The organism is Zooshikella ganghwensis, from assembly GCF_018263875.1.
GTDB classification, from domain to species: Bacteria; Pseudomonadota; Gammaproteobacteria; order Pseudomonadales; family Zooshikellaceae; genus Zooshikella; species Zooshikella ganghwensis.
This window is the reverse complement of sequence record NZ_JAEVHG010000008.1, coordinates 115,344-230,686: the sequence shown is the minus strand read 5'-3', so window position 1 is coordinate 230,686 and position 115,343 is coordinate 115,344. Positions and strand designations below refer to the sequence as shown.

The 115,343-nt window shown below is 42.1% G+C and carries 91 protein-coding genes, 1 tRNA gene and 1 pseudogene (1 of these 93 only partly in view); 36 read left to right on the top strand and 57 right to left on the bottom strand.

Translation table 11 applies throughout. The features are described from left to right. The 5 genes from acnB to KHS79_RS13345 all read left to right on the top strand — a co-directional run. Positions 1 to 532: the final stretch of a bifunctional aconitate hydratase 2/2-methylisocitrate dehydratase gene (gene acnB / locus KHS79_RS13365; protein WP_212719702.1), read on the top strand. 2,051 nt of this gene lie to the left of the window's left edge; the window shows 532 of its 2,583 coding nt (coding positions 2,052-2,583); its start codon lies off the left edge, out of view; it ends in the stop codon at positions 530 to 532. A gap of 266 nt (positions 533 to 798) precedes the next feature. Next, a complete protein-coding gene (gene malT / locus KHS79_RS13360) occupies positions 799 to 3,570 on the top strand; it encodes an HTH-type transcriptional regulator MalT (RefSeq protein WP_212719700.1) in 2,772 nt (923 codons plus the stop codon). Between the two features lie 146 nt (positions 3,571 to 3,716). Then, positions 3,717 to 5,348 (top strand): alpha-glucosidase, encoded by a 1,632-nt coding sequence (locus tag KHS79_RS13355; RefSeq protein WP_212719697.1) that lies wholly within the window; start codon positions 3,717 to 3,719, stop codon positions 5,346 to 5,348. Between the two features lie 19 nt (positions 5,349 to 5,367). After that, positions 5,368 to 6,483 carry a maltose/maltodextrin ABC transporter ATP-binding protein MalK gene (malK, locus tag KHS79_RS13350; protein ID WP_094787677.1) on the top strand — a complete coding sequence of 372 codons (1,116 nt, stop codon included), beginning with the start codon at positions 5,368 to 5,370 and terminating at the stop codon, positions 6,481 to 6,483. Positions 6,484 to 7,084: 601 nt separating this feature from the next. Then, on the top strand, positions 7,085 to 7,285 hold the full coding sequence (locus KHS79_RS13345) for a hypothetical protein (protein WP_027707633.1): 201 nt from the start codon (positions 7,085 to 7,087) through the stop codon (positions 7,283 to 7,285). Positions 7,286 to 7,640: 355 nt separating this feature from the next. On the opposite strand, the gene KHS79_RS13340 is transcribed toward KHS79_RS13345, so the two are convergent. Both KHS79_RS13340 and KHS79_RS13335 read right to left on the bottom strand, forming a co-directional pair. Next, positions 7,641 to 8,432: a class I SAM-dependent methyltransferase gene (locus KHS79_RS13340; RefSeq protein WP_212719694.1), complete on the bottom strand. Its 792-nt coding sequence runs from the start codon at positions 8,430 to 8,432 to the stop codon at positions 7,641 to 7,643. A 608-nt stretch (positions 8,433 to 9,040) separates the two neighbouring features. Then, on the bottom strand, positions 9,041 to 9,223 hold the full coding sequence (locus tag KHS79_RS13335) for a hypothetical protein (RefSeq protein WP_027707635.1): 183 nt from the start codon (positions 9,221 to 9,223) through the stop codon (positions 9,041 to 9,043). 1 nt (position 9,224) lies between these two features. Between KHS79_RS13335 and KHS79_RS13330 the strand changes: the two genes are divergently transcribed. After that, entirely contained in the window at positions 9,225 to 9,443 is a 219-nt protein-coding gene (locus KHS79_RS13330) for an Lpp/OprI family alanine-zipper lipoprotein (protein ID WP_027707636.1), read from the top strand. Positions 9,444 to 9,677: 234 nt separating this feature from the next. Here the strand turns inward: KHS79_RS13330 and KHS79_RS13325 are convergent, their stop codons facing one another. The 10 genes from KHS79_RS13325 to KHS79_RS13280 all read right to left on the bottom strand — a co-directional run bounded on the left by KHS79_RS13325 (position 9,678) and on the right by KHS79_RS13280 (position 21,577). Next, positions 9,678 to 10,655 carry a L,D-transpeptidase family protein gene (locus KHS79_RS13325; RefSeq protein WP_094787679.1) on the bottom strand — a complete coding sequence of 326 codons (978 nt, stop codon included), beginning with the start codon at positions 10,653 to 10,655 and terminating at the stop codon, positions 9,678 to 9,680. Between the two features lie 384 nt (positions 10,656 to 11,039). Continuing rightward, the gene (gene malG / locus KHS79_RS13320; RefSeq protein WP_212719692.1) at positions 11,040 to 11,930 is read right to left on the bottom strand and encodes a maltose ABC transporter permease MalG; all 891 of its coding nucleotides are present in this window, start codon (positions 11,928 to 11,930) and stop codon (positions 11,040 to 11,042) included. A gap of 13 nt (positions 11,931 to 11,943) precedes the next feature. Beyond that, entirely contained in the window at positions 11,944 to 13,485 is a 1,542-nt protein-coding gene (gene malF, locus KHS79_RS13315) for a maltose ABC transporter permease MalF (RefSeq protein ID WP_094787681.1), read from the bottom strand. 174 nt (positions 13,486 to 13,659) lie between these two features. Continuing rightward, complete coding sequence (malE, locus tag KHS79_RS13310; protein ID WP_165773423.1) at positions 13,660 to 14,853, bottom strand: maltose/maltodextrin ABC transporter substrate-binding protein MalE; 1,194 nt, start codon at positions 14,851 to 14,853, stop codon at positions 13,660 to 13,662. Between the two features lie 203 nt (positions 14,854 to 15,056). Further along, positions 15,057 to 15,983, bottom strand: a complete 927-nt coding sequence (locus KHS79_RS13305) for a MalM family protein (RefSeq protein WP_212719690.1) — start codon at positions 15,981 to 15,983, stop codon at positions 15,057 to 15,059. Between the two features lie 104 nt (positions 15,984 to 16,087). Then, on the bottom strand, positions 16,088 to 17,380 hold the full coding sequence (locus tag KHS79_RS13300; protein ID WP_212719688.1) for a maltoporin: 1,293 nt from the start codon (positions 17,378 to 17,380) through the stop codon (positions 16,088 to 16,090). Positions 17,381 to 17,685: 305 nt separating this feature from the next. Next, on the bottom strand, positions 17,686 to 18,270 hold the full coding sequence (locus KHS79_RS13295) for a hypothetical protein (RefSeq protein ID WP_027707643.1): 585 nt from the start codon (positions 18,268 to 18,270) through the stop codon (positions 17,686 to 17,688). A gap of 219 nt (positions 18,271 to 18,489) precedes the next feature. Beyond that, positions 18,490 to 19,428: a hypothetical protein gene (locus KHS79_RS13290; protein ID WP_212719687.1), complete on the bottom strand. Its 939-nt coding sequence runs from the start codon at positions 19,426 to 19,428 to the stop codon at positions 18,490 to 18,492. Between the two features lie 593 nt (positions 19,429 to 20,021). Beyond that, positions 20,022 to 20,777: a substrate-binding periplasmic protein gene (locus KHS79_RS13285; RefSeq protein WP_212719685.1), complete on the bottom strand. Its 756-nt coding sequence runs from the start codon at positions 20,775 to 20,777 to the stop codon at positions 20,022 to 20,024. 155 nt (positions 20,778 to 20,932) lie between these two features. Then, entirely contained in the window at positions 20,933 to 21,577 is a 645-nt protein-coding gene (locus KHS79_RS13280; RefSeq protein ID WP_094787688.1) for a hypothetical protein, read from the bottom strand. Positions 21,578 to 22,250: 673 nt separating this feature from the next. Between KHS79_RS13280 and KHS79_RS13275 the strand changes: the two genes are divergently transcribed. Then, the gene (locus KHS79_RS13275; RefSeq protein ID WP_094787689.1) at positions 22,251 to 23,507 is read left to right on the top strand and encodes a valine--pyruvate transaminase; all 1,257 of its coding nucleotides are present in this window, start codon (positions 22,251 to 22,253) and stop codon (positions 23,505 to 23,507) included. Between the two features lie 69 nt (positions 23,508 to 23,576). On the opposite strand, the gene KHS79_RS13270 is transcribed toward KHS79_RS13275, so the two are convergent. The 6 genes from KHS79_RS13270 to KHS79_RS26100 all read right to left on the bottom strand — a co-directional run bounded on the left by KHS79_RS13270 (position 23,577) and on the right by KHS79_RS26100 (position 28,440). Further along, a complete protein-coding gene (locus tag KHS79_RS13270) occupies positions 23,577 to 24,233 on the bottom strand; it encodes an ABC transporter permease (protein WP_212719718.1) in 657 nt (218 codons plus the stop codon). 67 nt (positions 24,234 to 24,300) lie between these two features. Then, a complete protein-coding gene (locus tag KHS79_RS13265; protein WP_212719683.1) occupies positions 24,301 to 24,993 on the bottom strand; it encodes an ABC transporter permease in 693 nt (230 codons plus the stop codon). Between the two features lie 86 nt (positions 24,994 to 25,079). Further along, a complete protein-coding gene (locus KHS79_RS13260) occupies positions 25,080 to 25,850 on the bottom strand; it encodes an ABC transporter substrate-binding protein (protein WP_212719680.1) in 771 nt (256 codons plus the stop codon). A gap of 74 nt (positions 25,851 to 25,924) precedes the next feature. Next, entirely contained in the window at positions 25,925 to 26,695 is a 771-nt protein-coding gene (locus KHS79_RS13255) for an ABC transporter ATP-binding protein (RefSeq protein ID WP_027707651.1), read from the bottom strand. A gap of 507 nt (positions 26,696 to 27,202) precedes the next feature. Then, on the bottom strand, positions 27,203 to 28,258 hold the full coding sequence (locus KHS79_RS13250; RefSeq protein ID WP_038290566.1) for a GlxA family transcriptional regulator: 1,056 nt from the start codon (positions 28,256 to 28,258) through the stop codon (positions 27,203 to 27,205). Between the two features lie 56 nt (positions 28,259 to 28,314). Then, entirely contained in the window at positions 28,315 to 28,440 is a 126-nt protein-coding gene (locus tag KHS79_RS26100) for a hypothetical protein (RefSeq protein ID WP_267910740.1), read from the bottom strand. Between the two features lie 278 nt (positions 28,441 to 28,718). Between KHS79_RS26100 and KHS79_RS13245 the strand changes: the two genes are divergently transcribed. The 8 genes from KHS79_RS13245 to astB all read left to right on the top strand — a co-directional run bounded on the left by KHS79_RS13245 (position 28,719) and on the right by astB (position 42,788). Continuing rightward, complete coding sequence (locus tag KHS79_RS13245; protein WP_212719677.1) at positions 28,719 to 33,539, top strand: NAD-glutamate dehydrogenase; 4,821 nt, start codon at positions 28,719 to 28,721, stop codon at positions 33,537 to 33,539. Between the two features lie 72 nt (positions 33,540 to 33,611). After that, a complete protein-coding gene (locus KHS79_RS13240) occupies positions 33,612 to 34,838 on the top strand; it encodes an aspartate aminotransferase family protein (RefSeq protein WP_212719674.1) in 1,227 nt (408 codons plus the stop codon). 270 nt (positions 34,839 to 35,108) lie between these two features. After that, positions 35,109 to 36,353 (top strand): hydrolase, encoded by a 1,245-nt coding sequence (locus tag KHS79_RS13235; protein WP_233468412.1) that lies wholly within the window; start codon positions 35,109 to 35,111, stop codon positions 36,351 to 36,353. After that, a complete protein-coding gene (locus KHS79_RS13230; RefSeq protein WP_094787694.1) occupies positions 36,340 to 37,359 on the top strand; it encodes an arginine N-succinyltransferase in 1,020 nt (339 codons plus the stop codon). The genes KHS79_RS13235 and KHS79_RS13230 overlap by 14 nt, the downstream gene beginning before the upstream one ends. A 170-nt stretch (positions 37,360 to 37,529) precedes the next feature. Further along, the gene (locus tag KHS79_RS13225; protein ID WP_212719668.1) at positions 37,530 to 38,351 is read left to right on the top strand and encodes a DUF1338 domain-containing protein; all 822 of its coding nucleotides are present in this window, start codon (positions 37,530 to 37,532) and stop codon (positions 38,349 to 38,351) included. A gap of 377 nt (positions 38,352 to 38,728) precedes the next feature. After that, complete coding sequence (gene astA / locus KHS79_RS13220; RefSeq protein WP_212719665.1) at positions 38,729 to 39,769, top strand: arginine N-succinyltransferase; 1,041 nt, start codon at positions 38,729 to 38,731, stop codon at positions 39,767 to 39,769. Next, a complete protein-coding gene (astD, locus tag KHS79_RS13215; protein WP_027707659.1) occupies positions 39,766 to 41,238 on the top strand; it encodes a succinylglutamate-semialdehyde dehydrogenase in 1,473 nt (490 codons plus the stop codon). Before astA ends, astD begins: the two co-directional genes overlap by 4 nt. 209 nt (positions 41,239 to 41,447) lie before the next feature. Next, positions 41,448 to 42,788, top strand: coding sequence for an N-succinylarginine dihydrolase (astB, locus tag KHS79_RS13210; protein ID WP_212719661.1), 1,341 nt, complete (start codon positions 41,448 to 41,450; stop codon positions 42,786 to 42,788). Positions 42,789 to 42,867: 79 nt separating this feature from the next. Here astB and KHS79_RS13205 read toward each other — a convergent pair whose 3' ends face one another. Further along, on the bottom strand, positions 42,868 to 44,277 hold the full coding sequence (locus KHS79_RS13205; protein ID WP_212719658.1) for a YfcC family protein: 1,410 nt from the start codon (positions 44,275 to 44,277) through the stop codon (positions 42,868 to 42,870). A 1,265-nt stretch (positions 44,278 to 45,542) separates the two neighbouring features. Between KHS79_RS13205 and arcA the strand changes: the two genes are divergently transcribed. The 3 genes from arcA (at position 45,543) to arcC (ending at position 48,867) form a co-directional block, all read left to right on the top strand. Beyond that, a complete protein-coding gene (gene arcA / locus KHS79_RS13200; protein ID WP_212719655.1) occupies positions 45,543 to 46,769 on the top strand; it encodes an arginine deiminase in 1,227 nt (408 codons plus the stop codon). Positions 46,770 to 46,855: 86 nt separating this feature from the next. Continuing rightward, on the top strand, positions 46,856 to 47,857 hold the full coding sequence (gene argF, locus KHS79_RS13195) for an ornithine carbamoyltransferase (RefSeq protein ID WP_094787699.1): 1,002 nt from the start codon (positions 46,856 to 46,858) through the stop codon (positions 47,855 to 47,857). Positions 47,858 to 47,940: 83 nt separating this feature from the next. Continuing rightward, positions 47,941 to 48,867 (top strand): carbamate kinase, encoded by a 927-nt coding sequence (gene arcC / locus KHS79_RS13190; protein WP_094787700.1) that lies wholly within the window; start codon positions 47,941 to 47,943, stop codon positions 48,865 to 48,867. 131 nt (positions 48,868 to 48,998) lie between these two features. Here arcC and KHS79_RS13185 read toward each other — a convergent pair. Beyond that, positions 48,999 to 49,074: transfer RNA gene (locus tag KHS79_RS13185), tRNA-Glu, on the bottom strand. Between the two features lie 256 nt (positions 49,075 to 49,330). Between KHS79_RS13185 and KHS79_RS13180 the strand changes: the two genes are divergently transcribed. Further along, the gene (locus KHS79_RS13180) at positions 49,331 to 50,122 is read left to right on the top strand and encodes a hypothetical protein (RefSeq protein WP_212719653.1); all 792 of its coding nucleotides are present in this window, start codon (positions 49,331 to 49,333) and stop codon (positions 50,120 to 50,122) included. A 99-nt stretch (positions 50,123 to 50,221) separates the two neighbouring features. Next, positions 50,222 to 52,621, top strand: coding sequence for a response regulator (locus KHS79_RS13175; RefSeq protein WP_094787702.1), 2,400 nt, complete (start codon positions 50,222 to 50,224; stop codon positions 52,619 to 52,621). Between the two features lie 41 nt (positions 52,622 to 52,662). On the opposite strand, the gene KHS79_RS13170 is transcribed toward KHS79_RS13175, so the two are convergent. Next, a complete protein-coding gene (locus KHS79_RS13170) occupies positions 52,663 to 53,154 on the bottom strand; it encodes a glutathione peroxidase (RefSeq protein ID WP_094787703.1) in 492 nt (163 codons plus the stop codon). Positions 53,155 to 53,182: 28 nt separating this feature from the next. Further along, positions 53,183 to 53,611, bottom strand: coding sequence for a peptide-methionine (R)-S-oxide reductase MsrB (msrB, locus tag KHS79_RS13165; RefSeq protein ID WP_212719651.1), 429 nt, complete (start codon positions 53,609 to 53,611; stop codon positions 53,183 to 53,185). 252 nt (positions 53,612 to 53,863) lie between these two features. On the opposite strand from msrB, the gene KHS79_RS13160 reads away from it, so the two are divergent. The 4 genes from KHS79_RS13160 (at position 53,864) to KHS79_RS13145 (ending at position 57,519) form a co-directional block, all read left to right on the top strand. Beyond that, positions 53,864 to 55,078 (top strand): pyridoxal phosphate-dependent aminotransferase, encoded by a 1,215-nt coding sequence (locus KHS79_RS13160; protein ID WP_212719649.1) that lies wholly within the window; start codon positions 53,864 to 53,866, stop codon positions 55,076 to 55,078. A gap of 319 nt (positions 55,079 to 55,397) precedes the next feature. Continuing rightward, positions 55,398 to 55,871, top strand: coding sequence for a hypothetical protein (locus tag KHS79_RS13155; RefSeq protein ID WP_027709512.1), 474 nt, complete (start codon positions 55,398 to 55,400; stop codon positions 55,869 to 55,871). A 204-nt stretch (positions 55,872 to 56,075) separates the two neighbouring features. Further along, positions 56,076 to 56,966 (top strand): protease HtpX, encoded by an 891-nt coding sequence (gene htpX, locus KHS79_RS13150; RefSeq protein WP_027709511.1) that lies wholly within the window; start codon positions 56,076 to 56,078, stop codon positions 56,964 to 56,966. A 376-nt stretch (positions 56,967 to 57,342) separates the two neighbouring features. After that, a complete protein-coding gene (locus KHS79_RS13145; protein ID WP_165773425.1) occupies positions 57,343 to 57,519 on the top strand; it encodes a PA1571 family protein in 177 nt (58 codons plus the stop codon). 224 nt (positions 57,520 to 57,743) lie between these two features. On the opposite strand, the gene pdxB is transcribed toward KHS79_RS13145, so the two are convergent. The 11 genes and pseudogenes from pdxB to KHS79_RS13095 form a co-directional block, all read right to left on the bottom strand. Beyond that, on the bottom strand, positions 57,744 to 58,895 hold the full coding sequence (gene pdxB / locus KHS79_RS13140; RefSeq protein WP_212719647.1) for a 4-phosphoerythronate dehydrogenase PdxB: 1,152 nt from the start codon (positions 58,893 to 58,895) through the stop codon (positions 57,744 to 57,746). Between the two features lie 355 nt (positions 58,896 to 59,250). Then, positions 59,251 to 59,727 (bottom strand): type II secretion system protein GspM, encoded by a 477-nt coding sequence (gspM, locus tag KHS79_RS13135; protein ID WP_027709509.1) that lies wholly within the window; start codon positions 59,725 to 59,727, stop codon positions 59,251 to 59,253. Between the two features lie 61 nt (positions 59,728 to 59,788). Next, the gene (gene gspL / locus KHS79_RS13130; RefSeq protein ID WP_212719645.1) at positions 59,789 to 61,006 is read right to left on the bottom strand and encodes a type II secretion system protein GspL; all 1,218 of its coding nucleotides are present in this window, start codon (positions 61,004 to 61,006) and stop codon (positions 59,789 to 59,791) included. Then, positions 61,003 to 62,091 carry a type II secretion system minor pseudopilin GspK gene (gene gspK / locus KHS79_RS13125; protein WP_212719643.1) on the bottom strand — a complete coding sequence of 363 codons (1,089 nt, stop codon included), beginning with the start codon at positions 62,089 to 62,091 and terminating at the stop codon, positions 61,003 to 61,005. The genes gspL and gspK overlap by 4 nt, the downstream gene beginning before the upstream one ends. Next, positions 62,070 to 62,681 (bottom strand): type II secretion system minor pseudopilin GspJ, encoded by a 612-nt coding sequence (gene gspJ, locus KHS79_RS13120; protein WP_051311663.1) that lies wholly within the window; start codon positions 62,679 to 62,681, stop codon positions 62,070 to 62,072. The genes gspK and gspJ overlap by 22 nt, the downstream gene beginning before the upstream one ends. Before the next feature lie 49 nt (positions 62,682 to 62,730). Further along, positions 62,731 to 63,117: a type II secretion system minor pseudopilin GspI gene (gspI, locus tag KHS79_RS13115; protein ID WP_212719640.1), complete on the bottom strand. Its 387-nt coding sequence runs from the start codon at positions 63,115 to 63,117 to the stop codon at positions 62,731 to 62,733. Continuing rightward, positions 63,098 to 63,706 carry a type II secretion system minor pseudopilin GspH gene (gspH, locus tag KHS79_RS13110; RefSeq protein ID WP_212719638.1) on the bottom strand — a complete coding sequence of 203 codons (609 nt, stop codon included), beginning with the start codon at positions 63,704 to 63,706 and terminating at the stop codon, positions 63,098 to 63,100. Before gspH ends, gspI begins: the two co-directional genes overlap by 20 nt. A gap of 8 nt (positions 63,707 to 63,714) precedes the next feature. Then, positions 63,715 to 64,935: a type II secretion system inner membrane protein GspF gene (gene gspF, locus KHS79_RS13105; RefSeq protein WP_027709505.1), complete on the bottom strand. Its 1,221-nt coding sequence runs from the start codon at positions 64,933 to 64,935 to the stop codon at positions 63,715 to 63,717. Positions 64,936 to 64,962: 27 nt separating this feature from the next. Further along, a complete protein-coding gene (gene gspE / locus KHS79_RS13100; protein WP_212719636.1) occupies positions 64,963 to 66,483 on the bottom strand; it encodes a type II secretion system ATPase GspE in 1,521 nt (506 codons plus the stop codon). A gap of 268 nt (positions 66,484 to 66,751) precedes the next feature. Then, positions 66,752 to 67,021: pseudogene (locus tag KHS79_RS26370) on the bottom strand (jacalin-like lectin). 5 nt (positions 67,022 to 67,026) lie between these two features. Continuing rightward, a complete protein-coding gene (locus KHS79_RS13095; protein WP_212719634.1) occupies positions 67,027 to 67,491 on the bottom strand; it encodes a GNAT family N-acetyltransferase in 465 nt (154 codons plus the stop codon). Positions 67,492 to 68,369: 878 nt separating this feature from the next. On the opposite strand from KHS79_RS13095, the gene KHS79_RS13090 reads away from it, so the two are divergent. Continuing rightward, complete coding sequence (locus tag KHS79_RS13090) at positions 68,370 to 69,533, top strand: hypothetical protein (protein WP_212719632.1); 1,164 nt, start codon at positions 68,370 to 68,372, stop codon at positions 69,531 to 69,533. Then, positions 69,530 to 70,828, top strand: a complete 1,299-nt coding sequence (locus tag KHS79_RS13085) for a hypothetical protein (RefSeq protein ID WP_212719630.1) — start codon at positions 69,530 to 69,532, stop codon at positions 70,826 to 70,828. Before KHS79_RS13090 ends, KHS79_RS13085 begins: the two co-directional genes overlap by 4 nt. 67 nt (positions 70,829 to 70,895) lie before the next feature. Here the strand turns inward: KHS79_RS13085 and KHS79_RS13080 are convergent, their stop codons facing one another. Continuing rightward, complete coding sequence (locus KHS79_RS13080) at positions 70,896 to 71,270, bottom strand: hypothetical protein (RefSeq protein WP_212719628.1); 375 nt, start codon at positions 71,268 to 71,270, stop codon at positions 70,896 to 70,898. Positions 71,271 to 71,563: 293 nt separating this feature from the next. Between KHS79_RS13080 and KHS79_RS13075 the strand changes: the two genes are divergently transcribed. The 3 genes from KHS79_RS13075 to KHS79_RS13065 all read left to right on the top strand — a co-directional run bounded on the left by KHS79_RS13075 (position 71,564) and on the right by KHS79_RS13065 (position 73,320). Continuing rightward, on the top strand, positions 71,564 to 72,076 hold the full coding sequence (locus tag KHS79_RS13075) for a MerR family transcriptional regulator (protein WP_027710342.1): 513 nt from the start codon (positions 71,564 to 71,566) through the stop codon (positions 72,074 to 72,076). 111 nt (positions 72,077 to 72,187) lie between these two features. Further along, positions 72,188 to 72,376, top strand: coding sequence for a hypothetical protein (locus tag KHS79_RS13070; protein ID WP_038292399.1), 189 nt, complete (start codon positions 72,188 to 72,190; stop codon positions 72,374 to 72,376). 314 nt (positions 72,377 to 72,690) lie between these two features. Then, entirely contained in the window at positions 72,691 to 73,320 is a 630-nt protein-coding gene (locus tag KHS79_RS13065; protein WP_230413369.1) for a LysE family translocator, read from the top strand. A 65-nt stretch (positions 73,321 to 73,385) separates the two neighbouring features. On the opposite strand, the gene gcvP is transcribed toward KHS79_RS13065, so the two are convergent. Together gcvP and KHS79_RS13055 are read right to left on the bottom strand one after the other, a co-directional pair. Next, positions 73,386 to 76,271: an aminomethyl-transferring glycine dehydrogenase gene (gene gcvP / locus KHS79_RS13060; RefSeq protein WP_212719626.1), complete on the bottom strand. Its 2,886-nt coding sequence runs from the start codon at positions 76,269 to 76,271 to the stop codon at positions 73,386 to 73,388. 84 nt (positions 76,272 to 76,355) lie between these two features. Then, positions 76,356 to 76,751, bottom strand: coding sequence for a glycine cleavage system protein H (locus KHS79_RS13055; protein ID WP_094786840.1), 396 nt, complete (start codon positions 76,749 to 76,751; stop codon positions 76,356 to 76,358). 598 nt (positions 76,752 to 77,349) lie between these two features. Here KHS79_RS13055 and KHS79_RS13050 point away from each other — a divergent pair. Next, positions 77,350 to 77,967: a helix-turn-helix domain-containing protein gene (locus KHS79_RS13050; RefSeq protein WP_051311254.1), complete on the top strand. Its 618-nt coding sequence runs from the start codon at positions 77,350 to 77,352 to the stop codon at positions 77,965 to 77,967. Positions 77,968 to 78,237: 270 nt separating this feature from the next. Here the strand turns inward: KHS79_RS13050 and KHS79_RS13045 are convergent, their stop codons facing one another. Then, the gene (locus tag KHS79_RS13045; protein WP_212719623.1) at positions 78,238 to 78,432 is read right to left on the bottom strand and encodes a hypothetical protein; all 195 of its coding nucleotides are present in this window, start codon (positions 78,430 to 78,432) and stop codon (positions 78,238 to 78,240) included. Between the two features lie 169 nt (positions 78,433 to 78,601). On the opposite strand from KHS79_RS13045, the gene KHS79_RS13040 reads away from it, so the two are divergent. Beyond that, positions 78,602 to 80,005, top strand: coding sequence for an alanine/glycine:cation symporter family protein (locus tag KHS79_RS13040; RefSeq protein WP_212719621.1), 1,404 nt, complete (start codon positions 78,602 to 78,604; stop codon positions 80,003 to 80,005). A 63-nt stretch (positions 80,006 to 80,068) separates the two neighbouring features. Beyond that, on the top strand, positions 80,069 to 81,193 hold the full coding sequence (gene gcvT / locus KHS79_RS13035) for a glycine cleavage system aminomethyltransferase GcvT (protein WP_233468411.1): 1,125 nt from the start codon (positions 80,069 to 80,071) through the stop codon (positions 81,191 to 81,193). An 83-nt stretch (positions 81,194 to 81,276) separates the two neighbouring features. Here gcvT and KHS79_RS13030 read toward each other — a convergent pair whose 3' ends face one another. The 12 genes from KHS79_RS13030 to KHS79_RS12975 all read right to left on the bottom strand — a co-directional run bounded on the left by KHS79_RS13030 (position 81,277) and on the right by KHS79_RS12975 (position 101,593). Continuing rightward, the gene (locus tag KHS79_RS13030; protein WP_212719617.1) at positions 81,277 to 81,609 is read right to left on the bottom strand and encodes a YdbL family protein; all 333 of its coding nucleotides are present in this window, start codon (positions 81,607 to 81,609) and stop codon (positions 81,277 to 81,279) included. Positions 81,610 to 81,618: 9 nt separating this feature from the next. Next, on the bottom strand, positions 81,619 to 81,819 hold the full coding sequence (locus KHS79_RS13025; protein WP_027707945.1) for a YnbE family lipoprotein: 201 nt from the start codon (positions 81,817 to 81,819) through the stop codon (positions 81,619 to 81,621). A gap of 19 nt (positions 81,820 to 81,838) precedes the next feature. Further along, a complete protein-coding gene (locus KHS79_RS13020; RefSeq protein ID WP_212719615.1) occupies positions 81,839 to 84,247 on the bottom strand; it encodes a YdbH domain-containing protein in 2,409 nt (802 codons plus the stop codon). A gap of 169 nt (positions 84,248 to 84,416) precedes the next feature. After that, positions 84,417 to 86,351 (bottom strand): type II secretion system secretin GspD, encoded by a 1,935-nt coding sequence (gene gspD, locus KHS79_RS13015; protein ID WP_212719613.1) that lies wholly within the window; start codon positions 86,349 to 86,351, stop codon positions 84,417 to 84,419. 33 nt (positions 86,352 to 86,384) lie between these two features. Then, the gene (locus KHS79_RS13010) at positions 86,385 to 87,014 is read right to left on the bottom strand and encodes a type II secretion system protein N (protein ID WP_212719611.1); all 630 of its coding nucleotides are present in this window, start codon (positions 87,012 to 87,014) and stop codon (positions 86,385 to 86,387) included. Positions 87,015 to 87,290: 276 nt separating this feature from the next. Then, positions 87,291 to 89,939: a bifunctional acetaldehyde-CoA/alcohol dehydrogenase gene (gene adhE, locus KHS79_RS13005; protein WP_212719609.1), complete on the bottom strand. Its 2,649-nt coding sequence runs from the start codon at positions 89,937 to 89,939 to the stop codon at positions 87,291 to 87,293. A 197-nt stretch (positions 89,940 to 90,136) separates the two neighbouring features. Further along, a complete protein-coding gene (pflA, locus tag KHS79_RS13000; RefSeq protein WP_212719606.1) occupies positions 90,137 to 90,925 on the bottom strand; it encodes a pyruvate formate lyase 1-activating protein in 789 nt (262 codons plus the stop codon). 159 nt (positions 90,926 to 91,084) lie between these two features. Then, positions 91,085 to 93,358, bottom strand: coding sequence for a formate C-acetyltransferase (gene pflB / locus KHS79_RS12995; RefSeq protein WP_212719603.1), 2,274 nt, complete (start codon positions 93,356 to 93,358; stop codon positions 91,085 to 91,087). An 856-nt stretch (positions 93,359 to 94,214) separates the two neighbouring features. Then, positions 94,215 to 95,345, bottom strand: coding sequence for a beta-ketoacyl-ACP synthase III (locus KHS79_RS12990; protein ID WP_212719600.1), 1,131 nt, complete (start codon positions 95,343 to 95,345; stop codon positions 94,215 to 94,217). A gap of 59 nt (positions 95,346 to 95,404) precedes the next feature. Then, entirely contained in the window at positions 95,405 to 99,328 is a 3,924-nt protein-coding gene (hrpA, locus tag KHS79_RS12985; protein ID WP_325167613.1) for an ATP-dependent RNA helicase HrpA, read from the bottom strand. 74 nt (positions 99,329 to 99,402) lie between these two features. Then, a complete protein-coding gene (locus KHS79_RS12980; protein WP_157365414.1) occupies positions 99,403 to 99,567 on the bottom strand; it encodes a hypothetical protein in 165 nt (54 codons plus the stop codon). A gap of 337 nt (positions 99,568 to 99,904) precedes the next feature. Continuing rightward, on the bottom strand, positions 99,905 to 101,593 hold the full coding sequence (locus tag KHS79_RS12975; protein ID WP_212719596.1) for an AMP-binding protein: 1,689 nt from the start codon (positions 101,591 to 101,593) through the stop codon (positions 99,905 to 99,907). 422 nt (positions 101,594 to 102,015) lie between these two features. On the opposite strand from KHS79_RS12975, the gene KHS79_RS12970 reads away from it, so the two are divergent. Next, the gene (locus KHS79_RS12970; RefSeq protein WP_212719594.1) at positions 102,016 to 102,951 is read left to right on the top strand and encodes an alpha/beta hydrolase; all 936 of its coding nucleotides are present in this window, start codon (positions 102,016 to 102,018) and stop codon (positions 102,949 to 102,951) included. 56 nt (positions 102,952 to 103,007) lie between these two features. Then, positions 103,008 to 103,481: a MaoC family dehydratase gene (locus KHS79_RS12965; RefSeq protein WP_094786827.1), complete on the top strand. Its 474-nt coding sequence runs from the start codon at positions 103,008 to 103,010 to the stop codon at positions 103,479 to 103,481. 7 nt (positions 103,482 to 103,488) lie between these two features. Here KHS79_RS12965 and KHS79_RS12960 read toward each other — a convergent pair whose 3' ends face one another. Beyond that, positions 103,489 to 104,667 carry a vWA domain-containing protein gene (locus tag KHS79_RS12960; RefSeq protein ID WP_212719592.1) on the bottom strand — a complete coding sequence of 393 codons (1,179 nt, stop codon included), beginning with the start codon at positions 104,665 to 104,667 and terminating at the stop codon, positions 103,489 to 103,491. Between the two features lie 33 nt (positions 104,668 to 104,700). Beyond that, positions 104,701 to 105,570: an AAA family ATPase gene (locus tag KHS79_RS12955; protein ID WP_212719591.1), complete on the bottom strand. Its 870-nt coding sequence runs from the start codon at positions 105,568 to 105,570 to the stop codon at positions 104,701 to 104,703. Positions 105,571 to 105,902: 332 nt separating this feature from the next. On the opposite strand from KHS79_RS12955, the gene cysK reads away from it, so the two are divergent. Continuing rightward, on the top strand, positions 105,903 to 106,871 hold the full coding sequence (gene cysK, locus KHS79_RS12950) for a cysteine synthase A (RefSeq protein ID WP_212719589.1): 969 nt from the start codon (positions 105,903 to 105,905) through the stop codon (positions 106,869 to 106,871). A gap of 88 nt (positions 106,872 to 106,959) precedes the next feature. On the opposite strand, the gene KHS79_RS12945 is transcribed toward cysK, so the two are convergent. The 4 genes from KHS79_RS12945 to KHS79_RS12930 form a co-directional block, all read right to left on the bottom strand. After that, positions 106,960 to 107,730, bottom strand: coding sequence for a class II glutamine amidotransferase (locus tag KHS79_RS12945; protein WP_027707931.1), 771 nt, complete (start codon positions 107,728 to 107,730; stop codon positions 106,960 to 106,962). 160 nt (positions 107,731 to 107,890) lie between these two features. Then, positions 107,891 to 109,819 carry a VWA domain-containing protein gene (locus tag KHS79_RS12940; RefSeq protein ID WP_212719586.1) on the bottom strand — a complete coding sequence of 643 codons (1,929 nt, stop codon included), beginning with the start codon at positions 109,817 to 109,819 and terminating at the stop codon, positions 107,891 to 107,893. A 74-nt stretch (positions 109,820 to 109,893) separates the two neighbouring features. Beyond that, positions 109,894 to 110,559 (bottom strand): YEATS-associated helix-containing protein, encoded by a 666-nt coding sequence (locus KHS79_RS12935; RefSeq protein ID WP_212719584.1) that lies wholly within the window; start codon positions 110,557 to 110,559, stop codon positions 109,894 to 109,896. A gap of 422 nt (positions 110,560 to 110,981) precedes the next feature. After that, positions 110,982 to 111,416 carry a hypothetical protein gene (locus tag KHS79_RS12930; RefSeq protein WP_094786822.1) on the bottom strand — a complete coding sequence of 145 codons (435 nt, stop codon included), beginning with the start codon at positions 111,414 to 111,416 and terminating at the stop codon, positions 110,982 to 110,984. A gap of 91 nt (positions 111,417 to 111,507) precedes the next feature. Here KHS79_RS12930 and KHS79_RS26285 point away from each other — a divergent pair, with 91 nt between their 5' ends. Further along, complete coding sequence (locus tag KHS79_RS26285; protein WP_212719581.1) at positions 111,508 to 113,565, top strand: S9 family peptidase; 2,058 nt, start codon at positions 111,508 to 111,510, stop codon at positions 113,563 to 113,565. 133 nt (positions 113,566 to 113,698) lie between these two features. On the opposite strand, the gene KHS79_RS12920 is transcribed toward KHS79_RS26285, so the two are convergent. Together KHS79_RS12920 and KHS79_RS12915 are read right to left on the bottom strand one after the other, a co-directional pair. Continuing rightward, positions 113,699 to 114,721 (bottom strand): PA2778 family cysteine peptidase, encoded by a 1,023-nt coding sequence (locus tag KHS79_RS12920; protein WP_212719577.1) that lies wholly within the window; start codon positions 114,719 to 114,721, stop codon positions 113,699 to 113,701. 70 nt (positions 114,722 to 114,791) lie between these two features. Beyond that, positions 114,792 to 115,193 (bottom strand): PA2779 family protein, encoded by a 402-nt coding sequence (locus KHS79_RS12915; RefSeq protein WP_094786819.1) that lies wholly within the window; start codon positions 115,191 to 115,193, stop codon positions 114,792 to 114,794. Between the last annotated feature and the right edge of the window lie 150 nt (positions 115,194 to 115,343).

Genomic DNA, 115,343 nt, shown 5'->3' with positions numbered 1-115,343 from the left:
CAAGCCACTTTCAGAAGTGACAGGTGACAAGATTGATGAGGTCTTTATCGGCTCATGTATGACCAACATTGGTCATTATCGGGCTGCAGGTCGTTTGCTTGATCAGCTTTCCTCACCTATTACCACTCGTTTATGGATTGCTCCACCTACCAAAATGGATGAGCACCAGTTGATGGAAGAAGGCTTCTACAATGTTTATGGCCGTGCCGGTGCTCGGACGGAAATGCCAGGTTGTTCGCTATGTATGGGTAACCAGGCCCGAGTTGCTGCAGGTGCAACGGTCGTTTCTACATCAACCCGAAACTTCCCTAACCGCTTAGGTGATGGTGCCAATGTTTATCTGGCCAGTGCTGAATTAGCCGCCGTCGCATCTATTTTAGGTAAGCTACCAACCGTAGATGAGTATATGTCCTACGCTAAAAACCTTGATAGCATGGCTGGAGATATCTACCGTTATATGAATTTCAATGAAATTGAATCATTCCAAAAAGCAGCTAACCAGATTATTGCCACTGATGCGGCAACCTCTTAACGCCTTTACGAAAGCTCGCTCTACCCAGAAAAACCCGCCTTAGCGGGTTTTTCTTTTTCTTTTGTTATCTGACTACTATTACAATCTTGCGTCAGTACCTTTGGCTTGGTACTGTTGGTTCGCAATCTGCATCTAATCTACTCGCAGACAAACTGCAGATCACTTGTGAACCAGAGGCATAATAAAAATTATATACCCTTACTTAGCGGTATAAATACGCCAATAAAGAAAAACGACTAAACAAAAGCAGTTTACAGGCAGTGACTATGGCATCTGCGCATTTAGCCAAAACAGTGGAGTCCGGCTCAGGTCAACTGGTATTAATTCCATCCAAAATATCAGTACCCAACCGACCGTCAAAACTCACTCATCGACCTCGTTTAGCAAGTCAGTTAGCAGACTATTCAACTCACCAACTAACCCTGATACATGGCCCTGCCGGCTACGGCAAAACCTCCCTGAGCTTAGACTGGATCAACCAACTCAATCACCCTGTCGCATGGTTTAGCATTGACTCTGCTGACAACGAGCCAGTCCGTTTTATTGCATATCTCACTGCTTGCCTTCAACAAGCAACACAACGCTGTCCCCAGTCACTTGAGCAAGTACTTACTGCCAACCCCATTCACTTTGAAAGCCATATTTCTCGGTTACTTATGGAGTTAGCCAATACAGACACACCTGTATTACTGGTACTTGATGATTACCACTGGATTGACAACGAAGTGATTCACCAGGGGCTTCGCTTCTTAATTAAACATAAACCTGCATTTTTACACATTGTGATTAACTCCCGAAGCTTGCCGCCACTGGGCCTTGCTAACTTAAGGCTGCACGATCAATTATTGGAAATTGCACCTGATCAACTGGCATTTGATGCAGATGATGCTCACCAGTTTTTTGCAGACCGTTTACCTTTTTCACTAACACCCTGTCAGCTTGCTCCACTGTTGCAACAAGTTGAAGGTTGGCCAACGGTTTTACAGTTGATTGCCCTGCTCTCAACACCCGATATTGACAGCTTTGAGTCATGGGCCAATGAAGTCGTTAAGGGCCACACATATTTATTGGATTATCTGGCTGAAGAAGTTTTGACACAGGTTTCACCTGAAATAAAACAGTTTTTGTATTTCAGCAGTGTACTTGACAGCATGAATGACTATTTAGTGAAAACCGTCACTGGCGTTGAAAATGGCCAAGCCATGCTGGAACAAGTGGAACAACTTGGTTTATTTATTACGCCCCTTGATTGTCAGCGTCACTGGTATCGTTATCATCCATTATTTTCAACCTTTCTTCGTCACCAGCTAGGCAAGCACTATCCTGGTCAAACTCAGACCTTACATCAACGCGCCTGTGCTGGCTGGCAACAGTTGGGGTATATTCACGAGGCGCTGACCCATGCCATTGCGGGTGAAAACCATTGTGCACTCACTGAAATCTTGCTGAAACATGGCTGGTCTTTCTACCAGCAAGGCCAGTGTCGTATTCTGCAACAGGCATTAAACAGCATTCCCTCAGCAAAGCTGGCTGCAAACGCTGAACTCACCATGCTGGGAGCTTGGGTTGCCCAAAATCTTTACCAGTACGATGATGTTGAGAACTTACTTGTACAAGCAGAACAAAAGCTCCCTCAGCAAATGCCTCAACCTCAATGGCAAGAAATTCAATGCGAATTCAACACCATTCGTGCTCAACTGGCGATGAATTTAGGGCAAATAAAAGAAGCACAAATGCTAGCTCAGGATGCACTGGCTAATTTGCCCGAAGAACGGCGTCGTATTCGAACTGTCGCCTTATCCGTATTAGGTGAAGCCAGCTTCTGCCAGGGTCAGCTAACCAAAGCACAGCAGATGATGGAAGAAGCCGAACAGCTCGCCCGATTAAGAGGTGCCAGTCAAATCGCGCTATGGACCCAGTGCCAGCAATCTGAAATTGCCATGGCACAGGGCTATCTACAAAAAGCCTTTAATATTCAAGATAAAGCCTTACAGTTTGCGACAGAGCATCAGGTGAATCACTTACCGATCATGGAGTTTATTCATCGAGTGCGTGCTCAGGTTTTATTTGAGTGGCATCATTTGGATGGTGCGGAAAAACACAGTCTCGCCGGTATCGAAATCTTACGTCCCCAAGGTGAACATTGGTTCTTACAATGCTATGCCCTACTGGCAAAAATCGCATTGCTTCGTGGAAAACATACTGTATGTGCTGACTATATACAAAAACTACAACAGTTGATGCAAGGTGATGACTATCACAGTGACTGGATGGCAAATGCCCATGCAACAATGCTCGCTTATTGGCAAGCAACCCAGGATATGGCAGCTATTGAGCGCTGGCAGCAAGCGGCCCCACCACTATCACCAGCCACCAATCACTTTTACCAATGTCATGCCCGCAATCGCGCTCGAGCAGAAATCTATCTTAATCAACCTGCTAAAGCCATTGATATATTGACGTCACTGCAACAACAAGCCGTAAAATACCGCCTTATTACTGACCAGAACCGTAACCATATATGTTTTGCACAAGCTTATTGGTCACAAGATGAACGAGAGCTTGCCTTAGAGCATCTGGAGCAGGCGCTTCAGCTGGCAACAACAACAGGCTTTATCAGCAGCTTTTTACTGATAGGTAAATCGCTTATTGTAATGCTAAAAGCGCTAAAGCAAGACTACCCCCTAGCTGACAATGAGCTACAACGAGCTGAACGCTTGATTAAACTAGCTCAGCAGCAACGCAGCTTGAACAAATCGATTACCATCACGTTAGATGAAACATTAATTGGTGATATTCTGCAGCAGGCTGATATCCCTGAATTAATAAAATCTACCCCCCTAACCAAGCGAGAATGGCAGGTCTTAAGCCTGATTCATAGTGGCTTGAGTAATGAACAAATTGCTGGACACCTGGAAGTGGCACCCAGTACCATCAAAACCCATATTCGTAGTCTTTACCAAAAGCTCAATGTTAACCACCGAGATGAAGCCATCGATATAGCTAATAAAATGCTGCGCACTATCCAAGGTGATTAAACAGTAAGTCAAGGGGATTAACCAGTAAGGACTACGCCCTGTATCTACGCCTATAAATTAAATCCTGGGGGAGGATGTTTTTGTTACCTTGATTCTTGATGATAAGGATATCTGTTAACTAATTTGGGATGAGCAAGGTAATTACAATGCGTAAGCATAATCAGGAATGGTGGCGTGGAGCCGTTATTTATCAGGTTTATCCACGCAGCTTTATGGATTCTAACCAGGATGGTATTGGTGACTTGCCTGGCATCACTGCCAAAATACCCTATATTGCCAGCCTAAATGTTGATGCTATTTGGCTGTCGCCGTTTTTTACCTCTCCGATGAAAGACTTTGGCTATGATGTCAGCAATTATCGTGATGTTGATCCGATTTTCGGAACACTCGAAGATTTTGATCAACTGATTGCAGCCGCCCATCAACACAACCTAAAAGTGATTATTGATCAGGTACTTAGTCACACATCAGATCAGCACCCCTGGTTTAAAGAAAGCCGTAACAGTAAAACAAACAGTAAAGCCGATTGGTATGTGTGGGCTGACCCTAAAGCCGATGGTAGTCCACCCAATAACTGGCTATCGATTTTTGGAGGCTCGGCCTGGACCTGGGATAGCCGACGCCGACAATATTACCTGCATAATTTTTTAAGCAGTCAGCCTGACTTAAATTTTCATAATTCAGATGTTGTACAACAACTGCTAAATGATGTGGAGTTTTGGTTGAAGAGAGGTGTTGATGGCTTTCGCCTGGATACCGCCAACTTTTATTTTCATGATGATAAATTACGGGATAATCCTCCCAGTAAAAAAATTGTGGATGGCAGTATTGGTGTTCGCCCAGATAACCCTTATGGCTATCAACAGCATATTTACGATAAAACACGCCCTGAAAATCTTGAGTTTTTACAAAAGCTACGTACCCTGCTGGATCGTTATCCAGAAACGACCACGGTGGGTGAAATTGGCTGTGACCACTCATTAAAAACCATGGCAATGTATACCTCTGAGGGTAATAAGCTCCACATGGCCTACTCTTTTGATTTACTTACTGAACAAAGTAGCGCCGACTTTCTACAAACCACCATGGAAAATATGGAAGCAGCACTGGGTGATGGTTGGCCTTGCTGGTCGTTAGGTAATCATGATGTGGCGCGGGTTTTAAGCCGTTGGGGTAAAGCAGAAATAACACCCAAACAAGCAAAAGCCTATATGCACTTCCTCCTCACCCAACGTGGCAGCATCTGTGTTTATCAGGGTGAAGAGTTAGGTCTTACGGAAGCAGAGCTTGCTTTTGAAGAGTTACAAGACCCATACGGTATCACCTTCTGGCCAGAGTTTAAGGGCCGTGATGGATGTCGTACTCCCATGCCCTGGCAACATGATCAGCATAATGCTGGCTTTTCAGACGTGAAGCCTTGGTTACCTGTACCCCAAGAGCATTATCAACATAGTGTCGACCAGCAACAAGGGCAACCAGACTCAATGCTTAAGGCTTATCAGGACTTCCTTGCTTGGCGAAAAAACCAGCCAGCCCTGGTCACAGGAAGTATTGATTATATTTCTGCACCTGAAGGGGTATTGCTGTATCAGCGTAGTCATGAAAATCAACATCTGCTGGTAGCCATCAACCTTAATCAACAGGCGGTGACAATACCTTTATCTCAAGTCACTGAAGCACACGTCGAAGTTTTACCAGCACCTCACTGCCTAGGTCAGCTTCAACAAAACACCCTTAAGTTGGATGCGTTTGATACGCTCATTATGATGCTGAATTAATCGACAGTAGGAGTATAAAATGGCCAGTGTCAAGCTGTGCAATGTTTATAAGCGTTATGGTACAGCAGAAATATCCAAAAATATTAATTTGGATATCCAAAGCGGTGAATTTGTGGTGTTTGTTGGCCCCTCAGGTTGTGGTAAATCAACCCTATTACGGATGATTGCCGGGCTGGAAGACATCAGTGAAGGTGATTTGTTCATTGATGACACCCAGGTTAATGATGTCCCCCCAAAAGACCGCTCAGTGGGTATGGTGTTCCAGTCTTATGCACTCTACCCCCATATGTCCGTTGCAGAGAACATGGCATTTGGCCTTAAACTAGCGAAAGTCAATAAATCCACTATAAAACAGCGTGTAGAAAAAGCCGCAAATACTTTACAACTGTCTTCTTTACTTGAGCGAAAACCAAAAGATCTTTCCGGGGGGCAGCGACAACGGGTAGCTATAGGACGCACTATTGTACGCGAACCTAAAGTGCTGCTATTTGATGAACCACTCTCTAACTTAGATGCAGGGTTGCGGGTTCAGATGCGTATAGAGATTGCCAAGCTTCATAAGCGTCTGCAAGCCACTATGATTTATGTTACCCACGACCAGGTCGAGGCCATGACTCTGGCTGATAAAATTGTGGTTTTGGATGCTGGCTTTATTTCTCAAATTGGTCGCCCTCTTGAACTTTACCATTATCCTGCCAACCAGTTTGTAGCGGGTTTTATTGGTAGCCCACAAATGAATTTTATTCCATGTACTATTGAGCAGACTCATCCTACCTCTGTGACCGCCCGCCTCACCAATGGACGACCCATTACGCTTGAAGTAGATGGTACACAGATACAACCGGGAGAAAGTGCAACGATAGGCATTCGCCCAGAGCACTTTGCTTTACCTGATACAGCTAATGTCACCATTGATGGACACGTCAATGTGGTCGAACGTTTAGGAGACCACACACTGATATATGCAGACATGCCAGGCTTGTCAGACAACATTACAATTCGTGCTGATGGTAATACCAAAGTATACGAAGGAGAAACGTATACCATCGGATTAGACGTCTCACGTTGTCATTTATTTCGTGCTGATGGTTCAGCCTGTCGTCGTCTAATTAAAGAACCAAGCCTGAACTTCTAATCCTTTTACCCCTGCTACCATACCCAAAACGAAAGTTTTTTTAGCGGGGCTAGTCTGGTCTGTTAAAACGAGCGATAGCATCAGTAGCTGTTAAAAAGTGCTAGCTGGGCTTTCAAATGATGAAGCCCCAGGAGCTTATATTAATAAGTCACTGGGGTGGCAGTTAAATGCTCCTCGGCAACAGCTCCTGCATTGCTCTACTATATGACATCCATGTCATTATGCATAAACTGCATTTCCACCATCCTTGGTGGTCAAGAGTGAATACAACAAACTCTACTAATGTATCAGGAACACATTAGAACAACTTCGCAGGCCCGTGAGGGTGAGCGCTATGGATAGCGCACATAAAAATGATTCGTAAAAGGGTATACCCTACCCTGCTTGGCATTATTCTGTTTGCACTTGATAATAAGACAGGGTAGTGTTTCCCCCTAGACATTTCAGGTGTATTTGTCTTATTTTTTTACAGTACAAATATATTTGAGTTTTTATTCTAAAAAATATCGCTACAATAATACCAAAATCAGTCAGATAGCCAATCTGGTACCACACATGCATAGTGTTCAGGGCCTTAGTTATGAATGGCTTGGAGATATTCATGGACTTGAAAGAAACACTAAACGCAATGCGATTTAAACTCTATCGCATGGATACCCCATCTCAGCAAGATACCCCTTCAGAGCTGAGTGGTGCTGATCTGGTAGAAAAATACGGTATCAGCCGTTTTGAAACCTCATGCACAATGCTTCAAGAGACTATCACTAAAAGTGACACCCTTTATTTTGTGCGAATTACTTAATTCCAGGGGATTCGTTCTGAACGGATCTTTCGCAGTAGCTTTAATTAATTTAGACTAAAGTCGTATTGACAAAAAATAATTTATTTATAGGGTATCATAAATTTTTTTAAAGCAAGCTTTATAAAAATACCTGGATTTAACTATCAGCCCTCAAAATAAAATTAGTTTTATTTCATATTAATTTTATGGCATCAGTATTAATTATTTCTGCTGATATTTAGCCCTTTGGACAGTTGCATATTAAGCCCTTGTAAAAGCTGACTTTAAATCACCTTGAAAGGTCAACCTAACGTTCTGTAAATTCTGCCCTGGAGGCTTGACTGCTGCCTCCTTTTTGATACGCAACTGATCGGGCTTATGCAACAGCGGCCTTTTGGACAACCCCATAAATACACCGCATAGGAATAGCAATACCCTCGTCTTGACGAGCATAGATCGCCAAAGCATTGTTCACTATCTGATCGACAAACTCCCTATGCTTCTCTTCAGGCAACCATTCTTGTAAAGGTAATAACGCCAGAAGAAATTGGGCAAAGTAATCAATACTCGTGGCAAAGGGAAACCATGTTCGATCCTCCAAGACTGAAATGGTAAAACCATGGTGCTGAAACAGCATTTGCAAACAACGCTGATCGGCACTGGGAGGCATTGCTGTCAAAGCAATGGATAGTTTTTCCCATTGAGGATCACTCATTAACTGTTTAACGGGGAGATAAATCGCTTCATTATAAGGCCAATGGACAACAAAACATTGACCACCCGGTTTTAAAACACGCTCTATTTCTGCAAAAGCTTTATCTAAATTACTGACCCAATGCAATATGCTACATACGAACACCCAATCCATTGATTGGCTATCAAACTGATCTAAGTTCGTCACATCAGCGATGCCAAAACGAACACCGGGTGTTTCATAGTTTTGTTTAGCATGACTAATCATCTCCACAGACCGATCTACTGCTTGGACATGACTTAGTTCAAACTGTTGTACAATTTTATTGATTAAGCTACCGTCCCCACAACCAATATCTAAAACCTGATCATGAGAACTAAGATTACAGTATTGATGCAACCCTAAAAGGGCAGATTCATGTTGTAATTGATTGACCAGCCTATACTCTTCCGGATTCCAGCGTAACTTGGCCATGATTCCCCTATATAATCCTTACTCGTTATAGTTATTATTTGTTGTGTACCCTGATACTGTTTTTCACATAAACTCAAATCGCTCACTTAAGCTCGCAATTCTGTTTTGAATACATTGCACTCGGTTTAAAGCTCAATGTGAAAATATAGTTCAGGATAAGTCACTAATGATAGTATGTGTAACTTGTTTTTAAAAAACAAAGTGGGCTGGTCTAGACAACCAATGCGATTAGATTATTTATTAACCAGATGTAAACCTGGAAAAATATCTCTCCCAACAATCCAACACATACGTTTGGAGAAGTGTTCTTGGTGCTTAATACTTAAGACACCTGACTTGAACTCATACTTTAGATGAAAAAAGCATTGCTTGCAGTTTACTTAAGTGCATAAGATAATTGACGCAATATTTATTCGTACAAATAGACAACAAGTCGTTACAAACCAATAAAAGCAAAATAACACACTTGTAATACAACAATCATGGAATAAAATTTATAGTACTTCTATCTAATGCCCAAAACTTTTGTTTGTTGGATCACAGCAGATTTTTTTGTGCCTGATATTATATTTGGGTCTTACAGCGTTTGTGAGACAGTTCAATCAGCCCTATACTGGCTGATAATAAAAAAGTAGTCCATACTCTAGCTTGGACATCGGCTTGCCCTTGAGACCTTTGGTCTGTAAGCCTTTGGGGGCATCTGGCCTGGCAGGTTTAATCAGTACGGCCTGACCAGTTATTTTAACCCTCTTCAAATGAAGCATTGCAACACAAACTGATAAGGAGTTCATAATGACTGCTAAACTCGTTAAGTTAGGCGTCGCCGCTACTGCGTTAACTATTATGGCTGGTTGTGCAACAAACAGTCGTGTAGATGCGCTGGAGCAAGACATTAACGAAGTAAAGGATCGCCTCAGCCGCGTTGAGCAAACTGCTGCTAGCGCTGATGCAAAAGCCGATCAAATCATGGAGAAGCTAGATCGCATGAGTGGTCATCAGTACATGAAATAATTTGTGATACTGATGCGAAAAGGCCGCAGCTGCGGCCTTTTTTTTATAAATGAATTTATATAACTCAACTTGTATTTTTAATATTCATTAACACCATACACTGAGGAATATATTTTTACCGACACTTCTACCAGTGCTATCTATTATGCATCTTTAACAGAACTAGCCGGACATATCCAAGCTAGCCCCACGACAACAAGAGTATACTTATTTATTATACGAGGAAGGTAAGCCTTAAAATAAATCCTTTACGTATACAGAAGACAATGAAACTCGTTGCGGTAACCCGGTTTCTTGCTGAATAGCATCTAACGCAGCACTTCGATTAATCGCCGTACTCGCTTCAGGCATTTTGTCTAACAAACTGCTCAGCACCTGCTTCGCTGGTTTACGAACAGTATTGACTCGCTCTGATAATGGTTCATGTGACTCAATATATATTTCACCATTCAGACGGCCAATTTTATATGACTCATGGATAATTTTCACTGGGGTACCACGCGAGACTTGAGCAAATAATTGCTCGATATGATCAGGAAATAAACGAATACAACCATGACTCACTCGCATGCCTACGCCATACTTTCGGTTTGTTCCATGAATTAAATAACTACCCCCATTACCCAGCCGCAATGCAAATAGTCCTAAGGGGTTATCTGGCCCAGCGGGTACCACTGCAGGTAAAATATCGCCCTTTTCTGCATGTTCGCGGCGAATCGATGCGGGTGGTGTCCATGTAGGATTCTCAATCTTTTGCATGATATGTGTCTTGCCTTCAGGGGTTTGCCAGCCCCTACGACCAATACCAACAGGAAAAACAACCACCACATCTTCATTAGGAGGGAAATAGTAAAGGCGTAATTCTGCCAAATTGATAACAATGCCCTCCCGCTTGACGGGTGGCAAAATCATTTGAGTCGGCAGTGTCACCAACACTCCTTCACCAGGAAGCCAGGGATCAATTTCAGGATTAGCTGCACGAACAGTTAAAAAGCCCAACCCCTCACGCCGAGAAATCTCCATAAATGTATCCTCATAAGCCGTACTTACCTGGCGTATATAACCAACGACATTATCGCCATTAGACGGCAGAGGATAAACAGCAGCCCAGCTTTGGCTAAAACTGAGAATAGTAATGCCACACAAAAACCATGCGTGACATTTAGATACAGTGTACCTAAATATTTTAACAAGCATACTTACTTCATTCATAAGAAGTTACTATAGTTTAAATAAAGTCAATCAACCCGGAAAAAATTAGCTAGCTAAGTAGCAGCCAATTATCATACAGACAGAAAGAAAACGACATAAGTGTACCTTCTTTTTTTGCTAAAAAAGTCACTTTATATAGCGTAATCAGTTAAACATTTTAAACAAACAGAGGTTTATTTTCTTTTTTTAAAGACTACTCAAATATGCAGTTCACACATATAAAGTTGGTGGTTCTGTCCTTCATAATAGCGTGGGATAGTAGACTTACACGCAATCAAATGATTAATTTTTAACCACAAGAACATGGCAAAATTGTTCATACGAATATTTCTTCAGATTCATGTATGACAACTGTTTGATTTGCCATGTTAGGATGGTCTATTTTTATCCTTTAACGCCTCCTGCAGTGAGGCCACTGATTATCCACTTTTGGCAATACAAAAAGATAACGGTGATAGGTAGCCCTGACAGCACCGCCGCTGCGGCAAAGTCACCCCATAAGTAGTTTTGCTCATAGAGATACTGCTGAGCACCCACTGCTAGGGTAAGCTGGTCAACATCAAGTAATAATACTGAGGCAATAGGATACTCGGCAATTGTGGTAATAAATGCCAAAATAAATACTACAGCCAGTATTGGAATACTTAAAGGTAGTAATATATAACGAAATGCCTGCCAGATTGTCGCGCCATCTACAACGGCAGCCTCTTCAAGCGAGGCATCAATGGACTCAAAATACCCTTTGATTGTCCAGATATGCAGTGCCATCCCTCCAAGTGAAGCAGTAATAACTGCACCGTGAGAGTTAATCCCCAACCAGCTAACATGTTGCCCCAGCTGATCAAATAGAGCATAAATCGCCACCAACGATAACACGGGTGGAAACATTTGAAAGATCAGCATGGATTTAAGCATGATGCCTTTAAAGCGAAAACGCATACGGGCAAAAGCATACGCACTTGTGGTTGATAACATCAAAATTAACAACGCCGAAACCAGTGCGATTTTGACCGAGTTCCACAACCAGGTTAATACCGGAAACGGTGGTTGAATAACTCTACCATCGGCCTGAGTATAAGGAATACCCAGCGCCAGCGACCAGTGCTCTAATGAAGGGTTAACGGGTAATAAATGTCCAGTCGCAAAGTTACCTGTGCGAAATGAAATTGATAACACCATTAACAGTGGAAATATAATAATTGCGAGAAAGGCAATTAAACCTGCATGGGTTAACCAGATACGGTACTTAACTGATGGAGAGTGAACCATTGCCATTGCTGTTTCTCCCTTATACTTTAACCTTGCTCAGGCGCAATTGCATAACAGCCAATGCCCCCACCAGTAAAAAGATCAATGTTGCGATCGCCGCAGCCATACCAAAATTTTGTCCTGAGTCCTGAAAAGCCAATCGATAGGTATAACTCACTAATAAATCAGTAGTACCTGCAGGTGTTGTTGCACCAATAATGTCAGGACCTCCTGATGTTAATAAGGTGATTAATACGAAATTATTGAAATTAAATGCAAATGAAGCGATTAATAAGGGGGTTAACGGCTTAATGATTTGCGGTAAGGTAATACTGATTAAATTTCGCCAAGGCGATGCACCATCAATAGCAGAGGCTTCATATAAATCTCTTGGAATCGCTTGTAGTAACCCCATACATAATAACAACATGTAGGGATACCCTAACCAAGTATTAACGATCAATATCATAGTACGGGCTAATAGCGGATCACTGAACCAATCAGGACGTAGGCCAAATAACTCCCCCATTAAATAATTTACTTCGCCTGCATTCTGATTAAATAAACCTTTAAAAACCAAAATAGAAATAAACGCTGGTACCGCATACGGTAAAATCAGCATCATGCGGTAGAACCCTTTTCCTTTTAACAGTTCCCACTGTAACAGGTTGGCTAAAATGAGTCCCACTAACAGTGTAAAAATGACAGTGCACAGCGAAAAAACGATTGTCCAAACAAAAATTTGTATAAACGGTCCACTAATACTAGGGTCGAATAACACAGTAATATAGTTCTGCCACCCTACATAGGTTTTAAAACCAGGAGAAAATACATCTCCCTGAGTATTTTTATAAAACCCCTCTTGCCAGTCAATTGTGAGTACATCACCTGTTTTTTGATTAATTAACTGTTGTTGTTCATTTAGTTGATAAAGGGGAGCCACTGCAGCAAAGTGCCGAAGTCCAACCCACTGCAGTTGTTGTCCATTAGGCAAGTTCAATTTTATATTTTTTAAGTGCTTTTTATGCTGAATAATGGTTTTGATTGACGCCGGTTTCTGGTCAGGTAATTCACTCACCAATGTCAGTGGTAATTTTATATCTACAGTATCTGTCAGTGAAAAATTTTGACTTAAAAATGCTGAATGATGCTCATCATCTAACAGAGCCATAACAGCTGTTTTTTCTGAGGAATTTTGTTGCTGAAAATACAGGTAAAATTTATATTTTTTATCACTGACTTTATACGTTTGTTGTAGAAAATATTGCTGTGCTTTAGGTAAATCCAACAAGTGCTTAGCACTATAGTTGGTAAAGCTAATACCAATCGTATACAACAAAGGAAAAATAACAAAAATAACCATACCCGCGACGGCAGGAAATACATAACGATGAGCGTACGCCTCTTGTCGACAAAAGACAAAAGCTGCAGCACTCAGCACCACTAAAAATAATCCTGCAAAGGCTAACTGTTGCTGCACATACATGACAACCACAAGGTATAAACCAACCCCTACAACACTTAATGGCAGGACACGTTTAAGTAAACGCATGACAAAACTCAACTGAAGCCCGGTTAACATGATACTTCACCATGTCGATCCAGCAGTAACGCTGCTTGTTGGTATACCCTCACCTCGCTATCCTTTTAAAGGGCATACCCTCCACACACAACCTAAAAAGGCTAGGTATACCAAACAAAGCAGTGACTACCAGAATGAATAAACAAATGGATCTAGTATACCCTTAGGTATACGCTACTTGTTACGCACAATACGCTTAGCAGCATCGTCCAATGCCGCTTTTACTGGCTGACGACCCGATGTAATATTTTGCAATGCTGCTTTCATCGCCGCCCAAAAAGCCCCCATTTCAGGCACATTTGGCATCACCTCACCAGCTTGCGCATTGTTAAAGGTCGCAGCAATATTGGGGTCTTTGCTTAACGTCTTCATGTATTCCTTGTTTGCAACAGCCCCCAAGGGTACATCATCATTGACCTTTTTAAGCCCCTCAATTTGCAGCATATAATTTTCTAAAAACTCTACCGCCAGTTCTTTATTTGGGCTTGCTGCATTAATGGTTGCCGCCAATACACCTACAAAAGGTTTGCCTACCTGGCCATTTATTTTTGGCAGTGGTGCAACGCCAAAGTCAATGCCACTTTTTTTAAGGTTACTCCATGACCATGGGCCATTAATCATCATTGCAACCTCACCTTTATTAAAGGCTGCATCCATGACGCCATAATCAACTCCTTTTGGCATGACCTTCTCATCAATCATTTTTTTCAATAATGCACCAGCTTGGTATCCACCTTCATTATTTACACCAGTATCTTTCACATCATAGCCACCAGAAGGTTGTTTTTTAAAAGTATAAGCGCCATACCCTGCAAACAAACCCCAGGTAAAATAGGTATTATTATAATCCCACAAAATGGCTTTTTTATTTTCCTTCGCCAGCTGAGTACTCAAGGAAAATATCTCATCTACTGTTTTGGGCGGCTGCTTAATAATTGCTTTATTATAAATTAATCCTACCGCTTCCATGGCGATGGGATAACCATAGACTTTTCCATCAACGGTTACCGCATCCCAGCTAAAATCAACAATGCCTGATTTAATCGATTTACTAGGTGAAAGAGGCGCAATGAGTCCACTTTTTGCCCACTCACCTAACCGGTCATGTGCCCAAATAAAAATATCGGGACCATTCCCTGTAGCAGCTGCCTGTTGAAATTTGTCAGTAGCTTTATCTGGATGAGCTACTTTTACAGGAATACCTGTTTCTTTGGCAAATCGATCACCGACTGCCTGTAAACCGTTATACCCTTTATCACCATTAATCCAAATGGTTAATTCACCCTCTGTAATAGCTGCAATTGCTGTTGTACTGACACATTGCGATACGAGAAAACTTGAAGCCAGCAGTGTTATTGTTTTTTTCATAGTCGACATCCTATTAACAGGCTACCCTTTTGTGAATTATTCATTATGTGCTTCACCATGGGCATACTACGTGATTATCCGTGTTCCTTAACCAACAACGCTCAAACTGTTGCAGTATCCCTCTCAACATGATCCTGCCTGATGCACTTAGACTTCGCATCCCCCTTGGTATTTTTTAGGGGGGCGTAGTGTTCTGGCTGAGTTTATGGCTTAGGTTGAATACGCTCTAGTAAAAACGTGCGTATACCTTGTACTCCAGCACGTTCTCCTTCTTCCGCTAAACGTAAAGCTTTTGCCATATCCCCTTTAGCGAGTGCTTGCTTAATCGCCTGCTGGTAATAATCCTGGGTTTCGGGAAGAGCTGGGGTACTCGCAGGTGCAGGAGCAGCAGACGGATAGACTACTGCTGGTGGAACATAGTCAGCCCGCTCTCCAAATGATTTATTTTCTTGCGCTATTCGTAACTGTAATACCCCTACCGCTGAATGCTTTGCGACAGGATCTGGTATAGCAGGCGGCTGATTATGTCGTGCTAATGCATAGGCTTTCGCAGGGTGTAATAGTGTAGTCTCTCCTTGCCTATCATCCTCTGTGGTATAAAGTACCATGTAAGTTTCATTCAATGGGTTACCAGGCAAACTTCGATCAACCCGAAACTGCCCATCAAGACTATCCCCTTTGAAACCTTTCGCTGGCCGGTATTGAAAATCATTTCCTCGCAACAAACGAGTTACCCTAAACTGGCTATCCATTAACATCACAGTAGGTTTAAATACAGTTTTACCTGCAATACTGTACAGCGTAATAGTCAGCGAGTTTGCATTTTCAGGTAGTTTATAGGCGGCAAAAAAACTCTTTCCAGATTCGAACGGATAACTGGGAGAATCAAGATTAATCTCAATCTGTAACTGTTTTCCTGGTTCAACAGTCTGGTAAAGTAAGCCCGCTAGTTGCTGACAACAAACAACTGATGCAGCCAATCCTTCATTAGCCTGTTGTTGACTGATAGCTGATGGCGTAGGCCATGTAGCAGTCCAATTATCGATATCTGCACGACAGATAGTAGCCACTGTCAGCACAAAAAAAACCGAAAAATACCTAAAAAACCGGTAATATATTTTGGGGTCCATAATAGAAGTCCTAGCCTTGTTAAGGATAAGGGCCACTTAATTTAAGTGGCCTGATATCTACCCTTCAAAGTGAAAGTAAGGTTAAGCGGGTTAGTTAAATAAAACTACCACCATGCTTCTACCTGCACACCAAACGTTAATCCGCTGTCTTCTCCAGTTTCAATCGACTCACTGGCTGCATTATAGTCATCGCCATCCCATCGCGCGTAAGTTGCAAACGCTCTGATAACGGGTCTCGCCCAGAAGCTTCGCCCTGCTGACCATTGTTGCGCTAATGTCACTTTCGTCAAATCTACCGTTTCCGCACCACTCGCCTGTGGTTTAACGCGGTCATACCCCACTTCTAAGGCTGTACTCATTACATCATTCCACTTATAAACAGGTCTAATCCCTGCTGACATCCATGTTTGCCCCTGGTTATTGTCTAAATCTTTTTTTTCATAAATACCTACATACATCCCTTCTAAATTTTCTGTAAGTTCAATCACCCCCTGATTGACGACACGAAACATTTTTCCATCACTTGTGTCACGACTTTGGTTATGACCTGTTCCGATCATACCATCAGTAGCATACTGCAACGCCAGTTTATTGTAGCCACCAAACCAATTACTCTGCGTATGCTGTACTGTAAATAAGTAGCCTTTGTTATCGTCAAAGTCCTTATCATCTTGCTCCGTGTTTAAGTTAGCTCGGCCATAATCCAGACCCAGTTCCAACTTACCATTTTCATTAATTGCCAAATCAGACAAACGAATGTCAAAGGTATCATTGGCCACATTGGTTCCAGATGAGCCACCTTTCGCTTGATAGTCATTTTCTGTATTACGCAGCCATGCTAAAGATAACTTACCAAACCCGACATCAATATTTTCAATACCTGCACCAGGACCCGACACATCCCAATAGTAATAATCATTAATATGCACATCATGCCGTTGATAATAACGTTTACCCGCCCAAATATTTGCACCAGGAAAACTATCAAGTACATTCTCACCAATAACATACATCTGTCTTAAAGATGACTTTGCACCATTATCACCCGTCAGTTCTTCCCAATCGTTTTCTTGATTAGAAACATATGCAATCATCGAATCCACGTAGAAACGCTTTTCCCCTTCTTTGAATAGTTCTTGCCCTAACTGTATTTCTGCATAGGTTTCACACTCGTTGCCTAATCGATATTTAGCTCCAGCACCTTGCGCTCTGAAACAAGCTTGATCACCTCCGCCCTGGGTTCCTCCGATTCCTGAGCGTAAATAGCCATGAAAATCTACCGCTGCAACAGGGGAAGAAAACAGGCTAGGTAAACAACAGATGAGAGTAATATAAGGAAGGTTATTTTTTATTTTTTGCCATCTACTGCGATTACTATTTTTATTATCTCGATGCATAATCTAACACCTCTATGTGCATGGGTCTCAGAAAGGACTTACATGCATTTAACTGCTTTAGTCACAAACTAGATGGTGAAAAATTACGAATCAAAAAACATCCTCCCCCCTGGATAAAATCCAGGGCGTAGTCGCAAGGGGGAGAATTGTTTTGCTTTAGACGTAGGGTCTACACGTGATAGGAGAGATCACATACCAAAATGACTTGGTACACAAGTAGGACCTAGAGGAATAGCTGAAGTTCAATGTCAGCAGAAAAAAACTGAAAAAAGAGTGAGTCACTTGTATTACTTGCAAGTGAGTTATCATTTATTTTCCATGTCACTAGCAAAGCGTTTACGGGCCAGCAATCCAAATAACCCCATCAACCCCAAAAGCAGCGAACTGGGAGCAACCACTTTAATGATAGACACATTGTCCACTAGCAGAAAACTACCAAAATCACCAAAGTTTTGCAGTGCAATGGCACCATCCTCAGCACCCGTAAACTCATAACTAAACGTTTGCCATGAACCAACGTCATCCACTAAACGGGCAATCATATCACCGGTATGAGGCCACTCTGGGTGAAGCTGAAAGCTTCCTTCTGCAGCATCAGCCAACAAATACTGGAACTCAACCCTATCGCCTTTTTGCCACTGAACATTAGTCCAAATTAATCCGGCACCTGTCGGTATAGTCGCAAAATACTCTCCCGATGCTGGGGTATACACCTGTCCTGAACGATCCGTAAATTCCTTAACAATGGCAGGCACCCCCATACCTAACTCAAAAAGACGACCTCCCATATCACCATTCTCAAAATCATCGTTAATCAATGATGCCTGAATATTAGTTATCCATCCTATAGTCATCACACAGACTAATAGTGCTTGTATCAGCTTTAACATAACCTCTCCAATACAGTTTGCGCTTAAGAGCTGAGTCAAAATATATCAAAGAACATATTGTAAGAAAAAGGCTGCCTCTGTAGTGTAAAAAAACAGAAAAGCTTGTATGGGTTAACAACCAATAAGTGAACAACCACAAGATTGCATTAAAAAATAAGGAAAATGAATCACACTGGAGGGGAGTATACCCGCAACAAAGGGTATAAAACGGAGGAAAAACTAGCCTGCAAAGAGAAGCACTAACCCTACGATTAATATGAGCCCCATCACAAACCATAGGATACCCGCAGTGAGTGCGGCAGCAAAAGCTTGCAGAATAGTGAACGTCCAAGCGATCCATTCACTTGAAGATTTATCCGATAAAATAGCAGAGCTGGATTTATCTAACGCAAGAACATCCGTTAATAAATTATAATTCTGCAATTGATGAGTTGAATGGGTATGACTGAATTGCTTAGCTTTGATTGCCTCAATGTTCTCAATCCATTGATTAGGTAACGAAAGCTGATCAGTCGATACCAATATCAACATATCCGCCATAAGCTCAAGATACTGGCCTCCTGGGTGCAAAAAGTTTCCCAGAAACATAAAGTCTGACGCAGGCAGTACATCCGAGGGTCCATCATAGTCAACAAATAATTTAACCAACGTGCGTTCGTTATATTCAGCCAGCATCATGCAGGGTAACGCCCTCCCACCCCAGTTCAACATGGCTGGACAAGGAAAGCGATCATCCTTAAGCTGCTCATAGTAAGGAGGGATAACCGGATCACGTGGCATAATATTTAAGGGCTGCTCAAAAAGTACATCTAAGGAAAAGAGTGGAAAACTGTGGCAAAACCCAAAGCTGGCATCATCGACAGCCAAGCAACGAGCCATTGCTCGAGCCTCATAATTTAAGAGTTCAGAAGCTACTGCAGGATTAAGGCTAAAATAGTGAAACACATTCTCATCAGAGATCATCCAGTACCCTAGATTTTGATTGGGTAAACGCTCACACAGCAGTTCTATACTAGGAAAGTCTGCATCTATATTATCTGGGTCATCAGGCCAGTCAGATACTAACTGCCAATAAAAGCGGCTCCCCGATATAAAGGGCTGCCACAGTGGCAGAAATTTTTCATCTGTCCGCTGGATAAATGAATCAAATGGCTCCATACACCTGAGCGCCTTTCAACTCATTTTGAACTCATAGGATTATAAGTCATGCTCACCCCTCTTTTCTTAGTGCCGCTGTTTTAAGTTTAACTGGTTAATGGTTGTTTACCTACTTGAAACAGGAAAAAAATCGCCAAAAACGTGACTTCAAATAATTTTTTTTACTATTCAGGTGTCAATAATCACGTTAAATTTGAGGGAAGAGACATTAAAAAAACGAATCACTATGACTGTCAGGCTAGTTATAACTTTTCTCCATTTAAAATGGTTTTTCAAGCAACACCCCATAAAACCATATGCTCAGTCTTAATCAAGCCAACACTTATCACACAAAAAATATTTTCAATATCCGCAAATAAAAAACTCAATAAAAAAACAGTCACTATACCCAAGATGAAAGATGTATACCCAAAACGAAGGGTTTTTAGGGGCAGCCGTCAAGCGATGAAGCCCCCGGAGCTTATATTATTAATAAGTGACTGGGGTGAAGAGCGCAGACAACAAACCCTATAATGATTCGTGAAGGGTATAAATGAATACACACTCATTATAGAAGTAGCAACCTAATCCTTTATACTACTACTTCTGTCTATTTACTTGAGATATTTTTCAGTAATTTTATCCATAAGAGCCTTATCGGCTTTGACATCATCAAGTGCTTTTTGATGAGCCTCTACGACATTATCATCAATGCTTTTGTTAAATGCAAAATAGTGTTGACCCAGTTTAGTACTATAAACAAAGTCAAAATCAGCAGGTTTTAGCCCTTCTCTTTTTAATAACCATTTTGCAACGGTTCCATTATAAGATACGGCATCTACCTTACCATCCTGTAACTTTTTAACCATCGCGTAAAAATTGGTTGAATGAGAAAGGTTAGATTTTTTAACACCTGCTTTTGCTAATACTTGCTCACCAATATCATCACGAATGACTGCATACTTATATTTCCCAAAATCACCATCCGACTCAATTTTTACGCTCTTAGGATTACCTTTTAAAACCATAATGTCATTGGTTGCATCCGTTAAAGGTCCTACCCATTTGAATATTTTTTCCCGACTAGGGGTTCTTGTTGTTGAATATAAAATATTCATGCTGCCTTCTTCTTGAGTCGTGCGATAACCTCTGACCCATGGCTGTAACTTGATATCCCTATAACTATTTTTACTGCCCATTTTTTTGAACATTTCAACTAAAACATCTGTGTTTATACCTGTAGGGTTGCCATCATCCCCTTTAAAATTAAAAGGAGGAAACTCTTCAGTAATGTAGTTTACTCCTTGCGTTGGATCTGCCCATGCTTGAGCACCAAATGCAAATAATAGAGCGACTAATAAAGTACGCATAACTCACCCCTTTGTCATTTACAACTATACGTTGTAGTTAGACTAGCAGGGTATTTTCAAATACGAATATAAAAATCAAATTAACTTCTAAAATACAGTTATAAAAAAAGCCGGTAAATACCAGCTTTTCATCATACTAAAAATTAATAATATTGTTATTTAGTTGCTCGCCTAGCTAATAACAGCAATCCTGCAAATACTAACACGCTAGATGGGGCTACAGGAACAGGCACAACAGGCTGCGCAGCAGGTTGTACCGTAGGGGTTTGTTTAGTAATAACGGGTCCTGTGTGAGCAACGTCAGGTAAAGTTGTTTCAGGTAATACAGATTTATCCGGTTCACAATCAACTAATGATGTTGAAAGCGCTGGATCACAATCATCTACTAACAGTTTTTCATCAATGTCAGGAGTTTGTTGCTGTGGCTGGTTAGGTAGCGCAAGCAACGGGAGTATTGTTTGAAGAGGAGGTGTATTATCTGCCTGTACCGGAGATAATTGATCAACCAGTTCATGATCCCACTGACGGCCATGACTGGGTTGTATCGATGGCAAGGGTGGTTCAACCACTAACTCATTAGGCTTACGATCAACATTACTTTCCGTAGAGGCAGTAATCGTTGGATTCATTTCAGGTTGATCATCAACAAGCCATGCAATGACTCGCTTAGCCCCCACACGCCAACTGCTTTCTTCTATCGATTGAGCATTTGTTTCAGGATCTGCTTGCACAGGTAATGCGAAAGTTGCTACTAACAGCAGACTGCTCACCGAACCAAATAATGAACCTCTTTTTTTCACTGCCCATACTCCTTTGTAACTTGTCCCCCATGACTGGGACTTTTTGTGGCCTACTGTATCTCCCCCTCCTAAACTAACGTTTCAACATACAGCGAGTCTTTTAAACATGCCTACTGTATATTTATTGGCTAGCTCACTAAGTCATTGCACTAAACATTTAGTGTCTTCTGCTCGTGTTAGCAGGTGAGTTTATCCACATTTGTATTGCTCAACCGGTTCACAAACACATCAAAATAAGCTTGTTATCAGTTTTATCATTACTGCTTTTTTATATGCTCACTTTTTCATCATATTGTCATCAATAACAGCCCTATTGATAACCAACCACTTCACATTTAATTTATGTAATGACTAGTAATTAACAAGCAAAATACAAATGTGTTCGATATTTCACACTAATGTAATTTTATGTAAAACGGGCTGACACAAGACGGAACATGTATCCTATTCATTCCCTATATTTTTCATACAAAAGCTAAACTGAACTAATCACTCAGATTTCCTGAAGGATGAGGTATACTTTTAAGTCAAAATTGCGGAAAATTAGTCGTCGCACACGTTCCCTGAAACCTGATATTGACAGCCCTTGCATAAAATGACACTGAGTCCCTCATCAGGTACTAGTCATCGTCATACTTGCAGGCGGCTTTGATTCGCTTATTTTGAGGTATGCATGAAACTATCGGAGTTTGGAGAAAAATTTACGAGCCAGACCGGTATACAATCCTTAATGGATGACCTGGGTAACGCCCTCGCCAGTGGTGAAGACTTCATCATGATGGGTGGTGGTAATCCAGCGCATATCCCTGCCGTAGAAGAAGCCTTCAAAGCCCGACTTAGTCGCATTCTCGATAACCATCATGAATTTGTCAGACTGATTGGCATTTATGATCCACCCCAAGGTGAAATTGAGTTTATCAATCACTTGGTTAAACTCCTTCGCAATCAGTTTGGCTGGCCACTTTCGGCTAAAAATATTGCCTTAACCAATGGCAGCCAGTCCGCTTTTTTCATGTTATTTAATATGTTTGCCGGACAGTGCCGTGATGGTACGCAACGCAAAATTCAGTTGCCTCTAGCACCTGAGTATATTGGTTATGCCGATGCAGGACTTACTGAGAACTTTTTTTCAGCAAATCGCCCAAGCATTGAGTATTTGGATAATCACCTATTTAAGTACCACGTTGACTTTGACCAGCTAAACGTAGATGAAACAACTGGGGCATTATGTGTCTCACGACCCACAAATCCGACAGGTAATGTTTTAACTGATCACGAGATTGAAAAGCTGGATCAACTAGCCAAAGCCCATCAAATACCCTTACTGCTTGATGGCGCCTATGGTACCCCTTTCCCTAATCTTATCTTTACCGACGCTACCCCTTACTGGAATGACAATATTATTCTCTGTTTAAGCTTATCAAAATTAGGTTTACCCGCAGCCAGGACAGGTATTGTTATTGCGAATGAAGAAGTCATTAGCGCCTTATCACGCATTAACGCGATTATGAGCCTTGCTACAAATAGTACAGGTAGTTTAATGGCAATGGATATGGTGAAGGACGGCAGCATTCTCACGTTAAGCAATGATATTGTTCGCCCATTTTATCAGCAAAAAGCTACTAAAGCCGTTAGTGTATTACAACAAGCCCTGGGTAATCATGAGTATTATATTCATAAACCAGAAGGCGCAATGTTCTTGTGGCTTTGGTTTAAAGACTTACCGATTAGCAGTTTAGAACTTTATCAGCGATTAAAGGCGCGCGGTGTTATCGTAGTTTCTGGTCATTATTTCTTTCCTGGAATGGATACCACTTGGCGTCATCAGCACGAATGCATTCGGGTTTCCTATGCTCAAGATGATAGCAAGGTAAGCCAAGGGTTAAAGATTATCGCAGAAGAAGTGAAACGCGCCTACCAAGAAGGATAAGCTGAATTATTACGGAGCAAAAAAGAAGGCCTGTAAAAGGCCTTCTTTTTATGAAGACAAACTCAACATTTATGACCGCGGACGAAGGTGTGCTAACCAACGATGCTCTAGCTGCCTAAATCCCCACACAATCATGAAGGTCAACATCATATAAAGTAAGCCCGCAAAAATAAATGCTTCAAATGGTGTATAAAAACGCGAATAAACCACCCGGGCTACCCCTGTAATATCCATGATAGTCACCACCCCCGCAATGGCAGAACCATGCAGCATGAAAACAACTTCATTGCTATATGCTGGTAATGCCCGTCTAAAAGCACTGGGTAAAATAATACGGTAAAACGTTTGCAAATAACTCATGCCATAGGCTTTTGCGGCTTCAATTTCACCTCTAGGTGTTTCTTTCATGGCTCCACGAATAATTTCCGTGGTATATGCCGCCGTATTCAAGGTAAAAGCTACTAGTGCGCAGTAATATGCATCCTTAAAAAAAGCCCCTACTGACGAAGCATTTAAGTCAATAAATTGCCCCATTCCATAATAAATTAAAAAGAGTTGTACCAATAATGGGGTACCACGAAAAAAATAAGTATAAAACCAAACGGGCCAAGCCACCCAACGGTTCTTCGATAACCGTAAAACGGCCAAAGGCACTGCTATCAATAAACCAATAACCAGGGAAATAAATACCAGCTGAACTGTCAACACTAAGCCATCAAAATACATCGGGAGATTATCAAGAATAACTTTATAATCAACATATTGGAGAATAACTTCTTTAAAATCCACGCGCTTAGGCCTCCCGTCTGACACTGGCACTAAAGTGACGCTCTGCCCAGTTCAATAATAGAATTGAAACAGTGGTATATAATAAGAAAATCAAACAAACTGCAAAATAAAAGGTAAAAGGTTCTTGAGTTGAACCGGAGGCAAGCTGGGCTTTTCTGACCATATCTTCAAGTCCAATAATGGCCACTAATGCTGTAGTTTTGAGTAAAACTAACCAGTTATTCCCAAATCCTGGCAAAGCATGACGCATCATTTGCGGAAATAAAATTCGCCGAAATATCATCCACGAACTCATTCCATAGGCTTTACCTGCTTCAAGCTGACCTTGATCGACAGCCATAATGGCACCTCTAAATGTCTCTGCCATATAAGCACCAAAAATAAAACCAATGGTGAGTACGCCAGCTATAAATGGATTAACATCAATATATTCCTCATAGCCCACAGACTCAGCAACGACATTAACCAGCATTTGGCCGCCATAAAAAATAAGTAGCATTAACACCAAGTCCGGAATGCCACGAATAACTGTGGTATAAAGAGTGCCAATAACGCGTAAAGGTAATGTTTTTGATAGCTTGGCCAGTGCAGTCAAAATCCCCAAAATTACTGAAATCAACAAAGACCACAATGCGACTTGCAAAGTAATCCAAGCTCCACTCACTAAACTGGCTTCATAGCCATGCAAACCTAGCATGATTATTACTTCTCACTGTCTTTACTATGGAATTTGGCGTATTTAACTTCCAAAGAAACAAAGTAAACACGCCAATATATCAAAGGTTATTGACCGTAAATATCAAAATCAAAATAGCGCTTTTGAATTTTATCGTAGGTGCCATCTGCGCGAATTTGCTTAATTGCCTTATTAAACATGGCTTTGAGGTCTTTATTTTGCTTACGAACGGCAATGCCAATACCTTCACCAAACCATTGTTGATCACTGATTGCAGGTCCAATAAATTCGAAAGCATCCCCACCTTCTTTTTTCAAAAAACCATCAGAAAGCGGAATAATATCGCCTAACAGCAAATCCAAACGCCCTGCTTTCATATCTAAATAGGCTTCATCTTGAGTACTGTAACGCTTAATCGTTACTGCACTGCCATAGACATCAGTTAAATAACGGTCTGATGTGGTCGAGCGCTGTACACCAACTACTTTACCTTTTAAGCCTTCAGGTGAGATTGATATATCTTTCCCTTTTTTTCGTACAAAACGCACAGGGGTATGGTAATACTTATCAGAGAAATCAACTTTTTGTTTACGTTCTTCTGTTATCGACATGGATGCAATAATGGCATCAAATTTCCGCGAGAGTAGAGAGGGAATCATGCCATCCCAATCTTGAGGTACCATTTTACATTTCACTTGCATGGCCTGACATAATGCATTAGCGATATCAATGTCAAACCCTTTAACTTCACCGGATTCTGTCGTATAACTGAATGGCGGATATGCCCCTTCAACACCTATACGCACCGTTTTCCATTCCTTTGCAACAGCGGTGGCAGAAACCATTAACGCAATGGCCATCATCACTATTTTCTTCATAAAGAGACTCCTGCTTGTTGTCTTTATTGTTTTCCCATGGTTAACAGCGTAGCCAACATACGTAAGCTACGTTGCTAATAGCTGGTTGACAGGAATTGTTGAAGACGTTCAGTTTGTGGATTATTAAATAATTCCTGTGGAGCGCCTTGCTCAGCAATTAACCCCTGATGTAAAAACATGACATGATTAGATACATCCCGTGCAAAAGACATTTCGTGAGTCACTATAATCATAGTGCGCCCCTCTTCTGCCAAATCATGCATGACTTTTAATACTTCACCGACAAGCTCTGGATCTAATGCAGAAGTTGGCTCATCAAATAGCATCACTTCAGGATCGACGGCTAGTGCCCTGGCAATCGCTGCACGCTGTTGTTGACCACCTGAGAGCTGCCCTGGGTAATAATCTCGACGCTCATAAATACCAACCTTCTGCAATAAGTGTTCTGCAGCTTCAACTGCCTGTTTTTTAGGTATTTTTAGTACATGGACGGGTGCTTCAATAATGTTTTGCAAAATAGTCATATGCGACCATAAATTAAAACTCTGAAAAACCATGGATAAGCGCGCTCGAATACGTTCGACCTGCTTAGCATTGGCAGGAATCGTACTTCCAGAACGGTCTTTCTTCATTTCAATCAGCTCGCCATGAACTTTAACCATTCCAGAAGTTGGAATTTCCAGCATATTAATGCAGCGAAGAAAGGTGCTTTTTCCTGATCCTGAGGAACCAATCATGGAAATCACTTCACCTTTATGGGCAGTGAGTGATACCCCCTTGAGTACTTCGTGGGCGCCAAAATATTTATGAATATCTTCAAGCTCTAAGGCAGGTACTTCAGTCATTATTTTTCTCGCCCCTGAAAAGGGGTTACTCCTTTATAAATGATACACAAGGTACAATCAGCCTATTTCGAAATAGCATGCTAGGCGCTTCTACCCGAACACTTAACGCATACCTTTTTAAGCATTTTTAAAAGAAAACATCTTTATCTAAAGCGCTGATAAATGATGTTTATTAAAACGTTTATATCAAAAAGTCATTACACGTTAAGTTATAAGAGCCGATTGTACATAAAATTTCTTATTTTTGTAGCGCATCACACTTTAGGTGGATTCAACTCTCTCCAATCACATTTCTAAGCTTGACTTTTGTTTTATGAGCTTAAAAAGCACCTAAAGTAAGAACCATAAGCATGATACGTATAAACCGTAACAATCATTCGTTTTACGCAAACATACCAGATAATTATCCAACCCAATGTCGCAAATAAGCCTATCTCTTACATATTCGCGACCACCTTCAGCAAAGATGACCTAATAGATCTCAAAAATTTGAGCCATTTCTAAGTTCTAACGTTGGTGCTGTTCATGGCTACCAAACAACGTTCCCGTTGGCGGCTGAAGATTTCGCTCCTGCTGCTTCACTCTTTCCTGTCTGGGCGTTATACCAAAGTGATTACGGTAAGTAGTACTAAAATGAGATGCTGTCGCAAAGCCACACATGGACCCAACCTGAGCAATGGGTTTATCCGTTTGCTGCAGCAGCTGTCTTGCCCGCTCTAACCTCAGTTGTAAATAATATTTAGAAGGAACACTCTGCAAGTGTTTACGAAATAGTCGCTCTAAGTGACGCCGGGACAAACCGACATGATAGGCAAGATCATCAGTGCTTAAAGGTTCTTCAATATTTGCTTCCATAAGCGTCACAGCTTCAATTAGCTTCGTGTGACTAGTACCAATGCGCACTTTAAGCGGAATACGCTGGGGATCTTCACCAGGCCGAATCCTCTCACAGACAAACTGCTCAGAAATTGTTGAAGCAAGTTCCAGGCTATGATGCTTCCCTATGAGAAACAACATCATATCCATTGCTGCAGTACCACCACTACAGGTATAACGTTGACCATCAATTTCAAATAAGTTGCTGGTTACTCGTGTTTGGGGAAACTCTTCCCGCAAGCTGACTAAGTCCCACCAGTGAATGGTTGCTTTATAGCCATCTAATAAACCTGCACATGCCAGCACATAGCTACCTGTACCAATACCACCCATGGCCATATTGCCATGCTGGTGTTTACGTAACCATGCAATCACTGTCTCATTGCCGGTCCGTGCAACTGGACTTGCACCACAGACAAAGATCGCATCTAGTTCAGGAATGGCTTCCAAACTGCAGTCTGCCTGAGTAGAAACACCACTACTACTGGCCACCGCCTCACCGTCAGCACTAATGACTGTACATTCATAGAGTTCTTGTTCCGTTACCCAGTTTGCCATCCTAAGTGGCTCTATCGCTGACGAAAAAGCAATCAATGAAAAGTTAGGCAATAGCAAAAAACCAAAATGTAGTGGTTTTGCTGATACCTTTTCTTGTGCGTTATGGTGTTGTACTTCAAACACAACCATAGGGCATCTTGTCTCTTTATTCTGTTATCAATTAGCAATAGACCTAACCAAGCGTCTTATTCAATTTCAATAACCCATTGTTTTGTCGCCACAACAGCAACACTTTGGATGTTGAACATTAGCTCGGAACGGTAAGTAGGCAAAATTTCACACACCATAGCCCAAAAACGTAAAAATGTCATATGCACATAACAACTTGTCGCATTCATTAAAAAAATTAGCTATGCCTTCACCTGGACAATAGCTCATAATCCAGCCTAGCCAAGAAAAAAATACCCAGCTTGTGTGTGTAGAAACTTTCTTTCTGTCACATAGCGCATGTAACGCACAAAAAATGTGATAAAAGCAACAGCGTGATAAAAACAGCTACGCCCCAATAAAAGCAAAAATAATGGGTGCCAAATAATTATACTACACCGCAACTGTAATATTTCGCCTATGTACTACCAGAACCAAATCTATGAGCAGTCAGAACCAAAATAAATACGACATTATACGTCAAATCCAGCAGCGCCTTAGTGCTCAACTGTCGCCAGATTTAGTTAAGCCTGTCAACGCGTTGGCCTACCACTTTTATCGCGAAAGCATTAGTAGAGAGCTGGTTCAAGCCCCTATTGACAAGCTTTGTGGCGCAATTATGAGCCTATGGGACTTTGCTCAACAACGGGCTAATCAACCTGCTATCCGTGCTTATAACCCCACCTTTGAAGAACATGGCTGGGAATCGCGGCATACCATTATTGAGATCATTACGACTGATCAGCCCTTTTTGGTTTCATCCATTTCAATGGCACTAAATGCAGGTGAGTTTTTTATTCATCGCATTACCCACCCTGTTATTCCAGTGATTCGTGACGGCCATGGCAGTGTAACTGATATTCCTGATGCGGAAGATGTCCAGGCTGACACATCTTTTGAGGCGGTAATGCGTTTCGAAGTTGCACGAGTGCTTGATCAAACGGTGCTCGATGACATGGTGCAACGTATTAAGTGGGTGCTTCAAGAAGTCAACCTGGCCGTTACCGACTGGCAGCCAATGCTAAAAAATATGAAAACAGCCTGTGATGATTTGGCGAAAGCCTCAGTTCCTGGGTTGGACAGTCATGAGCAACAAGAAATCGTTGCCTTTCTCCAGTGGGTAATGGACAGCCACTTTACTTTTGCGGGCTTCCGGGCCTATACCCTTTCTGCAAATCCTCAAAGCCCAACAGGGAAAATGGTTTTACAGGCCGACAAAAGTCTTGGTACATTCCGCAACATTGACAACCAAACCACTCGAGAGCTGACTCTTTCACCCTATTTATTACAGCGGATGCTAGCGCCATTTCCGCTAATTCTCACTAAATCCACCACCATGTCGTCAATTCACCGTCCAGCCCACCTTGATTACATTGGGATTAAACGGTTCAACAAACAAGGTCAGGTAGTGGGTGAGTGGCGTTTTTTTGGACTGTATTCTTCTTCGGCTTACGCAGCACCTTATCAGGATATTCCATTACTGCGTCGTAAGGCTCAGCGCCTCCTTGATACGATGCATATACCTGCCAACAGTCACAAAGGCAAAATTCTCCGAAATATTCTCAACCACTACCCTCGTGATGAAATGTTACAAGCTGACTATGAACAGTTAAATGACACTGTACAGGGTATTTTAGAAACTCAAGAAAGACGGCAGTTACGTCTGTTTATTCGCCCTGATATTTATGGACGCTTTATTTCTGCATTGGTTTTTGTGCCCCGTGATCGCTATAACACCGAAGTACGGATGCGAATGCAAGAAATTCTACTGCAAAGCTTTAACGGTCAGAGTGTTGAATTTAATGTTCAGTTTTCTGAGCAGGTTTCTGCCCGAGTACATTTCACCATCCACTGTGAAAATGCCCACGAGCAGGAATACAATATCGACGAAATCGAAATGCAGATGACTAAAGCTATGTTGTCCTGGGCTGATAATCTGCATCTATCTTTGCAAAGCCGTGTTGGCGAAGCCGAGGCTAATCGCTTATTCCGTCGTTATGGCAATGCTTTTCCCGCAGGCTACCAAGCCGATTTCACCGTTGCCCGAGCCGCTGCTGATATACAACACCTGGAGAGTGTTCTTGCTGGTCAGACCATTAGTACTTACCTTTACCGACCTTATACCAGTGCAGGGAACCTGCATTTTAAAGTTATTGGTCGTGGTGACTTTATGGCACTGTCAGATGTGCTTCCTATTTTGGAGCATATGGGTGTTAAAGTACTGAGTGCTCACCCCTATGCCATCAAATGTACAGACTGTACAACTTGCTGGATCCTCGACTTTAACATTGCCACGATTAGCGCAATTGACCTGGATAATAACAGCGCCAAGCAAGAGTTTCAGACAACCTTTATAGAAGCCTATCAAGAGCGCATTGAAAATGATGGCTTTAACAAGCTGGTCGTTGCTGCTGCCCTGACTTGCCGGCAAGTAGTGATGCTTCGCGCTATCTGCAAGTACTTGCTGCAACTTAAAGTACCATTCAGTCAGGCTTATATGGAAACAACGCTGGCCAATAATCCCATTATTACCCGGCAACTGGTGGAATTGTTCAGTCAGCGTTTTGATCCAAGCCAACCCGTTAACGAAGAACGCTGTCAAGAGCTACAACAGAATATCCAAGCGGCTCTGGATGCCGTTGCCAACCTCGATGAAGACCGGATTTTAAGGCACTATCTTGAGGTTATTTTGGCGATGCTGCGCACCAACTTTTATGTGCAAGATCAGGCTAACAATCTTAAACCTTATGTGTCTTTCAAGCTGGCCCCTGAGAGAATTCCTACCGCACCTCAGCCCCGTCCTGCCTATGAAATATTTGTATATGCACCCTGGGTAGAAGGTGTTCATATGCGTGGCAGTAAGGTTGCTCGGGGTGGTTTGAGATGGTCAGATCGTCGTGAAGATTTCCGTACTGAAATCCTTGGTCTGGTCAAAGCGCAAATGGTTAAAAACTCCGTTATTGTACCTTCTGGTGCAAAAGGTGGATTTGTAGCCAAACGCTTACCTGTCAGCGCGGAACGAGAGCAGATACAGGCTGAAGTGGAGTACTGTTACCGTACATTTATCAGTGGTTTGCTGGATATCACTGATAACCTCGTTGATCAACAACTCACCCCCCCTAGCCAAGTGCTTCGCTATGATGATGATGACCCATACTTGGTTGTCGCCGCAGACAAAGGCACAGCCACCTTCTCAGACTTAGCCAATGAAGTTGCCATGAGCTATGGCTTCTGGCTAGGAGATGCATTTGCTTCTGGTGGCAGTAATGGCTATGACCACAAGAAAATGGGCATTACCGCTCGTGGCGCATGGGAATCTGTTAAACGCTTATTTAAAGAACTTAGTATTGATACCCAACAGCAAAACTTTACCTGTATTGGTATCGGTGACATGTCAGGTGATGTGTTTGGTAATGGTATGCTGCTCTCTAAACACATTCGTCTAGTAGCCGCCTTTAACCATCAGCATATTTTTATTGACCCCACACCTGATGCTGCAAGTAGTTTTATTGAACGCCAGCGGCTCTTTAACCTTCCCCGCTCTAACTGGCTCGACTATGACACCCAGCTAATCTCCAAAGGTGGTGGTATTTACTCCCGATCAGCAAAAGTGATTGAGCTGACAACGGAAGCCAAGCAAGCACTAGGTATTGAAAAACAAAGACTGACCCCAAACGAGTTGGTCAAGCATATTCTGCAAGCTCCTGTAGATCTTCTATGGAATGGCGGCATAGGCACCTATGTCAAAGCCAGTACAGAAACCCATGGGGATGTTGGTGACAAAGCCAATGACAGTGTCCGCATTAATGCTAATCAGCTCAGATGCAAAGTAATTGGTGAGGGCGGAAACTTGGGTTTCACCCAACTCAGCCGGATTGAATTTGCGCGTCGAGGCGGGCTAGTGACAACAGATGCCAGTGATAATTCAGCAGGTGTGGATTGCTCTGACCATGAGGTCAATATCAAGATTGTTGTAGATCAAGTAGTAAATCAAGGTGACTTAACCCAAAAACAACGCAACAAACTTCTGGCAGATATGACCGATCATGTTGCCTCTCTCGTACTGAAGCATAATGTTCAACAAAGCCAAATTCTTAGCTTGATTAATGCCAAAGGCGTTCAGCTTTTAAATGACCAGACTCGTTTGCTTCGGTTGCTGGAAAAAGAAAAACGCCTGAAGCGTAAACTCGAATACCTACCCAATGAAGATCAACTCCAGGAGCGCGCTCAAGCTCAAGAAGGCTTAACTCGGCCTGAGCTTTCAGTACTACTTGCTTACAGCAAGATTCACTTATCAGATGCCCTAAAAGAAGAGCAAATAGGCAGTGATCCATACTTTGCACAACAAATACAGGATTATTTTCCCTCCCCCTTAATAGAGCGCTGCTTATCTGCTGTTGAGCAACATCCCTTACACAATGAAATAATTGCTTCCCACGTCACCAATATTGTCGGTAACCGGATGGGGCCGAGCTTTATCATGCGTGTCCAAGAGCAAGCGAATTGCTCAGCACTGTCCATCGTTCGCGCCTTTTTTGCGGCGACTCAGCTCTTTAATATAGATCAGATTTGGCAGGCAGTTGATCAGCTCACCACAGAGGTAAGTTACCCAACGCAGTGCAACTTATACAGTGCACTGCAAGAAATGACAGAAAAGGTCACATTATGGCTGTTACGGCATGGTGGGCATCCTTTGGATGTTGAGGCCACAGTGCAGAAATACTTACCAGGCCTTACTTATATTCGTCAGCAACTGCATTCACTGTTACAAGGTGAGCTGGCAACCACGTTCCAGCAGCGTGTTAGTCATTACTCAGCGCAGCATGTACCTGAATCTATTGCCGCAGCCTGTGCCAGCCTGTCTTTTGAGTACAATAGCCTGGATATTGTCCATCTGGCATTGCAAGAGCAACAGGATGTTAACCATGCAGCTCAGCTGTTCTTTGCCCTTGAAGAAAAGCTGACGCTCCAGTGGCTGCGCACTAGCATTAGCGCTCTTCCCCAACGTAATGTCTGGCAACGAAAAGCCCGTAATACATTGGCCGATGAGCTGGATGCAGCATTGAGCCAGGTTACCTGTCATGTTCAGCAGCAAATTGCACATGAGCAGGAGCAAATTTTGCCCTGCCTGGATAATTGGCTTGCACAAAAAACCAACACATTACGACATAGTCAGTCTATTTGGGCAGATATTCAATCCAGTGCAGAGCCTGACTTGGCGATGTTGTCAGTGGCTGTTCGAGAGCTACATAACCTGGCCTAAGAACAAAGCAAAACGTTTTTCACAACAACAACGAGTAAAAACACAAGCGAGTAACGCAAACGAGGTAAAAGCATGACTGAAAAGCAGGTAACACGAGAAGTCTTTGACGCTGTCATGGTCCCCAACTATAACCCACAGAAAGTTATTCCTGTGCGGGGTGAAGGATCACGAATTTGGGACCAGGCTGACAAAGAATACATTGACTTTGCAGGAGGCATTGCTGTTACCGCACTTGGACACTGTCATCCACGTCTGGTAAATGCCCTGTCTCAACAAGCACAAACACTTTGGCATTTATCCAATGTCTTCACAAATGAGCCTGCGCTTAAGCTAGCCCAAAAACTGACTGAATCAACATTTGCTGATAAGGTGTTTTTTGCCAACTCCGGGGCTGAAGCGAATGAGGCAGCGTTCAAGTTAGTGCGAAAATACAGCTACGATCATGTTGGCCCAGAAAAAAATGAAATCATCTCATTTACTCAGTCCTTCCATGGTCGAACACTATTTACCGTCTCAGTAGGTGGTCAGCCCAAATACCGTAAAGGTTTTGAGCCAGCACCCGGTGGTATTCGCCATGCCGAGTTTAATGACCTAGCATCTGTTGAAGCCGTTATCTCCGACAAAACCTGTGCGGTAGTGCTAGAGCCTATTCAAGGTGAAGGCGGCATTATCCCTGCAACTCCTGAGTTTCTAAGAGGTGTTCGTGCACTATGTGATAAGCATCAAGCGCTGTTAGTCTTTGATGAAGTGCAAACCGGGGTTGGCCGTACTGGACACCTGTACGCTTACATGGAATATGATGTGGTCCCTGATATCCTGACCTCAGCCAAAGCACTTGGTTGCGGTTTCCCTATGGGAGCTATGCTAACCACCGAAAAAGTCGCAAAAAGTCTGGTATTTGGTACCCATGGCAGTACATCAGGTGGTAATCCGCTTGCTTGCGCTGTTGCCAATGAAATCATTGATATTATTAATGACCCTACCTTACTCAAAGGCGTTAGCGATAAAAACAAACGGTTTATTGATGGTCTGAATGCCATCAATGCTAAATATGGCGTTTTCAAGGAAGTTCGCGGTAAAGGTTTATTGATCGGCGGGGCCTTAAATGATGAGTGGCAAGGTCAAGCGGGTCGCTTCTTACAAGCGGGGTTAGCTGAAGGTGTCATGGTGCTTGTTGCAGGTCCCAATGTAATCCGCATGGCTCCCTCATTGATTATTCCAGACACTGATATCGAGCAAGGCCTTTCCCTGCTGGAAAAAGGTATCGAAAAAGTTGTGAGTGAAGGACCAAATACCTAAGTGCCTCATTAGTAGGATAATAAGACTGGTAGGTAGATACATGTATTCGTGCCTACCAGTCAATTGGCGTATTTACACCCCAAGCTCTGATTGGGGTTTTCCTTCATTAAATAACGCGCTTTCGTTTAAAAACGTCTGCTCTGCGACCTCATAAAAACATAATTTGTCCAAATAAAAATAGTCTGGGTCGCATCAATAACAGTCCTTGTCTAGGCCATGACAGGGAAATACGGAATAATCAAAAGTAAAAAAATAAAGGAAATTAGGAGTATGAGTGAAGCCCCATTCCAAGAGTGGTTGAGCTGGCTTGATAACCGTCAAGAAGAAATGCTGGCTGCAACCATAGCTCTGGCAAATATTAATTCAGGTAGTCTGAATCATGCTGGAGTAAAAGCTGTTGGTGATGAATTGTGTAAACTAGCAGCCCCTCTAGAGGGAAACGTTGAGCAGATTCCTATGCCTGCTCACCAAGTCATTGACGATACTGGGCAAATTAAACAGTACCCCTTGGCCAATGCCATAAGGATCACCAAACGCCCTCAAGCACCCATGAAGGTTTTCTTATGTGGGCATATGGATACAGTGTTTGCTGTCGACCACCCTTTTCAACAGGTGAAGTGGCTGGACAATAACACCATCAATGGCCCTGGTGTCGCGGACTTAAAGGGTGGCTTGGTTGTCATGCTAAATGCGCTGGCCTGCTTAGAACGAAGCCCTCTGGCTGAAAAAATTGGCTGGGAAATACTTTTCAACCCTGATGAAGAGATTGGCTCACCGGGTTCTTCATCATTGTTTGCAGAATGTGCTCAACGCAACCATGTCGGTATGATTTATGAGCCTTGTTTCCCCAATGGCGACTTTGCTGGACAACGTAAAGGCAGTGGTAACTTCTCTGTCGTCGTCACTGGCAAAGCGGCTCATGCTGGGCGAGAACACCATTTGGGACGCAATGCTATTCGTGCGATGGCAGACTTTATCTCAGCCCTTGATGATTTCAACCAGCAACGAGACACTATCACTGTCAACCCAGGCTATGTTCATGGTGGCGGACCAGTAAATGTTGTACCAGATAACTGCGTCAGTCAGTTTAATATTCGTACTACCACGGCAGAAGATGAAGCTTGGTGCCAGCAAAAGCTCTCCGAACTCACCGCCTCTATTAATCAGAGAGAGGGTATCACTCTCCAACTCCATGGCGGCTTCGGTCGGCCACCCAAGTGTTTAACACCAGCAAATCAACGACTCTTCTCGCTGGCGAAACAGTGTGGCCAGCAAATAGGTCTTGACTTAGCCTGGCACCCTACAGGCGGATGCTGCGATGGCAATAACTTAGCCGCTTATGGCTTACCCAATATCGATACACTTGGTGTGCAAGGCGGCAAAATTCATAGTGATCAAGAATATATGCTGGTCAGCAGTTTAGTTGAGCGTGCAAAACTGAGTGCACTTTTGCTTTTTCACTTGGCAAATGACCATTCTGAAAACTGGGAACGGGGGGAACATGCTTCAGGTTAGACCGATCCATCATAATGACTTACCAGCGCTTGAACGCCTTGCGGTTCTCAGTCGTGGTCGACTGACAACACTGCCAGCGCATCGTGACCATTTAAGCAGCATAATCAGTGCAACACAGCGCGCCCTTCAAAACCCTGCCCCTGATTTAGCTGGAAACAGCTATCACTTTGTATTGGAAAATACTGAGTCCAAACAAATCATTGGAGTGGCAGGCATTGAGTCAGCTGTTGGTATTAACTGCCCTTTTTATAGTTATCGCTTAAGTGAAGTAGTCCATGCCTCTGCTGAGCTACAAATCCATAATCGCATCCCTGCCCTTCATTTATGTCAGGACTATGCCGGTAGCTCAAGGCTCTGCACTTTTTTTATTGATCCAGAATATTTAAACGCCACAACACGCCAGCTTTTATTGAAAGCACGTTTGCTATTTATGGGCATACATCGCAGCCGGTTCGCTGATAGAACGGTTGCAGAGCTACAAGGTGTTCTGGATAACCATCAGTTGTCGCCTTTTTGGGAATGTCTTGGCCGCCACTTTTTCTCAATGGATATTAGTAAAGCGGTGTTTCTGGTTGGCATTAATTCAAAAGCATTTATCGCCAGCATGATGCCCCAATATCCCGTTTATGTACCCCTATTATCTCCTGCAGCCCAAGCTGTTTTAGGGCAACCTCGTGCTGACATGCAACCTCACATGGCACTATTACAAGCAGAGCATTTTTGTTATCGCCACTATTTAGACATTTTTGATGCAGGTCCCACGCTTGAAGTTGAAACAAATCAAATCGAAACAATAAAGCGTTTGACGTCTATTTTAATTAAGAAAATAACCTCAACACCAATTGAAAACCCTGCTCTACCATTATGTTTACTTAGCACTGGTGAGTTAAATGATTTTCGCTGTATATTGCGTCGAGCTGACCCTGAAAATCTGCAACTATCACTTGAAGAAGCGGAGTGTTTAGGTATAGCAGAAAATGACAAAATTCACTATGCCATGTTATGAGATAAAAAAATATAGGGAGGTTACACATTAACCCAGAGCACGTTTAAGCAACCATAAATACTGATAAATAAAGTAGTTAATTATAAGAAGTCATCACCTGTTACAGGAGTAAAAGTTAAATTCCCTGTAACCCATAATAACAACTCTAGCGGAGATGAAGGTGTACTGCTATGCAAAAGCCTCAATTAGATCACCTGTTAAATGCAATGTGGCAAGATTATCTGGAACTGAATCCAGATGCACAACGCATATATAATTTATTTGCTTCTCACAATAATGATCAAGTAATTAATGACCATATTGCTTTACGCACCTTTCAACACCCCAAAGTCACTATAGATAAAGTGGCCAGGCCTTTTCTTGCTGCGGGGTATCAGGAATCTGGTGAGTATCATTTTCCTGAAAAAAAACTATATGCAAAGCATTTTCAACATAAAGACATTTCTTTGCCAAAAGTCTTTATAAGCGAGTTATGTTTAGATCAACTTTCTTCACAGTCTAAACAGACTATCGAGAATTTATTACAGTATTTAGATAGTAATAGTTTACTTCAGGATAATTTTTGTTATTCTGGCCGCCATTGGCCCTTAACGTTATCGACTTACCAACAATTGCTTGAAGAGAGTGAATATGCAGCGTGGACTGCAGCGTTCGGCTATCGTCCAAATCACTTCACGGTACTAGTTAATGCTTTACGCTCCCACCAAACTTTGCAAGAAGTTAACCACTTTCTTCAACAAGAAGGGTTTACCTTAAATAGTAGTGGCGGACTGATCAAAGGCTCTCCTGACGTTTTTCTGGAGCAATCTTCAACCTTAGCTAATAAAGTTGAAGTAGCCTTTGATGATACAACAGCTGTTATTCCTAGCTGTTTTTATGAGTTTGCTTTACGCTATCCAATGGCAGATGGCGAGCTATATCAGGGTTTTGTTGCAGCATCTGCTGACAAAATTTTTGAAAGTACTAATGTCAAAATAGCCATGGGTAACTGAGTAAAAAGGTAAATAACAGCAGGTTTAACGAGACAAAAAAGCGCGTAACAGGCAGTAAACAACAACCTATAAATAAGTTTTTATCTGTTTTACGTTTGTTACGCGCAATATTACATTGTATAAATAGCCCCCAGCTGAGGTGTAAAAGAAAGCATCAGGGGGAACAAAGACAAAATAATAAATCTCCCAGAACTTGTGTTCAGGAAAAAATAAGAAAAGACTATTTTTCATATAAAAAAGGTTATTGGCTACTTAAACACTTCAAGCCTTATTGAGTTTTAAAAGAATAAGACTAATCCAGGCGAAACCAAACGAGTCAATAAACCTGAATAACTATTTACTGATTAGGAGGCACCAAAATTGGTGAGAATGACCCCATGATGATTATTCGTCCCATCAACCAAAAAGACTACGAGCGCCTATACGAATTAGCTGAAAAAACCGGTACAGGTTTTACTTCACTACAACCCAATGAAGAGCAGCTTAAACAAAAGATTACTGTTTCCGAAACCGCTATTGCCATGGACGAGCCTGAGTCCCCCGGTGAAGAAACCTATTTATTTGTGCTTGAGGATACTGCTACTCATCAAGTGGTGGGTATTTGCGGTGTTGCAGCAGCGGTTGGCCTTTCTGAGCCCTGGTACAATTACCACTTGGGTACCCTGGTCCACTCATCACGAGAGTTAAAAGTCCATAACATCGTACATACACTCAGACTATCCAATGACCATACTGGATATACCGAACTGTGTTCACTATTTCTTGATCCTGAGTATCGTCATAGTGGAAATGGCAGTTTATTGTCCAAGTCACGCTATGCTTTTATGGCACAATTTCCTAACCGTTTCGGTAAACAAGTATGTGCAGAAATGCGTGGTGTATCTGATGACGAAGGCAGATCGCCCTTTTGGGAGGCATTGGGGCGCCCCTTCTTTTCAATGGATTTTTCCCATGCAGATTACTTAACAGGGATTGGTGAAAAAGTTTTTATTGCTGAGTTAATGCCAAAACACCTGATTTATACCAACTTACTGCCGGAGTCAGCTCAAGCGGTCATTGGTGAAGTCCATGAAAATACACGTCCTGCCCTCCGCATGTTAGAAAATGAGGGTTTTCGTTATGAGGGTTATGTCGATATTTTTGATGCAGGCCCTACCGTAACCTGTCATTTTGATGATATTCGCGCTATTAGAGCAAGCCGCGAAGTTAAAGTAAAAGTTACTTCTGCTTTACCTTCTAGTGACACTACATTTGTGATCAGTAATACACTACTGAAAGATTTTCGCTGTGGCATGCTACCACTGGTAGAAAGTAACGGCACTGTGGCTATTTCTCCTGAAGATGCGGCAGAGTTAAAACTAAACGATGGCGACCATGCCAGAATTTTTGAACTGTCAAGTGGGAGTGAACAGCAATGAGCAACTTGAGTGTAATGATCAACGGTCAATGGCAAGCGGGTCATGGTGAAGACATGCTTTCCTTAAACCCAGCCAATGGCGAGGTTATTTGGGAAGGACAAAGCGCATCCACAGACCAAGTAGAGCAAGCAGTTAAGGCGGCTCGACAAGCATTTGCAAGCTGGTCAGCGACCTCTTTGGCTGATCGTGAAGCACTCATGCAAAAGTTTGCTAAATTATTAGACGAACAACGAGATCATCTATCCCAGACAATTTCAAAGGAAACTGGAAAACCACTTTGGGAAACTGCTACTGAAGTAGCTGCTATGATCGGTAAAGTTGCAATTTCTATCAAGGCTTACCATGAACGGACGGGGACTCATACCAATGAAACCCCCGCAGGCACCGCTGTTTTAAGACATAAGCCCCATGGTGTTGTCGCCGTTTTCGGTCCCTATAACTTTCCCGGACACATTCCGAATGGCCATATTATCCCAGCTTTGCTAGCCGGGAATACCGTTGTTTTTAAACCCAGCGAACTGACACCACTTGTGGCAGAAACAACATTAAAAATCTGGCAACAAGCCGGCTTACCTGATGGTGTTATTAATCTTGTTCAGGGTGAACGAAATACAGGAATAGCACTTGCTAATCATCCTCAAATCGATGGATTATTTTTTACGGGCAGTTCAAATACAGGACACTTGTTGCATAAACAGTTTGCAGGTCATCCAGGAAAAATTCTTGCACTGGAAATGGGTGGGAATAATCCGCTCATTGTTGATCAGGTTGAAAATATCACGGCGGCTGTTCACGAAACCATTCAATCCGCTTATATTTCTGCAGGTCAACGTTGTACCTGTGCACGTCGGTTATTTGTTCCTAACAACGAATGGGGAAATAAATTTATACAACAATTAACAAGTGCAGTTGAAAAAATTGTTGTGGACTCTCCTGATGCCAATCCACAACCCTTTATTGGCCCAGTGATTTCTTCTCAAGCCGCAGATCAATTACTTTCTGCACAACAGCAGCTCATTGCTTTAGGTGGTAAACCTTTAGTTTTAATGAAAAAGCTAAAAGAAAATACAGGCCTCATTAGCCCTGGTTTAATTGATCTTTCTACACCTAACGATGTTCCGGATGATGAGCATTTTGGCCCCTTGTTGAAAGTGTATCGTTATGACACTTTTGAAGAAGCAATTGATCGAGCCAATAACACCCAGTATGGTTTATCCGCAGGGCTTCTTTCCGATAGCCATGATCGCTATCATTACTTTTTGCATCACATTCGTGCTGGCATTGTAAACTGGAATAAACAAACCACGGGGGCAAGTAGTGCAGCGCCTTTTGGTGGTGTGGGTGCAAGTGGTAACCATCGGCCCAGCGCTTATTATGCTGCGGATTATTGTGCTTACCCTGTAGCAAGTATGGAGGTTTCAAATCTCACACTGCCAAACAACTTATCTCCCGGTCTATCTCTAGATTAACCCCATACTACCCTATAGAGAAAAGGCTCTTTGCAGTCAAAAGCCTTTTCTCAAAATATTGCGAAACAACGTTAGTTAAACAACAAATTCGTGAGTAAAGCGAGATGACACTCCTCCATGAAGGGTGTAACAAAACTATATATTTGTGTTTTGTCCTATGCCTCCACGGAAGAGATAGGATCATCTCTTTATAATAAGAGACAAATAAAATGCATGCTGTTGAAGCAAATTTTGATGGCTTAGTGGGTCCAACCCACAATTACGCAGGGCTTTCCTATGGCAATGTGGCTTCCAGTAAAAATCAGCAAGTGACATCAAAACCAAAAGAAGCTGCTCTTCAGGGCTTAGCCAAAATGAAAGCACTTCATGATATGGGGTTTGTGCAAGGTGTGCTAGCGCCTCAAGCACGACCAGACATTAATATACTCAAACGCCTTGGCTTTACAGGATCTGATGCACGTATTTTAGCTCTTGCAGCAAAAACCGACCCAGTTTTACTTGCCTCATGCTGCTCAGCCTCCAGCATGTGGACAGCTAATGCTGCAACCATCTCACCAAGTAGCGACACACTGGACGGTAAAATTCACATTACTCCTGCTAATTTAGTCAATAAATTCCACAGAAGTATTGAGCCAGAAACAACAGCACGCACTTTGCAGGCTGTGTTCAATAATGACCAATATTTTCAACACCATCCCCCACTCCCCGCTGTAGACGTGTTAGGTGATGAAGGCGCTGCAAATCATACACGCCTTTGTCAGAACTATGGCGATTCAGGCATGGAGTTATTTGTCTTTGGGCGTTATGGATTATCTCCAGAAAAGCCTGCTCCCAGTCGTTTTCCAGCACGTCATACATACGAAGCCTCTACTGCTATTGCCCGCCTTCATGGGTTAGCCGCAGAGCAAACATTATTTATTCAACAAAACCCCGCTGTTATTGATCAGGGAGTATTTCATAATGATGTTATTGCTGTAGGCAATCGAAATGTATTGTTTTTTCACGAACAAGCTTTTTTAGAAAAACAAAACTTATTAAACAAGCTTAATGACTTTTTTAATGACCAGTCTTTTTATCCAATTGAAGTCAACTCAAGTGATATCAGTGTGAAAGATGCTGTTAACACCTATTTGTTCAACAGCCAATTACTGTCACTTGCCAATGGAGAAATGGTCATTGTTGTTCCTGAAGAATGCTTACACAATAATACAGTTAAGCAGTATTTATCAGAATTGGTCAGTGCAAATAACCCAATAACTCAAGTGCTCAGCTTTGATTTAAAACAAAGTATGCAAAATGGAGGCGGACCAGCTTGTTTACGCCTGCGTGTAACATTAACTCAGAATGAGCTTAATGCAATCAACCCTCACTGTATTCTTAATGATTTCCTTTATTCAACACTAACAGGTTGGGTCAATAAGCACTATCGAGATCAATTAACTATCCAAGACTTAAGTGATCCGTCTTTACTTCACGAAACACAACTCGCACTCGATGAACTCACTCAAATACTACAGTTAGGTAGTATCTACCCCTTTCAACGTCATTAATGACTTATTTTGGCCATAAAAAAACCCGGCTATTTTGCCGGGTTTTTTGTCTTGCTTTATTATCCTAATTCAAAACTGCTTATGAAAGTACTGCTGCAACACTCAGCACAGCCATAATCAGGATGGTTAAAATGATCAGCAGTGGCCAAATAAACTTCAACCAGCGGTTGTAAGAAACACGACCTATAGCCAAACCACCCATGACCACCGCAGAAGTAGGTGTAATTAAGTTAACAATACCAGAAGCAGACTGATATGCTGTTACCACTAAGTCTCGTCCTACACCAGCAAAGTCAGCTAACGGCGCCATAATTGGCATGGTTAATACTGCCAGACCAGAAGAAGAAGGTACTAAGAAGGAAAGCACTACTTCCAACCAGTACATTAAATTAATAAAAGCAATACTATTTAATCCTGCAAGCGCTTGCTCTGAAGCATGAAGAATAGTGTCAGTGATCATACCGTTATTCATGACCACCACAATACCACGAGCAATACCAATAATCAGTGCTACCCCTAAAAGGTCACGAGCACCATCAACAAAATTAGAGGTAAACTCTTCTTCACCCATTCTGGCAATTAAACCAACCACAATGCTTGACCCGATAAATAGGGCAGAAATTTTTGCCATCCACCAGTCTAAAGAAGACACTCCGTAAATCATCACCGCAAATGTTAGAGCAAAAACAATCAAAATCAATTGCCTAGAACCACTGAGACTCATATCCTGATTTTGATCTTTACCATGTAAAAAGTGCTTTTTATTATCTTCTGCCATGTCTGCCACTAACGAAGCAGATGGGTCTTTTTTGACTTTAGCAGCATAGCGCATAACAAAAGCAACACAGATTAACCAGCCTAACCCCAAAATAGCTAAACGCCACATCATACCTACAGAGAATTTTACCCCTGCTGCATCAGATGCAATTACAGTTGCAAAGGGGTTAATGGTAGAGCCTAGCGTACCAATACCCGCTCCTAATAAAATAATGGCAACACCGGTTACCGCATCATATCCCGCTGCTATCACCACAGGTATTAACAATGTATAAAAGGGTATGGTCTCTTCGGCCATACCGTATACCGTTCCCCCTGCGGCAAAAAGCAACATTAATATCGGGATCATTAAAATCTCTTTTCCCTTTAAACCGGTTACAGTGCGGGCAATTCCGGCATCAATCGCACCTGTTTTATTAACAACCCCTAAAAATCCACCAATAATCAAAACAAACAATGCAACATCAATTGCATTTGCCTCATAACTGTCATGATCATAGAAGCCGTCAACAGGCGCTAAAAAAATTTCCCACACACCTTGTGGGTTTGCATCCACCTCTTTATAGGTCCCTGCTACTGGGACTTCTTTATCAAGTTTCTCATTATGAACCCTATCATACTGACCAGCAGGCACTAACCACGTTAAGCCTGCCACCACAATGATAAGGAGAAAGAGTATGCTATACGCTGAAGGGAACTTAAACTTTGCCATCGCAGTACTTCCTTTTTATGGGGTAAACTGGATTTTTTGTTATTGGCTCATGTTGTTGAACTGAACTTATATTAAACGCTATTAAAAGTTTATTATTAATTGGCATGATGTCTAATAACTTATTCTCAACCATAACACTTAAAAACTTTTTTCATAACGTTTAACCCATCCATCAACACTTACTTATTAGATTTAAGCCAAGATTAATGAAATATTGACTGAACGCCATATGTGATTTACGACGCAGTTGATATTGAAATGTAAAAGCACGCAATACGTGCTTCATGGATTTCTACCACACCAAGTATTATTTCTTGGTGTTTAAGTGCGCTGCCAGCAACTGTGATCAAGTTAGAATGAGTTAAAGGTTGATTCAGCCAACGATTAACTCCGGATTGTAGTCTATCTAAAACACTTGTTCTTGATAAAGATCAAACGCCTGAAAAGAAAAATTATTGAATCAATGGTATTTAATTTTTCTTTTAAAAAGGCGTCACTTACAGCGCATTTATGCAAGTATTCAAAAAGCTCGATTGTTAAAATATTAATCAATAAATTTGCTTAATAAGTTAATTTTAGTAGCATTAACAAAAAAAATAATTATCGAGCAAATATTAATCATTTTTTCTTGTAACTTTACTACAAAGCCTCATTCTATCACCCTGGTAGCTGAACAACCTACCAAAAAGTGACTATTAATTTCTGTTTAGCGACAAACCAAGTGCTAAAAAATTAAATCACATGCAGAATTATATAGCTAAACTTTACTTTTGCCACAAGTAGGTTAATAGTTAGCCTATATTCAAAACACACGAAAACAGCGAATAAGCAAATTGTCGTTTAAATGCACAACAATGCTCAAAAATAAAAGCTGTATTTTGTTATTTTACTAGTTTAGTTAAAATTCACATTAAAATGGGTATTTTTACGTACAGTCAAAAAAAAATCGTAGCGCTAGCCTATGTCGCGCATTGAGAGCTTCCAAGCTAATATCAGCTTATATATTTTAAATACTTTCCAACTTGCGACAGCTTCTTATCAAAATGCCGCAAGTATTTTTAAAATGAATAACACTTCATAAATAGTGTTTTCTGTCAAAATTCTTGAAGTACTTATTGATAACTTATCCAGCTTAATAGCACTCAAGATTTTTTATGATAAAACTATTAAATATTGTGTTATTCATACAAACTTAGTGTCATACACTAGGATGTTATAATTATCCTTTACTTTTAGTCGCTTGTTGACAGGCAAGGAGAGAGCAAATGTCTCGCTTTTATGTTGGCTCAGAAATTGGACAACTACGCAAAGTACTACTTCACCGCCCAGAATTGTCTTTACGGCGCCTGACTCCATCAAACTGTGAAGACCTCCTTTTTGATGATGTCTTACGTGTTGAAGAGGCCGGTAAAGAGCATGATGTATTTGCTCAAACACTACGAGATAACGGCGTTGAAGTCTTTTTGCTGCTCGATGTTCTCGCTGAAACATTATCCTCTCCTGAAGCCAAAAATTGGGTTTTGGATCGTCAGGTCTCCGAATACCGCTTCGGTCCTACATTTTCAACCGAGGTTAGAAGCTTCCTCAATGAAATGGATAATGCCAAGTTAGCGTCACACCTGATTGGTGGATTAACTGTTGCAGAGCTTAGCTCACAGTGCCCAAGTCCTGTTTTGCAAATGATGCACGAAACAGACTTTATTTTAGACCCAATTCCTAACCATTTATTCACCCGTGATACTTCTTGCTGGGTCTATGGCGGAGTTTCTGTTAACCCAATGGCCAAGCCCGCCCGGAAGCGCGAAACTGTTCATTTACGTGCCATCTACAAATTCCACCCCATGTTTAAAGATGCAGATTTTGAAGTTTACTTTGGCGATGAAGACCGTAACTTTGAACTAGCAACGCTTGAAGGTGGCGACGTACTAGTTATTGGCAAAGGTGCTGTTTTAATTGGTATGTCAGAACGGACAACACCGCAGGGAGTTGAGTTATTAGCTCGCAATCTATTTAAGACAGGCCAAGCTAATAAAGTGATTGCTTTGCAACTGCCTAAAGCGCGGAGCTGTATGCACCTCGACACAGTAATGACTCATATGGATTATGATTGTTTTACTGTTTACCCCGATATTATGCGTAATGATATACCTGCCTGGGAGCTTACTCCTGGTAAAGCAGCAGGTGAAATTAGCTATACCCGCATCAAAGATAGCTTTATCAAAGCCATTGCCCGCACATTAGAAGTACCAGAATTACGTCTTATTCATACTGGAGGTGACGTATTTGAGGCAGAGCGTGAGCAGTGGAATGACGCCAATAACGTGCTTACTGTACGTCCTGGTGTTGTAATTGGTTATGAGCGAAATGTTTATACCATTAAAAAGATGGAAGAAGCAGGTATTACTGTACTTCCAATTCCTGGTGAAGATTTGGGTCGCGGCCGTGGCGGAGCACGCTGCATGAGCTGCCCACTAGAACGTGATGATATCTAGTTCGACTTATTGATTAATCTTTGACTTATGGTTCTTAACCCAAGACCATACAACAACTGTTTTAGATAAGAGTAAGGTAAATAGTCATGGCATTTAATTTAAGAAACCGCCATTTTCTTAAACTAGAAGATTTAACACCTCGTGAAATCAAGTTTCTACTACGTCTTGCTGATGACCTAAAAATTGCAAAATACACAGGTCATGAGCAACCTCGGCTGCAAGGTAAAAACATTGCCTTAATTTTTGAGAAATCTTCTACTCGCACACGATGTGCTTTTGAAGTAGCAGCATACGACCAAGGCGCAAATGTCACCTATATTGGCCCATCAGGCTCACAAATAGGTGCTAAAGAATCAATGAAAGATACGGCTCGTGTCTTAGGCCGCATGTATGATGGCATTGAATATCGCGGTTTTGGTCAAGAAATCGTCGAAGAGTTAGCCGCTAGCGCAGGTGTGCCTGTTTGGAATGGCCTTACTGACGAATTTCACCCAACGCAAATTCTTGCCGACTTCCTAACCATGCTAGAGCACAGTGGCAAGCCACTGAATGAGATTGCTTACTGCTACTTAGGTGATGGTGGTAATAATATGGGTCACTCACTCATGATTGGCGCCGCTAAAATGGGTATGGATTTCCGTATGGCTGCTCCAGAAGGCTGCCGACCTGATGAGAAGCTCGTCAATGTTGCCCAAGAAATTGCCAAAACCACTGGCGCTAAAATCATGATTACAGATGATGTAGAAGCAGCAGTGAAAAATGCTGACTTTTTATACACTGATGTATGGGTGTCTATGGGTGAAGCCGACAGTGTCTGGGAAGAACGTATTAAGCTGTTGAAGCCTTATCAAGTTAATCGTGAGTTAATTGAAAAAACCGGTAACCCCAATGTGAAATTCATGCATTGCTTACCTGCATTCCATAACAGAGAAACCAAGGTTGGTGAAGAAATTTACCAGAAGTATGGTCTTGACGGTATGGAAGTTACGGAAGAAGTATTTGAGTCTAAACACTCAATTGTCTTCGATCAGGCTGAAAACCGGTTACACACTATTAAAGCCGTAATGGTTGCCACCTTAGGTAGCTAATAATCACCTAGTCTGCTAGAACCTGGCTGCCCCTTTCCCCATCCAGGGCAGCCAGTCCCCACTTATAGAGAGAGGAAGCAAGCATGTTAGTTGTAATCGCGCTTGGAGGCAATGCTATTCTCCAACGGGGTGAACCCTTAGAAGCACACATTCAATATCAAAATATTAAAAAAGCAGCAGCGGCTATCGCTAAAGTTGCTGAAGAGCATACCGTCGTGTTAACCCATGGTAATGGCCCTCAAGTGGGTTTATTGGCATTACAAAATGATGCCTATAAAGATGTTTCACCCTACCCTCTTGACGTGTTAGGTGCCGAAACAGAAGGCATGATTGGTTATATGTTTGCTCAATGTCTTAACAATGAAATGCCTAAGCAATCCGTTGCAGCATTATTGACCCAAACCATTGTTGACAAAGACGATCCTGCTTTCGCTGATCCTACCAAGTTTGTAGGTCCTGTTTACAGTCAAGAAGAAGCAACTGAACTCACACGTACCATGGGCTACACCATAAAAGCAGATGGTCTCTATTTCCGCCGTGTTGTGCCTTCTCCTTTGCCAAAAGCTATTGTTGAACTAGATACCATCAAAGCGCTGGTTGACCAAGGCAGTTTAGTAATTTGTACTGGTGGTGGTGGTGTTCCTGTTGCAAAAACAGGTGACAAGCTTGAAGGTGTTGAAGCCGTCGTCGACAAAGATCGCGCTTCTGCCGTGCTTGCACATGACCTGAAAGCTGATGCCTTGATTATTCTGTCTGATGTGGATGCTGTTGCTATTAACTGGGGAACCCCAGAGCAGAAAAATATTAAAAAGGCAACGACAGCTCAAATGGATTCATTTGACTTTGCTAAAGGCTCTATGGGACCAAAAGTTGAAGCTATCTGTGACTTCGTCAAGCAAGGTGGTAAAATCGGCGCAATTGGGTCTCTTGATAATGCCGAAGGTATACTACGAGGTATTACGGGCACTGTAGTTTCTGAAGACCACAAAGGTGATATTGAGTACTACTGATGTAGTCCAGCACCCACATGAGATACCAAGCTGCTTGGTATCTCATTGAAGCAACAATTGAAAACACATCATAGGGATATAATGTTTAGATACAAAAAAGCCAGCTAAATGCTGGCTTTTTTGTAATATTTTGGCGTCCCCTAGGGGACTCGAACCCCTGTTACCGCCGTGAAAGGGCGGTGTCCTAGGCCACTAGACGAAGGGGACGCAGGCCTTCGCTCTCAATTTCTGTGGCGAACGGGTGCGTATCCTACGAGCTAATTACTCATGGGTCAAGCTTTTTTATGACAACATTAAAAATGAAACAAATCAGCAACTAAACTGCCCCTCAGTAACGCCCATATCGCTCACGTAACACAAACATACTATTATCCATTCTAGAATTTACCTAAACACCTTTGGGCAAGCGGCCTATACTCAATTAAGAAATAAGGTGAATAACAACCAGTAAATGGAGAGTGTGGTGTCACCTATTACGATTACTGCAGCGATATTGGTATTTGTCATCATCTTAATAGGCGCAGCTTATGCCTACCATAGCGCTGAAAATGCCAAAATCGAAAAAAGCCGAAAAGCCTCGATGTTTAGTAACCGGATTAGACGGATTGAAGAGGTAATGAGTACATTGCCACTGCCTTATCTTGGCCATGGCTTAGGGGAGTTTCTTATCAGTGAAAAGCTTGATGCGCTAGAGTCGATTAAAAGCTTATCAGTGAAAGACCATAACTCTTCTATTGAAGAACGTATAGCCAATACCAAAGGCGAAATGGCTGAGTTTATGGATAAAATTGTTCAAGAGCAGCATAAGTCAGTCAACATTACTTCTGAGGCACAAGCACAACAGCTCCACAATACCTTCCATGAGTGCCACCGACTGGTCTTGGCGAGTTTTAAAAGCAGTCGCATCAGTAAAGTTGATGCATCAAAGCTCATAAATTACATTAAGGAACGCCTTATCATTATTACCTATGAGTTGTTTTCTTATAGCGCTTATAATGCACAGCAGGCTGAAAAATACACCTTGGCTATTCACTATTATGAACGTGCTATTGATGAATTGCGTAAGCATAATGCCAGTCATACTTATGATGAGTATATTCAAAAAATTAAAAATCGAATTGCTCATGCAGAGGAACAACAAAAAGCACAAACCAGCCAGGAGACGCCAGAAAATCAAAGTAGCAGTTTAGTCAGCAAGCTTGATGAGCTTGTTGATGAAGATGAAACCTGGAAAAAGAAAAACGTCTACGACTGATACTTACGCTGCCAGAATGCACCAGGGAGTGGTATCCTACCTTTTAAGCCTTATAATCACTATTAATAACTTATTAACAGGTCATACAACGCCTGACTAATGAATATCAAGTTTACAAAACGACTATCGTATAAACAGGCCAGAAACACTGTACTTGTCGCCTTTTTACTTGGCATGATGCTGAGCATTGCGCAGGTTACGCTGGATTATAGTTACGAAAAAGCCTTTATTGATGCACAAATTCGCTCTATTTTAGACATCACTCGTAACCCTGCCGCACGTATGGCCTATATTATTGACCACGAGCTGGCACAAGAGTTAGTCAATGGTCTGCTCAAGTCACCCAGTGTTATCGGTGTAGAGCTGATAGATAGTAATGCGAATGTTCTGGCTTCAGCCAAAGAGGCCATGTTTGATGCGCCTTATCGGGGCATTAGTGACTTTCTGTTTGGTAAAACCCGTTACTACCAAGAACCGCTAACCATTGACTATAACCCCAATGAGCTATTGGGCTATCTCAATCTAGAAATTGATACCTATGCCATTGGCTCAAGCTTTCTGCAACGCTCACTCACAACACTGGCAACAGGTTTCGTACGTAGTTTAGTTTTATCTGTTATTTTATTATTTTTATTCTACAGTACATTAACCAAACCCTTAGTAAGCCTGATTAAAGCGCTAACCCGGCTTAATCCAGAAGATGAAAAAAATGCAGTGCAACTCCCCTACCCTAAACATCATGAAGATGATGAAATAGGCTGCCTGGTCAAAACAACGAATCAGTATCTTCAGAGTCTTCACTCAAACCTGACCCGTCGCCAGGAAGCTGAAGCACAGCTCCGCCACTACCTTGGGCAGTTGGAAACCATTGTCGACCAACGTACAGGGGAATTGCGCCGAACGAATGAACAGCTTCAAACCAGTAATGCCATGCTTGAACGAGCACGTCATCAGGCCGAGCAGATGGCAGAAGCACGCTCGGCTTTCCTGGCAAGCATGAGTCATGAAATCAGGACCCCTTTAAATGGGGTATTAGGAATGATTGGTTTAACGCTAGACAGCGAACTAAACCATGAACAGCAACAACAACTCACCATTGCTTACAACTCAGGTAAAGTATTAGTAGAGTTATTGAACGATATACTTGACCTGTCGAAGTTTGAGTCAGGAAAATTACTGCTAGAACAAATCGAGTTTGACTTACGTGGCACGGTAGAAGACGCTGTTAATTTGCACAGTCAAAGTGCTAACGAAAAGAAACTGGCACTAGAGTGTGATATTGCCCCAGAAATACCAGAAAACATATTGGGAGATCCTACTCGCATCCACCAAATAATTAGTAACTTGCTAAGTAACGCTATAAAATTTACCAGCAAGGGTTTTGTCCAGCTTAGTGTTCAAGTCGCCGATGAAAATGACCAAGAGTTTATCGTCGCAATTAATATCAAAGACTCTGGCATTGGCATCAGTAAAGAGGCTCAAGAAAAAATCTTTCAGCCCTTCTCCCAGGCCAATGTCGATATTACCCGTAAATTTGGCGGTACTGGCTTAGGTTTAGCGCTCTGTCGAAACCTAAGTGAAGCGATGGGAGGCCACCTAAAAGTAAGCAGCGAACCCTCCTTAGGCAGCACCTTCACCGTTATCCTACCACTGGCCAAACCCGAGCATATTTTTCGACCGCAAGTTAACCCACAGTTGCAGTATTATCAAATTCTCTTGCTTTGCCATGATGCGCTTCAACAGACACTATGCAACCATTTAGACTACTGGGGTGCTCCTTACAAAACACTGAGTTACCAGCAACCGTTGGTACCACAACTTGAGCAAATCAAGCCGCACCTATACTCATGTGTTATTATTGACAGAGCCGCTGATGCCAATGCATTTATAAATGCCAATGATGATATGAGTATTATCTTCGCGACCGCTCATCAGGATATGCTGGATAAAGAAACACAACAGATTCTGGGTATCAGCAAACAATTGCAGTTACCTTTACGCAGGAATGAACTTTACAGCACTTTACTTCAGGTTTTTCACCTGTCTTCCCAAACAACTGTTGAGGAGATATCCCAAGTACCTACTTCAACATTTGAGGCCATGCATATTTTGGTGGTGGAAGATAACCATATCAATCAACTTGTCGTTAAAGGTATGCTGGAAAAAATTGGTCATCATGTCGACGTTGCTACTCAGGGCAAAGAGTGCCTAGCACTTTGTCAACAACATCACTATGACTTAGTCTTTATGGACTGCAACATGCCTGTAATGGATGGCTACGAAGCCACTCAAAAACTGCGTACCATCGAACACATGAAATCAGTACCTGTCATAGCGCTTACGGCCAATGCACTAAGCCATGACCGCCAAAAGTGCTTGGATTCTGGTATGAATGATTATTTGGCAAAACCTTTTAAAAAAGACCAGCTGGCTTATATGGTTGAAAAGTGGGCAGGCCAACATCGTAACTCTCTTACGGCCGAGCCTGCTCGTGCTTAGGGCCTAGCCTAATCGAAATGGACCTACTGTATCCCCAGCATCTAGGCACACATTAAATAGCCCTCAACCTGCTGGCTTATAGAAAGTGGTGAGGTTATAGGTGAAAACCGTTGTATCTTTTTTGCCTGAGGTGAAACCAAGAACTTGGTAAAATTCCACTTAATTTTATCCAGTCCAAATAAACCAGGCGCTCGGCGTTTTAATAATGCATACAGCGGATGTGTGCTTTCACCATTCACATTTACTTTTGCAAACATCGGAAAACTAATCTGAAACTGTGTCTCACAAAACGTAGCTATTTCGCTATCACTCCCTGGTTCCTGCTGTAAAAATTGATTACACGGAAAGCCTAACACCACAAAGCCTTGCCCCTGAAATTGTTGGTAAAGGGTCTCCAATTCTGCATACTGTCGTGTAAAGCCACACTGACTGGCTGTATTTACAATTAACATTACCTGATTTTGATAGGGTTCAAGCGTCATCCATTCGCCTTTGATCGTTTGGCACGGTATCTCGTAAAGTGAATCAGCCATTGCAAATCTCCATGTTAAAAAAAGAATATTAACTATCTTCCTTGGTAGACTCTGATGATGCCGCAGTAAATTTTAATGAAGCAGAATTAATGCAGTAACGTAATCCTGTCGGTTGGGGACCATCAGCGAAGACATGGCCTAAGTGGGCCTCACATTGACTACACATGACTTCTGTTCGTACCATTCCATGACTATGATCTGTTTCTGTATGGACTACCTCTTCATCAATTGGCTGGTAATAACTAGGCCAGCCAGAACCTGAATCATACTTGGTCGTAGAATGAAATAACGGCTGCCCACAACAGGTACAACTATAAATACCTGTCTCTTTCATACCCAGGTACTCTCCAGAGAATGCTGGCTCAGTCCCCTTTTCACGGCAAATTCGATATTGCTCAGGTGTTAATTGTTGTTGCCACTCTTGAAGAGACTTTTTAACCTTTTTATTTTTATTCATGCCCAAACTCCCAAACCCTCACATAAAAAAATACAGGTAACCTGTAACACTTTACGTATGAAACTTAAATCATTATTTCAGCGATTGCTTATAACACCCAGATTACAATACTATGGCATATACTCAGCAATAAGATGAAATTTTCATCCTTCGTGCCACAGTAGCCCAAATGAAAACAGGAGGCTAATGCAATGGCTGTTCACCTGCTGCTGAGTGGGTATACCTAAGCTGATTATTCAAAGAGTCCTAACCATGCAGGAAATCAATAAGTCCCTAAAACTCAACAACGTTTGCTACGATATTCGTGGGCCAGTGCTTGCCGAAGCGAAGCGTTTAGAGGAAGAAGGTCATCGGGTTATAAAATTAAATATTGGAAATCCCAGCCCGTTTGGTTTTGATGCCCCTGAAGAAATTATTCAGGATGTAATTCGCAACCTACCACAAGCCCAAGGTTATGGTGACGCCAAGGGACTCTTTGCCGCACGTAAAGCGGTCATGCAGTACTACCAACAAAAACAAATTCATAACGTCAATATTGACGATATCCTCATTGGTAACGGGGTAAGTGAACTTATTGTGATGGCCATGCAGGCCCTGCTCAACACCCATGATGAAATCCTCATCCCGGCTCCTGACTATCCTCTGTGGACAGCTGCTGTCACCCTGTCCAGCGGTAAACCCGTGCATTATATTTGCGATGAACAACAAGACTGGCTGCCAGACTTAGACGACATTCGTAGCAAAATTACCCCACAAACCCGTGGTATTGTCCTGATCAATCCCAATAACCCAACAGGTGCTGTCTACAGCAAAGCCTTTTTACTGGAAGTCATCGAAATTGCACGTCAGCATCAACTGATTATCTTTGCTGATGAGATTTACGATAAAATTCTTTACGATGATGCCGTTCACCACTCCGTCGGCGCCCTATGTGATGATGTATTAGTCATCACCTTTAATGGCTTGTCCAAGGCTTATCGTGCAGCGGGATTTCGCTCTGGCTGGATGGTTATAAGCGGCCCCAAACATCATGCCAAAAGCTATCTTGAAGGGTTGGATATGCTGGCCTCCATGCGCTTATGTCCAGCAATGCCCAGTCAATATGCTATTCAAACTGCTCTTGGTGGCTACCAGAGTATTAATGATCTGATTCTGCCTGGAGGTCGCCTTCTTGAGCAACGTGACCGCGCCTATGAGCTGATTAATGCCATTCCTGGTGTAAGTTGCGTTCAGCCAAAGGGGGCTTTGTATTTGTTTCCCAGGCTTGATCCTAAACGCTATCGTATTCAAGATGACGAGCAGATGGTGCTTGACTTGCTGATTCAAGAAAAAGTCCTACTTGTTCAAGGCACTGCTTTCAACTGGCCCTACCCTGACCACCTTAGAATCGTCACCTTACCGTATGTTGAAGACCTGACAGCGGCCATAGAGAAGTTTGCCCACTTCCTCAGTCGTTATGAACAATAAGCTGCTTTAGTAAAGTTTAACCACTGAATATAAATTTACACTTTACATACAACCATTGGTTTTGAGTTGCTTTTTTGTTGAGCAGCCTACCAATGGTTTAATCAAATTTTTCACCCACCAAAAATGCTCATGTTAAACATGGGTTATCTACTATGAGAGTAAGCACTGGTATTAGAGTAAGTGCTGGAGATAACGTTTATCGCAAAGGGAATCATAGCGGTAATTTCGAACCGTTTATCCAGTGAGAAAAGGTTCTGTTGTCTGCCAGTCACTTCAGTGCTGTAATAACCTTAATTCACCACACATGATGTAGATTTTCATGGCTGATATTCATATTGATGACTTTTATCGAGACTGTGCACTAGCACTCCTGCGTCTGTATAACTTTTTTCCACGCAAGTGCACCCTTTATGTTGACGATATTATATCTCCTGAGCATCCTGATGAGTTTGGTATTCCAACCCAACGACACTTAGCCTGTTTTGGCTGTATGATTTGGCTCGCTGAAGAAGGTTATGCTCGCTATGAAGACACAATTCGACATGATGCGCTGGATCAAATTGTGCTCACTCAGACCAGTTTTATTAAGCTGTCTGGGCTGTTACCTGCCCAATTGTGCCAACCCATCCCCCCTCATCAACAAGAAAACCCGCCACTTCCACCTTCTGTAGCAGAACAACACGCCACCCTTGCACAACAGTTACGCCATGCGATCAACCATCAACAAGCTCTTATGGTAAAACACTTGCTGCGTTATTTTTTTAATAAGGAACTACCTCCTCCCCATAACTGATATACACAAAATAAATAACGACTCTTGAGCGATAAGCTCAACCAAAAACCCTTTAATTTATCAGTATTTATTTATAACAAACCTACATAAACTAAATGCGCGCAAACACATCTAATATTTGTGTTTGACAGCATGTGTTCTTGAAAAAAAGCTAACAAACCACATATTTGACTAATAGATTCCTGATGAGATAGGTAACCAAGCATGAAACGAATTATGCTTTTTCTTGCTACCAATATTGCTGTGCTGGTTGTTGCCAGTATCACACTCAACATATTGGGTGTTGGCAGCTACATCACAAGACAAGGGTTAGATTTTGGCAGCCTTTTGGTGTTTTGTGCTGTGTTTGGTATGGCTGGCTCTTTTATTTCCCTACTGCTATCAAAAACAATGGCCAAGTGGTCAACAGGCACCCAGTTGATAGACCAGCCCACATCGGCTAATGAGCGCTGGCTGGTGGAAACGGTGCAAGAACTGGCTAATAAAGCCGGTATTGGTATGCCTGAAGTGGGTGTCTTTCAGTCACCACAAGCCAACGCCTTTGCAACAGGTTGGAATAAAAATAACGCACTTGTAGCGGTCAGCACCGGTCTGCTGGAACGCATGAGTGCCGATGAAGTCCGAGCGGTTCTAGGGCATGAGATAGGACATGTCGCTAATGGAGATATGGTGACGCTGTCACTGATCCAAGGTGTTGTTAATACCTTTGTTATGTTCTTTGCGCGAATTATTGGCTATGCCGTTGATAGCTTCCTGCGTCGTGATGATGATGGCGGTGGTGTGGGTATTGGCTTTTATATCACCACATTTGTTATGGAGATTGTGTTAGGCATCTTGGCTTCTACTATTGTCATGTGGTTTTCACGCCAACGTGAATACCGAGCAGACCAGGCTGGTGCTGAATTAACCAGCCGCGAAGCAATGATTGGTGCCCTGCAACGTTTACAAGCCGATTATGCAGAGCAAAGTGCATTGCCTTCAACTATGACTGCATTTGGCATTAGTGGAGAGCAAAAATCCAGCTTGCTCGCCAACTTATTTTTGAGCCACCCTCCCTTAGAGGAACGGATTGCAGCCCTACAAAATATGAAGTAATCCTGAACACATATCTTAGCTATCAAGGGTGGTTAACATCTACCCTTGATAGCATTCCCCTACCCATATACATAGCCTTTTTATACTGCATGTTACTCAAGTAGTATTAATCTCTTATTTAAGTGTGCAACCGCTAACTTCAGAGTATCAATGATACCAAAGGGATTTTTTTTTAGTTCCTTTAGGTATAAAAACCACTGCACGTGGGTGTTGCAGTTAGCATGACATGTCGTTTAATCTCACATTTAGAAAACATAAAAAAAACTTTTGTGACTCGTTAAACGCCTTGCCAAACATATTAAAAACTAATTACACAGTGCGGCGTCTTACAGGTGCGTAACGAATTTTGTACTGATTAGGCTAAGAGGTAACGAACATGCATCTGCAAACCATTCCAACCAGTAATAAAACCAAACCTTCCCATCGTCCAGATATTTTTAATGGTGGCGCCATCATTGATGAAAATGGCAAAGAAGTGCCCATCACAGAAGAAATGCTACAAAAAGCGTTCAAAAGACTGGAAAAAGCCTGGGTGCTCCCAAGAAAAAAATAAGTGTTTAATTTTTAGATAGCAACATGAAAACTGTCGAACTGTCACTACAAAAAAGAGCTGATAATCATTCGCAATACTCAGCTTTAACTTTTCTGCACACAGCCCGCAGTCGTGTGCAATATGATTAATTGACCGTATACAGCTGCTACTAAATGGGTATGCTTAGTAACAGACTGATGACTTAACAAACGTACGACGTGAAAAGTGTATCGTATTACTAAACACTAATGAGTAACTACTTTAAAACCTAAAGCCTTAAATGCATGAACCACATCGCCAGGACAATTTTTCAATTTGATCTTTAGTGTTTTAAACTCACGTCGTTCTCGATAGTTCTTTCGCAAGTTATCAAAAACGCTGCCAACATCCACCTCAGATTTACCCAACTCCCGTCGTAACATAACATCATCACAACGTATGTCGTATAATGAGCGTATTGCTGTAGATACGGCTTGTTGTCGAGGCACATTACCTGCAAAACTAATGCTTTTCATCACCGGCATAGGCGCAATACCAGGGAGTTTAATACGAGTAGGTAAACCAAAAAAGCGGCAGGCTGCTTTATAAATCATTTCCGTACCCTGCATCTTACCATCCAGGCTATAGCCCGCAATATGGGGTGTAGCAAGCTCAATATAGGGTAGCAGTTCAGTATTAAGCGCTGGCTCTCCTTCCCAGACGTCAAGTACAACGGTGATATTAACACCATCATGTTTTAACTTAAGCAAGGCTTCATTATCAATAACAGCACCACGCCCCGCATTGATTAAAATTGTGCCAGGCTTCAGTTGTCGTAAAATGTGCTCATTAAATAAGTGATGTGTCGGATGGGGTCCAGAGTCAGTGAGTGGCGTATGCAAGGAAATAATATCACTTTCCGCAATAAGTGTAGGCAAGTCTAGATAGGCACCCTGAGGTTCACTTTCTGCCAAAAAAGGGTCACAGACACAAGTCGCCACACCTAAACGCTGTAACACTTGGTGTAACGCACCACCAACATTGCCTTTACCGACAATGCCAACTACTTTATCGCGAATATCAAAATCCTGTTGCTCAGCTAACACATTGAGTGCGCTCAGCACATATTCAACAACTGCATTGGCATTACACCCTGGTGCACTGGCAAAACCAATACCTTTCTCAGACAAAAACTGCTCATCAATATGATCGGTACCTATTGTTGCAGTACCCACAAAACGCACAGTGCTGTCCTGTAGCAGCTTCGCATCAACCTGCGTAACGGACCGCACCAACAGCATGTCAGCTTCACGCACCTGCTCAGCAGAAATAGCCCGCCCAGGCAGACGAATAATATCCCCAAACGAAGCAAAAAAAGCATCTAACAACGGGATATTTTCATCAGCAACGATCTTCATAGCCAATACCTGTCAAAAATAAACCTCATTATTTAGCCATGCTCATGCATCAGGTGCAAGATACATAATGAACTATTAATATGATCTGCCAGGGCCTGATAACACTATTTGAATCACCACTGCCGTAGACTATTTTTTCGCCTAGCAAGGCACAAGGAATGCTGTGTAGTCATTCTACATAAATGACTTGTAACACCACTAGGTGGAAAAATAATCACGGCCCGAAGGGTGATGACGGTAAAAGCACTACTCGTTGTTGCTCATTGTTCATTTAGAGCCACTCAACTTCACGCTTCGCGCCTAGATGAGTGCTTTTACCATCATAACAGTGATATTCAAATAGTGTTAACAGGCCCTAAGAACCTGCCAACTGAAAGCTTACCCTAAGATCAACAAGCCCACTTTCCTGTTTACGTGATACATGAACATTTAATAAAGGAATCTGTTGCTTTTCCACAATGTCGTATAGCCAGGTCAATACCTTTTGAAAGGGAACTTGCTCCAGCCACAGCGTCATCGCCTTTTGCCCAGGCTCTAAACGTTTAATATCCAATTGTTGTTGACGAGCAACCTGCGTAATCCTCTGCCGTGCCTGGTCCGCTGTCAGTGTAGGTGCAGATTGCACTTGCTTAAGCGCTTTAGCTTGTTGTTGATGACTACTGACAAACTGGTAAGCCTCTTGCCAGTACAACAACTGTTCACTCGATTTACTTAAACGCTGTTGGGTAGGTTGCCAAATACCCCAATATAAAACCATCACCCCCACAAAAGCGCTGAGCAAGATTAACGCTCTGCGATCACGGGGTGATAATGATGCTAAAAATGCCTGCATAGGTGTTCTCAACACATTAAAAAAAATTTGAATAGCTATTGAGCATAACTCAAACCATTAATTAATTTGCAGCAAGCTCAATCCGAGCCAGAACCTGCTGGCGCTGGTTGTTCGCTGAACGCAAATTAGCCTCTAAGCCTTGAGCTTTACTGGTACTAATGAGCTGCTCCACACTGGCTAAATCTTTTGCTAACAGCTCCATCATAAAACTACCATCATTACGAAAATCAAGAGAGCGGACTGTAAACTGACCTGGCTGTCCAGTTTGTAAAATATGGCCTAACTGAAATAATGTGTGCAAAAAAGCATTATCCTGACCACCCGACCTCTGCTTTAATTGGGCTTTAAATTGGCTAACAACATCAATGACCTTTTTTTGGTTTGGGAATATTTTGCGGTATAAGTCAGTGGTTGCCTGTTCTAACCTTTGAGCGTGTCTTTCCTGATGCCAGGCATAGCCATGTAAACCAGCTAGCCCCAGTGAGATAACCATAATTACCCCAGCAATTGACCAGCGCCACTGTTTCCAACCGGTATTGTTACGATGACAAGGCTGCCACTCGTGATGCAACAAGTTTACGTTACCTGTTTTCTGCCAAAGCCCTGACAGCCAGGTAAGCCAGTGGCCAGAAATAACCTGCCACTCAACCGGTAATTCCATTGTCGAGGGTAGGCTCGAATCTGCGTCAGCCCAGGCCTGCTGCACTTCAGTCAAATCAATCAACTCTGGCACCAATTGAGCTGCCAGTGCTTCAGGTACAATACCCACTGCGCTGGTTGCAGTCACCACTGTTACCTGAGACTGGTGACATACCACACTACTTGGCTGCTGAGCCAGCAACCAGCTTTCAGGTACCATAACATCCAACGGCAACCCTGCCTCAGTGAATGTTTCTACCAACTGTCGAATATCATCCTTTAATAAAGCAATACACGGCACATGATTATCTTCATTAGGTGATAACATCGTTAAGTGGTATTGATCAATATCCGCAACTAACCGCTCTTCCAGTAAATAAGGCACCGCTTGCTCAATATGCTTACGCTGTTTGGATGGCGTCGCCACCCAAGCCAGTGTTGTCAGTGCACCAGGCACCACTAACACCAACCTTGCACCTGGAAATTCAGCATAACGCTCAGCCAGCTGAGTAATACTTCCCTCTTCAACGTTACTTTGCTGCGCTTCCTGCTGAACACACCAACATAAATTGCTGGCTAACAATGTTTGTGCCTGGGCTGCAACATTAACAAACCCAATAAAAAATGTTGTTTTACTCATGATGACTTACTTTGCTCTGAGATCACCAAGGGAGCCGACAGTGGCAGCCATTGACGACTGATAACATCAATTTCTTTCTTACTTTTTCGGTGTAACAGGCTACTTAACACTTGCCGTTTACCAAATAATACCACTTCTACCTGTACCCAAAAATAACTGCTTCTAACTTGATAATTGACACCATTGCTATTAAAACTTGAACTATCCTTAATAGGCTTTTTTTTACGCTGCTCAATTATTTTTGATGCTTTATTTGGATCGATGGCTTTCAATAAAGCTTCTGATACCGTATTAATATTCAATGCAAAAGTATCAATTCCTGGTAACACACAGCTTGTTGTTGCCAGTGTATCTATCACCTTTTGATTAAAACCTTTTATTTGCCGCAACTCACTAAAGTCATACAACAATTGATTCGCGGTTCGATACGGTGGTTTTAAACCGAGATAATAATAATCCTCAGCAGAACTAACACTCTGATCGCTGTCCACCCAATCTTTTAAGTTAGTATACAATGCTGAAGGTAATTTACTGGCATTTAATAACTGATTAAATTGTTTTTGCGAATTATTTTTTTTCTGGTCCGAGCCTCTGCCAGTACTATTTTCTGTATCATCATCAGTCGAGTCAGCCATCCCACCGAACTCAGAGTCTTCTCTTTCTACTAGAGTGTTTCTTGTTTCTTTATCATCTTTATCATCATTTGTGCCACCTCCGTTGCTTCTGAATAGACTGTTTAAATTAAAACAGCGTTCAGCATCAATCACCCAAACCCGCGTATAAGCTTCTTTAATCGGATATTGCTCCAACTGCATAGGCTGGCCCCGATATGTACTCCAATCTTCTTCTATTAGCGCATCAACATTCGGGGTTTTATCCTGGGACAGTACGTATTTAATTAATGCTTCACTACCCAAGGCATAACTTCTCAATTGAGCTTGTGTTACCGAGTGGCTGGTCATATTAATGAGTTGATCCAGTCGCTTAATAAGTGCCGCCGCTAAAATAGAAACAACTGCAAACACCAACATCACCGTAATTAATGCAACACCTTTTTGCGGCTTTATTTTGACATTGCAACCCATACTTCCATTTCTCCTAATGATTTATGGGTAAATATCACTTTTACTGCTTCAGGCATTGATGCGGTCGATTGGGTATTATTGGGTGGCCAATCAGAGTGCCAGGTATCCTGTTTATCCAAAAACTGATAATGCAAATCGCTCACATCTGTTAGTAATACTTGTTTTTTTGGCTTAACTTCGGGCGGTCGATCCAGAAAGCGCCAATAATACCTAACCAACTCATTATTCACGTTTTCATACTTCACCCTTTGTAAACGACTACGTTTGCCATCAGGGTGTTCTGGCCAGCTTTGTAACGGATTGTCCCAACCTAACCGGGTAAATTCCAAGGTGTTTTCATCAATAATAAAAGCTTCTTCTTTATCACCAAATTCATTACGGATAGGACGCTTAACCCACTGTTCTAAATCATGACGAATAAAATAAAACGTTTTCTGTAAATCTACCATTTGCTCGCTATGATCAAACACTGTTACCTGAGTGCGTAATAAGCTGTTAAAAAGCTGATAAACCGCTAAGCCAATAATGCTAAAAATAGCTACCGCAATGAGGACTTCTAATAAAGTAAAACCATGTATACGCTGCCTCATGGTTTACTTATCCTCACACTATTTTGCTTAACGTTTAATAATCTTGTGTTCATGTCGCATCAGCCTCCATAAAAGCAACCAGCGTCGCCAATTGGTACTCATCTTCACGCCATGATAATTTACGCTCTACAACGATTTCTATCCGCAAAATACCTTTGTTTTCAGTCGTTTTAATAACACTTTTCACGAGCCACTCGCGGTCCGCAAACTTAATTTCTTTTTCAGTGTTACCTGATTGTTTTTTTTTCGTCCAGCGCAATTCACTTAAATAATTTTCAGCGACCTGAACCGCTAAGGTTTTTTCTTCCAGTAACTGCACTTTTTGCAAGGTACCACTGCCCGCCATCAGCAAAATAGATGCCGCAGCTGCAAATACAGCAACAGCCAGCATAACCTCCAGTAAGGTAAAACCTTGATTAGCGTGTTTTGACTTCAAACCCAGCCGTACCATCAGTCGCAATCATCCACTCTCGTTCTGTTTGTTGCTGTTCATTAATAATGACTAACCGGAACGGTGTCACTTCATAGCTCGATAAAAAAACAATATGCGGTGTTACACGGTCCTTATCCTTTCCTCGTGATGAACTATTACGAGAATCCTCTTTTTCATCATCTTCCGCTTCTTTTTTGCGCATGGTGGGCGGTTGCCAATAATCTTCTCGCTCATCCAGCAATAAACGAAATACCAATCCATCAGGTAGTGTAATTGAGGAAAAAGGTTGTTCTTCTGCTTTTTGGCACTGCCAGTTTTCTTGAGAACAGGTTAGTAACGATAACTGCTGATCTGATACCACAAGTCCATACTGTCGTTGCTGATAAACCGCCGCTAACGATGTCTCATTGAATACCGTCTGCAAGTTACCTAATAACTGACGTATTTCTCGATCTCGTGAACCATCACCCAGGGAGATAACAGTCAAGCTCACCATTACGCCAATAATCACAAGTACGACAAGCAATTCAATTAACGTAAAGCCTCGCTGATCGCCTTTTAGTACTGGGTTTGAACCATGCACATTATTCATCACGCTTGCTATACAACGAGTGCATTAAGGTTGAGAATTGGCAATAACACCGCCAATACAATGACCAGCACTATAGCCCCCATAAATAAAAGCATCATGGGCTCAAATAAGCCCACCAACATGGCCACAAAACCTTCTACTTCTTGTTGCTGATTTTCTGCTGCTCGTCCCAACATATCATCTAACTCACCACTGGATTCACCACTGGCCACCATGTGCAAAATCATTGGAGGAAATACATTGGTTCGCTCTAATGCTTTACGTAAACTGTTACCCTCACTTACCCAGAGTGCAGTATCTTTCACCTGATGTTTAATCGACAGATTATCAATAACCTCAACGGCAATATGTAAGGCATCCACTAACGGCACACCACTGCGTACCAAAATACTCAACGTACTGATAAAACGCGCAGTTTCCATGTTTAATAGCAATTTCCCCATTACGGGCAGCTTTAACCAGAACTGATGAACACGTTTTTTAAACGAATCATGACGCATACCATAGCGATACCCCATCCAAGTTAATACGCCAACAATAGCGACGTAATACCAACTGCTTTTTACCCAGTCACTGGCCGCAATAATCACTTCCGTTAACGCAGGTAATTGTTGCTTGGAGTTAATAAAGACTTTAACAATATCAGGCACAACATAACCTAATAAAAAGCCTACAATCAGTAACGAAGCACAAAGCAAAATAATAGGGTAAACCAACGCTAACTGAATTTTTTGACGCGATTTTTTTCGATCTTCAGTATAATCTGCTAACCGGTTCAACACTAAATTTAAGTGTCCTGACTGTTCACCGGCTGATACCGTTGCCCGATATAAATTTGGAAAGACCTGAGGGAAGTCCGCCATACTATTGGCTAAAGAGTAACCTTCTAGCACCCGAGAGCGTACTGATAATATAATCGCTTTAATTTTTCGTTGATCATTCTGATCAGCAACCGCCTTCAAGACTTCTTCAATTGGCATACCGGCCTGTATCAATGTTGCCAATTGCCGTGTGATCAGTGCTAGCTGATGTGCAGAAATTCGTTTTCCGAGCTGTAAACTAAAGCGTGGTTGAGTATCACTACTGCGCTCTTTTGTGGCAGTAACCGTCAGCGGTGCCAGCTGTTTATCACGCAGCAACTGACGTACCTGTTTGATACTATCCGCTTCAATAATACCCTTTTCTTCCTTTCCTCGCGGGTTTAACGCGATATACTCAAATGCAGCCATACCTGTACTACTGTTAGCCCTCTAGCATTACCCTTCTTGTGTCACCCGTAATACTTCTTCTACCGTGGTTAATCCGGCTAGCACTTTCGCTTTTCCATCATCACGAATACCTGGCCCAAGTTTGCGGGCATGAACAGCAATTTCCTGTTCAGAGGCTTCTGTGTGAATTAACGTACGAAGGGTTTCGTCAATGGCTATCACTTCATAAATACCCAGCCGCCCTCGGTAGCCTGAATTATTACATTCCTCACAACCTTTTGGATGGTATAGAGTAGGCGCAGTTTCTTCGTCGAAACCCAATGCTCGGCAGTCCCGCACAGTGGCAGTATAAGGCGCTTTACAGTCATCACAAAGCACACGGACTAAGCGCTGGGCTACCATCCCGATTAAACTGGATGCTAATAAAAATGGCTCAATGCCCATATCTTTTAAACGAGTGATAGCCCCTATTGCCGTATTAGTATGCAATGTTGACAATACCAAGTGTCCGGTCAAACTGGCTTGCACGGCAATTTGTGCCGTCTCCATATCACGAATCTCACCGACCATGACCACATCGGGGTCTTGCCGAAGAATCGCACGTAAACCACGCGCAAAGGTCATATCAGTCTTCGTATTAACCTGCGTTTGACCAATGCCTTCCAGGTTGTATTCAATGGGGTCTTCGACAGTGAGAATCGTCCGTGTTTCTGCATTTAATTCTGCCAGGCTGGCGTAGAGTGTCGTGGTTTTTCCTGAACCTGTAGGGCCTGTGACCAAAATAATACCATGGGGTCTAAACAGCAGATCGCGAATAGTCTGATCATCCCGTTTGGCTAACCCTAACTTATTTAAGTCCAAACGCCCCGCTTGCTTATCCAGCAAACGCAGTACAACTCGTTCGCCATTACTGGAAGGCAGTGTGGATACCCGAATATCGACTTCACGACCAGCAATACGCAACGAAATGCGTCCATCCTGAGGGATACGCTTTTCAGCAATATCCAGCTTTGCCATGACTTTTATTCGTGACACTAACAACGACGCCAATTCTCGCTTAGGCTCAATCACTTTACGCATCACACCATCGACACGAAAACGCACTACTAAACGTCGTTCGAAAGTTTCAATATGAATATCAGATGCCTGCAGATGAATCGCTTCGGATAAAATAGCATTAATCAACCGTATAATCGGTGCATCATCTTCTTGTTCCAGCAAATCCTCAGCTTCTGGAACTGCCTCAGCTAATCGTGCTAAATCAATATCATCACCCAGCCCTTCCATAGCCTCCATGGTTTCTGAAGAGCCACCCTGATAACTTTCAGCTAACTGCTGATTAAAACCACCTTCATCTAATTTAACGACATGATGAATCTGATAAGCAGCACGCACGACCTCAGAGTAAACATCCGTGGTTAACTGCTCACGAAAATACAGTGTTGTTACTGAGTCATCCCGCTTCAGTAATACACCATGCCGCTTCGCATAACTGTAGGGTAATGGTTTGAAGGTAATTGGAGTTGCTTCCTGAATATCTGCTACTTCTGTATTGTATTGATCTGCCATGCACAACCACCAGCACTGTGACCGAGGGCACGGATGATAACAAAACTATTTCTAAAAAGCTCGCTGAATCCAAGTCGTTGGATCTATTGTTCTATACTATGCAAGCATTGCAGGAAGGAAGCAAAGTTATAAATAGCTGATTATTTAGTGATCAGCAAAACAACGCAAAGTAGCCTGGCAAGGCTACTTTAATGGGGGGTAAAAACAAAAATGGGATAAAAATAAATGGTTTATACCGTCTTATTACTTGTCGCAACTTAATCTTCACTCAGTATATTTGGCGATATACAACACCAATGGCATCAATAACATTCCCACTTCTACCTTTAAACCCCACGATGCTAAACTGAGCATTAGCGGTGTAATTATATTCACCAGGCCCACCAGAGCCACCTTTTGCTAAAACGTTTCCTCACTTCGTTCTAATAACAATTGAGTCTACTCTATTGCCATATTTACCCGACACTGAGGTAATATACTCTCCAGCAGTAAAATCTAATGGGCTACAAGTACCACCTCTACCACCGTGTTTACCCAGTACATTTAGATATTTATTAGTGATTGTTTATAAATTTTTGTACGTTCACCAGAGGGTTCATAACCATCATTTAGTCGTTTCCAACCAAACTTTTCATAAAATCCTACATGATCCGTCGTTAAATAGAGGTTAGCGTACCCCATTGCCATTACTTGCTTTTTCGCATGCTCAAACATAAGCTCACTCAATCTTTTTCCACGGTGCTCTACTTCTATAAATAAAGAGCTAAACCAAGGGTATAGATCATGACGACTGATGAAGTCATTGATTATTATTCCGTAGCACCCAACTATTTGCTTTTGAATAACCAATACATAAAACTGTGGTAAGTGGTCTTGTTTTAAGCTTGAATTAACTATCGCATCGAAAAAATATAAGTAATTATCTGATCCCCCCCACTTTGAATGGATATATGTCACACATGCTTCGAGACCACCCGAGTATTCATGTACATTAACTATTTCATACATCTACACTCTCCTATGCAAACTTAGCCCCTAACATCACTATCAGTACAAAGTAAAATTTTTGGTAGTGTATTAAGAACGAAACAGCCAACCCCTGATGCTAATCAATATTTACGGCTATATGACATCAGGTATTAGAAGAAGCCACAAGTTCGCATAACTGAAAATTGGAGGAGAAATAATTTCAACTAATAATAAAAGTAAAATACAACTTAAGCCACTTGATGAGAGCCTAAAATATAATAACTCAAATACGCCTTAAGCCTTTCCACTACCAATATCGATATACACTTCATTTTTTCTTGTTAGTACTTTTAAGGAGTCTGCAGACTTATATACCCAAAACGAAGGGTTTTTATACCCCAAGGGCACAAGGGTGCGGCGGTCAAGCGATGAAGCCCCTGGGCAAGTTTACTGCTGTGAAACTTGCGGTACCACTTTAATTGATATAACAGCGCTGCTGGGCGGTTATATTAATAAGTGACTGGGGTGAAGAGTGCTGACAACAAACCCTATAAATGATTCGTGAAGGGTATATTTATCCAAGTTTTAATTTGCACAAAAATAAATTTATCCCAATACTCTACTAACAGTAAAAGTGCCTAAAACATAACCTAACGTATTATGGTTACAAGAGGCAGTTCTAACCATTTTTTCCCGACTCTACTTTGTAGTCAAAAAACCTAATCTATTAAATACTCACTCATTATTTGCACTTGTTAACACTATAAATGAGTACTTGATAAATGTATAAATAAAAAACGCTTTTTGACTTTACAGAATGAAGTGCACTTCCTAGACGTCTATTAAAAGGGGCGTTATGCTGTATATAAGCTCAGGCTCATATCACACTCCTACTGATTTATTAACCATGTTTAGCGATGACACACCAATTACCTCGATTCAGTGCAAACCGTCCTTTTAAGGTTGTTTTCTATGCGATCAATGGAACAGGGCTGGGTCACTTAACCCGCCAACTTAATATTGCACGGGCATTGCGATCTCTACTTGACGAGTATGGTGTGATACATCAAATCGAATTCCTGACCACCAGTGATGCTGCCCAGGTTGCGAATGATTTTTTAACGATCAAATTACCCAGCAAAACCCGGTTTAAACGCCAAGGCTTATCAGTTAAGCGCTATAACTCTCGCGCCAAAATGTTAGTATCCACTTATTTGTCACAGCTAAGCCCTGATTGGTTAGTCGTAGATACTGCACCACAAGGTGCCTTCAATGAAATTGGTTTTATTAGAGAATATTGCAAATATTTAGTTTTAATTGATCGCCATAAAGATGAAGCCATTGCTAATAGCCGAACGATTCTTAAACATAAAAAACTTTACTCTCTGATTATAGCCCCAGAGCATCAAAGTGAAGATCCTACAGCACGTTGTGTAGGTAAAATTCATGGTTTTAACCCACTTAAAGCCTTGAAAAAACAGGATGTAAGAACCTATTTTGGCCTGCAACCCACACAGCAGTTAGTTTATATTAGCGCAGGTGGCGGTGGCGATGAAACAGCCGATAAAAGCCTCGACAGCCTTATCAAAGCACTACTGTCACGACCAAATCTAAAGCTTTTGGTAGGTTATGGACCACTCTATCAAGGACGTATCCATTATCACGAACGAATAATTCCTTGTCAGGAAGGTGAAATCAGCCGTTTTTTCTATGGTGTTGACTTTGCTATATCTGCAACAGGCTATAACAGCTTTGAAGAGTTAATTGCTGCCGAAGTCCCTACTATCTTTTATGCACAGCCCAAAGGAATGGATCGTCAGGACTTACGAGCTGCTCAAGGAGAAGCCAACGGCTGGTGTTTATTTTGGCAGCACCAGTCACTAGAGTACATGTTAAATCTACTTGAGCAAAAATATGACCAGCTTAAACACAGTCTCAAACAGCGTCCTTCACAACAAGGCGCCTATCTAGCAGCTTTAGAGATTTTAGATTATACCGCTATAATGATGCCTGGTGAGTTTATTTTCGCCAGCACCCTACGAGCACAAGCCAGTATACCGCTTAATCGAGAATTTGCATGAGTTATACGACAAAGCAAGGAATACACGATAGTGAATATGCCATTAACTGCTACCAAGAGCAGATTAAAACACTCGAACAAGAGCGTAACGAAGCAGAAGGATCAATAAGTGTAATAGAACATCAACAACAGCAGGTTTTACAACGACTATCAACTCTGCTTGTGGAAGGCATTGAAAAACAGCATGTCGAATTTCTCTGTCAAATCGGGTTTATTCACATTCCTGACGTGCTTACAGCACAAGAAGAAAAACGAAAAAAAGCATTATGCTTTATTGAAAAATGTAATTCAGAAAATTTTGAGGATTTTTTTAGTAAAAAACTTCACCCACAATACGGTGAGTTGACCCAGTCTATCAACGAATCTATGACAATTCTGGGAGACCTGCTTGAACAGTTAAAAAACTATGCTGCAGACGATATCAAACTTATTAAAGAAGTCCAACAAACAAATAATTCTCTATTGACTAAACTCTGGCACTTATTTAGCTTTAAGAGTATTAGAGCCAATAGCGCATTAAAACGTATTGGCCAACAAACAGGTCAACCATCAGGTCAAGTACTCAACACCTATCAACAGCTGCAAACCCAACAGCTTGAGCTTAGAAAGCTAATCACTAATGCTGAAATAGAGGCTAATCAATCACACCGCAAAAAACAGCTTTTAGATGACTATCGTTATTTTACAAAGAATTTCCGAGAAGCTGTCACTCAAGTGGTTCGCAAAGATATTGAGACTAATCTGCAAATCACTCCTGTTGATCAACTACAGTCAACATTGCCGGTTAACTGTAAGTTATATGTCAGTCAACTTCATGCTTTAGCCCAAAAATTAAAATATCTAAATAACTTAGTAGCTGGCCTTAAAGCTGAAATAGATGATCGTCAAAAGCGTGTAACCAAAATAAGTTCTGTTCAACGTAAATGGCGTCGTACGCGAAAACTTTATTTATCAGGAGATAAATCAAACTGGCTGGTTAATGTTCCAAAAATGAAAATGCAATCCACGCATAAGTATACCAGTAAGTGTCACAGCGTAAGATACAGCTTAGTTGAATACAACGACTATCAGAGTTATGGCGACCACTATTATTCAGCCATCGCTGCAGGTATAGCAACCGCTGCCGTAAGTTGTTTAATGCTTGCTGCATTGCCCGCCATCGCTGTCGCTTCTGTCCTCTCTGATGTCGAAGCAGAAACCTTTAGCGCTCACTTGGATGAGATGAGTACACTTGACGTGCCCGAAGACAGCATTGATATAGATGAATTCGAAGCAAGTGAAGAAGAGGTCAGTTAAGCGTTGATCACAATGATGTATACTAAACCCTAATACTTTATAATTAGGGTTTAGTAAACCAGAACAACTATTCCGTTGCCATAAATACAACTACAATCAATAAAATATCAACGGTTATATGCAATACAAACGTTCCGCTGTAACGATAAAGAATAGTTTCTGTACTGTAATGTTTTAAAAGCCGCTGATACCTACACTTCTCCTGCAATACTTTTAATTCTTCCCTGGCAACAGATAAACACTCTAACGCTGACTTCTGGGAACTTAAATTAGCGACAAAAAATAATACTAATCCAAAGCTCAACAAAATAGCAGTTATAACTGATAACTTCCCATATTGGCTAAATACCCAACCTGCATTTGCAAAAATAACAACCGTATAAAAATTCCAATAGCTATTGATTCGTGATTCAATGGTTTCGATAAGCGTAATTATATCCATAACAATAAAAAACTGACTCAATAAATTTTTATTTCAAAGCAAAAAACAGCCACTATTATTTAGCGATAAATTTAACATCAATTCACAACTCAAATAATTATTGAACATCTATTAATCACGGGTAATTTTATACTGTCAGTAAAATAACATCTGTATAAAAGAGTAGACACAACTTAAGCCTCAGGGTAGCTGAAACCTCTAAGGAAGATAGCTCAGTTATGCAAAAAAAAGCGGTTGACCTGTCTATAGGTGTAGGGTTCATACTACTTCCTTGTTGATTGCGGGGAATTGTAATGTTGACGGTGACCCAAATAGCCAAAAAGTTCAGTATTTCACGTGCCACAGTACTCTACTACGAACGTATGGGGCTTTTACAGCCATGCACTCGCTCAGAAAACGGCTATCGGTGGTATGGTGACAATGCTGTTAAACAGCTTGAAACCATCATCGCTTACCGGTCCTATGGGGTTCCTGTAGCTCAAATACACACTTTACTAAAGCGTGGTGATAACAAAACTCAAGAGGAAATCCTTCAGGATCAGTTCAACCATCTTGAAGTTGAAATCAAAAAACTTCGCAAGCAACAAAAAGCGATTGTTGCCTTATTACAACAACCTAAATTATTGGAGGAAAATATGGTCACTAAACAGCGTTGGGTAGAAATCATGCAAGCAGCAGGCTTCAATGAGCAAGACATGCAAAACTGGCATCGACAGTTTGAAAAAATGGAGCCAGAGGAACATCAAAAGTTTCTTGAATCACTTGGCATTGATCCTGAAGAAATCAAACGAATCAGGCGTTTGTAAAACGGTTACATCACACTGTCCTCACTGCTACAAAGAAGAACTCAATATTCTCCAGCACTTTAAGGCTAATTCGTGTACAATACCCCACCTCACATAATCATAGGAGCACCCATGGCACGAAATAAAGAGCAAGACGGTCTGAGCAGTGAGGCACGCCAACGGCTGATTGACGAACAAGTTGCAGCCTTTCTCAAGTCAGGTGGCAAGGTAACTGAAGTTCCTCAAGGTGTAAGTGGTCAAGAGCCGGTGAAAGGCCGCCAGCACATTGTGCTAGGAAAGAAGGAAAACAAAGAGAGCTAGTACAACTACCCCACCGACTTTTCGCTTCTGACTTTTCTGTTTGTAGTGATGTCCCAACAAGAGCAGTCAGAAGTACCCTTTATCTCGCTAACAACCTTAACACCTGCAAACATCTGCAGATTTCATTCCCCCTACTTGCTAATACCTATCATTTCCATATAAGATCGAAATACTCAACAAAAAAACAATAATTAGCACAATAATACTAATATTTAGTATTTTCACTTACTCAGCGAGCCAAGGAGAAAAGTGAAACACTGCATTTTACAGTGTGTAAACTCCATAACATCCAGCAAAAAATTAAGGGGGGAGCAGTGATAACCCTAGCCAGTTTATCGTTAGTGGCGTTATTTATACCAACTTTTTTCTTTATCTCTGTTACACCAGGCATGTGTATGATGCTATCTATGACGATGGGCATGTCCATTGGCTTAAAGCGCACATTCTGGATGATGTGGGGCGAGTTACTAGGAGTAGCTATTGTCGCTATTGCTTCGGTAGTCGGTATCGCAACAATTATGCTGGAATACCCCAGTGCTTTTAATTTATTAAAATATATTGGTGGCGTTTATTTAGTTTACCTAGGCATTCAGTTGTGGCGATCTAAAGGAAAAATGGCGTTCAACTTAGAAGGTGAAACCCAAAGCACTGACCGTATTAACCTGGCAATGCAAGGCTTTATTACTGCTATAGCTAACCCGAAAGGCTGGGCATTTTTTATATCTTTACTACCACCTTTTATTAATCCAGATTTACCTCTTGCGCCACAGCTGGTTTTGTTACTGTCTATGATTTTAGTGATAGAGTTTCTTTGTTTAATTCTCTATGCCTCAGGTGGCAAGACCCTGAGTAAGCTGTTACAAAAAAGTGGAAATGTACGTTTACTAAATCGAATTTCTGGCTCATTAATGATGGGCGTTGGAATCTGGCTTGCTTTAGGTTAATAAAAAAGGGCCTTTCGGCCCTAACATCATTGCTCACAAGAAATACAATAAAAATAGCTTCATTTTTATTCCTGATAGCTACTAAGCGGAGGGCAAGAACACATTAAATGCCGATCGCCATACACATTGTCAATGCGGTTTACCGTTGGCCACACTTTATTTTCTTCAACCCACGCTAAAGGATAAGCCGCCACCTGTCGGGTATAGGCACGAGTCCATTCATCACTAAAAATATCAGCCTGAGTATGTGGCGCATGACGTAACGGACTATTGTCTACCGCATACACACCTTGAGCAACTTGCTCGATTTCTTGGCGAATATAAATCATCGCTTCGCAAAAACGATCCAATTCGGCTTTTGACTCACTTTCAGTAGGCTCAATCATCAGAGTGCCAGGTACTGGAAATGACATAGTGGGAGCATGAAAGCCAAAGTCCATCAAGCGCTTGGCAACATCTTCTTCGGTCACGCCGGTCGCTGTCTTCAAAGGACGTAAATCAATTATACATTCGTGGGCAACATAGCCTGCTTTACCTGTATATAACACGGGATAATGATCTGATAAGCGCTTGGCAATGTAATTTGCATTTAAAATGGCAATCTCCGTCGCCTTAGTGAGGCCTTTTCCACCCATCAACTGCAAATAGACCCAGGAAATGGGCAAAATATTGGCACTACCGTAAGGCGCTGCAGAAACAGGTCCTACCCTTTCACTGTCACTTTCACTCACAGGATTGCCCGGTAAAAAAGGTTCAAGATGGGACTTCACGCCAATCGGTCCCATACCCGGCCCCCCCCCACCATGAGGAATACAAAACGTTTTATGTAAATTTAAATGGGATACATCAGAGCCTATTAAACCCGGCTTTGTTAACCCCACCTGGGCATTTAAATTTGCACCATCCATGTAAACCTGACCACCATGCGCATGGATAATTTCGCACAGTGTTTTAACGCCTTCTTCAAATACACCATGTGTCGAAGGATAGGTGATCATGACACACGACAATTGATCACTATACTGCTTCGCTTTATTTTCAAGATCTGATAAATCCACATTGCCCTGCTCATCACAGTCAACAATAACCACACGCATCCCTGCCATCGAAGCACTAGCAGGGTTTGTACCATGAGCAGAGCTAGGAATTAAACAAACATCACGTTGCTGTTGGCCAATACTTTCATGATATTTACGAATGGCCAACAGCCCCGCATATTCACCCTGAGCGCCTGAATTAGGCTGTAGTGAAACAGCATCATAGCCAGTAATTTCTGCTAACTGCTCACACAGAGAATTGAGTAGTTGCTGGTAACCTTGAGTCTGAGCAGTAGGAGCATAAGGATGAATACCTGAAAACTCTGGCCAACTGACAGGAATCATCTCTGTCGTTGCATTCAGTTTCATAGTGCAAGAACCTAAAGGAATCATACTATGCACTAACGATATATCTTTATTTTCCAGGCGTTTTAAATAACGCAGCATTTCCGTTTCAGAGTGATAACGATTAAATACTGGGTGGGTTAACAATTCATGTTTTCGTTGTAATTCATCAGGAATAGCAGGCGCATTATTCAGCGCTCGGTCTAGTTGAGTTACCTGCAATCCATCACTTTTAGCGCCTAATAAAACACGCCACAAAATCGTAAGTGCCTCTAGGGTTGTTGTCTCATCCAGGCTAACAGCAACTTGTTGCTTATTTACAACCCGCAAATTAATACCTGCCTCTTCAGCTCGGGCAAGCACCTCTGTGGTTTGCTCTCCCGTTGTTAAAAGCAGCGTATCAAAATAATGGGAAAAGACAGGGGTAATACCACTTTGAGCCAACCCTGCTGCCAGTATTTGTGTCAAGCGGTGGACTCGCTGGGCGATTTTCTTTAATCCTTTAGGTCCATGATAAACCGCATAAAATCCAGCCATATTGGCTAATAAGGCTTGTGCTGTACAAATATTTGAGGTCGCTTTCTCTCTACGAATATGTTGTTCTCGCGTTTGCATTGCCATTCGCAAAGCAGGACGGCCACGACTATCCACAGAAACACCAATTATTCGTCCTGGCGCAGAACGCTTAAACTTATCCTTTGTGGCAAAAAAAGCCGCATGAGGACCACCATATCCCATGGGAACGCCAAAGCGCTGGGCGGACCCCACCACCACATCAGCGCCAAAAGCGCCCGGTGGTTCCAGCAGCACCAAACTTAATAAATCAGCAGTGACTATGGCTAAAGCTTGTTGTTGATGTAAAGCATCAATTATTTTTTGTAATGCAGTGATTTCACCGAGCGTACTTGGATACGCAATAACCCCTGCAAATACATCGCGATTTTCTATATCTCCGGCAGCACCGACGACAACCTGTATACCTAAGTATTCAGCACGCGTCTTAATTAAAGCTATTGTCTGAGGATGAACATCACTAGCGACAAATAAGCAATCACTGCGTTTTTTATTAACCCGCTTACACATGGTCATGGCTTCTGCTGCTGCAGTGGCCTCATCCAGCAATGAGGCATTGGCCAGCTCCATGCCTGTAAGGTCAATCACCATTTGTTGAAAATTTAATAATCCTTCCAACCGACCTTGAGATATTTCAGGCTGATAAGGTGTATAAGCAGTATACCAACCAGGATTTTCAAGCACATTCCGCAAAATAACAGGCGGAACAACCGTATCATAGTAGCCCATTCCAATATACGACTTATAGGGCTTATTCTGTACTGCCAGCTGCTTTAGTTTTGCTAAAACCGTGGACTCATCAACAGGCTCTGAAAGTGTCAGCGATTCAGACAGGCGAATGGCTTCAGGTACCGTATGCTTTATGAGTTCATCCGTTGTGCTGATATCCAGCTCAGCCAGCATGGCCTTTACTTCTTCGGGTGATGGACCAATATGGCGCTGGATAAAGTCTTCATAAGGAAGCAAACTACTGAGTGTAACCATATGCGTTGTCATACCCCTACTCACGTCCTATCAACGGAAATTAATTATGATTAAAGGTTTCAATCCCCAACGTTTTTAAGTCTCGTTTACCAGGCACTAGTCTATTTCCGTTTCCAACAGGGCTTGGTAAGCATCAGCATTTAAAAACATTGAAGAATGTACAGGGTTATCTGGTAGTAATTTAATTAACCAGCCTTGCTGGAAAGCCTGCTGATTTAGCATGACAGGCATACCCTCAACTTTAGAATTTACAGCGAGCACTTTTCCTGTGAAGGGTACTAAAATATCGACTTCCGCCTTGCACGACTTGATAACAATACAGCTATCACCCATTTGGAAATGCTGTCCAACCTCAGGCAGACATACTTGCGTAATATCCCCTAGTCGCATTTGAGCATGATCAGTAATACCCAGCGTAATAGAGTCATCACCATTAACCTTGAACCATTCATGTGTAAGACTATACAAAACATCAGACTTGATGGTGCACATGGTGAATGTCCTCTGCAAAGCCCTCGTTTAATTTTAAGGCGATTAATGAAAAGGCCTGAGTACTTTGTAATATGTTATTAGCGTAATATTTTATTGGCGTAATGCTTTATAAGCTTAACTAGTACACTTTATTATCAGTAATACATCATTAGTAGTAGTGCACTGTCGCCTGCTTTTAAATAATAAGCAGTATGGTGTTGCATTCCATCACCTTCAGTTTCACTGAAAAAACAGCCAGCCAACAAATATTCTTAAGTGAGCATCGTTGCACTGGCTGAATCCAAAGACCTTTCGGTCACTCCAGGCAGCATAGGTGGCTTATTTTATTCAACCACCCAGTGCTGTCCGTTGGATTTAAGATGGAAGTCTTGAGAATAACAGTAAGCTGAACCCTGTTAACCATGGATCAGCTTAATTGAAATGTATCAACGTTTTTCCTGCAAATCAACTTTGTTTCGTAAAGGAAACTCTTTTCTTGACGAATCCCCAATCTTGGACCCATAGTGGTAAGCAATACCCTGATGAGTTGGCATACTATTAAGGTTGAGGTAGTATCCCTCACTTTTTTCAACCGTTTAGTCTAATTGGAGTACCCAGTATGGCGGAAAGCCCGCGTCTCCCGAAAATGCAAACGCAACAAACCAGTAGTGAGGCTCAGGTTGAACCCATGCAGCTAGGTAAGCGGTTAAAAGAAATTCGCCTGAGCAATAACTGGACACTGGAAGAGGTGAGTCAGCGAACAGGATTAGCCCGGTCGACACTATCAAAAATTGAAAATGATCAACTCTCCCCCACTTTTTCGGCGGTTCAAAAGCTCACAAAAGGGCTAGGCATCGACCTGCCACAGCTGTTTAGTAAACCTTTACAACCCATGACCACCGGACGTCGAGATATCACCCGTAATCAGTCAGGTAAACCTCATCCTACCGCTACCTATGAGCACGAGCTGTTAGCGACACAACTGGTGAATAAGAAAATGGTTCCTTTTAAAACCATTGTCAGAGCCAGACAGTTTAATGATTACGGTGACTGGGTAAGACACGCTGGAGAGGAGTTTTTATTGGTATTATCTGGCTCTCTTTATTTTTACAGTGAGTTTTATGAGCCTGTTGAGCTATTCACAGGGGATAGCGTTTACTACGATGCCAGTATGGGACATGCACTGGTTTCTACAAGCGATAACGATGCTGAAATATTATGGGTTATGGCAACATAACCATCTTACGTTACCTGCTCTTCTAATTAATTTAGATACTGGAAACTCATTTTTTACGCTATTTGGTCACGGCTCAGTGAACACTCGTGGTATTTTTAGTGATGGTACCCCATAGCTGACAATGATCGGACAATGCATATCGAAATGCTGGCCGCAAGGATATGACAACCAATTCCTCCAAGGATGGATTAATAGTGTATTCAATGAGCGTCATACAGAATTTGGGTATAGTCAATTGTTGCATCGTTATGACGAATGCGATAATTTGTTTCAAATAATAAAAAAAACAGGTGTTGGTAAATTAAATTCCTTTTGATGTGTATATGATTCTTTTTTGTGTACCTGACAAGCAAAAAAAGCAAGCGAGTAGACAAAAAATACTTGTCTTCCATCACCACAAATACACATCGACTTGGTATCATCACCTGCTGATTTATAACCAACATGAATTATTTTTTTTAACATGCATGATCGTGAAAAAGGATATTTAACTTTCAACAGTTAACGTCTATTCACCAAGCACACTAGTGATAGGCATGATGTTTTACCACCATGTCTTGCAAAAAAAATAACTCGTGAGTGTTATCGCTTTATAACAACAAATGTATCCCTTGATGGATAAGAGGCGTAATTGATGGAAGTTTATCAAACAATCACAGAAATCCTCGGCCCTATAGACTCCTTTGTCTGGGGACCCGTTATGTTGGTCCTGATTTTAGGGGTGGGGCTTTATTTAAGTCTGGGTTTACGGTTTCTTCAACTCAGAAAGCTAGGTACTGGCTTCAAATTACTATGGAGAGGTCGCTCCCCTGAACAAGGGGATGAAAAAGAAGGTGAAATTAGCCCATTCAATGCCTTAATGACCTCATTATCTGCCACTATTGGTACTGGTAATATTGCTGGAGTAGCAACGGCTATTTTTCTTGGTGGACCTGGTGCCTTATTTTGGATGTGGTGTACCGCATTAGTGGGTATGGCAACAAAGTTTGCCGAAGCCGTTTGTGCTGTGAAATATCGCGAAACGGATGAAGAAGGCAACCATATTGGTGGCCCTATGTATTACATCAAAAATGGCTTGGGAAAAAAGTGGCTATGGCTGGGTACCACATTCGCTATTTTTGGAGCAATTGCCGGCTTTGGTATCGGTAATACTGTTCAGGTCAACTCCATTGCAGATGCCCTGCAAACTCAGTGGGGAATCCCGCCACTTGGTACTGGTATCGTGGTTATGGTTATTGTGGGCCTGGTCATCATTGGTGGTATTAAAGCAATCGCTGAAGTCGCAGGAAAACTTGTACCCTTTATGGGGATTTCCTATTTACTGGCTGGCCTCGTAGTGCTTGTGCTTAATGCCTCAGAAATACCTGCTGCTTTAAGTATGATTATCAGCTCAGCATTTACTGGCACTGCGGCTACAGGGGGATTTGCAGGTGCTGCGGTTTGGGCCGCCATTCGTTTTGGTGTCGCTCGTGGTGTTTTCTCCAACGAGGCAGGTCTCGGAAGCGCCCCCATTGCTCATGCCTCAGCACAAACACATGACCCTGTTCGCCAAGGGTTAATCGCTATGCTTGGTACCTTTATTGATACCATTTTGGTTTGTAGTATCACAGGTCTTGCCATTATCACCTCCGGTGCCTGGACCTTGGGGGAAACTGGTTCCGCATTAACCATGGCCGCCTTTGAGCAAACTATTCCTGGGGTTGGCGGCTACATTGTCACCATTGGTTTAGCCGTTTTTGCCTTCACCACCATCCTAGGCTGGAGTGTCTACTGCGAACGCTGTATTCAGTTTCTCTTTGGTTTAACTGCAATCAAAGTATTTCGCGTCATTTGGCTAATTGCGATTCCTTTGGGTGCCTATGCGAGCTTAGACCTGGTTTGGCTTATTGCTGATATCCTAAATGCACTCATGGCCATACCTAACCTTATAGCACTCGCCTTGCTTAGCCCCGTTGTGTTTAAGCTTACGCGTGACTATTTTTCACAAGCATCAGTTAAGCATAAGACTACCAATAACAGCGAAGCTAAAGGCATATAGTCTCTCTCACCAGCAGAGCACCTCTGCTGGTTTTATTAAGCGCTTCAATTCGGAATGGATGAGATGACAATAACCGACGCACCTCTACAACAAACGCCTCTGAACAATCTGCACGAAGAGCTTGGCGCAAAAATGGTGCCCTTTGCGGGTTATCACATGCCCTTACAATATCCTATGGGTATCAAACAAGAGCACTTACATACCCGCTCACAGGCTGGCTTATTCGATGTTTCACATATGGGACAAGTATGGCTACCGTTAGAAGCTGAAGCGGGCCTGGAAAAGCTGGTTCCCGTGGACATTTTGGATTTGCCTGTAGGAAAGCAACGTTATGCCCTTTTTACCAATGAAGAGGGAGGTATTCTTGATGATCTAATGGTATCCCGTTTTGCTGATGGGCTCATGTTAGTCATCAATGCCGCCTGTAAGGAGCAAGATATTGCACATCTTCGTCAACATCTTGGTAACGATATGGTGAAGGTGCTTTCTGATCGAGCACTTGTTGCGCTTCAAGGGCCTTCAGCCGCAAAGGTTTTGAGCAATTTTGTCAGTGAGTTGGAGACAATGGTTTTTATGGATGTGCGTAAAGTCATCCTCTGCGGTGTTGAATGTTTTATGAGCCGCTCTGGTTATACCGGAGAAGATGGCTTTGAAATCTCTATTCCTGCTGCTGATGCCCAGTCCGTAGTCAAAGCAATTCTCGAACATCCAGAAGTCGCCCCCATCGGTTTAGGTGCACGAGACTCACTCCGTCTTGAAGCAGGGCTATGCTTGTATGGCAATGATATTGATACCGCCACCACACCGGTTGAAGCCTCACTAAACTGGGCTATCAGTAAATCTCGGCGAACGGATGGTAGTCGATCTGGAGGCTTTATTGGAGCAAAAACAATTCTTGCCCAGCTTGATAAAACCATCCCTGTGCAACGTAAACGTGTTGGTTTACGTACCCAAGGCAAAGCCCCTATACGTACAGGCACCCCTTTAGTAAATGCTCAGGGGGAACAGATTGGAACTGTAACCAGTGGTGGATTTGGTCCCAGTTTAGGTGCACCAGTGGCAATGGGTTACGTTTCAACTGACTATGCTTCACTCGACACAGAAATATTCGCTGAAGTACGAGGCAAACAGCTACCAGTAAATATCTCTAAAATGCCTTTTGTTCCTCAGCGTTATTACCGTGGATAAAAACGAGGGGCCGCTATTTAGTACAACCTAAAAAGGGAGTGAATACTCCCTTTTTTGTGGAATCAAATCTTTTTTAGATTCCACTATTTTTTAACCCACTGTCCGCTTGAATTTTGGACATACTGGCCATTTGGTGTTTTTTCAATCGCTTTTTGTCCTGCCAAACTGCTAATTGTCGCAAGCGGCACCCCATTGCGCTTAGCAAGTTGCTCATATTTTTGTTTACGTTTTTGATTGATTCCAGTGATGAGCTTTTTTGCAGTAACATTGTTAACCACTAAACCTAAATAGCCATTTAGCTGCTCACCCACCAAACCTTGCTGTTTAGCCTCTTCCAAACTCATCGCCAGCACAGTGAGGGGCAAACATAAAATTAAACCCAATACCAGTAAACGAAAACCACGTACTATTTTCATAGCCCCCTCCTAAAACAACTCACTGTCTTCACTGAAAATTTCATCAAGCTCTTTATCTATTTTTACTTTAATCTCATGCTCAACTTTGACATTTAAATTAATCGTAATCGGTTTTTCTGGCACCGCAACCTCCACTCGTGGGGTACATGCGGTGATACAGCTTGCAAGCAAGCTAATCACTGTCACTGACAGCATCCTTTCTTTATTCATGATGTTATAGTACTCAATACTAATGCTTTAACTTGTCAGTTAGACGTTGAGAAAAACGTAAACTTCTTAGCAACATTAGCATATTTTCTTCATGCTGGTAATTAAAGTTAACTTGTCGTGTTTGGCTTAATGTAGGGTTCTTACCCTTTATCGTCACTTTAAATTTCGCATCACCGTTTTCCTTTAAATCTAGTGAACTCTCTAATAGCGAAAAATGTAGATTTTCCAGCGCATTAATAGCCGATGAGAACTCAGGCCGACTTTGTTTCAAGGCATCAACTGTAGGATTTTCTTCAATTTTTATAAACCCGCCAGCTTTACTGGCCTGTATCTGACCAGCATGAATAGTAATTCCTTGTGGCGAAAAACGTAGCGGTAAGCGCCCTTGTAATTGTCCCTGTGCTGATAAGCCAGGCTGTTCTTGCAAAGCGACCAATTCACTTAACGAAACGCCTTCAAAGGTGGCATAGCTGTCAATAGCATAAGGCGAAAAAATAGGGATTTGCTGAACAAACGCATTACCTTGCAATACCTTCACATTCACTCGCTCTAGGCTTAACCATGGAGATGGCGTGTTTTTTACAGCAACACGACCTCTTAAAGTTTGCAACGGAATTCCTACATTAAGCAGGTCAACTTTAAACTTATTTTGGGTCAGAGGTAAAAAGCTCATCTGGTTTCCACGCTCTTGAACTTGCCAGCCCAAATCCATTGCTGCCCCCTGCCACTGATAATCCTGATACTGACCAGCTAGCTGCTTTGCAATCAGTTGCGCATTCATCTGCCACTGTGTTTCAGATCGCCAGTCAGCCTTCAACTTTAGGCTTGGCTTAACTATACCAGAGGTAAGCGTTAACTCCTTCGGCCAAATTGGATAACGAGCAAATGAACGCTGAAGCTTTTTAGCATTAATCGTTTCCCAGTCAGTAACTACACTAAGCTGCTTATCTAACAGATTAAGATTTGCCTGAGCTTCCCAGCGCAAGGCCGATGTCCAATTTCCTTGCATCTGATAATCCAACAGATGATTTTTTAACTGTACATCATGTGTTGCCTTGAGGTTTGGTAACTTTGTTTTTTTTATTTTTAGGCCAGTTAGCTCGTTGACTAATGAACCCTGAATATCCCACAATAATCGATTACGTTGAAATTTGGCCTGAATGGGCTGTTCAGTCGCTAACTCAATGCGATGAGCCACAAATGTGTTATACGCAGCATTATGTAGTGTAACAAGTGATTTCAATTTCAATTCAGCGTCAACATCTGAAATATCAAGCCAGCCTTCTGCCTTAAGTTGAAACCCTTCTAACGAAAAACTTTTATACTTATATGACTTATCACCTTGCTGTAAATTAACATTAAATGCCGCATTACCGCTCATGTCATTTAAATTAAACTGAGCGGAATCGACATTAACATGTCCCTGATAATAGCCATGATTAACATCGACCTGCCACTGTGAACTCTGCAAATTATTATTTTGGTATATTATTTTATTAGGCAGTTGTACTGTCATTTTATGGACAAAGGAATCATCGTGTGATGATAAATTAAAGAGTGAAAGGGCTGATGCAGGCCATAAATAGACCTCCATATTTTTTAAAGACTGATTTTTAAGTTTAACAATACCCCAAATATGCCCTTTAACGGGTGTATCACTTATCCCCCCCGTTAAAGCAAAACTATTATTACTGCTTAGATTGAACCCCAAAAAACTATCATGTGTTGTCGTTGGCGTGCTTTTATCGCTTTCAGCTAAAGGTAGTTTATAATGAGCCAAAAAATGCGTTAAGCCAGGCTGAAATCGTACTCGATGAATCAGAGAAGGTAATATTGTATTAAAGGGAAGCATCCAAAAGCCTAAGTTTCCTGATACTTCTTGCTCAGTTAAATATCCTTGAGTATATAACTGTGCGCCTAAAGTAGATGTTATTCTTGCATTATAATTCACTTGATCAGGCTGTACTTCCGCATTTAACACTACTTCGAGTTTTTTTCCTGAATACAGGAAAAAAAATGGTTCGATAGTAATGTTACTTTTAAGTGGCAACAAGGGAAATAAGCTTTTTTCTGCACCAGATGCTTGTCTTTTTTTAAGTCCATTAACCAGGAGAGTAAACCTGTCATAATCAACCTGATTCGGAGAAACCTTCAAACTAACAGTACCCGAAAAAACGTCAGCCACATCGAGTTGTAAATAATTAATTTCAATCGTGGGTTCTTGCTTAAAATAAACTATTACTTTTTCAAACTTCAGCTTTCCAAAACCATGCCATGCTGCTTGATCAAAGGAAAGGGTTATATTTTCATCCAAGTCAATATGATTAACTGCAACACTGATTATCCACGGTATGGAAATAAGTAACACCACTGTAAAAGCCAGGCATACACCCAACCAAACTGTTACTTTTTTTATAGCCGCTAACATAATCTTGCTTGTCCCCTTTGACACTTTTAGAGCATGGTATACTTATACCATACGTTTTCAGTATAAATGATGAAGGAACAGTCACTAAATCAGAAATGAGGATGATAAGAAGATTTAAGCTCATAAGCCACATCATGTAAGTTGTGGCTTATGAGAGAAGATAACTCAGCTAGAAGGATTGACGTAATAAAGGCTTAACTGTGGCCTGTTTGTTATATTCAGAAGGTGCAATATCGCTGTATATTTCATCAAATATATTACGAAGCTCTTTTTGTCTTTCTCTAATAAAGCGATAACGACTACCTGTAACAGTATCTGCACTTGACTTATCACGAAGTATTGTTGGCTTTAGAAACACCATTAAATTGGTTTTATTTATTTCTTTTCTGGTGTTCCTAAATAAGTGCCCAATAACGGGAATATCACCAAGCAAAGGAACTTTTGTTTGTATATCTTGCACCTTATCTTCAATTAATCCTCCAAGCACTAGAATTGCCTTGTCTTCCACTAACACATTAGTGTCTATCGTACGCTTCTCAATAACAACATCTTTCGCTTGATTTGATACTGTTTGTGAAACATCTGATATTTCCTGAGAAATTTCCAACGTTATCGTGTTACCAGGATTAATACGAGGAGTAAATTCTAAAATAATACCCACATCTTCTCGATCAAAGGTAGTAAACGGATTACTCGTTGTAGATGATGAGTTAGTTTCTTGCCCTTTTACTACAGGTATATTTTTCCCCACATTAATTTTCGCTTCTTTATTGTCAAGCGTAATTATATTTGGTTTCGCAAGCACATTTGCTGAATCATTGCTTTTAAATGCTTTGATTAAGGAACGTAATGAGCCGTTTCGGAAAAAGCCAAATGTAAACCCTTGACCTAAAGAAATATTTCCATCTTTGTCTGGTGTAAATTTATCAAACTTTCCAGTTGTATGTGTACGCGCAAAAGCACCATCCTTGCCAATAGCTGAGTCAGAAGTACTCCAGTCAACCCCAATTTCATTAGTAACGTCTTCCTTTACCGAAACAATCAAAGCTTCGACATGGACCTGTGCACGTCGAATATCCAGCTTTTTAACGACATGCTGGATGGTTTTCATTAATGTTGGCGGTGCAGTCACCACAAGCGCGTTGGTACTTTCATCAGGTTCAATGCTGACTTCAGCATTAGCCATTCCCACATCTTTACCTTCTTTTTTTATAGAGCCAGACATTTTTTGCAGAATGGGGGCAACGTCTTTTGCCTTAGCATAATTTAAATAAAAAACTTGCGTGTCTCCAGCACTGGACTCAGAATTATCCAGCCGGTGAATTATTTCACGCAGCTTACGTCGCTTAACCGCATCACCGCTCATTAATATACTGTTACTACGCTCATCAGCAGCAAAGTCAATTGCAAATGCCTTACTCTGTGGTGAGGCTCCTTTGGGCATAAGTGCTTTCAAAATTGTCACCACGTCTTTTGCATTAGCATGTGCTAATGGCACAATTTCAATATCCAGTGCCCCAGCTTTATCAATGCGCGTGATGATTTTGGATATTTGCTCAATATTGCCAGCGCGATCCGACACTATTAGTGCATTACTGTCAGGATAAGCAATTAAGTGACCTGTCTGCGGTACTAATGGCCGCAACATACTGACTAACTTTATGGCAGGGATATTCTTGGGCTTTATAACCTTCACAATCATTTCATCAGAGCCACTATGGTTCTGCCCTTCCATCAGTGGAACCCCATTGTGCCGTGCTGAAGCATCAGGAATAATCTTCACGACCTGTCCACTTTCAAGTGCCGTATACCCATGCACTTGTAAAACCGATAAAAAAACCTGATAAGCTTCTTCTGCTGTGAGCGCCTCTTGCGAAATAACAGAAACCTTACCTTTAACCCTAGGATCGATCACAAAGTTTTTATTAGTTCTCTCCGCTATCCATTGAATAAACGTACGAATATCGCCGTCTTGCATATTAATTTTTATTTCTGCATTACTTGCAGATAAATTTTGCTCTTGAGACGCCGAAGCATTAACCAAGAATGCAGATGATGTGCTGACTAGCCCCCAAATGAGCCAGGTGCTGAAAAACTGTTTCATAGTACTTCAGTCAAAAACTACCAGTAATGTGGATTAATTAAACTGTGCTCGTAGTGCTTCTAATCGGCGACGTATTTCGTCTCTACGCTTATCAGGCGAGGAAACACCAGAAGGTGTCATTGGTGGCCGCGTTGGATAACCAGAATATCGTTGTTGACTCACTCTACTGCTACTACCTTCACCTTTAATCAAAGGTAAGTTTTCTAGCTTACCCCCACGCTCCAATGTAATATGGGTTGGCTTAATATCACGAATGGCAACACCACCTGATACAGTATCACCTATTCGTAAGAGCTTACTTTGGTTGTTATTGGTTTGGACAACAGCTGCTGAATCACCCACTTCTGTAGAGAAAAATACTGCCTGTAACTTCAAATTAAGTTTAGTGATCGGTATTTCTGGCGTGACTTTAACTTCCTTCTCTTTTTTTGGTGGTTCGCCAAAAATGGCATGGGCTATTTTTGGTAAATCCTTTTCATTTGCATCAACCTGCGGGTTTACCTGAGAGTCACTTATTTCGGGAGCACCAGAACTACTTAATAACTGACGTGTTTGATGCTCATTACTCTGGATCTGCAGATAACCCCAGTAACCTACAGCACAACTGCTGGCAAGCAAGATGACCCCAAGTGTTCGGTCAATCAAAGTATGAATAGTGCTCACAATATTTCAGTGACTCCTAAAGGTACATCCGGGTATCCCATTACCAATGAATAGCAGTGGCTCATACCTCTTTACGACGCTTGTCATATAATAACTGTGGGCATTCTAACTAATCACTGAAGGTTTTTGAAGACAATCACATCAATACCAGACTAATCTCACGCTTCACACTCAACCTGCTTTATCACAAAAAGTTTACCCCATAAAAAAACGGACTCAAATGAGTCCGTTTTTTGGGCTGGTCACTCCCTTATACAGAGGGTGTTGTATTAGGGTTTATGACACTTTTTTACCTTTTTTACTTTCTTTATCTTTTACTAACTTCAGAGGTGCCTTCTGACTAGAACCATAGTAGGCATTAGTCAACAGTTCTTTAATCTCAGAAATCAGCGGGTAGCGAGGGTTAGCAGGTGTACATTGATCATCAAATGCTTCTTCTGCCACTTCATCCAGTCTAGACAGGTACTCTTTCTCGCTAACACCGTAGGCCTGAATAGACTCAGGAATACCTACAGCCTTCTTCAAACCTTCCACAGCCTTAATCAGGTTCTCAACTTTCTCATCTTCAGTCGCACCACCCAGACCAATGTACTCAGCAACACGCGCATAACGTACTTTAGCTTGAGGGTATTTATATTGAGGGAAAGTGCCCTGCTTAGTTGGTACATCAGAAGCGTTATATCGAATAACTTCTGAAATTAAGAACGCATTCGCTAAACCGTGTGGGATATGGAACGCTGCACCAATTTTGTGAGCCATTGAGTGACAAACACCCAAAAATGCATTCGCAAAAGCAATACCCGCCATTGTCGCTGCATAATGTACTTTCGCTCGCGCTTTAGGGTTCTTAGCACCTTCGGCATACGAGTCAGGTAAGTATTTAAATAATAGGCGAATAGCTTCTAATGCTTGACCGTTAGTATACTCATTGGCAAATACAGAGGCATAGGCTTCTAAGGCGTGAGTTAAAGCGTCCACACCACCAAATGCAGTCAATGATTGTGGCATGTTCATCACCAGGTCAGGGTCAATAATCGCCATGTCTGGTGTTAACTCATAGTCAGCAATAGGATACTTGATACCAGTTGAAGTATCAGTTACCACCGCAAAAGGAGTCACTTCTGAGCCTGTACCTGAAGTAGTAGGAATAGCCACCATCTTCGCTTTAATACCCAATTTAGGGAATGTATAAATACGTTTACGGATATCCATAAAGCGCAGAGCTAAATCTTCAAAGCGAACTTCAGGGTATTCGTACATCACCCACATAATTTTGGCGGCATCCATTGGTGAACCACCACCCAACGCAATGATTACATCAGGTTTAAAGGCGTTCATCATTTCAACACCTTTATTTACAGTAATCAGCGATGGATCTGCTTCAACTTCATAGAAAACTTCAGTTTCCAAGCCAATACGACCAAGAACATCAGTTACTTGATCAACGTACCCGCTATTGTATAGGAAAGGGTCAGTAACAATAATGGCACGCTTGCGGTCTTTCAGCTCTTCAAGGGCAACAGGCAGTGCACCATTTCGGAAATAGATGTCTTTAGGGATTTTGTGCCACAACATATTTTCTCGCCGACATGCAACTGTTTTGACGTTAATAAGGTGTTTAACACCCACGTTTTCACTGACAGAGTTTCCTCCCCAGGAGCCACAGCCTAATGTCAATGAAGGTGCTAGACGGAAGTTATACAAGTCACCAATCGCACCCTGAGAAGCAGGCATATTGACTAGAATACGTCCAGTCTTCATTGCTTTACCAAAAACATTGATACGGTCTTGGTTAGCGAACTGATCGGTATAAAGCACAGAAGTATGACCAATACCACCAAGCTCAACCAAAGCAACTGCTTTAGCTACTGCATCATCGTAGTTTTTAGCACGATACATCGCCAGTGTTGGTGATAGTTTCTCATGCGCAAATGGCTCTTCTGTAGCAGTAGAGTCACACTCAGCAATCAAAATTTTAGCTTCTTTAGGAACCTCTACACCACCAATTTCAGCCACTTTCCAGGCTGGCTGGCCAACAATGGCTGGGTTCATGTTGCCATCGATAAGCACCTTGGCACCGACACTTTTCTTTTCATCTTTAGATAAGATGTAAGCACCGCGTGCTTGGAACTCACGCTTAACTTCTTCATATACACTATCAACCACGATAACAGATTGCTCAGAGGCACAAATCACGCCGTTATCAAAGGTTTTACTCATAATGATTGAACTAACAGCCATTTTGACCGCTGCAGTTTCATCAATCACCGCAGGAGTATTACCTGCACCTACACCAATCGCTGGTTTACCAGAAGAGTAAGCAGCCTTCACCATACCTGGGCCACCTGTTGCCAGAATCATATTGATATCTGGGTGACGCATTAAATGCTGTGACAGCTCTACAGAAGGCTCATCGATACAAGCAACGATGCCTTTAGGAGCACCCGCTTTTTCTGCTGCTTCACGGACAATACGTGCAGCAAGTGCAGTGGACTTTTTAGCACGAGGGTGTGGTGAGAAAATAATACCGTTGCGGGTTTTTAACGCTAACAGTGCTTTAAAAATAGCGGTAGAAGTAGGGTTTGTGGTAGGAACGACACCCGCAATCAAGCCAATAGGCTCAGCCACTTTCATGATGCCGTAAGTTTTGTCTTCTTCAAGAACACCACAGGTCTTGTCATCTTTGTACTGGTTGTAGATATACTCAGAAGCAAAGTGGTTTTTAATCACTTTATCTTCGGCAATACCCATTCCAGTTTCTTCTGCTGCAGCTTTTGCTAACTTAACACGCTGGTCGTTAGCCGCTAATGCAGCAACGCGGAAGATTTCGTCAACTTGCTCTTGAGTAAAATTAGCATAGGCTTGCTGTGCTTCTTTTACTTGAGCGATTAACTTATCCAGCTTATCGAGGTTACTGACACTCATGTCGTACTCCTATTAAAACTAAAAACGCAAAATAAAAATTCTTTTCAGCACCTGGCTTGAGCTGTTTGCTAGCGGTTTTCATTCAGGAGTGCTTTATTTAAGACAAGTCTAGTACAGTTCTATAGCTGCAAACTTGATACATGTCATTTTGTAGTAAACTTACCAAAACAATGCATAAATAAAGCAAAACTTTCGTTTTAGAACGTTACTTTGATGTGATATTCCGAAAAAATAGCCTGTAGTTTCAGCAACGTTTCCTTTGGTGGTGGCTCAACACCCACTAATGGATAGCGGTCACCAAACGCTTCCCATTTATGCTTACCTAATTCGTGATAGGGCAATAACTCAACTTTTTCCACGTTACTCATCGGTTGGATAAATTCAGCCATTTGCCTAGCTGTTTGCTCATCATCTGTATAGCCTGGTACAACCACTAAACGAATCCATGCGGGAATACCTTTTTCTGCTACATATTGAGCAAACTTCAGTGTTTTCTTGTTACTCACACCAGTCAGTGCTTTGTGACGCTTATCATCTACCTGTTTAAGATCCAACAATACCAAGTCAGTATGCGCAAGCAGTTCGTCTAACTCCTGATTATATTTAGTAGCATAACCATTGGTATCCAAGCATGTATGAATTTTTTCTTTTTTAAGCGCGGTAAACAAAGCTTTAACGAATGGTACCTGCAACAAAGGCTCACCGCCTGTCACCGTTACTCCTCCGTTAGAGGCTTCCATAAACGGTTTATAGGCAACTATTTCTTTTACTAAGTCACCAGCTGCTTTTTTCTGCCCCCCTTCAAGATCCCAGGTATCTCGGTTATGACAGTATTTACAACGAAACAAACAGCCCTGTAAAAACACTACATAACGTGTTCCAGGACCATCAACCGTTCCAAAACTATCCACCGAGTGGACATTACCCGACACTTGTAGAGGGTCTACAGTGATAGAGTCTTTAAAAGGATAGATAAGTTGTGTCATTCGCCACCTAATACAACGGGCATTGATCGGCTCACTCCACGATAGAACAAAGCCAAATACAGTTATGCTGAAGTTAGTCTATACCATCTTCACGCAACCTTCAGACACTAAGAAGCAGGGCTTTGCCCTGCTTCTTAGGAACGAGATAATCTTCAGAGATTACATTCTGGCATGGAATGTCCGAGAAATAACATCCATTTGCTGCTCACGTGTCAACTTAACAAAGTTTACAGCGTAACCTGACACACGAATAGTCAATTGTGGATACTGATCTGGATGTTCCATTGCATCCATTAAGGTTTCTTTATTTAACACATTGACGTTAACATGATGACCACTGGCTTTGAAGTAACCATCAAGCATCGCACTTAGGTTTGTCACTTGAGCGTTTTTATCTTTACCTAAACCTCCAGGTACTAAAGACATGGTATAGGAAATACCATCTTCAGCATCATTGTATGGCAGCTTAGATACAGACAGTAATGACGCTAGCGCACCTTTTTCATCACGACCATGCATGGGGTTCGCACCAGGAGCAAAAGGTTCACCCGCCTTACGCCCGTCAGGTGTAGTACCTGTTTTCTTACCATAGACAACATTAGAAGTAATGGTCAGGATAGACTGAGTCGGTACAGACTTGCGATAAGTTGGGTTCTTACGTACGTGCTCCATAAAGCGATGTACAACATCCACTGCGATTTGGTCAACACGGTCATCGTTGTTACCAAACTTAGGAAAATCGCCTTCAATCTGGTAATCAATGACATATCCTTCATCATTGCGTACTGGCTTCACTTTCGCGTATTTAATCGCTGCCAGTGAGTCCGCCACAATAGATAGGCCAGCAATACCACAAGCCATCGTACGGTACACATCACGATCATGCAGGGCCATCAGAGCAGTTTCATAGCTATAACGGTCATGCATATAGTGGATAATATTCAAAGACTTAACGTACTGATTCGCAACCCAATCCATGTAATGGTCAAAGCGCTCCCAGACTTTATCAAAATCCAGGTATTCATCAGCCATTACTTCCATTTTTGGTCCTACTTGCAAACCAATTTTCTCATCCATACCACCGTTGATAGCGTAAAGCATAGTTTTAGCAAGGTTACAGCGAGCACCAAAGAACTGCATTTGCTTACCAATACGCATTGCTGATACACAGCAGGCAATACCATAGTCGTCACCAAACTTAGGACGCATTAGGTCGTCACTTTCATACTGGATCGAGCTGGTATCGATAGATACTTTAGAACAGAAGTTTTTAAAGTTTTTCGGTAACTGCTCAGACCATAAGACTGTCAGGTTAGGCTCAGGTGCTGGTCCCAAGTTATAAAGTGTATTTAGGACACGGAATGAGTTTTTAGTGACCAACGTGCGGCCATCTTCACCCATACCACCGATAACTTCTGTTACCCAAGTAGGATCACCGGAGAACAGTTGATCATACTCAGGTGTTCTTAAAAAGCGTACCATGCGTAATTTAACAACCAAGTCATCTATCATTTCTTGCGCTTCAGACTCAGTCAAAGACCCATTGTCAATATCACGCTTAATGTAAATATCTAAGAAAGAAGAAATACGGCCAATACTCATGGCAGCACCATTTTGAGACTTAACCGCTGCCAAGTAAGCAAAATAAGTCCACTGAATCGCTTCACGTGCTGTCACTGCAGGGCGAGAGATGTCAAAGCCATAGCTCTGTGCCATCACTTTCATATCTTTCAACGCTTGGACTTGGTCAGACAGCTCCTCACGCAAGCGCATCACATCTTCATCAAAAGAATCTGGGTTAAGGTCAGCTTTCTGCTGCTGCTTGTCCTCAATTAAGCGATCAATCCCATATAACGCTATACGACGGTAGTCACCAATAATGCGGCCACGTCCATAGGCATCAGGTAAGCCTGTAACGATACCGGCTTTACGACACTTCAGAATTTCAGGGGTATAAACATCAAACACGCCCTGGTTATGAGTCTTACGGTATTTTGTGAAAATTTCAGAAACCTGAGGCGAAAGCTCACGGTCATAAGCTTGGCAAGAAGCTTCAACCATACGAATACCACCATTTGGCATAATGGCACGTTTTAAGGGCTTTTCAGTTTGCAGACCAACAATAACCTCAAGGTCTTTATCAATGTAACCTGCAGGGTGAGAAGTAATATTAGAGACGACCTCAGTATCAAAGTCTAAAGGGCCACCTTTAGCATTTTCCTGCTTCATCAACTCAAGCACTTTTTCCCACAGCTTTTGAGTACGCTCAGTAGGACCTGCAAGGAAGCTATCATCACCTTCATAAGGTGAATAGTTTTTCTGAATAAAGTCACGAACATTAACAGCAGTCTGCCAGTCACCGCCATTAAACCCTTGCCAAGGATCAGGCAAATCACTACCTACATTCGCTGTAGCAAGATCATCTTTATACATGGTTATACCCTCGTATTTTTTCTAAAAGTTGCCTGATACCACTTATCTCATCAGTTGATGATGATAAGTAATACCCCAAATTCGTTGCATACATATAAAACACAGCTGTAGATTGCCTTTGAGCTTAGGCCATGAAACCAAGATACTAGAGAAAAAAGTGATGAAAAATGACGTATCTACTTGTCTATAAGCTCTAATGACGGCACGCACAGCTAAATTTGCTACAGCAAGAACAGATAGCAGATGCTCTAAACTTAGCATAGTAAGGATCTGCCTAGAGTTTGAATACTTTGAATGAACAATCTGAAATAAGCAGAGACACTGCTTAGACACAGAGGTCAAGTGACTGAATACTGTTTGAGCAACACATTGCATGATCCACATGATGATAGCTGGCCTCTCTACCTTATCGGCCAGGAGTCATATATTTCAGGGATCACCTGAGATGTGTATCTGACGACTGTCTTGGCCGCAAAATTTGATAGCTCAAAGAACCGTTGCGCAGCGACGCTCAGTTTTGAAGTGGTGAGTATGCACAGCGACAAAGAGTGTTGGATAAACCAATAAATGTTGTATATGGCGTCAAATAACTTTGACTGATTCTTACACCATTTGTTGCATTAATTTCAGAATAAAATGGCAATTATTTACGGGTTATATACCGCTTAGAATCGTTTAATGCTCACAGATCAAAACTGAATATTATGTATGTAGTTTAACGAAAACAATCCACCAAAAATTGACACAAGTCAATTTCAGCTGAAGTAACCGGATACAGTGGTTGTTATTTCATAAAAAAAGGGATGTCTTGTTAAACTAACACCCCCTCACTGAAACAATCTAACCCAACAAAGAATCACGCAAGCTGTTTTACAATAATTGAGCCTGCTGAATAACCTGCACCAAAGGAACAAATTACTCCAATGTCTCCTTCAAGCAAATCTTGGCGATGTAGATGAAAGCAGATAATTGATCCCGCAGAGCTGGTATTTGCATATTCGTCCAGTATAACAGGCGCTTCATCATTAGCGGGTTCCCGACCTAAAATACGACGGGCAATCAGCTGATTCATGTTCAAATTAGCTTGGTGCAACCACAGACGGCGAATCTGTTGTGCATTAATATCAAGCTGTTGTAAATGGTCTACGACCAAGTTTGATACCATAGGACATACATCCTTAAATACTTTGCGTCCCTGCTGCATAAATAACTTATCAGCATTAGCACCTTTCACATCTGACTCAACACAACGATTCAAAAAGCCAAAATTATTGCGGATATTATTTGAAAACTGAGTTATTAAGCGCTCCCCCATTATCATCAGCGGGCGAGATGTAATTGCATCAGATCGATTTTCAAGCACCACAGCCGTACAGGCGTCACCAAAAATAAAGTGGCTATCCCGGTCTCTAAAATTTAAGTGAGCAGAGCAAATTTCCGGACTCACCACCAACATACATTTTGCCGAACCTGACCGAATTGCATTTACAGCCGCCTGAATGCCAAAAGTGGCAGAAGAGCAAGCAACATTCATATCATATGCAAAACCCTGTGCACCAAGCGCTTGCTGAAGCTCAACAGCCATCGCCGGATAAGCACGCTGCATATTTGAACAAGCGATAATAACCCCATCAACCTCTTCAGCCTTTCGACCTGCATCAGCCAAAGCCTCATGAGCTGCCGTCAATGCCATTTTTGCTTGAATAGACAACTCATCATCTGTCCGCTCAGGTAGCTTAGGATACATCCTGGTTATATCCAGTATTCCCGCTTTATCCAAAACATGTCGTCGTTTGATACCTGAAGCTTTAACTATAAAGTCAGCACTTGAAGTCTGAAGTGGCTCCATATCGCCCATTTCAATAGCCACACTGTGTCGTTCATTATAATGACTGACATAAGCATTAAATGATGCTACGAGTTCTTCATTTGTAATCACATCATCAGGGCTGTATAGCCCTGTTCCAGTTATGACAATCTCTGTCACTTTCGCCTCGCTTGTCGTTATTCTAGGGTTGGATATACATATCCAAAGGTCAGATAAGGTTATGGTTGTAGCACCAGTTCCCACTGCTTACGCAAACGCTTTGCTGATATCGGAACACTGGTTTTTAATGACTGGGCAAATAGGGATACGCGATACTCCTCTAAAAGCCAGCGATAAAGCTGAAGATGAGGACATGCCAGGGAGGCGCCCTGCAATGCAGATGCACGTTGTTGATAGGCTTCCCAAAGTTGAGTCAATTCTTCAGTATGAGCATTATCCCGAGGAATTTGTCCACCTAGCTTATCAAGCCGTTGCAATATGGCATCAAGATAGCGCGGATAATGTCTCAACCAACATAATGGAACGTCTCGTAGGCATCCTCTATACACTAATTGCTGCAGCTGAAACTTTATATCAGCAAGTGAGCGCGCGACTGCTAGCGAAATACGCCCTTTAAGCTGCTTATTAATAGCATGATAACGAGAAAAAACGTCAACCAATAACGCCGTTATCTCACTCACTAATGACGCTAAGTTCCCTCTCAGCTTTTCAATTAGTACTAGAAAATCAGCTTCATTACGGGGAGGCTCAGTTTCCTCATCATGTAAAAGAGTATTGACTGCCAGCCAAATAATATCTTCTTCTAATAAAGACTTGGGATAAACATTCACCCCCCACAGCGCTACTTGCTTTAACTGTGGCATTTGTGTGCGCAAATACTTCAGCTGTTGTGAAGGCAGTGCTAACAGCGCCAGTCGGGTTACACCACGATGATGTTCTGCTTTGGCCTTGTCCTCAGTCGCAAACACTTTAAGTGCTACACTATTTTTTTCATCCACTAAAGCAGGATATCCACGAATCACCAACCCCTGCTGTTGCTGAGTAATTTCTTCAGGCAAATAATCAAAATTCCACTGGGTGATCCCATTCCTTTCTAATCCATGATTAGACAATTGCTTTAGTGATGCTTCAGCTACATCTGCAAACTGTTGGAGCAGTGCTTGCAAATCACGCCCCTGCCCCAAGCTTCTACCCTGTTCATCCACAACATGAATATTCATTTGCAAATGAGCAGCTAATTTGACCTGTTGCCATTCTTCCTCTGAAACGCGTATTCCTGTCATTTTCCGCAACTGCTCCCCCAGCTTTTCAGTGAGGGGTGTATCATCAGGTGAAATCGCTTCCAATGCGGCATTCACAAAATCAGGCACAGGCACAAAGTTTTTACGGACAGCCTTCGGTAAGCCTCGAATTAATGCTGTACACTTTTCTTCAATTAATCCAGGAACCAACCATTGCAATCGGTTACGTGGTAACTGTGGTAAAGCCGCAACGGGCACTTGTAACGTCACGCCGTCATCATCTGCTGTTGGATCAAAGTGATAACTCAACGGATAATGGACTCCCTGCCAAGCAAACTGGTCAGGGTATTGTTCCGCCGTAATATGCTCAGCCTCATGGCGCATTAAATATTCCTGAGTGAGCAACAAATAATCCGGGTCTTTTTTCTCCTGTGTTTTTCGCCATCGCTCAAAGCTTCTCGCATCAGCAATATGATGAGGAATACGTTCATCATAAAACTGATACAGCACTTCTTCGTCCACTAAAATATCACGTCGCCGGGCTTTAGCTTCCAAATTTTCAACCGCATCAATTTGTAGCTGGTTATACTCAAAAAAATCACCTTGAGTAGTAAAATTACCCTCAACCAAAGCACCTCGAATAAAAAGTTGGCGAGCGACCACAGGATCAATTTTTCGATAATCTATTTTGCGACGAGGCACCACAATGAGGCCATAGAGAGTGACCTGTTCAAATGCAATCACTTGCCCACGACGCTTTTCCCAGTGCGGCTCAAAATAATGCCTTTTTAATAAGTGCTCTGCCGCTTTTTCAACCCATTCTGGCTCGATTTTTCCTAAAATTCGTCCATAAAGCTTAGAGGTTTCAACCAACTCTGCAGACATCACCCATTTTGGTTGTCGTTTAAATAATGCGGACCCAGGAAATAAATAAAACTTTTTATTACGAGCGCCCTGGTACTCCCCCTGCTCCAATTTAGTACCAATATTTCCCAGTAACCCTGGTACTAACGCTTGGTGAACTGCTGCATACTCAGCGGGTTCCTGATTAATTTTTAATCCCAGCTGCCGACATGCCAACATTAATTGATGATGTAAGTCTCGCCACTCCCGCATACGTAAATACGACAAAAAGTGCTGCTTGCAATACTTACGCAACTGGTTTTGACTTAGCTCCTGACGCTGATTCTCATATGCATCCCATAACTGAACAAAACTTAAAAAGTCAGAGTCATCATGCTTAAACTGAGCATGCTGCTGATCAGCCGCCTGCTGCTTTTCAGTAGGACGCTCTCGAGGGTCTTGAATACTCAACGCACTGGCAATAATTAATACTTCACGCAATGCTTGAAGCCCAGCACCTGCAACCAGCATACGTCCCATCCTGGGGTCAACAGGTAGTTGTGCCAACTGCCGGCCTAACGGCGTCAATCGCTGCCGATGATCAATTGCCTGTAATTCCTGCAATAATTTGAGTCCATCGTTGATCAAGCGATTATCGGGAGGGTCTACAAATGGAAATGCCGTTATATCCCCAAGCCGCATTTGCAGCATTTTTAAAATGACCGAGGCGAGATTAGTGCGCTGAATTTCCGGCTCTGTAAACTCTGGCCGCCCTAAAAAGTCTTCTTCACTGAATAAGCGAAAGCATACTCCTTCTGCTACCCGCCCACATCGGCCTTTACGCTGGTTTGCACTGGCCTGAGAAACTGCCTCAATCGGAAGTCGCTGCACTTTTGAACGGTAGCTGTAACGACTGACTCGTGCTGTTCCTGGATCAATAACATAACGAATGCCTGGCACGGTGATGGATGTTTCAGCGACATTGGTCGCTAACACAACCCTTCTACCTCGGTGCGGTTGAAAGACACGTTGTTGCTCAGCCGCCGTTAAACGAGCGTAGAGTGGCAGTACCTCTGTATCCCGAAAAGCTGCCTGTCGCAACGCTTTAGCGGTATCACGAATTTCTCGCTCACCACTCAAAAACACAAGCACGTCCCCCAGTCGAGGAACCTGACCTTGACGTTCTAACTGTTCAATTTCCCGCAAAGCACTGATAATGCCTTGCAGCTGTTTTTCATCCGTATCACGCTTATTATCACTGCTGTCTTCTTCATTATCTAAGAATGGACGATAATGAACAGTTACCGGATAAGCTCGACCTGATACCTCAATAATGGGTGCTTGATTAAAGTGTTGAGAAAAACGTTCCACATCTATGGTTGCTGAAGTAATTATCAGCTTTAACTCAGGACGTTTTGGTAATAACCACTTGAGATAGCCTAATAAAAAATCAATATTTAAACTGCGCTCATGGGCCTCATCAATAATTAATGTGTCGTACTGATTAAGAAAACGATCCTGTTGAATTTCGGCTAATAAAATACCATCCGTCATCAACTTGATATGGGTTTGATCGCTCACCTGATCAGTAAAACGTACCTGATAACCAACAGCATCCCCTAATTGTGTCTGTAACTCTTCAGCAATTCGCGAAGCAACAGAGCGGGCTGCCAAGCGGCGAGGTTGTGTATGACCTATCATACCCAAAATACCTTGCCCTGCTTCAAGGCAAATTTTGGGAAGCTGCGTTGTTTTTCCGGAACCGGTTTCACCTGCAACCACTATCACTTGGTGTTGCTTGAAAGCATCCAGAATCTCAGCTCTTTTTTGCGCAATGGGCAGCTGTTCATTATATGTTGGTTTAGGACTATTAGCCTTTCGTAACTGCACCAACGCTGTTGATTTAGCAACTTGATCTTGTATCGCGATTAATGCTTCATTAGGTATTTTTTTTCCGCGATAAGTCTTACGTAAATGGTTTAATCGTTTATTAAAACGAAAGCGATCTTTCAGCATCGCTTGTGAGATTTGTTCTTTAAGCACTGCAAATGTTATCACTGCTAATTACTGCCTTAACTTTCTATACCCTTCACGAATCATTTTTACGCACCTCACGGGCCATCAAAGCTGTTCTAATATGTTCCCGACACATTTGGGCCTGTTGTCAGCAGCGCTGTTAGATCAGTTAACATTGCTACCGTAAGTTTCAGATGAGTAAACTTGCCCTGGGGCTTCATCGCTTGACGACCGCCCAAATAAACCCCTTGTATTGGATATGCTGTATTTACTTTTTTCATAGTGTTTATTCCTTCTCCATCAATAAAGAGAAAAGGAGTGGGTAGGTAAATCGCTTGATTATAACTTTCTCACTAAATTTAAAATTCTTAGCTCACTACGGTATTGTGTTATCTGGCTCAATTTAAGTTTCTTGATAAAAAACGTCGTATTTAAAGGATAGCGTGGATAATAGGCGCAGAGAATAAACTATTTACACTATATTTTCACGTTAAATAAAAAACCTATCAATTACTCACTGCACACTATTTTAAAGGAAGGAACCATCAAATAAGCACAGAATATGAGAGCTGACGAACATAGCCAGCCCTTATTTTATTTTTAAACGATCAAAGTACGCTAACTCGCTTTTTTCAGTTTGCCTAACTCTTCATCTCGTAATTGTCTACGCAGAATTTTTCCGACATTAGTGGTGGGTAATTCTTCACGAAACTCAACAAGTCGGGGAATTTTATAACCAGTCACATGGTCCCGAAAAAACTGCACAATATCTTCTTTTCGTAATTGTGGGTTTTTTGATACCACAAACGCTTTTATCGCTTCTCCCGTTTTCTCACTAGGCACACCAATCACTGCGCACTGTGTCACATCTGGATGTTTAGCCAGCACATCCTCTAATTCATTGGGGTAAACATTAAAGCCCGAAACAACAATCATATCTTTTTTACGATCAACAATTTTTAAATAGCCTTCCGTTGTAAATGCAGCAATGTCTCCTGTTTTTAACCAGCCATCATCTGTAAGCGACTCCATTGTTGCTTCTGGACGCTGCCAATATCCCTTCATCACTTGTGGGCCACGAACCCAAAGTTCACCGGCTTCTCCTGGCTGATCGACTTCGCCATTATCTCCCATTAACTTAACTTCTGTGCTAGGTACTGGCACGCCAATAGTTCCAACCTTAGGCTGATGAATGGGATTCACACAAACAATAGGAGATGTTTCTGTCATGCCATAGCCTTCGCAAATAGTACTCCCAGTAATACTATGCCAACGCTGGGCTGTATCCAGCTGTAATGCCATACCACCTGACAGGGTCAAGCGCAGACCACTAAAGTCGAGTTGGCGAAAACGCTCATTATTCATTAACCCTACAAATAGTGTATTTAAGCCCACAAAGGCAGAAAACTTAATGGAAGACAACTCTTTTACAAAACGCGGCAAGTCTCTTGGATTAGTGATCAGCACGTTATGTTGCCCAGTAAACATGCCAACCATACAATGAAAGGTAAATGCATAAATATGATATAGCGGTAACGGAGCAATGATAGTTTCCTGAGCCACAGTCAAATCTTTCCCCATCATCGATTTAGCCTGTAACATATTGGCAATAATATTACGATGGGTCAGCATTGCCCCTTTCGCGACCCCTGTCGTACCTCCAGTGTACTGTAGAACAGCAACATCATCTGCTTGTACAGTTACCGGGCGAAGGGTGTAACGTGAACCATCAGACAATACTCTCCGAAAGGGAATCGCTTCGGGCAAGTTAAACGAAGGCACTAACTTTTTCACATGTTTAACGACCGTATTAATTAATGTTCGTTTAACAAGTGGAAGCATGTCACCTATTTGCGTCACAATCACATGTTTAATCGCTGTTTTTGGTACTACTTTCTCCGCCAGGCTTGCCATATTAGCCAGCACGACCAGCGCTTTAGCACCTGAGTCTTTAAACTGATGCTCCATTTCCCTTTCGGTATATAAGGGGTTGGTATTCACTACAATAAGCCCTGCACGCAATGCCCCAAAAACTGCGATGGGAAATTGAATTAAATTGGGCAGTTGAATCGCGATTCGATCACCTGGTTGTAAGTCCGTTTCATGCTGTAAAAATGCTGCAAATTGACCACTAAGTTGATACAACTCGCCATAAGTAATCGTACACCCATAATTAGTAAACGCTGGTTTATCAGCAAATTGGCGACAACATGTATCCATTACTTCAAGAATTGACTGATATTTATCTACAGCAATAGTACGTGCCACACCTGCCGGGTAAAACTCGGCCCAATTGGGTTGGTTCATGCTGTGTAAACTCCTAAGTGCGCTATACCCATCACTTTGGGTATTTTTTCAGCTCTGACTGTTTTGATTATGTTTTTTTATGCTTATTGTAAGGGCAAGCATTGTTAGCTAACGTAAACCCTTTTCATTTTTATTATGCTTAGTGCATAGTATTTTCTCGCTATGATAAAGTAAACCCTTGGCCTGCTGGCACTAGTACCTTAATAAAGACAACACCTGCAGCGGGCTTATTAAAATGACTATGTTTCATAAAGATTAACCATATCCTAGTGACATAGCAGAATATGCACCATTTATTTCACTACAGTATCAACTGGTAATACCTGTTCGGTCATACTGCATATGCTGTCTAACAAGAAAATTTTTCTTACTTACCATTAGGCAGGCCAAATATTAGCAAGCACAAGGAGTTGTAATTGGTTATGGAAGCCCGCTTTACCACCCAAGCACAAGCTGATCAAACAGTACTTTATGGTCACCAGTGGCAACCCGCTAAAGCCTCCGCTCAGCTCTTAATAATTCATGGCATGACTGAACATTCTCTGCGCTATCAAGCCTTCGCACAGTTTCTAAATCAACAAGGTATAGGTGTGACGAGCTGGGATTTACGTGCTCATGGTCAAACAGGTAAGGCTACGCACAGCCTGGGCTCTGCTGAAACCAATCAGTGGTCTTTGATGCTTAAGGATATTCAGCAGCAGCTTGCTGAGATCAGTGCAAAATATCCAGAACAACCCCTATTCCTGATGGGGCATAGCATGGGGTCTTTTCTTTGCTTGCACTTTTTGCAAGCCAATCACCCATTACTGGCAGGTTGTATTCTTTCTGGCTCAAATTATCAACCACCCTGGCTTTGCCATATAGCCAAAGCATTTGCAGCACTTGAATGTAAACGCCAAGGACAAAATGCCAACAGTACTTTTTTAGACTTTCTTTTCTTTGGCCGCTTTAACCGCTATTTTAAACCTAACCGAACAGATTTTGACTGGCTTTCTCGTGATACCCAACAAGTTGATCTTTATTGCCAAGATTCACTTTGTGGATTTAAAGTCAGCAATCAGTTTTGGTACAACATGCTTTCAGCCTTAGCAAGGCTGAGCACCCACAGCAGTTTTTGTAAACTGCCAACAACATTACCTTTTTATATTTTAGGTGGCGATCAAGATCCTTTGAGCTTACCTAATGGCTTGCATAAGTTGAGTCGTCAGCTAAGATCTGCAGGCATTCATGACGTAACCACGGCGATCTACCCTGGTGGTCGTCATGAAATGCTCAATGAAATTAATCAGCAAGAAGTCTGGCAAGCCCTTTATCAATGGTTGACACAGCATACTCAACCCCTTGCTAATGTTGCTTGATTATTAAGTTAAATATTGCTGCTCAGCCAGCTCACAGTTAATTTTGACGAAAAAACATGACCACGCTTCAAAGTATTCCATTCAGTGACCTCACCATCGGTCAACAAGCCACCTTCAGTAAAACGCTGACAGAGCAAGATATAGTTCTTTTTGCTCATACCTCAGGTGATATCAACCCAGTCCATTTAGATAAAGATTACGCAGAAGCAACGCCGTTTAAACAATGTATCGCTCATGGTATGTGGTCTGCTGGACTCATATCTGCAGCCCTAGCGACAAAACTTCCAGGTCCAGGGAGTATTTACCTTGGTCAAAGTTTACGCTTTGTTCGTCCAGTATTTGTCGGTGACACCCTGACCGTAACACTCACCGTTAAAGAAAAACATGACCGAAAGCGGCGCGTTGTTTTGAGCTGTAGTGTTACTAATCAGGCTGGCAAAGAGGTAGTATCTGGCGAGGCAGAGGTCATGGCGCCAGAAACAGCTGCAACGCACCCAGCCCCTCACCTGCCAGAGGTATCCTTAACGTAAATCACCTCTAACGTCGTAGGTATTTCATTGCCCCCTCTAACCCTTGCAATGTTAGAGGGTACATTTGCGCCTTCACTAACTGCTGAATCATGATAGTAGAAGGGGTATATGACCAGTTAGCTTCTGGATAAGGGTTCAGCCAAACAACCCTTGAATAAGTTTGCATAAAGCGTTGCATCCAAGCGGATCCAGGCTCTTCATTCCAGTGCTCAACACTGCCACCAGGATAACTAATCTCATAGGGTGACATTGTGGCATCCCCGACAAAAATCACCTTATAGTCTTCTCCATATCGATGCAAAATATCCCAGGTTGGAATACGCTCACTTTGTCGCCGTAAATTATTTTGCCAAACAGACTCATAAATAAAATTATGGAAATAGTAAAGGACTAAGTGTTTAAACTCACTGCGTGCCGCAGTGAATAGCTCTTCACATACCTGAACATGAGCATCCATGGTGCCACCAATATCCATAAAAAGTAGCACTTTAACGGCATTGTGCCGCTCTGGCTGCATACGCACATCCAACAAACCAGCATTCTTAGCCGTTGAGCTTATGGTATCTTCAAGATCTAAATGCTCTGAAGCACCTGTGCGAGCAAACTTACGCAAGTGTCTAAGTGCTAACTTAATATTGCGCGTCCCAATTTCTACATCACCATCCAAATTACGAAACTGGCGCTGATCCCAAACTTTCACCGCCCGCTGCTGGCGCGACTCATGCTGGCCAATCCTGATGCCTTCCGGATTATAGCCATAAGCCCCAAATGGTGATGTTCCTCCCGTACCAATCCAGCGATTTCCTCCCTGATGGCGTGACTGTTGTTCTTGTAAACGCTTTTTGAATGTCTCAAGTAATTTTTCCAGTCCACCTAAAGCTTCTATTTGCTGCTTTTCCTCAGGAGTAAGCTGTCGTATAAACTCTTTACGTAACCAGTCTTCAGGAATCAGTGTTGCTAGTACATCGTCCAATGCCGCAATTCCAGTGAAAAATTGGCTGAATGCTTGATCATAGCGATCAAAAAAGCGCTCATCTTTAATCAAACAGGTTCTTGCTAAGTAATAAAAGTCATCCAAACTAGCAAACACCAGTTGTGTTTCCAGCGCTGTGAGTAAATCCAGTAATTCTCGAATTGAAACAGGAATTTGTGCTGACTTCAGTGTTAAAAAAAAGCGAACCAGCATAATTACCTCCCTACTATTAACGCTTAGTAACGCCTAACGCCGCCGTGCCATAAAGGCTAAACGCTCCAGCAAATGCAAATCCTGCTCATTTTTTACTAAAGCACCATACAGAGGAGGTACAGCTTTTGAGTTATCTTTTTCCCTCAATACAGATAGCGGAACTTCATCCGCCAACAGCAATTTAATCCAATCGATTAATTCTGACGTAGAAGGTTTTTTCTTTAACCCTGGGACATTACGAATATCAAAAAATATTTCCAAGGCTTCTTTAACCAGCTTGGGGGCAATATCTGGAAAGTGAACCGCAATAATATCGCGCATAGCGGCTTCATCAGGAAATTGAATATAGTGGAAAAAACAGCGCCGCAAAAAAGCATCCGGTAATTCTTTTTCATTATTACTGGTGATAATAACAATAGGCCGTTGCTTGGCTTTAATCAGTTGCTGGGTTTCATACACATAAAACTCCATGCGATCCAATTCCAGTAATAAATCGTTTGGAAACTCAATATCCGCTTTGTCAATTTCATCGATCAGTAATACCGTTTGCTGCTCATGGGTAAAAGCCTGCCATAGCTTACCTGGCACAATATAGTTACTGATATCATGCACTTTCTCATCCCCTAGCTGAGAATCCCTTAGCCGAGAAACCGCATCATATTCATAAAGTCCTTGCTGAGCTTTCGTCGTCGACTTGATATGCCATTGAATCAATGGCAGTCCCAGGTGCTTGGCTACCTGATCTGCAAGCAGGGTTTTTCCTGTACCAGGTTCACCTTTAATCAAAAGTGGACGAGCCAGCTTTATTGCCGCATTCACTGCCATTTTTAATTCAGGGCTTGCAATATACTCAGATGTGCTGGTAAAGGGTTGATAGGCATCATGTGACTTATTGACTGACATCGCTTGCTTCCTCCTTTTAGCTATTACCCTATTTTTGAAGGCATCTCAAAGCTTCAAGCCTGTAAGAGAGCTGACCACTACACAGGGGTATGAATCCAACTATGTTACACTGCAACTAACGGGTGATTACAAGCATATTCCGCAAAAATATTTTTCATAACCCTCAATTCCCGATAAGCTTATAACCAACAGAATTACTGTCGTGGGCTTATTCCTTTGTGCAATAGTCTTTATGCAACAGCGCAACACTGCGACTTAAAACATCATGCTATGTTATTTGTAAGTTTATTTTGTACTAGGTCCTGTAAAACAATCAGGCAAGGATATTACGTGTGAACATATATAGTGATAACTCGTTTTCAATTGGTAATACCCCGTTGGTGCGTCTACACAAACTGTCTCCTAAATACCATATTTATGGAAAAATTGAGGGACGCAACCCTGCCTACTCAGTCAAATGTCGTATTGGCGCCAGCATGATTTGGGCTGCCGAGCAAGAAGGTGTTTTAAAACCTGGTATGGAAATCATTGAGCCTACCAGTGGTAATACCGGCATCGCTCTCGCGTTTGTTGCTGCCGCAAGGGGCTATAGCCTCACATTAACAATGCCGGCCAGTATGAGCTTAGAGCGCCGAAAAGTGCTCGCGGCACTAGGTGCAAATCTTATCCTTACTGAACCTGCTAAAGGTATGAAAGGTGCCATCGCTAAAGCCGAAGAAATTGCCGCTTCTAACCCTGAACATTACTTCATGCCACAGCAGTTTGAAAACCCCGCAAACCCGGCCATACATGAAAGTACCACAGGCCCTGAAATTTGGCGAGATACCGATGGTTTGGTTGATATTCTGGTATCAGGTGTTGGTACAGGTGGCACCATCACGGGCGTTTCTCGCTATATTAAAGAAACCCAGGGTAAGGCTATTCAAAGTATTGCCGTAGAACCTGAAGAGTCACCCGTCATAACCCAAACCATCAATAATCAGGAGCTCGCTCCTGCACCACATAAAATACAAGGCATTGGTGCAGGCTTTGTCCCCAAAAACCTCGATTTAAACATGATTGACCATGTGGTTCAGGTAAGCGCGGAAGACGCTATTCAGATGGCACATCGCCTAATGCGTGAAGAAGGTATTTTAGTTGGCATATCTTGTGGTGCAGCCATGGCCGCAGCACTCAAGGTTGCGAGCTGGGCAGGTAATGAAGATAAACATATTGTTGTGATTTTGCCTGACTCTGGTGAGCGTTATCTTTCAACAGCTTTATTTGAGGGTGTTTTTACAGAAAAAGAGCTGATACCTTGATAGCCTGCGCCTCACATAATTCAAAAAGTCACTGAAACATGGCCCAACTGACATATTATCTTAACGGTCAGTTGGGTCACTTCCCCGATTAACAACAAATCAAACCATGGCGAAAAACACACATTTGGCCAGCCTGCATTTGATGCCACTGCTCATTTGCCGTTAAAGGTTCTGTGGCAATGACTGTCACAATATCATCAGGTGTCGTTTCATGCTTAAAATCGACTTCGACCTCAGCATCCTTTAATACCGCTCTATTAAAAGGTGCCTTTCGCGTAACCCAAAACAATTTTGTACTGCAAAAGCAGTACAAGTACTTTGAGTCACTCATCAACAAGTTGAAAACGCCAAATTCCTTTATCGCAGTACATAACTCATTTAGCTCTCGCCACAGTGTTTGAGGTCTCCGAGGCTGCTTGGTAAAACGCCGGCGTATCTCACTTAACATCCAGCAAAAAGCAAACTCACTATCCGTGGTACCAATGGGTTGATAAAAGTCTAACGTCAATGCTTTCTTAATACCTGGCAACTGACCATTATGAGCAAAGGTCCACTGTCTACCCCATAGCTCGCGGGTGAATGGGTGGGTATTTTCTAAACAGACGCGCCCTGCATTTGCACGGCGAATATGACTAATGACAATGTGACTTTTGATGGGGTAGCCTTTAACCAAGCGCGCTATTTCAGAACCCACACTGGGCCTGGTATCGCGGAATTCTCGAACCGCACGCCCCTCATAAAAAGCGATACCCCAACCATCTTTATGTGGTCCTGTACCTCCACCTCGCTGCATTAAACCGGTAAAACTAAAACAAATATCCGTTGGCACATTCGCGCTCATCCCAAGGAGCTCGCACATATTCCTAACCTTACTCCTAAAAACTATTAGTCCTCATATACTCCTCATCACATTGTGGCGTAACTTCAGAAATGAAACTATGATGTTTTACTAATAAATACCACCTTTTCCTGGAAACGTGCACTAAGTGCCGTATTTTGAGTAAAGCGATGTATAAATATCAAGTCTCAGGTTTGGAGTCTGATGCGCTATCGTTTTTTTTGCCCACATCTACTTTTTCTTGCTTATTTTTCTTATCACTCGCTTTATCAGCTCCACTTTCATCAGCATTGTCATCAAGCTTATCCAGAGGCATATCCAGGTCAATATCATCTTCTTCATTAAGATCTATATTATCAGCATCATCAACATCTTCTTTCGACTCAGCTGACTTATCATCCGTAGGAGGGGTATCAGAAAAAAACCTCCTATAAGCCCAATATAATCCCCCTGCTAATAAAATATTTCCAAGAATCAAGCCCCCATATAATAGCCAGCTACTGTCGCTTTCCTTTTCTTTTTCATCAACAGCTTCATCAGTTATCTTTTCTTCTGTAGTTGGCGTGGGCTGTTCTTCTTGCTCACTAACCCCAGGGTTAAAGTTTTCAGGAAATTTAAAAACCAGTGGTTCCAGTTTTACTGGAATGTCATTGCCATTATTATCTTTTGCATTTACGCCAAACGCCACACGATATATGCCATGTTGCTGTGGTGTAATTGATAAAAGCCAGCTTTTCTTATCTTCCTGCAGGGGAATAACTAGACTAGAAGGTTTACCAACAGGCGGTGCTATGGTTGCTTTGATGACCGTTGCTTCCGTATCCAAAAATAAACTCTGTGGTTTTACCAGAATAACATCTATTTCTTGGTCTTCTTTTGTTATACGTTCATGAGATACAACAAGTGGCTCTCGAACAGAAAGCGCCTTAGACACTTGCCGTAAAAATGTTTTGCCATCAGCTTTAATAGTTAGGGTATATTCACCGACAGCCCTCATTTCTGGAACCTTGAGTGTAAAAGCACCCTGATCATCTTGAGCCATTTTTGCCGTGTAAAAAACCTCTTCAGCAACTGTATTTTCTTCCTGGCTAAGCGTTAATGTTAGCTTCATTATTTGAAATAATTCTTCGTTCACCAGTCGCTTTGTATTTTGTTCAAACCAAATTCGTGCTTCTGCTTGCTGTCCTTGAAATAAATTGCTTGGCACACCAGAAAACTTCATTTGTAAATTACTGACAATCGTTACTCGGTTATTGGGGTCTGTCTCTGCCTGCAGCTGCCACTCCCCTTCGTATGGTTGATCGACGGTAATCAAATCATAATGTGGTGTATTGAACCAGCGTAAGTCCTTAGCCTGGCTCCCTTGCTTATAGGTTTTACCATCTGGTGAAGACAACTGAACCACTTCATCTGATTTTTTTTTAAAAACCAACAAGGTAAATTCTTCAACCTGGGAATCAATCAGAAAACGATTTGCTTGCAAAGGCACCTTAGGTGCCTGATCAGCTTGCTCCAATGCTTTTAAAAACAGTTTGCTTAATTCTTCCGCTGAGTTTGCCGTTGAAGACAAGCCGTCCGTATTAATCGCTAACTGTTGTAAAAGCTCATGATCGGCTTTATCTGAAAGGGCTATAGTGTGTATGACATAACCATTCTGCTTCAAGCGAGGGAGTTGATCATTTAAAAGGTGTTGGCGAGCTTCAACATTTTTAATAGGGTCTTTTGCAACATCAACCATACCATCGGTTAATAAAATAATATGCCGGGCCATATTACCTTGACGATGGCTATCAAACGTTGCGACCTCCAATGCCTTCCCTATATCTGTAAATAATCCTTTTGAACTAATTTGCTTACTATTATTAATGGCTTGTTCACGCCAGTTATTGTCAATTAAATCGTAAACCGCAAGTGCTTTAACTGATTGGTCAAAAGTCCAAATACCCAACTTGCTGTCATCAGGTAAAAGCCTTATCAACAAATTGACTGCAGGTTCTCTTAAGTTTTTGGGATCATTGACTTTCATACTGCCAGAGGTGTCAATCAGTAGCCTAACATCGGCCTCCTTGGTGTAGCCAATACCAATATACCCCAAAAACAACATAACCATAGTCCAAAAGCTCACCCCCCGTAATATCAAGTGAGCCTTGGAATATTTCACATTAACAATAAGCTTCATGATATTTATTGTTGAAGTAATAAACGCCGTCCTCTTTCCGTAACAAACCAACGCTGCCCCACTTTACTGGTAATTTTTCCTGCAAGGCCCCGGCTTGCTAACACGTGCAATGTTTTTTCCAAGTTGACTTCATCTAGCTCGGCATCTCGGCACAGCCCTGCTAACGATCGGAAGATATACTGACCGCTATTAAGTGTTTTAAGTACTTTACTTGCGGTCATGTCCAGCTCAAACTCTTCTGAAATAGGTCCCTCATTATCACCTTGATGTTCCTGTTCTATTTCTAACTCAAGTAAAGGCACAACTTCTTCTTGCAAGCGACGAAACTCATGCTGAATAGACGTCACCTGTTGTTGTGCTAACCGTGCTTCCGCCAGCAAGCGCTCAGTATGAGATGTGCTGACAAATCGTGAGCAAATTGCAGCGATTAAACAAAAGCCAGTAAAAATTAATAAGCGAGATGGATCATTTTGACTATCAATAACCAATGAGCTGGATAATAAATCCAACACCACAGGGACCAGGAAAGAAGCACCAATACCAAGAATGATACAGCGCAGTAAGTGAGTTAAATCATAACCTTGCCGCTGATACAAATAATAGTTGACCAGGCCCCCAAATATGCCTGCCATTAGCATTACGACGGCCAGCAATAAAATATGACTTTCCATATTACATCCCTATTGTTGTTTAATCTGGTCCATGGGAGTTCAGTTGAGGCTGTAGCTCACCTTGCTACTTTGTATAAAAACCAATAATTTACTAAGAACAATAATTTACTAAGAAAGAGTAGCGTGTTTATTTCCTTTTTGCGTATTAATATCCTATCTCAATACCCATCATAAAGGGTATTCATCCCTAACACATCAACACGCCCTGCTCTTTCCAAACATAACACAGTTACTGACAACTAGCGATGCTTGGACAGCGTCGCTGTAGTACACAAGAGGTAATCAAAATGGGTAGGGATTCAGTTTATTAAGGTGAGAGGCACAGTCCAATGTGCCGTATATTAATGTGCTATGTATTTTTGTACTTTACAGTGAACTCTACAAGTAAAGTATGGGGCTGGTCAGAAGCGAGTAGTGTTTATTTATAACGTTGGTGTAATTCGCTCATCATCATTATTAGCTACCTGTTTTGCACGCTTTTTGGGACGTGACTCAGGCGCTACTTTGCCTTTAGGTTTCTTTTTAGGACGAACAGCTGGCGCAGGAATTAACACCAATGCTAAAACCCACAGTACAATCATTACTGCCAGAGCCGCGAGCAGTACATGACCTGCCCTCATGATAGCCTCTAAGCCAAGCGTTAAACCATCAAACCCAGCAATAAGAAAGGCGGGACCTAAATAATCCTGCTCAACATTGACATACCAAGGAGTAAACAGCAAAACTAATGCAAATCCTCGTAAAAACCAACGTAGCCATCGCCAACAGATACGCGTCATACGGTACCAGACCAAAAAACAGCCGGCCGCGCTGGCTAGGTAGATCATCCAAGCGTATAAATAGTGGGTTGCATCCATAGTGTCAGTATCAACAAGCCAAACAACAAAAGCCCTATACTAGTTTAATCTCAAGAGTAAGTCAGCCTTTATGGCGGAACGGAGCCTGTAAGTGCAAACCAGACAACAGATTATTCCCCCCCAAGCTAAACGTGAAGATTATTTCCATACACACTCAACTGACCCCCGCTTTGACCCTTACCATTGGTTAAAACAAACGTCATTGCCTGATACCCAAGCCTACCTGAATGCAGAAAACGATTATGCAGCCTTCCAAATGGCCGATAGCGAAGCATTACAAACGTTAATTTACCAGCAAAGCTTAGCGCGTATTGTTGAAAATGACCGCTCTGCTGCGTACACATGGGGTCCTTATCAATATTACAGTGAAAGCCGACAAGGTTCTGAGTATCCCTTTTATTACCGACAGTATAAGCAACAGCCACCAGAATTATTACTAGACGGCAATCAGGTCGCCGCATCATATGACTACTGTGAAATTGGCGGTTTAGCGATCAGTCCTGATCACAAGTTCCTGGTATACAGTATTGATACTGCAGGTGATGAACAGTATCAGCTAATTATTAAAAATCTCTCAACCCAAGAAGAGATAACCCTGCCACACAGCCATACTTCAGGTGATGTTACTTGGACCATGGATGCCAAAGGGTTTTACTATACAACTCTTAATCACCTGCACCGTACTGACCAGCTGTTCTATCATAGTCTTGGTAGCAACATGGCTGATGATCCACTGCTGTTTACGGAAGATGATGAGCAGTTTTATGTCTCTGTTTATCGCAGCCAGTCAGATCAACTGATTTTTATTGAAACCTCTAGTCAAGAGTCAACTGAAGTCTTTTTTCTTCCCGCTGACAGCTTTCATAATTCCAAACAGTTTAATCAGCAACTATGCTGTATTGCACCTCGTCAGCCTGATCATGAGTACTATGTTGATCACAATGGCCTACAACTTATTATTTTGACCAATGACCAACATGAAAATTATCGCCTCGTCAGAGCTGACTGCGAATCCCCCCAGCCAGCTCATTGGCAACCGCTTATTCCCCCTAAGGCGGATACTACCCTAGAAGATTACTTGGTTTTTCGCCACCACATTGCACTTCTATCTAGAACCAAAGATCTGCTTCAGCTCTCAATTTGGCATGATGACAAACTTATACCTGTAACCTTTACTGACCCCATTGCCCAAATTAGTTTTGGTGATAATGTGTGTGTTGATACACAACACCTGCGTATTCACTACGAAACATTTATACAGCCTGAACAAGTTTTGGATATTGACCTTAATACACTTCACAGAACGTGTATCAAAACCCAAGAGGTTAAAGGTGGTTACCATCCAGAGCACTACCGATGCCAGCGTGACTATATTACCACTGAAGATGGAGAGCAAATCCCTCTCACACTCATTGGTAAACAACAGACCTGGGAGCATCCTGCTCCCATACTTTTACAAGTCTATGGCGCTTATGGTCATAGTTTGGATCCAGAGTTTTCAATATCACGACTCAACCTGCTTGACCGGGGAATGTTAATCGGGTTTGCCCATGTACGTGGTGGTGGTGACTGTGGTGAACACTGGTATCGTCAAGGTAAGCAACAGCATAAATTAAATACATTTACAGACTTCATGCTATGTGTTGAGCATTTATTCAAAGCTCGTTATACCGACCCGCAACAGTTAATGATAGTTGGTCGTAGTGCCGGTGGCATGGTAATTGGCTATGCACTGAATAATGCCCCTCAATACTTCAAAGGCGCCATTATGGATGTGCCTTTTGTTGATTGCTTAAACACTATGCTAGATGAGTCTCTGCCACTCACTATTGCGGAATACGATGAGTGGGGAAATCCAGCCTCGCCAGAAGTTTATCAACGTATAAAGTCGTATGCCCCTTACGAAAATATTAAACCACAAGCTTATCCGACCTTATTAGTACAAGCAGGATTTCATGACACACGCGTGCATATTTGGGAGCCTGCTAAATGGGTTGCAGCATTGCGCTACCATAATACGGGAGACCAACCGATTATTTTTAAAACCAGCTTTGCCGCGGGGCATGGAGGGGCTTCAGGCCGTTACGAAGCACTTCAAGAAATGGCTTTTGAACAAGCATTTATTTTAAAAACCTTACAGCTTGAATAGAAAGACATAACGCTAACACTCAGTAATAGGTGCCAGGTGTTGTATTTACTGGCACCTATTAACCTTCGCGAAGGCTACAGACTCATAAGGCCCTAGCTAATGTGTGTTCCACCTTTTTGGTAGCCACTTTCAATTAATCAGGTAACACAGGGCACTGGGGAACGGCACATATTGTCTTCTTATTTTTGGTTAAAGTGTTTTTTGTCTTTGGCTGCTTGCCTTTAATCTGTAGTTCTTGCCACGAGCTTTGAATATTCGTGTCTTCTGGAGCGAGCGCATAGGCACAACGTACGGCTTTATAAGCCTGAACGGGACAGTTAAGCGCTTTCAAGGTATAGGCCAGGTTATTCCAGCCCTGACTATGACTAGGTTTAGTCGACACGAGCTGTTTAAAGTAACCTGCTGCTTGTGGGTATTTTTTTGCTGCAAACTGCAAGTTTCCCATGGCAAACAATGCAACTGGATGTTCAGGCCATGCTGTGAGGGCTGTTTGATAGGCCTGAGCAGCAGCCTGTTGCTGACCGACCTCTTCTAATTGCTGTGCTGTTCGTAAATAAGTGAGTGGCTGAGCAGACACAGGTAATTTATTTGGGGGTAAGATGACTCGTGCCCAGTATTGACCTCGCGCCCAAGTATTTGCAAAAGCCTCAAACGGCATCCGGTAGCGTTTTTCTGTTCCAGAGCGGAGAATTAATTCTCGCTGTTCTAAATCATATCCAACGACAACCGCAAAGTGCCATTGTGGATACCAGTCAAGCCCTAGATTAAGAAAGACTAATACTGGAAATCCTTGCTCTATCTCTTGTAATAAATCTTGAAAATCTCTCTTAACAGGATAAACAATCATGCCATACTGACGTGCAGTCGCGACCATTTCAATTTGAAAGCTGCCTTGTTTTTCAGGCACATAGACTTTAGCAACTAAATCATCAGGTGTGACAGGCACTTGCCAATAAGCTAGTACTGTCGCCAAGGCAGCAGGTCCACATTGAAACTCTTCTTGAGGGAAGAAAGGAACTTGACTCAACTCCGTAGGCTGAAAACCTGTTTCATCCAGTGTATCCAGCTGATGAAGCACAGGATTTGTGGTACAACCTGAAAGTACACTCAAATAAATAATGCCCAGCCAAAGCTGGGCATAACGTCTAAAACTCATATTCAACCAATGAAAAAATCTTCAACATTAGTATTACCCTGCAAAGAGGGTGTATTTCAAAAGGTAGCTTTTAGTTAATGCAACGTACAAATGAGAAGATATCGGTTGCACACAACATATCAGTAATCACGAACACTACAAGAAATAACACAACAACTTCAGCAACACCACTACCAGCCGGCATTTCTTCCATTTGAGCATTAAACTGCGCTAATTCACTTGGGGTTAGAGAGTCGATACGTTTTTCCACATCGGCTTCATCAACACCAAGGCTAGCAAGCTTATCTTTGACAGCTTGCTCAGCCAGCATTGCCTTTAATGCTTCTTTATCTACTTGATGCTGCTCTGTACTAATGACATTATCAGTAGCAACCATTGCAGCCTGAACTAAGCTAGCTTGAAAACCAAATATAACCAGCCAAGCAGATAAAAACAGTGCCACAACGCGTTTAATATGACGATAACTGAACATAACAGCTCCCAATAAAATATTTAAGTTCAATCTTTCTGAAGTCTAGAGAGGGCTATTAGTAGGGTCAAATCGGTTTATTCTTTCCGTGAGCGTTGTCATTCCTATAAACCTATCAAGCGCACAAAAAGGTGTTTACTGTTGTTTTTTTAA

Bases quoted from the DNA above. Each gene is read 5' to 3' on its own strand.
- malT (WP_212719700.1), top strand. From the start codon at position 799: ATGGCATCTGCGCATTTAGCCAAAACAGTGGAGTCCGGCTCAGGTCAA.
- KHS79_RS13355 (WP_212719697.1), top strand. From the start codon at position 3,717: ATGCGTAAGCATAATCAGGAATGGTGGCGTGGAGCCGTTATTTATCAG.
- malK (WP_094787677.1), top strand. From the start codon at position 5,368: ATGGCCAGTGTCAAGCTGTGCAATGTTTATAAGCGTTATGGTACAGCA.
- KHS79_RS13345 (WP_027707633.1), top strand. From the start codon at position 7,085: ATGGACTTGAAAGAAACACTAAACGCAATGCGATTTAAACTCTATCGC.
- KHS79_RS13340 (WP_212719694.1), bottom strand. From the start codon at position 8,432: ATGGCCAAGTTACGCTGGAATCCGGAAGAGTATAGGCTGGTCAATCAA.
- KHS79_RS13335 (WP_027707635.1), bottom strand. From the start codon at position 9,223: ATGAACTCCTTATCAGTTTGTGTTGCAATGCTTCATTTGAAGAGGGTT.
- KHS79_RS13330 (WP_027707636.1), top strand. From the start codon at position 9,225: ATGACTGCTAAACTCGTTAAGTTAGGCGTCGCCGCTACTGCGTTAACT.
- KHS79_RS13325 (WP_094787679.1), bottom strand. From the start codon at position 10,655: ATGAATGAAGTAAGTATGCTTGTTAAAATATTTAGGTACACTGTATCT.
- malG (WP_212719692.1), bottom strand. From the start codon at position 11,930: ATGGCAATGGTTCACTCTCCATCAGTTAAGTACCGTATCTGGTTAACC.
- malF (WP_094787681.1), bottom strand. From the start codon at position 13,485: ATGTTAACCGGGCTTCAGTTGAGTTTTGTCATGCGTTTACTTAAACGT.
- malE (WP_165773423.1), bottom strand. From the start codon at position 14,853: ATGAAAAAAACAATAACACTGCTGGCTTCAAGTTTTCTCGTATCGCAA.
- KHS79_RS13305 (WP_212719690.1), bottom strand. From the start codon at position 15,983: ATGGACCCCAAAATATATTACCGGTTTTTTAGGTATTTTTCGGTTTTT.
- KHS79_RS13300 (WP_212719688.1), bottom strand. From the start codon at position 17,380: ATGCATCGAGATAATAAAAATAGTAATCGCAGTAGATGGCAAAAAATA.
- KHS79_RS13295 (WP_027707643.1), bottom strand. From the start codon at position 18,270: ATGTTAAAGCTGATACAAGCACTATTAGTCTGTGTGATGACTATAGGA.
- KHS79_RS13290 (WP_212719687.1), bottom strand. From the start codon at position 19,428: ATGGAGCCATTTGATTCATTTATCCAGCGGACAGATGAAAAATTTCTG.
- KHS79_RS13285 (WP_212719685.1), bottom strand. From the start codon at position 20,777: ATGCGTACTTTATTAGTCGCTCTATTATTTGCATTTGGTGCTCAAGCA.
- KHS79_RS13275 (WP_094787689.1), top strand. From the start codon at position 22,251: ATGAAACTATCGGAGTTTGGAGAAAAATTTACGAGCCAGACCGGTATA.
- KHS79_RS13270 (WP_212719718.1), bottom strand. From the start codon at position 24,233: ATGTATTTTGATGGCTTAGTGTTGACAGTTCAGCTGGTATTTATTTCC.
- KHS79_RS13265 (WP_212719683.1), bottom strand. From the start codon at position 24,993: ATGCTAGGTTTGCATGGCTATGAAGCCAGTTTAGTGAGTGGAGCTTGG.
- KHS79_RS13260 (WP_212719680.1), bottom strand. From the start codon at position 25,850: ATGAAGAAAATAGTGATGATGGCCATTGCGTTAATGGTTTCTGCCACC.
- KHS79_RS13255 (WP_027707651.1), bottom strand. From the start codon at position 26,695: ATGACTGAAGTACCTGCCTTAGAGCTTGAAGATATTCATAAATATTTT.
- KHS79_RS13250 (WP_038290566.1), bottom strand. From the start codon at position 28,258: ATGGTTGTGTTTGAAGTACAACACCATAACGCACAAGAAAAGGTATCA.
- KHS79_RS26100 (WP_267910740.1), bottom strand. From the start codon at position 28,440: ATGACATTTTTACGTTTTTGGGCTATGGTGTGTGAAATTTTGCCTACT.
- KHS79_RS13245 (WP_212719677.1), top strand. From the start codon at position 28,719: ATGAGCAGTCAGAACCAAAATAAATACGACATTATACGTCAAATCCAG.
- KHS79_RS13240 (WP_212719674.1), top strand. From the start codon at position 33,612: ATGACTGAAAAGCAGGTAACACGAGAAGTCTTTGACGCTGTCATGGTC.
- KHS79_RS13235 (WP_233468412.1), top strand. From the start codon at position 35,109: ATGAGTGAAGCCCCATTCCAAGAGTGGTTGAGCTGGCTTGATAACCGT.
- KHS79_RS13230 (WP_094787694.1), top strand. From the start codon at position 36,340: ATGCTTCAGGTTAGACCGATCCATCATAATGACTTACCAGCGCTTGAA.
- KHS79_RS13225 (WP_212719668.1), top strand. From the start codon at position 37,530: ATGCAAAAGCCTCAATTAGATCACCTGTTAAATGCAATGTGGCAAGAT.
- astA (WP_212719665.1), top strand. From the start codon at position 38,729: ATGATGATTATTCGTCCCATCAACCAAAAAGACTACGAGCGCCTATAC.
- astD (WP_027707659.1), top strand. From the start codon at position 39,766: ATGAGCAACTTGAGTGTAATGATCAACGGTCAATGGCAAGCGGGTCAT.
- astB (WP_212719661.1), top strand. From the start codon at position 41,448: ATGCATGCTGTTGAAGCAAATTTTGATGGCTTAGTGGGTCCAACCCAC.
- KHS79_RS13205 (WP_212719658.1), bottom strand. From the start codon at position 44,277: ATGGCAAAGTTTAAGTTCCCTTCAGCGTATAGCATACTCTTTCTCCTT.
- arcA (WP_212719655.1), top strand. From the start codon at position 45,543: ATGTCTCGCTTTTATGTTGGCTCAGAAATTGGACAACTACGCAAAGTA.
- argF (WP_094787699.1), top strand. From the start codon at position 46,856: ATGGCATTTAATTTAAGAAACCGCCATTTTCTTAAACTAGAAGATTTA.
- arcC (WP_094787700.1), top strand. From the start codon at position 47,941: ATGTTAGTTGTAATCGCGCTTGGAGGCAATGCTATTCTCCAACGGGGT.
- KHS79_RS13175 (WP_094787702.1), top strand. From the start codon at position 50,222: ATGAATATCAAGTTTACAAAACGACTATCGTATAAACAGGCCAGAAAC.
- KHS79_RS13170 (WP_094787703.1), bottom strand. From the start codon at position 53,154: ATGGCTGATTCACTTTACGAGATACCGTGCCAAACGATCAAAGGCGAA.
- msrB (WP_212719651.1), bottom strand. From the start codon at position 53,611: ATGAATAAAAATAAAAAGGTTAAAAAGTCTCTTCAAGAGTGGCAACAA.
- KHS79_RS13160 (WP_212719649.1), top strand. From the start codon at position 53,864: ATGCAGGAAATCAATAAGTCCCTAAAACTCAACAACGTTTGCTACGAT.
- KHS79_RS13155 (WP_027709512.1), top strand. From the start codon at position 55,398: ATGGCTGATATTCATATTGATGACTTTTATCGAGACTGTGCACTAGCA.
- htpX (WP_027709511.1), top strand. From the start codon at position 56,076: ATGAAACGAATTATGCTTTTTCTTGCTACCAATATTGCTGTGCTGGTT.
- KHS79_RS13145 (WP_165773425.1), top strand. From the start codon at position 57,343: ATGCATCTGCAAACCATTCCAACCAGTAATAAAACCAAACCTTCCCAT.
- pdxB (WP_212719647.1), bottom strand. From the start codon at position 58,895: ATGAAGATCGTTGCTGATGAAAATATCCCGTTGTTAGATGCTTTTTTT.
- gspM (WP_027709509.1), bottom strand. From the start codon at position 59,727: ATGCAGGCATTTTTAGCATCATTATCACCCCGTGATCGCAGAGCGTTA.
- gspL (WP_212719645.1), bottom strand. From the start codon at position 61,006: ATGAGTAAAACAACATTTTTTATTGGGTTTGTTAATGTTGCAGCCCAG.
- gspK (WP_212719643.1), bottom strand. From the start codon at position 62,091: ATGGGTTGCAATGTCAAAATAAAGCCGCAAAAAGGTGTTGCATTAATT.
- gspJ (WP_051311663.1), bottom strand. From the start codon at position 62,681: ATGAGGCAGCGTATACATGGTTTTACTTTATTAGAAGTCCTCATTGCG.
- gspH (WP_212719638.1), bottom strand. From the start codon at position 63,706: ATGAATAATGTGCATGGTTCAAACCCAGTACTAAAAGGCGATCAGCGA.
- gspF (WP_027709505.1), bottom strand. From the start codon at position 64,935: ATGGCTGCATTTGAGTATATCGCGTTAAACCCGCGAGGAAAGGAAGAA.
- gspE (WP_212719636.1), bottom strand. From the start codon at position 66,483: ATGGCAGATCAATACAATACAGAAGTAGCAGATATTCAGGAAGCAACT.
- KHS79_RS13095 (WP_212719634.1), bottom strand. From the start codon at position 67,491: ATGTATGAAATAGTTAATGTACATGAATACTCGGGTGGTCTCGAAGCA.
- KHS79_RS13090 (WP_212719632.1), top strand. From the start codon at position 68,370: ATGACACACCAATTACCTCGATTCAGTGCAAACCGTCCTTTTAAGGTT.
- KHS79_RS13085 (WP_212719630.1), top strand. From the start codon at position 69,530: ATGAGTTATACGACAAAGCAAGGAATACACGATAGTGAATATGCCATT.
- KHS79_RS13080 (WP_212719628.1), bottom strand. From the start codon at position 71,270: ATGGATATAATTACGCTTATCGAAACCATTGAATCACGAATCAATAGC.
- KHS79_RS13075 (WP_027710342.1), top strand. From the start codon at position 71,564: ATGTTGACGGTGACCCAAATAGCCAAAAAGTTCAGTATTTCACGTGCC.
- KHS79_RS13070 (WP_038292399.1), top strand. From the start codon at position 72,188: ATGGCACGAAATAAAGAGCAAGACGGTCTGAGCAGTGAGGCACGCCAA.
- gcvP (WP_212719626.1), bottom strand. From the start codon at position 76,271: ATGACAACGCATATGGTTACACTCAGTAGTTTGCTTCCTTATGAAGAC.
- KHS79_RS13055 (WP_094786840.1), bottom strand. From the start codon at position 76,751: ATGTGCACCATCAAGTCTGATGTTTTGTATAGTCTTACACATGAATGG.
- KHS79_RS13050 (WP_051311254.1), top strand. From the start codon at position 77,350: ATGGCGGAAAGCCCGCGTCTCCCGAAAATGCAAACGCAACAAACCAGT.
- KHS79_RS13045 (WP_212719623.1), bottom strand. From the start codon at position 78,432: ATGTTAAAAAAAATAATTCATGTTGGTTATAAATCAGCAGGTGATGAT.
- KHS79_RS13040 (WP_212719621.1), top strand. From the start codon at position 78,602: ATGGAAGTTTATCAAACAATCACAGAAATCCTCGGCCCTATAGACTCC.
- gcvT (WP_233468411.1), top strand. From the start codon at position 80,069: ATGACAATAACCGACGCACCTCTACAACAAACGCCTCTGAACAATCTG.
- KHS79_RS13030 (WP_212719617.1), bottom strand. From the start codon at position 81,609: ATGAAAATAGTACGTGGTTTTCGTTTACTGGTATTGGGTTTAATTTTA.
- KHS79_RS13025 (WP_027707945.1), bottom strand. From the start codon at position 81,819: ATGAATAAAGAAAGGATGCTGTCAGTGACAGTGATTAGCTTGCTTGCA.
- KHS79_RS13020 (WP_212719615.1), bottom strand. From the start codon at position 84,247: ATGTTAGCGGCTATAAAAAAAGTAACAGTTTGGTTGGGTGTATGCCTG.
- gspD (WP_212719613.1), bottom strand. From the start codon at position 86,351: ATGAAACAGTTTTTCAGCACCTGGCTCATTTGGGGGCTAGTCAGCACA.
- adhE (WP_212719609.1), bottom strand. From the start codon at position 89,939: ATGAGTGTCAGTAACCTCGATAAGCTGGATAAGTTAATCGCTCAAGTA.
- pflA (WP_212719606.1), bottom strand. From the start codon at position 90,925: ATGACACAACTTATCTATCCTTTTAAAGACTCTATCACTGTAGACCCT.
- pflB (WP_212719603.1), bottom strand. From the start codon at position 93,358: ATGTATAAAGATGATCTTGCTACAGCGAATGTAGGTAGTGATTTGCCT.
- KHS79_RS12980 (WP_157365414.1), bottom strand. From the start codon at position 99,567: ATGAAAAAAGTAAATACAGCATATCCAATACAAGGGGTTTATTTGGGC.
- KHS79_RS12975 (WP_212719596.1), bottom strand. From the start codon at position 101,593: ATGAACCAACCCAATTGGGCCGAGTTTTACCCGGCAGGTGTGGCACGT.
- KHS79_RS12970 (WP_212719594.1), top strand. From the start codon at position 102,016: ATGGAAGCCCGCTTTACCACCCAAGCACAAGCTGATCAAACAGTACTT.
- KHS79_RS12965 (WP_094786827.1), top strand. From the start codon at position 103,008: ATGACCACGCTTCAAAGTATTCCATTCAGTGACCTCACCATCGGTCAA.
- KHS79_RS12960 (WP_212719592.1), bottom strand. From the start codon at position 104,667: ATGCTGGTTCGCTTTTTTTTAACACTGAAGTCAGCACAAATTCCTGTT.
- KHS79_RS12955 (WP_212719591.1), bottom strand. From the start codon at position 105,570: ATGTCAGTCAATAAGTCACATGATGCCTATCAACCCTTTACCAGCACA.
- KHS79_RS12945 (WP_027707931.1), bottom strand. From the start codon at position 107,730: ATGTGCGAGCTCCTTGGGATGAGCGCGAATGTGCCAACGGATATTTGT.
- KHS79_RS12940 (WP_212719586.1), bottom strand. From the start codon at position 109,819: ATGGTTATGTTGTTTTTGGGGTATATTGGTATTGGCTACACCAAGGAG.
- KHS79_RS12935 (WP_212719584.1), bottom strand. From the start codon at position 110,559: ATGGAAAGTCATATTTTATTGCTGGCCGTCGTAATGCTAATGGCAGGC.
- KHS79_RS12930 (WP_094786822.1), bottom strand. From the start codon at position 111,416: ATGGATGCAACCCACTATTTATACGCTTGGATGATCTACCTAGCCAGC.
- KHS79_RS12920 (WP_212719577.1), bottom strand. From the start codon at position 114,721: ATGAGTTTTAGACGTTATGCCCAGCTTTGGCTGGGCATTATTTATTTG.
- KHS79_RS12915 (WP_094786819.1), bottom strand. From the start codon at position 115,193: ATGTTCAGTTATCGTCATATTAAACGCGTTGTGGCACTGTTTTTATCT.